Origin of the sequence: Enterococcus sp. E4-223 (assembly GCF_035727065.1) — a bacterium.
Taxonomy (GTDB): Bacteria; Bacillota; Bacilli; order Lactobacillales; family Enterococcaceae; genus Enterococcus_B; species Enterococcus_B faecium.
This window is the reverse complement of the sequence record NZ_JAPMLH010000009.1, coordinates 1-115,343: the sequence shown is the minus strand read 5'-3', so window position 1 is coordinate 115,343 and position 115,343 is coordinate 1. Positions and strand designations below refer to the sequence as shown.

The following is a 115,343-nucleotide window of genomic DNA, read 5'->3' as shown; positions in this document are numbered from 1 at the left end:
ATAGAAAAACTGCTGCCGATCTGGATCGGAATCAACGACAACACCATCGCTAACGCTGCAACAATCGTTCCTTCTACCCAAACTCTATTTTTTCCCATAAAAAAACTTCCTCCTTTGAATAAAAAAGTCACAAAGGAGGAAGCAGCTTTCGAAAATAGTCAAACAGCTGTTTATTCACAATTCCTACGCTCGCATAACCGATACAGGTACGAAGGGTTTAGAAATAGATTCAATCTCAGCCCAATTGGACTCCCCTTTGTGAGTTTATTTATTATTTATTTTTTGTTTCAAACAATGGACTAACTGGTTTGTTTTCATGGATACGTTTGATTGCATCTCCCATTAGTCCGCCAACACTTACCTCATCGATTTTGTCGATTTTACGATCTTCTGGAAGATAGATCGAGTCTGTAACAACTAGACGCTCGATAGCTGAATCTTCTATTCTTTGTAAAGCAGGGCCGGATAATACTGGATGTGTACATGAAGCATACACACTGGTTGCACCAGCTTCTTTCAAAGCATTGGCAGCCAATGTGATCGTACCTGCTGTATCGATCATATCATCGATCAGTACACAAGTTTTGCCTTTGACTTGTCCAATGATATTCATTACTTCTGCAACATTTGCTTTTGGACGGCGTTTGTCGATGATCGCAATCGGAGATTTCAAAAATTCCGCTAATTTACGTGCCCGTGTGACACCACCATGGTCTGGTGAAACAACGACAACATCATCGCCTTTGATTCCTTTTTCTAAGAAATAATTGGCAATAAGTGGCGCACCCATCAAATGATCGACTGGAATATCAAAGAAACCTTGGATTTGGACTGCATGAAGGTCCAAAGTCAGCATTCTTGTTGCACCAGCTTTTTGAATCATGTTTGCTACTAATTTCGCTGTGATTGGTTCCCGTGCACGTGCTTTACGGTCTTGACGCGCATAGCCATAATAAGGCATGACTACGTTGATTGTTTTTGCACTTGCTCGTTTCAGTGCGTCAATCATGATCAGCAACTCCATCAAGTTATCATTGACTGGGCTGCTCGTTGATTGAATAACATAGACATGCGATCCACGAATACTTTCTTCAATGTTTACTTGAATTTCTCCATCACTAAATTGAGTAACAGATGATTTTCCTAACTCGACGCCGACTGCTGCTGCAATTTTCTCTGCTAATGGGCGATTGGAATTTAACGCAAAAATTTTTAATCTTGGGTCAAAGTAATGTTTTGACATGGGGACCTCCACTTTCTTTTTCACAACTCTAGAATTCTACCTAATAAATAGTAGTCATATTTTTTAAATAAATCAAGTGATTTTGCAAAAGTCTTAGTTTAGATAAGGGAGTTTTTTTGCATATCCTTCTTTATTGACTTGTCTTGCTCTCGCAATTGCCAGCGCATATTCTGGAATATTGTCTGTAATTGTTGACCCGGCAGCAATCGAACTGTTTTTAGCTACCTCGACAGGTCCGATGATATTTGTGCTAGAACCAATAAAGCTGTGGTCGCCGACAGTCGTATGATGTTTGTTCTTTCCATCATAGTTGACGAAGACAACACCACATCCGACATTGATTTCTTCTCCCAGCGTAGCATCACCAACATAAGTCAAGTGACCGACTTTAGTTCCTTTGCCGATTTGAGCATTTTTCACTTCCACAAAGTTTCCGATATGGACGTTTTCGCCAATTTCAGCTTTTGGTCGTAAATGTGCATAAGGTCCCACATCTGCATGTTTCTTGACATGGCTGCTTTCAATGACTGAGTTTTCAATGACGACGTGATCCTCAATCCTACTGTCTACGATTTTTGAATGTGCCCCGATGACACAATCAGAACCGATGACTGTATTTCCTTGGATTTGTACACCTGCTTCGATCAATGTGTCTGGACCGATTTCTACGCCTGCATCGATGTATGTCGTTGCTGAATCGACAAAGCTTACGCCATTGACCATATGCATCTGGTTAATTCGCTTTCTCATGATCTCATTTGCTTTAGCTAACGCGATCCGATCATTGACTCCCATTGATTCTTCAAAATCATCCGTTTGATAAGCAGCAACTGTATTGCCTTCTTCTTTTAAGATTTCGATGATATCTGTTAGATAGTATTCACCTTGAGCATTGTTTGTTCCAACTTTGCTTAACGCATCGAACAAAGCTTCGTTGTCAAAACAGTAAGTTCCTGTATTGATTTCTTGTACAAGAGCTTCTTCTGGTGTTGCATCTTTTTGTTCCACGATTTTTTCTACGATCCCAATATGGTCACGGATGATTCGTCCATATCCTGTTGGGTTTTCTGCTTGTGCCGTCAAGATCGTTGCACTTGCATTTTTTCCTTGGTGATATTCAAAAAGATTGTTCAGCGTTTCAGTAGTCAATAATGGTGTATCGCCACTGATAACTAACGTTGTTCCTTTTTTTCCTTCCAAGAAAGAAGCAGCTTGCAAAACAGCATGTCCTGTTCCCAATTGTTCTGCTTGTAACGCATATTTACTGCGTTCTCCTAGTTGTGCTTTAACTTGTTCTGCTCCGTGTCCAACGATCGTAATCACTTCATCTGGTTTCGTTTCACTGACCCGATTAATGATATGTTCTACCATAGGTTTACCAGAAACGGGATGTAAAACTTTATATAATTTTGACTTCATGCGGGTACCTTTCCCTGCCGCCAAAATAATTGCATAACGTGCGTCCAACTGCGTCACTCCTAAATATAGTTTGCTGATTTCAGTTTATCCCAGTATACCCATTTTTTCAACAAAACAAGTGATTTTCTTTTATCCCAGCGTTTTCTGGATAAAAAAATAGATAGACCATAACGGCCTATCTATTTGGTAACCGGTGCTCTCCTGCCAACTCCTCGGTCACAAGTCACACTACTCATAAAACATGAAAAGCTGTTTTTTGAAATCGTTTCTTGTGACTTAGAGTTAAACGGTGTTCAAAAGCCAGTTTCTCGGTATTAAGCCAAATTTATGAAAAAATGTGGAAAGCCATTTTCACAAAATTTTTCTTACTACTCGAAACTAAGCGGCTTTTTCACAACCTCTTATTCTGAAAAATAATTTCCCGGCACAACCGTAATATTTTTCGTTTGAGTATCTACATCTTTGACATAAAGCAGTGAAGTATAATCATCGATGGCGCGATGACCGTTGAATTTTGATTCGGCAAATACAGTGATGCCAACAAGTTCTGATTCGAATTCTTCAATCAAGCTCTTCATTCCGTTGACTGTTCCGCCGCCTTTCATGAAATCATCCACTACAAGGACACGTGAACCACGTTTCAAACTTCTCTTAGACAGTTCCATCTTTTCAATTCTTTCAGAAGATCCAGACACATAGTTGACACTTACTGTTGATCCTTCTGTTATTTTTGAGTCCCGGCGTACAATAACGAATGGCGCATTCAGATAATAGGACACAGCTTGGGCAATAGGTACGCCTTTTGTGGCTACAGTCATTACAGCATCGATTTTTTCACCAAGGTATTTAGAAGCAATGATTCTTCCAACTTGACGCAGCAGTTCAGGTTCTCCTAACAAATCAGAGAGATAAACATATCCTCCTGGAAGCAGACGGTCTTGTTCTGATAGACGTTCTGCTAGAGATTCAATATATTTTTTCGCCTCTTCATATGAAATTTCAGGGATGAACAATACACCACCTGCAGCACCTGGGATTGTTTCCAAGGTTCCATACCCTCGTTCTTTAAATGTTTTCTTGATGATTCCCAAATCTTCACTGATAGAAGATTTAGCAGATTCATAACGTTCGGCAAAGCTTGTTAAGGAAATCAATTCATGCGGGTGATTCAATAAATACTGTGTCATGTCAACTAGACGTTCACTGCGACGTACTTTCACCTATTCCAACTCCTTTTAAGAAATTTTATCGTTTTACATTATATAAGTTTTTCTTCAAAAATTCGAGCATTTTATGAAAAAATAAGAAAATAGTTCGGTATTTATTAAAATAAAAAGAAGCCTATAAAAAATTTTTCGTTTTTATAAGGCTTCTTTTCTTTATAATTTAGTTATTTTTTCTTCTGAAGGCAACCAATATTCGTTTGATGATATTTACAATCAGGAACAAAGCAATAAAGACTAATGTGATTGTTGCTCCTGGAGGTGTATCTAGATAAAACGAGCTAGTTAGTCCTGACAGCATCCCTAGAAATCCTACACAAACACTGATAGCAATCACGACATTGAAGCTTTTGCCTAATCGCATACCGATTGCTGCGGGAAGAACCATGATTGCGGATATCAAAAGTGCACCGGCAATCGGGATCATCACAGCAATAGCCACACCAGTAATCACATTGAACATCATCGACATCAAATGAACGGGTAGCCCATCCACGTGGGCGGTATCTTCATCAAAAGTCAGAACATACATCGGCCGTTTGAATAAAAAGAACAATATACCGATGGCAACGAATAAGATTCCTAAAAAGATGACTTGCTCCCATGTAATGGTCACGATCGAACCAAACAGATAGGATTGGATACTTGTTGCTGAATTCCCTCCGCTCAAATTCATCAATACTAACGCTAGCGCCAAACCACCAGCCATTAAAATGGCAATGGAGATTTCTGAATAGGTTCGGTAGATCGTTCGCAGATACTCCAATATCACAGCTGCTAATACAACGACTAGCATGGTCGTAAGTGTAGGATTAAGGTTCAAAAAGAATCCTAACGCTACCCCTGCTAAAGAGACATGAGAAAGCGTATCAGCCATCAGCGATTGTCTTCTGATCACTAAAAACACACCTAGCATCGGGGCGATTCCGGCAATGAAGATAGCGGCAAGAAACGCTCTTCTCATGAATTCATATGAAAGCAACGCCATTGAGAATCCTCCTTTCTCACCAGTCGGATCTGTCTGTCCGCATACTGTTTGATATCTTCATGATCATGAGTGATCATTAGAACTGATTTCCCATGGACATGCGCACTATGTCGGAGAAGACGATAAAATTCATTTCTGGATTCTTCATCCATTCCTGTTGTTGGTTCATCAAGAACAAATAAGTCAGGGTCAGTAGCAAAAATACGCGCTAAACTGATTCGTTGCTTTTGTCCGCCAGACAATTCACCTATTCGCCGATTTCGCATATCCCACATCCCTACAGCTTCTAAAGCACGCTGTACATGTTGATGATCTTTTTCAGAGAGACGCTTGAACCAGCGGCCTCTTGGATATCTTCCTGAACGGACTAATTCGATCACCGTACTAGGAAAACCTGCATTGAAAGATGCAACTTGTTGAGGAATATAGCCGATACTTAATTTTTTTCCTTCTTGATTTTTCTCAGCAATCTTTATCATTCCTTTTGAAGGTTTCAGTAATCCTAACGATGCTTTCACCAAGGTTGACTTGGCTGCTCCATTTTCTCCAGTTAAAATGACAAATTCACCCGCATCTACATGATAAGAGACATCTTCTAGTACAGGCTCATCATCATAATAAAAGGTCAAATCAGATATTTCGATATAACGCACCTTACAACCTCCATTCTAAAACTTAATTGATACTTTCTTTTAAAGCTTCCAGATTTTTTTCCATGACAGAAATATAATTTTCGCCTGCTTTGATTTGTTCATTAGTCAAGCTTTCTAAAGGATTCAACACTTCTAGCTTCACTCCTGTTTCATTCGACAATGTCTCAGCTACCTTCGAAGAGGCATTTTCTTCAAAATAAATCACTTTGATGTTGTTTTTCTTCACAAATTCTTTTAGTTCAGCTAAGCGGCTTGGTGTGGGTTCCTGATCTGGTGAAACGCCCGAAATCGCTACTTGTTTTAAGTCGTATTGATTCGCTAAATAAGCAAAAGCAGCATGCTGAGTGACAAATGTGCGGTTTGTTGCATCTTTTAGCCCATCGGAGTATTTTTGATCCAGTGCTTCAAGCTTTTTGATATAAGCATCGGCATTCTTCGTAAAAGTTTCCTTTTTATCTGGATATTTTTCGCCTAATTCTTCAGCAATCGTTCTGACTTCTTTTATAGCTAATACCGGATCGAGCCAAACATGTGGATCGTATTCATGTGAATGACCATGCCCTTCTTCTGATTCTTCATGTTCGTCTGCTTCTTGCGATTCTAAACGGTCGATTCCTTTAGCTGCTTCGATCATCAAGGTCTGTTTACTATCCACTGAATCCTTTAATGAATCCACGAAAAATTCCATGTCTGAACTATTATACACGAAAACATCTGCATCGGAAATTTCTGCTCTTTCTTTTGCACTTGGTTCGAAATCATGCGGCTCCGTTCCAGCAGGGATCAAAAGTTTCACGTTTCCTTCATCCCCTACGATCTCTTTTGTAAAATCATACATCGGATAAAAAGTCGTAACGATCGTCAAATCCTCTTTTTTGTCTGCTTCCTTGTTCATATTTCCACATGCTGCAAACAGTAAAGCACCTATCATTACCGTAGCTGTCAAAAGATATTTTTTCATTTATATGCTCCTTTCAATGAACAAATCGGAATTTTACGATTTATTAACGAGAACTAATGTATCAAAATAAAAAAACACAGTCAATAGAAATCCATCAATTTCTGATTTAAACATGTATATTCTTGATTAAATCGTAAAATGGATGAGTTGCTGCTCATATCTAGTCATTTCACTACAATAAAAAACTGAAGAATACCACTTTAGGATTCCTCAGTTTTTCATCACCTATTTTACTTTTTATGTTTTATTGCAGGGTTCTTACTAAATAAACTTCCTCACAAAAACCTTTTAACCCATTATATACTCTCTGCGCTCTTGAATAATGTTGACACAAGGCAAAAACGGTTGGTCCACTTCCACTCATCAATGCAGCATCTGCTCCGTACTTGATCATACGCTCTTTGATTTGATGGATGACTGGATGCCGCTTTCCCGTTATATCTTCTAAACTGTTTCCCATTTTTTTGATCATCTGCTGATAATCTTGCTCTCGGATGGCTTCAACAAGTCCGTGGATGTCTTGATGTTGGATGGCTTGCGTATCTACTTCTCTAAACACTGTACGTGTAGAGACACTCATTCTTGGTTTGACCAACACAACCCAGCACTGTGGCATAGAAGGTAATACTTGGATTTCTTCCCCTTTGCCACCGACAAATGCCGTACTTCCGTAGACACAGTAAGGAACATCTGTACCGACTTCCAAACCGATTTCTGCCAGTTCTTCTAACGAACAGCCCAGATTCCATAATTGGTTGATCCCTCTTAGAGCAGCTGCACAGTCTGTACTTCCTCCGCCTAATCCAGCTGCTACTGGAATATTCTTCTTAACAAAGATCTTGACACCGGTTTTGATATTGTATTTATTTTTTAGCAATAAAGCAGCTTGATAAACATTGTTCCGTTCATCTACCGGTAAAAATGCTTTATTTGTTTCTACAATGATTTTGTCTTCTGTTATTTCTTCAAAAAATAGATGATCTGCCAAGTCTACGCTCGACATCACCATTTCCAACTCATGATACCCATCTTGCCGTCTATATAATACATCCAGTCCTAAATTTATCTTGGCTGGCGCTTTTTCAATCAATTCCATCCTCTCACCCATTCGAAAAGTCTAAGTCGCAAGTATTCTATCATAGGGAAAAATAAAAGTATAGCTTATGTCTGCCTAGTGGTTGATTTTGTCATCGTTTCAACAGCTTTCACAGAATTTTCTCTTCATAATCCAAACAAGTTCTAGTGATTCTTATAATTCTGTGAGCACTTCTTCTGCCAAACTCGGAACATTTCCTTTTTCTTTTCCTATCAGACTGAGTAGCTGCATGGTAGCAAATCCGAAATTACTTCCTTTCCTATAAGCAAAGTAACGTCCTTCCCAATGATCGACATATTTTAATTTCTTTTCATAAGCAGACTGGAAGGAATAGAAAAAATTACCATAATTATATACGATATGCATGACTTTTTCTTGAAAGAAAGAAAAATCTGTTTCTCCAACATTAGCTAATGGAGCTAAGCCTAGATTGGCTTCCGAGTAGCCCATTTTCTCGTATACAATAAACAGATTGGCTAACAGATAGTCAGCTAATTCCTCAGATTCTTTAGGTAAGACCCGCAACAAATCATATCCCGCCTGCTTCTTCGTCATCGGCTGAGCGGTGATGAAGCCAACGACTTTTTGATCTTTACGGACAATACCGACACCGCTAGATAATACATATGATTTATCAAATCGTCCCACAGAGAAGTATTTTTCTCGTGCACCTTGAAGCCATTTTTGTGAAACTTCATTTACAGCTTGATGTAATTCTTCTGGCAGTTGATCGTACCAAGTAAAATGGTATCCTTCTTTCATCAAACGTTGATATTCAAGTTGCTGACTCAGCCGAGACAAGTCTTCTGTTGCTAGATCAACAATCCCTGCTTCACCTACTTTCGTGAAGTGAAAACCCAATTCATGAAGCATCACTACGTAGCTTTCTGATATCTTATAAAACGCAAGCTGATAGCCTAAACAATCTGCTTGTTTCATAAACTGATTCGTTGCTGCCCGCATCATTTTAGGATTGCCAACTGGATCTCCTAAAACAAAGCATTTGTTTCCTTTGATCTGATAACCAAAAACGACTTGATCTTGGTCGTCTTCTTGGTAATAAAAATAACTGTAACCTGACAAGCGAAGCTGATGGCTTGTAGCTGTGCCTCCGTATGTTTCCAATAAACGGTCAAAACGGTCTTTTTCGTACTCACTGCCAAGCTTCGTAGTATCTTCAGCTAAATATTGATAAAGCGCCACTAAAGCTAGCAATGAGATGCCCAAACCAATAAGCCCTGAGAACCACACATCATCTGAAGGAAACAAAATAAAATGATTTCCTGTTATTCGACCGACTAAAAAGCGTCCGCTGTGATAGCCTGCAATTGCGTAAACGATAAACAAAAAGCCGAACAAGCTAGCATCAAAGATTATAGCTCCCCAAGAATAAACGAATTTTGTTCGATAAAATTCTTTTCTGGATAACCACACAGCTAACAGAATCAAGACATATACCAATATCAACTGCCAAGATAACGTACGTGTGATTGTATTTAAAATACCAAAAGATAGTAAAGCAATCGTAGGCAGAAATGCCTTTTTGACTTTTACTGAAAGTGCTCGAGCAAGGCCGAGTAATAAAAAGCCAACCAATAGATTCACTGTCTGATCTAAAAAATTGAATGAGAACGGCAATAATACTTGAAATAGCCGACTGATTGCAGACAGATTAGTGATTGTTGATAGAAGTACCATCATGATTCCCGCAAAATAGACAGCACTTACGAGCACTATATGCGCAACCTTTTGGAAAAACAGTCGCGGAATGTTATCTAAAAATCGATTGATTTTGACTCCTGTATGTGTGATGAACAATAGAAGTCCCGTCATAAAAGGTAGAACATAATAAAACAACCGATAATATAATAGCCAAACTACTGCTACATCTTGCCGAACAGACAATTGACTCATTCCTAAGATCATCAAAACGTCAAAAGTCCCCATTCCACCTGGGACCATCGTCAGCATTCCTATCAATGTAGCAATCATGAACATAGGATAGATCGAAAGCATCGAAATATCTATTCTCATCAACTTGCCGATGATCAAAAATACCGCAAGGGCTCCCGTCCATTGTCCAAAGGATGCCAGTAGCAGACCAAGCAAGCCTTTTGGATAAAACTCGAAGAACAATGACTTTCTCTTTAGATAAGCAAAAAAGAAAATGACTGGTGCTAAAAAACTACCGCCGAAAAGCCAGATCCAATAGCTTCGAAAAATACTTTCTGACTGAATAAAAAAGACATCAATAAATGTAAGAAACGACCATACAGACAAACCAGTCAGCATAAACAGTGCGACTTTTGATACAGTGGCTAAAACCATTTTTCTATTTGTCTGCTTTCCATAAAAACTAGCCCGCAGACTTGCTCCTACCACACCACCAAAACCGGCGAGATTGTTGATCGTGTTTGTTACCCACGCAGCAAGAAGAAACTCTTTTCTTTCCATTTTTGGTTTTCCTTGTTTTTCTAAGACTCTGATCGTCACCCAATCATACAACAACATCGGAGTGACACCCAGCAGTCCAGCCAGAATCATGAGCAGGATCGTCATGTGGCTTTGTTGTCCCATCCTTTGCCAAATATCTTGCCAACTCATGCCATTAGCAATATTTGCGACTTGATTTGCCACAAAGACTAACACGGAGCCGAAAAAAATCAGTTTTAAAATCAGACTATGTTCCTTTATCCATTGCAGCATCAAGTATCGTTTATTTTTCACATTTTCCCATTCCTAACTTGTATACTTTTGTGTCATACCCCAATGTTATCTTATTTATTTTAATTTTTCCACTTTAGACCTGTTCTTTGCTTGCGATGATAGAAAAAGAAAGATATCCTAATGCTAAAGGAGAGGATAACATGAAAGTAGGATTTATCGGCACAGGGAATATGGCACAAGCTATTATTGATGGTTTATTAAAAAAAGGAACAGTCTCGAAAGAAGAGGTGTTCGTTTCCAGTGGACATTTTGAAAATGCACAAAAATTTGCTGCTGAAACTGGCGTCCATGCATGCAAAAGTAATCAGGAAGTTGCATCACAATCAGATATCGTTCTTTTAGCCGTGAAACCAAAAATCATTGAAAAAGTATTGGAAGAACTAAGAGAATATAGCCAGAAAGTCTTATTCATTTCTATTGCTTCAGGAAAATCATTAACAGATTTAGAAACAGCGCTTGAAGATCCTCAGGCCTCCATCGTACGTGTGATGCCGAATGTCAATGTCAGCGTAGGAGCAGGCGTTTCTGCGATTTGCAAAAATGAAGCTGCCACGGAGGAACAGCTTCAGCAAGCTACGATGATTTTTGAAGCAATCGGCAGCGTCTATCCTTTAGCAGAATCAGATTTCAGTACATTCATTGGCCTTGCTGGCAGCTCACCCGCATTCGTTTACATGCTGATCGATGCGATGGGACGGACTGGTGTATTAAATGGTTTGTCCAAACAGACAGCAACTGAAATTGCTGCAAAAGCAATTATGGGTTCTTGTCAAAAATTCCTTTCAAGTGATAAAAATCCATGGGAACTTGTAGACCAAGTTTCTTCTCCTGGTGGTACGACCGTTGCCGGTGTAGTTGCGCTAGAAGAAGCAGGATTCATCCCAGCCATCATCAAAGGAATCAATACGACAATCGAGAAAGATCTTGAGATGTTGAATAAAAAATAATGATAGCAATGTTTTTTCGTGCCTTACAAAAAAAGAAGAGCTGTGGCTTTTGCCGCGGCTCTTCTTTTGTATTTTTTATTATTTAGCATAATCAGTTGCACGAGTTTCCCGAATAACGATTACTTTGATGTGTCCAGGATAATCCAGTTCTTCTTCGATTCGTTTACGAATATCACGTACTAAACGAACAGCGTCTAAATCCGAGATTTCTTCTGGCTTGACCATTACCCGAACTTCGCGTCCAGCTTGAACTGCGTAACTTGATTCTACACCGGCGAAGCTGTTCGAAATATTTTCCAGACTTCTTAAACGACGGATGTAGTTTTCTAATGATTCACTTCGCGCACCAGGTCTTGCTGCTGAGAGCGCATCTGCTGCAGCTACAAGGACAGAGATAACAGAAGTAGCTTCCACATCGCCATGATGAGAAGCGATCGCGTTGATTACTACTGGGTTTTCTTTGTACTTGGCAGCTAATTCCGCACCGATCTCAACGTGAGATCCTTCAATCTCATGGTCAAGTGCTTTCCCAATATCATGGAGCAACCCGGCACGTTTTGCTAATTGGATATCTTCGCCAAGCTCTGCTGCTAAGATACCAGCTAATTTTGCAACCTCGACCGAATGCTTCAAGACGTTTTGTCCATAACTAGTTCTGAATCGCAGACGTCCGATGATCTTGATTAGATCTGGATGAAGTGTATGAGCACCGACTTCAAACGCTGCCTCTTCCCCGTATTCGCGAATACGTTCATCCATTTCTTTACGAGATTTCTCGACCATTTCTTCGATACGCGCTGGATGGATTCGTCCATCTTGTATCAGTTTTTCCAAGGTCATCCGTGCGATTTCTCTTCGGATTGGATCGAATCCGGAAAGAACAACTGCTTCCGGTGTATCATCGATGATTAAATCGATACCAGTCAGCGTCTCAAGCGTTCGAATATTACGACCTTCTCGTCCAATGATACGACCTTTCATTTCATCATTCGGAAGGGTAACGACTGAAACAGTCGTTTCTGAAACTTGATCTGCTGCGCAGCGTTGAATCGCTAATGATAATAAGTTTTTCGCTTTGCGATCTGCTTCTTCTTTGGCACGCTGTTCAGATTCTTTTACCATTAGAGTTAACTCATGATTCAGCTCTTCTTCAGTCGATTTCATGATGACATCTCGTGCGTCCTCTTTTGATAAACCAGCAATTTTTTCTAGTTCTTTTTGTTGATCTTCAATCATTTTTTCAACGTCTTTTTCTCGCTCTTCAATTAATTGCTGTTTTGAACTAAGTGCTTCTTCTTTACTTTCAAGTGAGTTCTCGCGTTTTTCTAACGAGTCATCTTTACGATTCAGCGTTTGTTCGCGTTGAATCAAACGATTCTCTTGAGATTTTAATTCTAACTTACTTTCTCTCAGCTCACTTTCAACTTCAGAACGGTATTTCTGATTTTCTTCCTTAGCTTCTAACAATGCTTCTTTTTTTAGAGTTTCTGCTTCTTTTTTTGCACTATCGATGATTCCAGCAGCTGATGATTGTGCACCAGCTATTTCTTTCTCGTGACGTGACTTTGCGACCATAAACCCTAAACCAAGACCGACAATTAAACCGATGATAGCGAGGAGAATGTTGAATACCATAAAATCCACCTCCATACTATCTTTTTCATTTTTATCATCTATACAGCTTCTATGATAAATTATTCTAAACTTGTCAATATGCATCTTCGCATATATGTGTACAAAAAACATGCACAACTTTATTCTAATGTTTGTACCCCGTAGTGTCAACTTTAAATAAACAAAGAAACGGCTTTCTACTTATTCATTAAACGATGGTTTTTAAAATAAATGACACTAGTTTCATATAGGTAAACCTTTAAATTGAGAAACTTTTCTATTAAATTATTCTTTGTAGATGAACAGATATTTTTATTTTATGTACCCACTCGTATAATTAAATAACTCACGATTTCTTTATTCAATAAAAAAACGGCAGGTCAAGGAGAGTACCTACTCTTCAGACCAGCCGTTTTTGTTTATCATGATTTTTATTCTTCTACTAAAGGCAATTCTTCTTGTCCTTTTTCATCTTCTGGGACAGCGACTTCTTCACCAATACCATAAGCTGCTCTAACTAGAGCAGAAACTTCTGCCATCATTTCAGGATGATTAGCCATATAGATTTTAGCGTTTTCCCGTCCTTGACCAATCCGATCTTCTTTATAAGAATACCAAGCACCGCTTTTATCAACAATGTCTTTTTCTACTGCCATGTCTAGAAGTTCTCCTTCTTGTGAGATCCCTAAACCATACATGACATCTACTTCAGCGATTTTGAAAGGAGGTGCTACTTTGTTTTTTACGACTTTGATCTTTGTACGGTTACCAACAATATCTGTACCTTGTTTCAATTGTTCTGCACGACGTACTTCCAAACGGATCGTTGCGTAGAATTTCAATGCGCGTCCTCCAGGAGTGATTTCTGGATTCCCAAACATCACGCCTACTTTTTCACGGATTTGGTTGATGAAAATAGCGATTGTTTTTGTTTTGTTGATCGAACCAGAGAGTTTACGCAATGCTTGAGACATCAAACGTGCTTGTAACCCGACATGTGAGTCACCCATTTCGCCGTCGATTTCTGCTCGTGGAACTAAAGCGGCAACTGAATCGACTACTACGATGTCTACAGCTCCACTTGATACTAAAGCATCAGCGATCTCCAGACCTTGTTCTCCTGTATCAGGCTGTGAAAGAAGTAGTTCATCGATATTCACACCTAATTTTTGTGCATATTGCGGATCTAACGCATGCTCAGCATCGATGAAAGCGGCAGTTCCGCCATTTTTTTGTACTTCTGCAATAGCATGTAGCGCCACTGTTGTTTTACCTGAACTTTCAGGTCCGTATACTTCGATAATACGTCCACGGGGATAACCGCCGACACCTAAAGCGACATCTAACGCAAGAGAGCCACTTGGAATTGTAGAGATTTGCTGGTCGATTTTTTCGCCCAATTTCATAATAGAGCCTTTACCATAGCTCTTTTCAATTTTTTTCAGTGCAGCATCTAAGGCTGCTTTACGATCATCTGCCAATACGATAATCCTCCTTATATTTACAAATCAGAGCAACATTTCATTATCCTTATCATATCTTTTTTAGTGAAAAAAAGCAAGAAAAAACCGAACAAATATTCGCATTTATCATTTTCTTAAAAGCTGTTTTCTCAAAAGATCAAATCCTTGCATAACCGCATTATATCTGATAGCAGCACGATCTCTGGCAAAGTGATATTTTTCCGAAACCACGCCGTCTTTAGATGAAATAGCGATCCATACTGTTCCTGCAGATTGACCTTCTAACGTGTCCGGTCCAGCCACTCCGGTGAAAGCTACACTGTAATCTGTTCTTGCTATCTCACGTGCTTGAATGGCCATCTGCTCCACACATTCTTTGCTGACTGTTCCATATTCTGCTAATAGCTCCGGATCAATCTCCAGAAAACCAGCTTTTGTTTGGAGCGAGTAGGTAACGAATCCACCTGGAAATACTTCAGATACACCAGCAATATCGCCCAATGCGGCTTGGAAGGCACCGGCTGTCAAACTTTCCGCTGCTGTTACAGTCTGCTTGTTTTCTTTCAGTAGTTCCACTACGACTTTTGCTAGCGAATTATCATCGCCGTATCCATAAAAATATTCCCCTACTCGTTCTTGGATTTTTTCTTCTAATGCTAAAAGAGCTTGATTCCCTGCCTGAACATCATTTGTTTTCACTGTCAGTCGTAATGTCACTTCATTTGGTTTGGCATATGGTGCGATCGTTGGATTGATCTGTGTCTCAATCAGATCTTTTAGCTCAGTGACCAGTCGCGATTCACCAATCCCATAAAAGCGCAAAACTTTAGAAATTAGTTTTTCTTCAGAAGGAAAACGTTCCTCTAGTAAAGGACGTACTTGTTCCACAAACATTGGTTTCAACTCATTAGGCGGACCTGGAAGAAGGATATACGCATGTGTATCTGTTTGATAAAAAGTCCCTAAAGCAAGCCCTGTACGATTTGGTAGAGGAACCCCGCCTTCGATAATCTGGGACTGTTGCAGATTGTTTTTGGTCATTTTTCGATGGGTTGTTTCAAAATATGCCAATAATTTTTTGTATCCTTCCGTATTTTGTATGAGAGACTTACCGAGGTGAGCCGCAGTTGCTTCTTTTGTCAGGTCATCTTCTGTCGGTCCTAATCCGCCACATAAGAGTATGAGTTCACTTCTTGTTTCAGCTAGAGCAATCAACTCTTCTAAACGCTGCTGATTATCTCCTACAACTGTTTGATAATAAACTTCGATACCTAGATCAGCTAGCTGTTCTGACAAGAAAGTGGCATTCGTATTCACGACTTGTCCTAGTAAAAGTTCTGTTCCGACAGCTATTATTTCTGCTTTCATTACTTCCCGCTCCCTTATATAGTATACGCTGTATTTTTATATTTTTTTATTTAAAAAGAGGGCAAGGAGCTGTGACAAAAATCTTGTCACAGCTCCTTGTTCCAAATAAACAGTGTTCTCCTGCCAAAACCTCGGTCATAAGTCACAATATACATAAAACATGAAAAGCTGTTTTTTGAAATTATCCCTTGTGACTCAGAGTTAGACGGCAGGCTCACAACCTCTCCACTAAACGATACTTACATTGATCCTTTGAACACACCGCTGTTTTTGATGAAGTAATCCACACCTGAATAGATAGTAAAGATCAGACAAGCATAAAGCATGATTTGATCTACTGGAATACCGATCAGGCTGAATGGGATATTATTGATAAACAGCAAGATAATAGCAACCATTTGTGTAGCCGTCTTGACTTTTCCCGGCCAAGCTGCAGCCATGACTTCTCCATGTTCGACAAGTAGTAAACGCAAGCCTGTGACGGCTAATTCACGACAGACAATGATCGCTACTACCCAACCAGGGGCCTTTCCTTGGTCAACCAACATGATAAAAGCAGTCATAACTAGCATTTTATCTGCCAACGGGTCCGCAAACTTGCCAAAATTAGTGACAAGGCCTCGCGCACGGGCAATTTTTCCATCTAACCAGTCTGTGATACTAGCTAAAGCAAAAATAACTGCACCTACTAGCTGTGTGACAGCCAGTGTGGTGTCTCCTACGTTAAGTTGTCCCCAATCTAAAGGTAAACCTACAACCAAAATGAAAATCGGGATCATACAAATTCTAAGTACAGTTAATTTATTTGGTAAATTCACACTATCGACTCCTTTCTTCCCTATTCTACGTGACTATCAGCGAAGTTTCCACCGATATTATTTACTTTTCCAAATGAATTTATTCAAAGGAGTATTTTTATTGAAATTGATCTTTATGAATTAACGAAGAAGGATCGCGACACAGATTTGTCACGATCCTTCTTTTTTATACCTGCAAGTAAACAGATGCGTAAACTAATTTATACGATCACTCTGCGTATTGAAGAGTAAGGTTCACATTTTTTGGACTCTGATTGTTTTCCCCTGGATTAACTGGTACGGATTCTCCATTCGCTTTGATCGTCGCATTGCTTGCTGCACCGATCGTAATGGTCGCATTGGCCGCTGTTTCCGGTAACACGGTACTTTGTGTTTCATTTGCTGCCAGTGTTCCTTGATAAACATAAGCATTGTCTACTAGTACACCGATCCACACACGATTAACAGCGGTAAACTCAAGAGTGACAGGCTTGGTAGCATCTGTAATATTTACTGCGATGGCACTGCCGGAATCCTCTCCTGCAGCTATTGCCATTTTCTTTTCTTCACTTGATTCTGTTGTTGACTCTACTGTAGAAGACTCTTGGGTCTGCGTGCTTTGCTCTGAGGAAGAGGACTCCTCAACTGATCCTTCTACTTTGAGCGAAGAAGCTGTATCGCCGATTATTGGATCAGCTTGACGATCTTGCCAAGTCATATAGCCTACGACAACGACGATTGCCAAAGCGACCAATCCTAATAAAATGACAGGAAGACTTGTCCAAAAACGACTTGGATGCGATTCTTCTTGATGTATTGCTTTTCTGGAAGTACTTACTGTTTCAGGCTGCGGACGTTCAGGGACCGATCCTGTCAATTTGCTTTTTCCATCAAAAACATCGACTAAATGGTCTCCATCTTCTCCTACAGCTTCAGCGTATTGCCTAATAAACGCCCGTACGTAAAACTTACCAGGCAATTGATCAAAATCATCATTGTCGATTGCTTCCAAATAACGTTTTTGAATTTTTGTAATCTGCTGTAATTCATCTAAAGATATCTTTTTATTCAGGCGTGCTTGCCGTAATTTTTCTCCGATGGTTTCAAAAGCCACTCGTTCATCTTCTCCAGTCTGTTTGATTCTCCGAAGCATCTGCTGTTGCAACGAAAGACGTTATGTTTGGGGCTGTGACAAAAGTCGTGTCACAGCTCCTTTTTTCCGAATAAACATTGTTCTCCTGCCAACTCCTCGGTCACAAGTCACAATATCCAATAAATATAAGAAGCTGTTTTTTGAACTTGTTCCTTGTGACTCGGAGTTAAACGGCAGGCTCACGACCTCTTTCTTAAACGGTGTTCCAGAAGTAGCTTCTTCGGCAATAAGCCGAAATATCACAAAAATTTGAGAAGCAATTTTCGTAAATTCCTTCTTATTTCTTGAAGCTGACCACTTCTGTCACAACCTCTTTGATTACTTCGTTTGATTTTATTTTAATATAAGTTGATTAAAAGAGAGCATGATTTGTTTTATTTTCTCACTAATTTTTCCAACACAACTAAGAATACCATAAAAGCTGATTTTGGAGGAGGTTCCTACTACAAGTCTAAAACGAAATTTAAGACTTTTCCTCATAAAATACTGGTTTATTTTGGTCTCATGTAAAACTCGCTGAAGGCCTCTTCACTTATAAATGCTTCCCCAGCTGCCAGTACGTCTTTCATTTGGATCGAATCGATGATTTCAGGAAGATCAAATAAAGTTCGATCGCCAAATAAACTTTGCGTAAATTGATTGGCAATATATTCGATCGAATTTAATGATTGGAAATATTGTCCAAGCATTTTCTTCTTCAGCAAATCGAGATTTGTTTCTGACACTTCCGGATCATCAGCGAATCCAAGAATGATTTCTTTGACTTTTTCTGCTGCTTTCTCTGGTTCGTCCGTATCTCCGCTGAAGTCCGCAAAGTGAAATTCACGATCCAAGCTGAATTCAAAACCAAAGCTGTCATCGATAATTCCTTGATTGTACATCGCTAGATAGTTTCGAGAAGTATTGCCTAAAATCATTTGGAACAACAGATTGATTGCTGTTTTATAGCGTAACAGTTCTGTTCCTTCTTGCGGCAATGTGTCTAATCCTTTAATACCAAGTACAAATTTATCTCGTGTAATGGCTGCTTCCAATGCACTTTGTTTGATGATTTCTTTTGTGTTTTCAGGGAAATAACGTACAATTTCTTGCTTTGGAGGGAAATTTTTTGCTTCTTGGTTTTCCCGAATAAGTTTCATCAATTTCTCAGGCTCCATCTTACCAACTACAAATAAAACCATATTGCTTGGCTGATAAAACGTCCGATAGCACGTATACAAGTCTTGAGCTGTGATTTTGTCGATACTTTCAACCGTGCCCGCAATATCGATATGCAATGGGTGTGTAGGATACAAGTTATTTAGTATGCCAAAAAACATCCGCCAGTTAGGGTCGTCTTCATACATTTGGATTTCCTGACCGATGATTCCTTTTTCCTTGTTTACAGTTTCTTCTGTGAAGTAAGGTGCTTGTACAAAATCGATCAGAGTCGTCAGATTCTTTTCTACCTGATCCGTCGTAGAAAACAGATAGCTGGTTTTCGTAAAACTTGTGAAAGCATTGGAGGAAGCTCCTTGTTTCCCAAATAATTGAAAGACATCACCATCTTCTTTTTCAAACAACTTATGTTCTAAAAAATGGGCAATTCCATCTGGAACTTTCACCTTTTCTTTTTCACCATAGGGAATAAATTCGTTATCGATCGAACCATAATTCGTACTGAACAAACCATATGTCTTGTGATAGTCATTTTTAGGCAACAAATACACGGTCAAACCGTTTGGCAGTACTTCATGATAAAGTGTTTCATTGATTTGCTCATATTCTGTTTTATTCATTTGCATTTCCTCCTGCTAAAAAGAAGATCGCCTGCAATTCGATTTGCTCAGCCACTTGTTGTATCTCTTTGATTGTCACGCTTTCCATGCGTTTCAACCATTCTTCATCAGATAATTTTGTTTCTGGCAGCCAGCTGTCCAAAAAAGAAGCTTCGATTGCTGCTTGAGGAGAGTCTAGAGAAAGCAGATATTGGTTTCTCAGCATTGCTTTTGTCTGAGACAGTTCCAACTCTGTTATTTCACCATTTCGCAAACTTTCTAATTGCTCGTGAATCAGATGAAGTACTTGATTTCGGTTCTTTTCATCGATACCGGTTTGGACACTCATGAACCCTCGGAACGTATCCACGCTACTAGAGGCATAATAAGCTAGACTTTCTTTCTCTCTGACATTCATGAAAAGTTTAGAGTGAGGAAAACCGCCAAATAAACCGTTAAAGACCATTAGCGCAAAACGTTCTGGTTCATCGTAATACACATTTGTCTGATAAGCTAGGTTCAGCTTTGCTTGAACGATTGGCTCACGTACTTGTCGTTCCTTCACGATATTCACTTGAGGCTGGGTATAAAACAGATCGGGATAAACTGTTTCCCGCGACTCAAATGGTAATTGCCCAACTGCTTCAGCTGCTTTGTCCGGATCAACATCGCCGACAACAAAAATGTCGATTTGATCATTTGCCATCATTTCTTGATAGTAGGATGCTAGCGAACTAGCAGTGATCTTGTCCAGATCTTCGACTACGCCCAACCCTGGGATCTTTTGTTCCGGGCTGTTTTCAAAATAAAGTTCTTGCAAGGCATAGGAAGCAAAAGTTTGTTTATCTTCCTTCAAACTTTCCAAATATAGACGCAGATTGTTCTTTTCCAAGTCAAACGTCAACTGATCAAACTGATGATTTTTAATATTTGGATAAAATAAAACCTCTTTTAAAAAATCTACCGCTTGAGAAAAAAGGTTTGGATCATTGACATATTCACCATTCACAAAACTGATCCCTGCGTTTAGCCAATGTAAATTTCCTTTTTTTCTAACTGATAATCCAAAGCTTGCGCCATAAAGCTCTGCAAGTTGCGCACTTAACTTTGTCTGATCCGGATAATTCAAACTATTTGTTTCCAACATGCTGCTGAGAAGTGAACGTTTCGTGATGACTTCTTGTTGCAGACGCGCAGTAAAACGGATAAAAATCCGGATCGTTTTGTATTGTTTTGTTGGTAAGACATGAAGATTCACGCCTTCTGCCAATTGATACACCATATTTATATGCTCCTTTTCACAGCTGATTGCCCGCTTACTCTTTTAATGGGTCAACCTGCCTTTTTTACTTATTCCTCTGCTTGAAATTTATAAGTTCAGGCAATTCGCCGTTTTTTCTAAATGATGTTACACTTTATAGTATAGCATAGATGTTTTTTATCAAAAGAAACAGACGGCTAAAAGCGTATATTGTTTTTTTATTTTTTATTTTTCGATATACTAAAGACAAATAAAAGAAGGGAGGGTCATTCATGATCAAAGAATTCAAAGAGTTCATCATGCGTGGAGATGTCTTGGATCTTGCTGTCGGCGTTGTTATTGGTAGTGCGTTTACAAGCATCGTAAACCAAGTGGTGCAAGGCTTGATCACACCACTAATAGGTTGGTTTGTCGCAATGATCACAGGTACTTCTGATTTAGAAGGAGCACTTTCAATTCTTGACTGGTCGCCGACAAAAGGCGTCACATTTGCGTTTGGTAACGTTATTAGTGCTATCATTACATTTCTGATCACTGGTTTTGTCTTATTCTTAGTTGTCAAAGCGGCAAACCGTGCGAAGAATTTACGCTCCAAAGAAGAGCAAGTGGAAGTGGAAGAAACTCCTACTGCAGAAGATTATCTTAGTGACATACGCGATCTTCTTGCCAAACAAGTGGCAGAAGACAATACACATCCAGTAGAGCAAAAAAATCTTTCCGATACTTCTAAATAATAAAGAATCTAAAAAAAAAGAAAGCCGATTTTCAGTGTCGGCTTTCTTTTTTTAGATTCTTAACTTGCTACTTGTTCCTTTTTCATGTCGATATGTGGAATATCATCTTCCAAATACACATCTGAGATTGCCTTGAATCCAAACGACTCATAAAAAGCTTGTAGGTATTCTTGTGCGCCGATCACGATTGGTTTTTCTGGAAAATTTTTCTGGATCATGTTAATCGTTTCTTGAACAATCTTTCTTCCTAAACCATCTTTACGGTTGTCCTGATGAACAAGGACACGTCCAAAATGGATACTCTCCGCTTCTTCATATACTCGCGTGTAGGCAAGGATCTTCCCATCAGTATCTTGAAAAAACGTATGCCAAGCTTGTCCATCAATGTCATCAACTTCTTGATAAGGACACTGTTGTTCCACAACAAAAACTGCGATTCGTTCTTTGACGATCGCGTAAAACTCTGCTGTTGACAATTCTTCAAATTTCTTTACCTGATATTCCACTAAGCAAACGCCCCCTGCTTTTTTATTCTTAGCATACCGATTCGCACACAAAAAAGCAAACGAACCTTACGAATCTCAGGCTCGTTTGCTTTTTAAACTGCTTCAGTTAAAAATTCGATCTCAACTGTCCGAGTAAGTACATCTGAATAGCTGTAAGATACTCGTTCAAAAGAATTTTCTTCAGGATCCAAATCAACAACGAATACTGAAGGATAGGTTTCTGTTAAAACGCCGCGGCGTTCTGTTTGACGCTTTCTTCCTGTCTGAGCAACCAACATGATTGGGCTGCCGATACGACCTTCTAAATCTTTCTTGATTGAAGCTAAAGTTGTTGGCATACAGTTCACCTCTACTATCAACTATACCACATATTTTTAAAATTTTCAAGTTTACCATAAAAAAAAAAGAAATGCAATAAAAATAAATAAGAAGCTCATTAAGATTTTTCTAAATTATTCCTCATTATAAAATTTCAAGTGTTTTTTTATTTTGAGTTTTACTCTCCCGTAAGCGCTCATTACTTGCTTGTGATCCATTGCTAAACATTCAGCCATGTCTACAAAATCAACGCCTTGCATATAATAATGAAAAATTTTAGCTTCTATTTTTGAAAACTGGATTTCGCAATTTTCGATTGCTTCTTTTAATAAAAGATGCTGAATCGCTAAAGGTTCTTGCAATGTGATCTCTGCTAAAAAGTCTGGTCCTTCTGTCTCTATTTTTTGGTCGATTGAGACTTCATCTTTTTGATCACGACGCTTCAGCGCGTTCTGCTTCCTCAATAGAGAATAGATTTGATTGCTTATAATGCTTTTATAATAACTTCCAAAGCTAACACCTTTGCTTTTTTCGTAAGTTCTCAATGCCTGATATAAAGCGATCCTTGCTTCTTGTTCCCAATCCTCTGAAACATAATTTCTTAAATAATAGGTGTTTTTCAAACGTAGTAAAAGTGGAAAATATTTTTGATACAGGGCAGCAAATGCTTCTTCGTCACCATTACGTGCAGCGCGCAATAACTCCTCAGACATAAAATAATTCCTCCATAAATTCGTTTATGGAGGAATCTTATCATCAATGATTCATCGAACTGATTAGAACGATATGTTATTTATTTTTTCTCATTAAATCGTCCAATTTTTGGGACAATTTTTTTAACTGCTCTTCATTCCATGGAGAATTACGTCGGAAATCAATAAAATGCATATCTTTATTTTCTTGGGCTATTGTTTTTTCCGTTTTTTTTATCGTCTTATATAATTCATAAGCAGAAGTTCGTAATGCTCCTTGGGAAAAGATCATCCACTGTTCTGCTAAATCGCTTGTCGCCACTGTCACTTGTGTCAAACGGTCATTCAGCTGACCAGCGATTCTCTCGATATAACTGTCAGCCGTTTCGTCTTCTTTCGTAAAAACAACATCCAACTGGTATTTCTTATAATTTTGTTGGATGCCCGGAACTAATTGGGCATCGAAGACAACGATGACTTCTAGTCCTTCATATTTCGCATAATTTGATAAACGATGTAAAAGAGCTTCTCTTGCATCCGCCATTTTGTACTGCTTTTTAAGCTGGACAAGTTCCGGCCACGAACCAATCATGTTGTAGCCGTCTACAATCAACAGCTGTTTTTTCATGGTCTACTCCCCCTGACGTTGGGAAAAAGCCTGATACATAAGCAAACCAGCAGCAACACTGGCATTTAAGCTCTGGACGTGCCCGGTCATCGGGATCGTCAGCAATTCATCCATTTCTTTTTTCAATCCTGGACTCATTCCTTTGCCTTCATTACCAATGACTAAAGCAATTGATCCTTTGGCATTCCATTTTTGGAAGTTTGTGCCGGTCATATCTGTGCCAAATACCCAAAATCCTGTTTCTTTGAGCTGTTGCACAGCTTGTACCAAATTCGTCACGCGTGCAACAGGGACATGTTCGACTGCCCCAGTGGAAGTCTTTGTTACGATAGGTGTGATTCCAACTGCTCGGTGTTTTGGTATGATCACACCATCGACGCCACTTGCGTCTGCTGTCCGTAAAATCGACCCAAAATTGTGTGGATCTTCGATGCTATCCAAAATCAAAAAGAAGGGGTCTTCTTTTTTCTCTTTTGTTCGTTCAATCAGTTGGTCAAGGGATAAATATTCATAAGGTGTAATCGCAAGAACGACTCCTTGATGCACGCCTTGATCGCTCAAAGTTTCTAATTTTTGTTTAGGAACCCATTTGACTGGCACAGCTTGTTCACGTGCGATTTCTTTCAGTTCTTCTACTTTTTCTCCTCGTGAATCTTCTTGAAGAAAGAGTTTATTCCCTCGCCCTTGTTGTAGCGCTTCTACTGCGGCATGGTGTCCAAAGACGAAATTATCTTCTAATGCTTCTTCATTTTGATCAGAAACTGACTGATTTCGTCCAGTTTGCTTTTTATTTGGATATCTATTTTGTTTTTTGTCTTCAAATCCACGTTTCGATTGATGTTTGTTTGTTCTTTCTTTACCCATTTTTTTCACCAACTTTCTGAATACACCAGCGGATCAATTCTTCCATCCGCTCGGTTTGTTTTGTCAAATGCAGATAGCCCATGAGCGCTTCGAACCCTGTTGCGACCCGATACGTCGTAACATCAGCATTTTTTGCGCTCGTATGGCTTTTAGCATTTCTTCCTCTGCGATAATAAAGTTCTTCTTCCTCTGTCAAAAGATGTTCTTCCAGCATTTGCTGAATCAAAAAGGCTTGTGCATTCGCAGAAACATAATTCGTTGCCGCACGATGCAGCTTATTGGGTTTTGTTTCTCCTTGATCAATCAGGTGGTCACGAACATAGATTTCGTAAATCGCATCTCCAACATAAGCCAAGGCTAAACCGTTCAATTGTGTGTGATCTCTCATGCTTCTCTTCTCCATCGGGTTCCTTGCGGTGTATCTTCTAATAAGATCCCTTTTTCTTTCAACAAATCACGAATTTCGTCGCTTCGGGCAAAATCACGATTGCTTCTTGCTTGATTTCGTTCTTCGATCAATTGTTCAATCTCTTCATCTAATAACTCTTCTGCTGTAAATAAAATACCGAAGATCGAAAGCCATTGCGAGAATAAAGCTTCTCCTTGTGCCAAGACAGCGGCAGAAACTTTCGGCTGGTCTAGATAAGTGTTCAGCCACTTAGCAAGCTCATAGACCACTGTGATCCCATTTGCTGCATTAAAATCATCGTCCATTTCTTCGATGAATCGCTGTTCTAAATTTTCTAACAAAGCGATTTTATCCGCATCATCTGCCAAATTCTCTGAGGCAGTTTCTTGGCGGAACTTCAAATTGTCAAACGTATTCTTCAGTCGTTGTAAATTGGTGGCTGCTTCTTTCATCGTCGTTTCACTGTAGCGGATCGGACGACGGTATTGTGTGGTCGCCATGAAGAAACGCAAGACTTGTGGATCAACGTTTTTGATCATTTCATGTACAGTGATGAAATTCCCTAGAGATTTACTCATTTTTTCATCGTCTTCGCCAATCGTTACATAACCATTGTGCATCCAGTAATTAGCGAATTTTTTCCCTGTTTTCGCTTCACTTTGTGCGATTTCATTTTCATGATGAGGAAATTCTAAATCTTGCCCGCCACCATGGATATCGATTGTTTCTCCTAAATGTTTTGTTGCCATAACGGAACATTCAATGTGCCAACCGGGACGTCCTTTGCCCCATGGTGAATCCCAAGAAATCTCGCCAGGTTTTGCTTGTTTCCATAAAGCGAAATCTAATGGGTCTTCTTTTTGCTGCTGTTCTTCCCCTGTACGCTGACTTGCTCCGACTTCCAGTTCATCGATGGATTGGTCACTTAATTTCCCATAATTTTCAAATTTACGGGTACGGTAATACACATCACCTGAAGATTCATAAGCATAGCCTTTTTCAACCAACACTTGAATAAATGCTAAAATATCTGGCATATGATCCATGACTCTTGGATGCAGTGTAGCAGGCTCGACATTCAACGCTTTCGTATCTTCTTCAAATGCTCGGATGAAACGATCAGCAACTTCTGGTGCTGTAATACCTAATTCGTTTGCTGTACGGATGATTTTATCGTCTACATCCGTGAAATTCGATACGAAATCGACTTTATAGCCTCGATATTCAAAATAGCGTCGAATTGTATCGAAAGCAATGGTGCTACGAGCATTTCCGATATGGATATAATTATACACAGTCGGTCCGCAGACATACATACCGACATGTCCCTTTTGTATAGGGATGAATTCTTCTTTTTTTCTGGTCAATGTATTGTAGATTTTTATCATTCTGATCTCCTCACTTTTTCTCCTTTGATTCGAACGACTTTTGCTGGTACTCCTACCGCTGTAGCGTCGTCTGGAACATCTTTCAACACAACGGCACCTGCACCGATTTTGGCGTTTTTTCCGATCGTTACCGGTCCTAATATCTGCGCATTCGCAGAGAGCATGGCTCCTTGTTTAACAGTTGGATGTCTTTTACCCGTTTCTTTTCCTGTACCGCCTAATGTTACGCCATGGAATAAAATCACATCGTCCTCGATTTCTGCGGTTTCGCCAATGACGATTCCCATTCCATGGTCGATGAACACGCCAGTGCCAATCGTTGCTCCTGGATGGATCTCAACACCTGTCAGGAAACGCCAGAATTGAGCATTGATCTTCGCCAATAAAAAGAGCCGGTGCTGATATAAAAAATGAGAGAAACGATGCCAAAACAAGGCATGAAAACCAGGGTATGTCAAAACGATCTCAGCTGTCGAACGTGCAGCCGGATCGTTTCTCTTTGCTGCATCAATCGCTCGGGTAAACCAACTCATGACTTTCCACTCCTTTCGTAAGAATTTTATGTAGGAAATCATCTTCTTATAAAGAAAAGAAGCGCCTTTTAAATAAGTTTCCTTATCAAAAGACGCTTTCCGCGTGGTTCCACTTTTCTTCATAATCAATGATTATCTCTGACAGCTAACGCCTGTTATACGTTCTTGGCTACTTTGTTTCCTATAAAACAGTTTTTCCTGTTTTCTGTGTTTCGCCAAGACCACTCCCAGAGGCATTTCGGCAACCATTCATTGATACCTTGCACCACCCGGTATCTCTCTTGTAATGATCAGCTGCTTACTTTTTTCTGTTCATCGTGTTTAGTTCAGTACTTGATTTAAATGTGCTAATGATTTTTCACGACCAAGCAATTCGATCGTTTCAGGCAATTCTGGACCATGCATTTGTCCTGATACAGCTACACGGATTGGCATGAAAAGATTTTTTCCTTTTACGCCAGTTTCTTTTTGAACAGCTTTGATGGCAGCTTTGACAGTTGGAGCATCTACTACTTCCATTTGTTCTAGCTGTGCTTTGAATGCGTGGAGAACAGTAGGAACTGTTTCACCAGCAAGTACTTCTTTTGCTGCTTCATTCAATACAGGATGTTCATTGAAAAATAGCGTAGACAGATCAACGATTTCTGCAGCATAGCTCATTTGAGGTTGATACAGGCTAACGATCTTCTTCACCCATTCGATTGTCTTTTCATCTGGATTTTCTGCTACACGTCCATCAGCGATTAGATAAGGCAGACACATGTCAGTAAATGCATCTAGATCCATTGCTTTGATGTAATGGTTGTTTACCCATTGCAGTTTTTTCGCATCGAAAGCTGCGGGTGATTTACTTAGGCGTTTTGGATCGAACATTTTGATCAATTCTTGGTGTTCGAAGATTTCGTCTTCGCCCACAGGTGACCAGCCCAATAATGCAATAAAGTTGAACATTGCATCTGGTAGATAGCCTAATTCGCGATATTGTTCGATAAATTGCAAAATTGATTCGTCACGTTTGCTTAGTTTTTTACCTGTTTCACTGTTGATGATCAATGTCATATGTCCGAAGGTTGGTGGTGTCCAGCCAAATGCTTCATAGATCATCAGTTGTTTTGGTGTATTGGCAATATGGTCATCTCCACGTAAAACGTGAGTGATTTTCATCAAATGATCATCGACCGCAACAGCAAAATTATAAGTTGGCATACCATCGCGTTTTTGGATGACAAAGTCGCCACCGATATTATCGGATTCGAACGAAATAGCGCCTTTCACCATATCTGTAAATGCGTATTCTGTATTGCGAGGCACACGGAAACGTACAACAGATTCTAGACCTTGTGCTTCTTTTTCTGCTTGTTCTTCAGGTGTCAAGTTCGCACATGTTCCTGCGTAATGAGGCATTTCTCCTCTTGCGCGTTGTGCTTCCCGTTCTGCTTCTAATTCTTCTTCTGTGCAATAGCATTTGTATGCTCGATTGCTAGCAAGCAACTGATCAATCAGCGGTTGATAGATTTCTTTACGTTCAGATTGACGGTAAGGGCCGTATTCTCCAGGATTTTCAGGAGATTCATCCCAATTCATTCCCAACCAAGCAAGGTTTTCCAACTGGCTTTTTTCGCCATCTTCGATATTACGTTTTTGGTCAGTATCCTCAATACGAATAATAAAGTCTCCATCATTGTGGCGGGCAAACAAATAATTGAATAATGCAGTTCTTGCATTTCCAATATGCAGGTGCCCAGTTGGACTTGGTGCATAGCGTACGCGTACTTTCGTCATTTTCTTCCTCTTCTTTCAAACTAGACTTTGACTAACAGCAAAAATTCCGTCAGTTACGGCTTCTCAAATATCATTTATTTAAAGCCACTCAGCACAAATTTTACCTTTTCTAAGGTAAATAGTAAAGCCAACTGGTTGAATTTCCTTACCAGTTGGCTGAATTTCTTTTTTATTTTGATTGTTTAGTCTTTTTCTCTGTCTCTTTTTTATTGTCGATTCCTCGTCCTGCATGTGCAGGTTTAGCAAAGATCATGCGTCCAGCAGCTGTTTGAAGGGCACTTGTTACAACGACTTCGATACGTTCATTCATGTAATGCTGTCCATCTTCTACGACAACCATCGTGCCGTCATCTAGGTAGGCTACTCCTTGTTGGCGTTCTGTCCCGGCTTTTACTACTAGAACATTCATCGTTTCACCAGGGATGACGACTGGTTTTACGGCATTTGCCAACGCATTGATATTAAGAACAGGTACATTTTGGAATTCAGAAACTTTATTCAAGTTATAGTCATTGGTTACAATGACACCATCTAAAAGCTTAGCCAATTTGATTAATTTGCTGTCTACTTCACTGATATCTTCAAAGTCTCCATCGTACATTTCGACAGATATACCCTCTTCTTTTTGCAAGGCATTTAGGATATCTAATCCGCGACGACCACGCACACGTTTCAAACTATCCCCTGAGTCCGCGATGTATTGTAGTTCGTAAAGAACAAAATTAGGGATCATCAAGGTTCCTTCTAAGAATCCAGTCTTTGTAATATCATAAATCCGACCGTCAATGATCACGCTTGTATCCAAGATTTTATATTTATGGAAATTTTCTCCTGATTTTCGTTCTAACAGTTGACTCTCAACTTGACTAGCTGTTTCTTGCTCGATTTTTTTGCTTCGTGAACCAAAAACTTTCTTCCATTCTTCGATTCGTGTCGTTCCCATTCTCAATCCCAGATAGCCTAAGATGATCATCAGTAAAATCGGCAATACACTATTGACGAATGGAATTTCCATATTGTAAAGAGGGGTCGAGATCACAACACCTAAAGTCAATCCGATGATCGCACCGATCGCACCGAAGAGAAGATAAGTCAAGCTGACCTCACTTAGTTTTTGTTCTACTTGTTTGATAATAGCTGAGATATGTTTGGCCAACAGCAAAGATAATAAAAAGAAAATAAGTGCGCCTAACAGGCTGTTGGTAAATGTATTATTCAGCCATCCGTTTGACTGTTGACCGATTGCCTGCCAAGCTGAGGGTAAAAATGAAATACCCAAGCTTGCGCCGACAATGATCATCAGCAAAGTAATGACACGTTTTTGCATCGTTTTTCCTCCGTTTCGACAATCATTTATTAGTTAGCGGAACACACGCTTCAACGTTTCAGCCAAAGTTGCTACTCCAACTATCTCGATTCCTTTTGGCGCTTCCCAGTTACCTAAGTTGTTTTTAGGTAGGTATACTTTTGTGAAGCCGAGTTTTTGGACTTCTTTGACTCGTTGTTCAATATGACTGACACGTCTGATTTCTCCAGTCAGTCCAATTTCACCGATGAAACATTCCGTTGGCTGTGTTCCTTTTTCTTTATAGCTTGAAGCAATACTGACAGCGATAGCTAAATCAATCGCTGGTTCATTTAATTTTACCCCACCTGCAGCTTTTAAGTAAGCATCTTGATTCTGAAGAAGCAACCCAGCTCTTTTTTCCAGCACTGCCATGATCAGAGATACCCGATTGAAATCAAGACCTGTTGTTGTTCGTTTGGCATTTCCGAACATAGTAGGTGTGACTAATGCTTGGATCTCTACCAAAATTGGACGTGTCCCTTCCATTGCCACAACGATAGCAGAGCCAGTTGCACCGTCTAGGCGTTCTTCTAAGAAAATCTGTGAAGGATTAGCGACTTCTTCCAATCCATGCTCATGCATTTCAAAAATCCCAATCTCATTCGTTGAGCCAAATCGGTTTTTTACTGCTCGCAAAATCCGAAAACTATGATGTTGTTCACCTTCAAAATATAACACCGTATCCACCATATGTTCTAACATTCTTGGGCCGGCGATCGAGCCTTCTTTGGTAACATGACCGACGATAAAAATGGCTATCCCATTTGTTTTAGCGATTTTGAGTAGTTCTGCAGTGGTTTCTCTTACTTGGCTGACACTTCCTGCCACACTTGTGATGTCTGGCTGCGTCATCGTTTGGATGGAATCAATGATAACATAATCAGGGGAGATATGTTCGATGGCACGACTGATTTCGTTCATATCTGTTTCAGCGTATAGATAAAATTCTGTGTTGATACTTCCGAGGCGTTCCGCGCGTAATTTTATCTGCTCTGCGCTTTCTTCGCCGGATACATATAAAACTTTTCCGCCTATGGCTGCTAATTGCTGAGAAACTTGTAACAGCAAAGTGGATTTCCCGATACCTGGATCGCCACCAATCAAGACCATAGACCCTGGCACCACACCTCCGCCTAACACACGGTTCAGTTCTTCTAATTTTGTTTTGATCCGAGGTTCTTTTTTAGGGACGACGTCTGCGATTTTTGTTGGTTTTGCTTTTTCTCCTGTCAAACTTGTCCGAGTTCTGCGGTCCGTTGTATCTTGTTCGATTTCTTCGACCATCGTATTCCATTTTCCGCAATTTGGGCAGCGTCCCAAGAACTTAGGCGACACATACCCGCAATTTTGGCAAACAAATTGTACTTTTGATTTTTTTGCCATTGTACCGCCTCCTTTTATCCTAATCATGAGACATTAAATCAAGCTTAAGTATCTTTAACGTTTTATTTACTGGAAGAACCAAATCCGCCTTGACGTTGAGCAGTCGTTTGATCTTGATCTGCTTTTAAAAACGGCAAAAAGATCCCTTGACCGATACGCTCGCCTTTTTTGATCACTACATCCTTGAAACCAAAGTTGGTGAATTGGAACATGATATGGCCTTCATTTGCCTCATTATTGTAATAATCACTGTCAATCACACCTACTCCGTTTGTCAACACTAAAAACCGCTTCAACGGATTGCTTGAACGGTTAGCAAGCTGCAAAAATTCATCTTCTCCCATGTAAGCTTTGATTCCAGTAGGCACGAGGGTTGGTTTCAATTGTTTTTCATTTTCTGATACATCTTTTTTCAATCCATCTGCGACTGTTTCCAACCCCTTTTTCCAGCCTGCTTTCCAGATACTTGGAATCACGACCTCTTCTGCTGCTTCAAAATCATAGCCAGCAGCATGATGTGTAGCGCGCTGCGGTAGATTGATATTTTGATCTTTATATTTAGAAATAACTTCAAATCCTCTTTTTCTCACCGGTTTTCCTCCCTAAATAAACTACTCCTATTCTAACATATCCGAGGCTGTAAAAGACTTTCTTTACAAATTCTTCAAGAAATTCTGCTATCTTAAAGTAAACCATTAATTCGTTCTTTTTCCAAACGACTGCAAGTTGTACAAAAAAACTATTTTTTACATGACTTTACTCGTCAAAACAAGTAGAATAGAACGAAATTAATGAGTGGATATTTGATTGAGGTGTCACATGCGTAAAGAAATTAAAAATGCAAAACGAATTATTGTCAAAGTAGGAACAAGTACATTGATTTATCCCAATGGAAATATCAATCTTGCGGCAATCGATCAGTTAGCTTTTGTCCTTTCTGATCTTAGAAATCGGGGAAAGGAAGTGATCTTAGTCTCATCAGGAGCTGTAGGCGTTGGTATGCATAAATTACATTTGTCAGAACGTCCGACTTTGATCCCTGAACAGCAAGCTGCGGCGGCTGTTGGTCAAGCCGAACTGATGAATATCTATAATCAAAGATTCAGTGTATATAATCAACAGACGGCACAGATCCTCGTGACAAGAGACGTGGTAGATTATCCTGAAAGTCGTAAAAATGTGAGGAATACATTGGAACAGCTTTTGATTATGGACACGATCCCTATCGTGAACGAAAACGATACTGTAGCAGTGGATGAATTAGATCATCTGACAAAATTTGGCGATAATGATCAGCTGTCAGCCATCATGGCAAAACTTGTCGCGGCAGACCTTTTGATCGTCCTTTCTGATATCGACGGGTTTTATTCAGATAATCCGACTACAAATCCCGAGGCTCAGATGTATCGCTATATCGATAAAATCGATGAAAAGATTCTGGCACAAGCAGGTGGTGCTGGTAGCACATTTGGAACAGGCGGTATGCAGAGTAAATTAAAAGCCGCTTCTAGGATATTTGAAGCAAACAGCGCAATGATTTTAGCAAATGGAAAAAATCCGGCAATTATTTTTGATATTCTTGCAGGAAAAGAAGTAGGTACTTTATTTAAGGAGGACTTGAAATGACTGACTTGATGCAATTAGGACAACAGGCAAAAGATAGCGCGCAACAACTAGCACTTATGCCTACAAACCGCAAAAATGAGCTACTTGTTCAAATGGCACAAACCATCAAAAAGAATCAACAAGCGATCATTGAAGCAAATCATAAAGACTTAGAAAAAGCAGTCGAAAACAATATCAGTGAAACGATGCAAGACCGCTTGCAGCTGACACCTGAGCGAATCAATGCCATGGCTACAGAGATCGAAAAAATTGCTTCGTTAGACGATCCTATTGGAAAAGTAGATGAGATGTGGACGAACACCGACGGATTGAGAATCGGCAAAAAGCGCGTGCCACTAGGCGTAATCGGCATCATTTACGAATCTCGTCCAAATGTCACGACAGATGCAGCTAGTCTAGCATTCAAATCAGGGAATGCCGTTATCCTTCGCGGTGGCAAAGAAGCATTCTTCTCGAATCAATTATTAGTCCAATTATTGCAGCAAGTACTGGTCAGTGCTGGCGAATCTCCTTATGCCATCCAGTTTGTCGATGATACTTCTCATGAAACTGCAGGACAGTTGATGCGATTGACAGAATACTTAGATGTGCTGATTCCTCGAGGCGGAGCAAAATTAATCCAACGAGTCAAAGAACAGGCAACGGTACCTATCATTGAAACAGGTACAGGAAATAATCACGTATATATCGATAAAGAAGCACAGTTATCTATGGCAGTGAACATCATCGTCAATGCAAAAGCTTCCCGTCCATCTGTCTGTAACGCGGCAGAAACATTGCTGATCCATTCTGAGATCGCACCTTTTTTCTTGCCAGCTATTGAAAAAGAACTGGTAGAACACGGGGTCTCTTTACGTGCGGATGCTCGTGCGTTAGAATATCTAGAGACGGCTGCTTTAGCAGAAGACACAGATTGGGATACTGAATATCTAGATTATATCCTTGCTGTCAAAGTGGTCGATTCTTTGGATGAAGCAATTGCACATATCAATCGGCATAATACTAAACATTCAGAAACGATCGTGACAGATAGTTATGAGGCTAGTCAACGTTTCTTAAATGAAGTGGACGCGGCGGCTGTCTATGTCAATGCCTCCACTCGTTTTACAGACGGATCGGTATTTGGTTTTGGTGCAGAGATTGGTATCTCTACTCAAAAGTTGCATGCCCGTGGTCCAATGGGGTTAAATGAATTAACTTCCACAAAATATATCATTTATGGCGATGGACAAATCCGCGAATAATGTTTCGTGTGAAACATTATTCCCGCCTTTTGCCTTTTTTCTGTAAAGGTTCTATCCAACTAGAAAGGTGTCAATATGTTTGAAATTTTAATGATTTTTTTTATTTACCTTATTTCTCTGAATATCGCTGCTTTTCTGGGAGTCGGTATTTTATCCCTTTTCTTTCAATTCAAAAAACGAAGCATAGGGAGTCAACGGGAAAAATGGTCGCAGTATTTTGACAAAATCGGGCCAAAAGGGCTGGTTACACGCTTGCACATTAGTTACATGGTTGCATTATGCTTATTAGCGACAATCAATTACTATTCTTTTTTCGATCATTCAATCGCTTATACGATTACGCTACTGATTGCTGGGATTTTTCACTTATCTTATAAATATCAGCTGAATAAAAGCCACTTGAATCGGACTTTCCGCTAAAAAATATCCGTACGATAAGTAGAGTGCCTTGAAGATCGGCAAAAAACTGCCGGACTTTTTAGAGCGTGGGACAAAAGTAAAGAAAAACTTTTGTCCCACGCTCTAAACATGTATAAACGGCGGGAGCAGAAGCAACTCCTTCGGAAATAAGCTGAAATTCACAAAAATTTGAAAAGCAATTTTCGTGAATTTCTTCTTATTTCTTGGAGTTAAACGCTTCTGTCCCAGCCTCTTCCCATATAAACGGTGTTCGCCTACCAGCTGCCTGGTAAATCTGTTTCCTCTTCGTTAAGAAGCGAAAATCCGTCAAATGTTTCGCCATCATAATAACGAAGCAGCTCATCCATGGACAAGTTCATCGTTTTTTCTTTTTCTTCTTCCGCTGATTCAGCCAGTAGCTGTTCCCGATACACCTGATACATACCAGCTATTTTTTGCTGCATCGCTTTTCTAGTTTCACCTTCCGCATTGATTATTGGCAATTCTTTGATATAGCCACGATAAATCAACCGATCATCTGAAAATTCAATGGGTAATTCAACGAGTGTCAACCCGACTTCCTGAAAATATTCTTCCAGCATCTATTATCCCCCCATTCTTTTTCTTAAATGAATTTTAGCTTACCTACTGAAAATTTTCCAGTTTCATTATTTTGAGAAAAAAAGGGAATGTGACAAAAATCGTGTCACATCCCCTTTTTCCGAATAAATGGTGTTCTTCTGCCAACTCCTCAATCATAAGTCACAATATTCAACAAACATGAGAAACTGTTTTTTGAAATTTTTCCTTGTGATTCAGAGTTAAACGACAGTCTCACAACCTCTTGGTAAACGGCGTTCAATCAGCTGACCCTCGGTATTAGCTCAAAAAACGGTAAAATATGAGAAGCTATTTTTCCGTTTTGTTTCTCTAATACTTAGGATAAAACGCTGATTTTACAACCTCTGTTAAACGGTGTTCAATCAGCTGTCCTTCGGTATTAGCTCAAAAAACGGCAAAATATGAGGAACTATTTTTCCGTTTGTTTCTCTAATACTCAGGACAAAACGCTGATTTTACAACCTCCTGATAAACGGTGTTCAAAAGCTTGCATCTGCGGTAATAAGCCCAACCAAACGAAAAATATGAGAAGCTATTTTTGTTTGGCTGTTCTTATGACTTGATGCAGGACAGCTTTTTCACAACCTCTGATTTCTTATTCTTCTTCATTTGTAGCAAAATAATTACGGTGATAAATGATACAACATACACTGATAAGAACAATGGCACCTGCAAAATAAAACGCATAGCTTTCACCAATATGTTCACCAATCACACCTGCAATAAATGGTGCTAAAGCTCCACCGAAAAAGCGGACAAAACTATAGCTGGACGAAGCAACGTTTCGTTGCAGACCTGGTATTTCCATAGCAATCGTCGTCAACAGTGTATTGATAATTCCTTGGAAAAATCCTGCTAACACAATGCTGATCGGTACAAGGACTGGCATAGAAGTTCCAGCTCCTAATAACAGCAAACAAATAATGAATAAGACAAATGCTGCTAAAATTGTCCGATAAGTCGTAAACTTCCGCTCAAGAGCCGGTGCAACGAAAATCGAAGCAATAGCCAGAAGCACACCCCAGCCAAAAAATACAAAACCGACTTCTAATTCAGAATAGCCAATCAATAAAAATGGCGCATACGCAAGTAAAGTAAAGAATCCGAAATTATATAACAATGCGATTAGTCCAACTGAACGAAGTTTATGATTGCTTAACGCTTTGACACCTTCCCAAAGGCCTACTTTTCTCTTTGGTTTCTCAGTTTCAGGTAAAAGTACCGCTAGGGCTATAAAACCGCAAAACATCAAAAATGCTACCCCAAAAAATGGATAACGCCATGAACCACTGCCCAAGACCCCACCGACTAGAGGGCCAACAGCCATTCCGCAGCCAAGTGCTGCTTCATACATCATGATTGCTTTTTCTGTGTTACCAACTAAAATACTGACGATCGTTGCTAAAGCAGTAGAGACAAATAAAGCATTCCCGACACCCCAGCCGGCACGTAACCCAATCAGCATTCCGATATTCCCAGATAATCCGCCAAGACCAGCGAATACAACGATGATAAACAATCCTGTCATCAATGTTTTTTTCAAACCGATCCGACTAGATAAGAAACCTGTAAATAGCATCACCACACCAGTGACTAACATGTAACTAGTAAATAACAGGGTCGTTTCAGCTGGCGTAGCGTTTAACTGTGCAGCAATCGTTTTTAAGATTGGGTCTACTAGACCCACTCCCATAAAAGCGATCATACAGGTAGCTGCTACAACTAGCGCTGAACTTTTCCCCTTTGTTTCTTCATTTGTTTGTTCTTGTATATCTATTTGATTCTCCAATATTTCCATCCCTTTCTCTCTATTAGCATCATACATGATTTATTTTACATGTCAATATGCACATGTAAAACGTGGAAACTTTACTGTGATATAATAAAGAAAATAAGACGAGAGGTAGGATTTTTATGAATACTTTAGCCTATATATTATTATGCGTGCTTTTATCCAAACCACGTTCTGGGTATGAATTGAAGCAGCTGATCACAATTTTTTGGGAAGCCCATCACAGTCAGATCTATACAACGCTTGCCAAGTTAGACCAGCAGGGTTATGTGACCGTTTTGGACAAAGACGAGCACTCTCAAAAAAAGATCTACCACTTGACTGATGAAGGACGTGCTCTTGTAGAGGAATGGATCAAAGAGGAAACTCCCGCTCCTACGCAAAAAGATGAATTTCTAGCAAAAATCTATGCTTTTTCGACGCTCGATAAAACAACAGCTACTGGACTGCTATTCACTAGAGAACAACAGCTGAACAAAATCATGCAAAAAAATCAAAAAAAATTGAATGACCTCTCGCTAGACAAGAAACAAGAATTTGGACGTTATGTTGTGATCCAGCGCAGAATTATGCTTTGTCAGCAGGAACTCCAATGGTGTCAGCAAGTAAGAGAACAAATGCAGCAGTTTTTTGAGTAAGGGATAAACAGAACCTTTCTAGAAATATCTATTGAAGAGCAAATTATCTTCAATAAAAGAGCAATACAGTTGGAAAAGAAAAAGCGATCCGAACGACAGGCCAAAACCTATCGTTCGGATCACTATTTTTCTAGAACTGCATTCAAGAGACTATGACAAAAAGCATGCCAAGGCCTTTTTTCAAATAACAGTGTTCCATCATTCATTACTTTGAATTGCTTTTAGCACACTTCTTGAAAGCGGGCCAACGATGATCAACTGCAACGGTAAAGCGGCAATCACATTCATTTTCCAAGCATTCATATAAGCAGAGAATAATTGATCAGGTATTCCTTGTTCCATGATCACACCGAATAAAGACATACATGTCACCATTCCTAAAACCATCAAGCATGAAATAGTTAAGATCATTTGGACCTTGCTTTCTGGATTTACTGGTAGTTTAAAGGCAATTTTTTTCGCCAGCACACCGATGATGAAGACATCCAAAATGAAAGCCACCACGAATCCAGGCACTAGACCAATCAACAAACTTGATAAATGAAGATCTTGATGCAGCCATAAATTATACGCGCTCATCCCCAAGACCATCAAAAAACACATCATTGTTGTAAAAATTATTCCTTCTTTTTTATTTGTAGGCAATCTGTACCACTCCTTTAAATTTGTCACGAAAATCATCGTAGCACATTTAAAAATTTCTCGTAAGTACTTTTTTTATTTTCTGCCCTTTTATTTCATAAACTTCATCAGCCGTACGCTCGACAAAGTAAGAATCATGAGAAGTAAACAAAATCGTTCCCGGATATATTTGCATTAGCTTCTCTAAAGCTTCGATCGTTGCCATATCAATAAAATTAGTCGGTTCATCTAACAGCAACACATTACTTGGCTTAGTAAAAAGCAAAGCAATCGTCAGACGGGTCGCTTCTCCCCCACTTAATGTACATAACGGTTTCGTCAAAGTTTCCTGAGCAAACCCTAAGTGATTCAGCAAACTACGGACAAGCGATTCTGAAAACTCTGTTTGTCTCATGACAAAACGAATGATGGATTCTTCAGATGTCATTTGATAACCCTTTTGCTGATATACTTGAAAGCTTACTTTCGGAGAGAGAAGGATTCCTTCTCCTTGTTTGCGGATATGTTCTAATAAGGTTGTCTTACCTGAACCATTTTCACCGACAATCGCGATTTTTTTACCTAAAGAAAACTGAAAATCACCATTTACCAGTAATGTTCTCCCACTTCTTTCCAATTGGACATTTTGTCCCATGATGGGATAGCGGCTGTGGAGTTCAAGAGATTTTGGTACTGGAAAACGGATTTGTTTCATCTGCTGCGGCTTGGTTGTTTCTCCTATTTTTTGGAGTCTTCTCTCTAATGTTTTCGCATTCTTTTGGATGGCTTTTTGTACACTGTCTTTTTGTTTAGAGGAAGACAACCGATCCGGTCTGATTTGTTGCTTTTTCTTTTTACTGGACACTTTTTCCAACTTTTCCGCTTGTTTTTTCTTTTCTTGGATCGATTTTTCCAATCGTTTTTTCTCTTTCATGATCGACTCTGCTTCTCGTAGCTGAGTCTTTTTCTCCAATTCCTTTTGAGTGAGATAGGCACTATAATTCCCCGAAAACTCTCGGATTTCTCCGTCTTTTACTTCCCAGATTTTCGATGCTAGCTCATCTAGAAAATAGCGATCATGACTAACAAAAACCAGCGTACCATAATAATAACGAAGCTCTTCAATCAGTCGATCAATACTTTTTCTATCTAGATGGGTTGTTGGCTCGTCTAGAAGCATCCCTTGTTCATAAGAAGAAAGAAGACGTATCAACTCGATCTTTCGTTCTTCCCCTCCGCTCCATTTCCGCTCTGAAGTTTCTTCCAGTCTTAACTGGAAATGACTGGCTAATTCCAAATTTAGGTCCTTTGCTTCAGCGAGATAGGTTAATTGAGGCAGGTAGTTGAAGGTGATCTCTGTTTGGATTTTCCCATGATCGGGAAAAAGTTCACCGGCTATTAGTTTGAGCAAAGTCGATTTACCGACACCATTTTCTCCTATGATCCCTATACGATCTTGCTGATAGACACGAAGAGAATCAATAGATAGTTCTAGCTGGTTGCCAAAGCTGACTTGTAGATTTGTTATATTTACTGCTAAATTTTCCATATGTTTTACACTCCTATTTCATGTAAAACAACAATTATCGATACTAAAAAAGAGCAGAAAAATCTGTTTGCAAAAAAACTGCATCACATCTTTTCCTACTCTGAACGAAATAACTATGACTAAATCACCAAATCTGTCATAGCTTTCACCTATTCTACTGTCGTTCGAAAAAATGGACATACTCCATCCATGAAATTGTTGTTTATACATGTCTTTTGAATTTATTTAGTTGTTATTCAAAAGTTCGAAACGTAATTTCATCGATGCAGTCATTTTTCCGACCTCCTTTTTATTAGGTTACCACACACGATTCAAAAAAAGCAATAGCTACTGAATAGTAACTGAAAACCTTTTATTCGAACGTAGTGATCTTTTCTGGTGCTAAACGAACAGACTCGTAACCTTCTTCTACCGCTTTTCCTATTGATAAAATAATAACTGGAACATAACGGTCTTTATCCAAACCAAATGCCTCTGCCAACTGATCTGCTTCGAATCCACCAATTGGATTTGTTTCATAGCCATGATCACGCGCAACTAACATGAATTGCATAGCCGCTAAGCTAGAATCGACTTTGACTACATCGTTCATTTCTTCTCTTGAAAAACTCTTGTAATAAGGAATGATCGCAGCTAATTGTTGATCTCTGACTTCTTTTGGCATCTTCCCTGATTCGTAAGCTTGGTTATAGATTTCTTCGCCATATTCGTAACATTGCATATCGCCAAAAATCATGACCATTGCAGAAGAAGTATCATTTTGTCTCGTATTGAAACGGATCAAAGGACGCAAGATTTCTTTTGCTTCCTCGCTTTCAGCGACCACAAAGCGCCATGGTTGCATATTGACAGAAGAAGGTGCAGTCGTCGCTTCTTTGATCATTTCCAGCATTTCTTCGTGTGGGATTTTGTATGTTTCATCATATACGCGAACGGATCTTCTACCAGTCATAATTGTTGAAAAATCATTTTTTTGTTCCATTATTATTAACCTCTTTCGTTTCTGTTGTTATATTGCAAAGTTGGGTATTCAATTTATCTAAAAGTGTTAGAAATTGTTTCATTTCTACATCGCTGAAAGCCGGGGATAGCACGGAACCTGTATCTTTATGGTCCATTTCACAATGCTCGATTTTCTTCTGGGCTTTTTCTGTTAGCGCTACATACACTTCCCGGTTGTTCTGAGGATTTCTCTGACGCGAAACATAGCCATTTGCTTCCAATACCTTCAGATGACGAGTAACTGCTCCTTGATCAATCTGCAACTTTTCTTGCAAACTGCTTTGTAGCAATGGATTTTCTTCTTTCAGTCTCATCATGATCTCGTATCTAGTAAGACTTATACCGATATTTTCTTCAAAGATCTGGACGATTTTTTGATCGGCTAATTTGATTTGATATAAAAGGTGACTAATCTCTTCTAAAGACATAATTTCCTCCTCTCTAATAATTGACTCGTCAACGATTGACTTGTCAATAATAGAATAAAAAAAGAAAAAAGTCAAAGAATCAGCTGTGTAATAAAAAAAAACGCTCTCAATATAAAAGTATAGAGAAAAGAAATTTTTTGTAGAATGAACGGAAAAAATGATAAAGAAAGCACAACGCTAAAACCAAGATTATTGATTCCTATCAAACTATAGAAGATAGCTCTTCTGCAGTAGAAAATTTTACACCGCCAAAAATTTCCGAAATCGCCTTTTGCAAGAATCCCGTCGAATATTAGAAATTGGATCAGTATGCTTAAACGGTAATAAAAAAGTTATGACAAGATGTTGTCACAACCTTTTTTGAGTAAACGGTGTTCAAAAACTTGCATCTGCGGTAATAAGTTCAACCAAACAAAAAACATGAAAAGCTGTTTTTGTTTGGCTGTTCTTATTACTTGATGCAGGGCAGCTTTTTCACAACCTCTTTTTAATAACCATAAAATCCTATTCCTTCATATCTCCAGCCCATCGGTGTTAGCCAATCTCTTTCCTTAGCACTCAAGGTATAGTGATGGGTACCAGTTTTTTCATTTGGATTAAATAGTCGATAAATTGGCTTGGAACCACCAGAATAAAAACTTAGACCTTCATAACGCCAACCGATTTTTGTTAAAGAGTTGATCTCAGATTGTGCCATTGTGTAATGATGGTCTCCACTGTAAGGATTGTATAAACGGTAGACAGGTTGTCCGCTGTTTGGTGCTTGCCAAGCAATCCCTTCATATTCCCAGCCTACAGTTGGCAGATAATTTTTTTCTCCGGCATTCAATGTATATAAATGTTCTCCTGTATGACGGTTATACAGACGATACATCGGAGAAGTTGAAGTTGGTGCTGTATCATACTGTGTCAGATTATAGGTTTCGATTACATTGTTCAATGTAGAACCATAATTAGGCGCAGTGGCATAACGACCTGTTAGCCAAGCCGTAGCATCTTTGTAAGAGTTCGTATTGCTTTTCCATGCACCGGAATAGTAGTAAACGCCTGGCTGAAAAGAAGTCGTCTTCAATACCGTTACGTTATCTTGCAATGATTCTTTGTACGAAGGATATTTTCTAAAAGCGGCATTCACCGTAATCCATTGCCCATTCACATATTCCGAAGTAGGCATCGTAACAGATTGGCCATTATAGCTTCCTTTAATCCCAAATAGATTGTAATTAGGGGCAGAAGCCAAAGTACTGTTCCCCCAGCCACTTTCAACGATGGCTTGAGCAATCATGACTGATGCATATAAGTCATTGGCACTTGCCAAACTTTGTGCAGTTGAGGCAATACTATCAATGAACGCTTGTTGAGAATTAGCAGATGAGCGAGCATAAAAAGCATAGCCAGTATAGTTTTCGAATTCCGACAAATCTGCTTGATGGGTATGTGTCAATGTTTGCCCATCTGTCAATTGATTCGTGATTTCTTCTGCATTCTCTGGATTGTTCTGAGCTTCTGCTGATGTACTGTCTTCGGTTTGTGTTTGTTCTGTTGTTTCAGTTGTTGGTTCTTCGGTTGAAATTGTATTTTCTGAGACAGTAGCTGACTGCAAAGTACTCTCTGTATCGTTTTCAATTCCTGTTTCTGAAGAACTCGATGTCTGAGTTGCGACAGTTTCTGTCGATTCTTCAGCTAGCACTGTTGTGTTGGCAACTGCTAGATTTCCTAAAAGAATAACGCTAAATAATAAATTCTTTGCTTTCATCTTTTTTCTCCTTTGAATTATGAAACTTTTCCTAAATAACAGTGTAACTAAAAAAGTAAAAGCAAGTCAATGTCCATATTTAAATAACATTTTTTTCTTTTTGATAAATTTGCTTTTTCTGCATAAAAAGACGTAAATGAAGAATATTCTTCTCCATTCACGCCTTAAATTGATGGTCGTTTGAATAACTATTTAACAAGTAATTCTCTTTGGATATTATCCGTTATGGATTATACTTCCTGTGTCGTCGGACGGATAATCATGTTACTGACAGACATCCGGTCTGGCGTTTCTATCGCAAATGCTACAGCAGAAGCTATATCTTCGGAGGTCAATCCCCATTCTTTTTGCGCTTCATGAAGTTCAAGAGCAGCCTTTTTGTCGCTGATGGTTTGATATAATTCAGTTTGAACAGCTCCTGGAGAGATGATCGTAGATTTGATGTTATTTTGCCGTTGCTCTTGACGTAATCCTTCCATGATTGCACGGACAGCAAATTTTGTTCCGCAATAAACGGCGGAATCAGGATAAACAACATGTCCCGCCACAGAATCAGTTGAAATGATATGCCCAGATTTTTGTTTTTCCATGATTGGAAGTACGGCGGAAATTCCATTTAACACACCCATGATGTTGATATCAAGCATATTTTGCCATTCATCACGGTGACCTTCAACTAATGGAGCGGTTGGCATGATTCCTGCATTATTGTACAATACATCGATTCGACCGAACTTTTCCATCGCTAAATTGATAACTGCTTGGACTTGTGCAAAATCTCTTACATCTGCTGTTTGAATATATAGCTCAGCTTCTGGTAAAGATTCTTTTATTGCTTTTAGGCGATCTTCTCGGCGTGCAGCTATAACTAGTTTAGCCCCTTTTTCTGCTAACAGCTTCGTTGTTGCTTCACCGATTCCGCTTGAAGCGCCCATGATGACAATCACTTTTTCTGATAAATCATTCATTCTATTCTCCTCCTGTTTTGAAAAATCTCTTGCTTATACTCACTATCTCTTATTTCATCTTACTGTTCAAATAATCCGTTCGACAGGTTTGACGATTTTGGCAGGGATTCCTGCAACGATGGTATTGTCTGGGACATCTTTCGTAACAGTTGCATTCGCTGCAACAATGGCATTCTCGCCAATCGTTACGCCTGGCAGAATAGTTGCTCCTGCTCCGATCCAAGCATTTTTCTTGATGTGGATTGGCTTTACTGACAAGCCTCTTCGTTCTTTTGGATCGGTTAGATGGTTCACCGTGATGAGGTTGACACGAGGACCAATCAATACTGAATCTTCTAAACAGATGCCACCTAAGTCAACGAACATCACTTGACGATTGATAAAGACATTTTTCCCTATACTAATATGTTTGCCGAAATCTGTATAAAAAGGCAGCAGAACAGTCACCGTATCATCTACTTTGTCACTAATGATATTTTCTAGTCGTTTGCGGATATCTGCTGGTTCATGGTACCCAGTATTCAGCGCTGCTAAAGGCTCTTCGTTTTCAGCTTGGATCTGATGGATCACTTCAAAGAGCGGATCCGTTACTCGAATCTCTTTATTGACGATTTGTTTTTCGATGAGGCTTGTCATTTTGCTCCCTCCTTTTATCCTTACTTTATAACGGACGGCTTATCATGTCTAATACTTATAAAACATACTTAACTATTCCTTTTAACTATACTTAGTGGTATGCTTTTTTAAAAACAGGAGGGAAAAAATGGATATTCGTATACTGACGTATTTTTTAGCAGTAGCTAGAGAAAAAAATATCAGCCGAGCAGCAAAATCTCTGCATATCACGCAACCTACTCTCTCAAAACAACTGAAAGATTTAGAAGAAGAACTTGGTGTGACACTTTTCACTCGGGGCTCCCGAGAGATACAGTTGACGGATTCTGGTCGATATCTTTATTCAAAAGGAAAAGAAATCTTGTCGTTGGTAGAAAAAACGGCGAACAATTTAACAAATGACGCAATCATCTCTGGAGAAATCTACATTGGCGGAGGCGAAACTAAAGCAATCTCTTTCATTTCTGATAGCCTTCATTCGTTGATCAAGGTGCATCCTGATATCCAGTTTCATTTATATAGCGGGAATGCAGATGATATCATAGACAAACTGGATAGCGGATTACTTGATTTTGGACTCGTAATCGAACCGACAAACAAACAAAAATACCAGTCATTTCGACTGCCAGCCCAAGATCGTTGGGGACTTTTGATACATCGAAATCATCCTTTAGCAAAGCAAACCGTCATCCATCCGCAGGAACTGAAAACTGTTCCTTTGATCATTTCCCGGCAAACGTCAGTGGACAGTCAACTAGCTGAATGGCTAGGTTTCAGCATAGATCAGTTATCGATCGTCGGAACATATAACTTATTGTACAATGCTTCTTTGATGGTCGATAACGGGACTTTTGGTGCATTAGCTCTAGATGGGATCATCAATACTTATGGGACGGAAAAAATATTCATCCCACTCGATCCGCCATTACAAGCTTCACTGAATCTCATTTGGAAAAAAGACCAGCCTCTTTCTCCTGCTGCTCGTAAATTTTTAGATGTCCTAACGGAGAAATACAGTTAAGTAGAGTTTTTTTCCTTCGCTTTCAGCTTTTTAACAACGAATAAGATAAGCAAAAGATCCAACGATTAAATAACATAAGTTTCTTAATTTATTTCTTCCTTTTATTTCTGATAATTCCAGTAAATTACTATAATTATAAAAAAAGAATTGACAAAACATAACCGTCTATATAAAATTGATTACGTTAACAATAATTCGTTTCATGTGACTAGATCATACTAGGCATGAAAAATCTCTGAGGAACATGGTTTCCCTAGGAGGTTTTTCGTGTCTATTTTTGTTTGGCCGCAATCAACTGGTCTAGCAAACGTGAAAACCAAATCTTCAAAAAGGGTGCGCGCATGAAAATCAAAAAGATCTTTAATCAAAATGCAGTATTGGTAGATGACGGTGGACAGGAAAAAGTAGCTATTGGAAAAGGGATTGGATTTGACAGAAAAAGAAATGATTTGATTTTTGATCGTGATGTCGAACGGATATTTGTCATGGAACCAGAAGGTCAAATCAAGTTGCAAAATTTACTTAATCAGATCGATGAACGCTTTTTATTTGCAGCAGAAACGATCATTGATCATGCGGAAACTGTTTTGATGGAAAAGTTGAATGAACATGTATTGATCGCTTTGACCGACCACATTGCTTTTTCTGCGGAGAACATCAATAACGGTATCGTCATCCGCAACAAACTTTTAAGAGAAATCGAAGTGCTTTACAGTGATGAATTCAGTATTGCTCAATGGGCAGTAGAGTATCTGACAAAAGAGCTTGGGATTCCATATACTTATGACGAAGCAGGATATATCGCAATCCATATTCACAGCGGACGAAGCGGTCGGAACAATAACCATCGCAGTATCCGTGAAGTGACGATTGTATCTGACATCATCCATTTAGTGGAATCAGAATTGGAAACAGATATCCATTCAGAACCATTTTCACTGAATTATTCAAGACTGGTGAATCATTTACGACTGCTTCTACAACGAACCCATGCGCAACAATATGCTGTTTTAGACACGGAAATCGTAGAAATGGTCAAACGAAAATACCCAGAAAGCTATAAGATTTCTAAAAAAATCCGTGTGTTGCTGACCAAAGAATACCAGCTCGCGATCACGAAAGAAGAACTGGGTTACTTGGCCATCCATATCGAGCGTTTAAGAAGCGCAATCGTACAAACAAATGTTAACAATCATGAGGAGGAAAAAAATTGAAAGCATATCTACAACGAATGGGACGTTCCCTTCAACTTCCAGTTGCGGTCTTACCTGCTGCTGCTCTACTAGTAGGGATCGGAAACTGGTGGGCATCTTATAGTAACGACATTGTCGCTCATTTTTTACAAGCTGGCGGTAACGCAGTTTTAGGTCAATTACCTTTGCTGTTTGCCGTTGGGTTAGCACTAGGGATGTCAGTGGACAAATCAGGTGCTGCTGCCTTGGCAGGTTTGGTCGCATTTGAAGTTCCAGTAAATGTTTTAAAAACTGATTCAGTAGCTACTTTATTGAATATCAAACCAGAATCAGTTGATCCATCTTTTGCTCAGATCAGTAACGTATTTATTGGTATTATTGCCGGATTGATTGCGGCAGCTCTTTATAATCGTTTCCACGAAGCAAAATTACCGATGGCTTTATCTTTCTTTAGCGGCAAGCGTCTAGTGCCAATCTTGGCTGCCTTTGTCATGCTGCTGATCAGTGCAGTGCTACTGCTCGTATGGCCTCCGGTTTACTCTGCTTTAGTTTCTTTTGCTAAATTCATTTTGAGTTTAGGCTGGGTTGGTGCGGGTCTTTATGGCTTCTTCAACCGTTTACTGATCCCTACAGGATTGCATCAAGCAATGAACTCCGTGTTCTGGTTTGACGTAGCAGGAATCAATGATATTGGTAAATTCTTGGCTTCTGAAGGAACAAAAGGCGTAACAGGAATGTATCAAGCTGGATTTTTCCCAATCATGATGTTTGGTCTTCCAGCAGGTGCATATGCTATTTACAGAAATGCACGTCCAGAAAACAAAGCAAAAACAGCTTCATTGATGCTAGCAGCAGCTTTTGCTTCATTCTTTACTGGTGTAACAGAGCCACTTGAATTTTCATTTATGTTCGTTGCTTGGCCATTATATGTCTTGCATGCAATTTTCACTGGGATTTCTTTAGCAGTGAGTGCATTCTTCCATTGGACAGCAGGATTTGCCTTTAGTGCCGGATTTGTCGATTACTTCCTATCTTTGAAAAATCCGATTGCGAATCAGCCATTGATGTTGATCGTCCAAGGATTAGTAACAGCAGTGATTTACTACTTTGGCTTTAACTTTGCTATCAAAAAATTCCATCTGATGACTCCTGGCCGCGAGGAAGCAGATCTTTCAGATGACGATACTGCAACGACTAATTCAGACAATAAATATGCGGCACAAGCAAGCAAAATCTACGCTGCATTAGGCGGAGCCGACAATGTAACTTCGATCGATAACTGTACTACACGCCTTCGTTTGCAAGTCAAAGATACAGGCCTGATCGATCAAAATAAAATCAAAGCCACTGGCGTACCTGGTATGAAGATCATCGACGGAAAAAATGCGCAAGTCATCGTAGGTACAGAAGTACAATTCGTTGCAGATGAGATGGCAAAACTACATGGTGGTGCTGCAGCACGACCTGCACAAACAAACACCGTGGTTAAAACAGAAACATTTGCCGGTGGAACGATCGAACAAGATATTTACGCTATCGCAAATGGGAAACTGATTCCAATCACTGAAGTTTCAGATGATGTATTCGCGGAAAAAATGATGGGTGACGGCTATGCTGTATTACCAGAAAATGGAGAAATCTTCTCTCCAATCGCTGGTACGATCACAAACATTTTCCCAACGAAACATGCTGTCGGAATCCAAACAGATGCTGGTATCGAAGTCTTGCTTCATATGGGCATCAACACTGTTGACTTAAAAGGCGAACCATTCACTTTATATGTAGAAGAAGGTCAAAAAGTCGCAAGAGGTCAATTGATTGCTTTAGTTGATCTTGCCGCTATTCAATCTGCAGGCAAAAACACGGATATGGTCGTTGTATTCACAAATGGCGACAAAGTCCAAAGCTTAGAAATCGAACCCGCACGTGATGTAAAAGCAAATGATAAAATCGGCTCTGTTTCCAACAAAGCCTGAGCCATCGTCTTCCCCAGACTTTTTTATCGATAAACAAACAGGAGCTGAGACAAAAATCTTGTCTCAGCTCCTTTTTCCGAATAAAAACGGCGTTCTCCTGCCAACTCCGCGGTAATAAGTCCAGCCAAACGTAACATATGAAGAGCTATTTTTTATTTGACTCTTCTTATTACTTGATGCAGAACAGCTTTTTCACAAAATTTTTCTTCATACTCAAAACTAATCGGCTTTTTCACAACCTCTTTATACATTATTCCTGATCCAATATTTCTTTTAATGCTGCTTCAAGAGAAGTTAATGGTTTTCCCAATACTTTTTCTAAATCATCAGAGGAAATAGCTAACTGATCCTTTTTAATATCATGTTGGATCGCTAAAAACATGTCAGCTGCTTCTTGAGGGAAACCGGCTTCTTTTAGATTTTCGACAAACGCTGCATCACTTGCTTCAATAATTTCTAACTCTTTACCTGTCGCACGCTCTAATGCCTTGGCTAATTCTTCATAGTCAGTTAGATTGCCGGATAATTCTAAGATTTCTGGAGAGTCACTTTCTACTAGTACTTTTGCTGCAGCTTCTGCATATTCACGTTTCAATGCCCAACCTGTTTTTCCATTTCCTGCAGCATAAACGAATTGACCAGTTTTTAAAGCCTGCCCAATGATAGGTAATTCATTCTCTACATACCAATTATTCCGTAAAAATGTATGGGAAATACCTGAATCCTTAATCATTTTTTCAGTGAATTGGTGATCTGGCGCTAATACACTGATCGAGTGATCGGCATCTGCAAAACTTGTATAAGCGATATAAGATACCCCAGCTGCTTGTGCTGCCTTCACTACATTCTTATGTTCGGCTTGACGATTTCCTGGAACGCCAGAGACAAAAAGCAATCGATCTATTCCTTTCAACGCTTCTTTCATTGAGTCTAAATCATCATAATCACCAATACGTATATTAAATCCAGCTTCTTTTAGCGCTTCTCCTTTTTCTTCACTACGTACTAGTACATAGATTTCATTTTGTGGAACCATCTTTTTTAAGAATTCCAGCGCATAACCACCAAAACCTCCAGTTGCTCCTGTTACTAAATAATGCATATTTGCCACTCCCTATTCTTTTTATTTGTTAAGATTTGCAGCTGTACATTTATAAATTACACCTTTATCATAAAGAGTGTGGTAAGATAAGTCAAGCAAAAAAAATGAAAGGATGACAACTGATGAAGTATTCTCTGCAATTTAGTGATGCAATCCATGTACTTGCCTATATTGAAATGTTTCAAGATACCCGATCACTTTCTAGTGAGATGATTGCCAGTAGTATCGAAACAAATGCAGCAAATGTACGTAAAATCATGAGTCAGCTCAAAAAATCCGGTTTGATCTTTACAAAAACCGGAAAACCGCAGCCTTCCCTTGCCAAAAGTCCAGATCAGATTTCTTTACTAGATGTCTATCGCAGCATCGAAGGTAATACACAGCTTATCCAAGTCGATCCAAAAACAAATCCAAATTGCGTCGTTGGTGCGAATATCCAAGAAGCTTTAGAAGAAAGCTACGCTCGGCTGCAGAAAAAGGCAGAAGAAGAAATGGCTAAGATCACACTTGATAGTCTGATACATAAAATAGCCGTTTTGGAAAAAGAAAAAAGACCAGAAAACACAGGCCTCGTAGAGAGATTTTTATAATTCTCTCTACTGTGCCTGCATTTTTCTGATCGGAATCGTCTACATAAATTCTTTTATTCTCCGGGGGACAAAAGCCTTGTCATGCCCCTTCTTCCTCTCTAATGCTCAGGTCAAAGCGCTGAAGTCATGACGTCTTGATAAACGGTGTTCAAGTAGCTGACCCTCGGCATTAGTTCTGAAAAATGCAAAATATGGAAAGCTATTTCCCCTTTTTCCTCTCTAATGCTCAGGTCAAAGCGCTACTTTCACGACCTCTATATTATCATGGTTTATTGACTACCGGTATCCAGATTTCTCCCATATATTTCCCGTTGGTAACTCCCATTTCGACTACAGCATTTGGCCCCCCAACATAGGCGTAATCTTCTACTTCTCTTAAAACATGCCCAAAGGCCGTATTCGTCAAATCATTTCTTAATTCTTCAGGCGATTCTGCTAAAGCGCTTACAACAAGATACGTTCCTTTTGGGAATGGGATGATTCGCGTAGTATTTGGAACATCCTGACTCGTTTGAACACCGACATAGTACATCATTTTCCCGTTATAGGGTTCGTTGACTGTAAAGAAATAATGATTTTCAGCAGCTTGTTTCAATGCATCTATTGTTCCATTACCGATAACTTTTTGCTCAAATGTTTGTTTCTCTGCAGCCAAACCGACAAAATCCGTATTGCTACTCTTCAATTCCACACCAATACCCGTCACCGTAAAATCTGGTTTTTCTTCGATCCTATACTTTGCCATTTCTCCCACCCTTTTTATTATATTAAGTTCATCTTACATAAAATTAAAGGGAAATGACACGATTACGCTCTTTTTTCTAGGGATATTTTTATTTTTTAACTATTTTTTTGCTTTCACTGCAATCCAAATCTCACTGTAAACATTACTGAAATCCTCTCCCCATTTTGTAAAAGAGATCTCGGGAGCTTCGACTAACTCATAATCTGAAGAAGGAAGCCATTCTGCATAGATTTTCCCCCAAGTATCTTGTAAAGTTTGGGGAAATGGCCCTTTATTAGGAAAAATGGCCCAAGTGTGTTCTTCTATAGCAAGCATTTCTAAATCAGCGTACGGATTTTCTTTTGTCGTAGCAAAGCCAATCATGTGCATCAAACTGCCCTTTTCTTCCAAGCGGTCTCCATCAAATCCATAAGAAACGTTGATTACTTGATTTGGATATAAATCTCCTAACTTATGCATCTCTTCCCTTTGAGTCTCCGTGATCGTCTGCGCTAACTTTTGTATTTCTTGATTGACTCCTTCAAATTTGACAGGAACTTTTTTCGCCACACCTGCCACATAAAACTGTTCTTTCTTTTCGATACGAAATTCCATCGATTTTCCTCCTCTGACATCAATAAAAAATGTCAAGCGTGGAAAAGATTTTTGTATGCCGTATCTGCTGATTTCTGAAGGCAGATATCCTGACCAATCACGAAAAGCTCTTGAAAAACCTTCGACTGTTTCATATCCATATCTAAACGCCGTTTCTGTCACTCTTGATCCATCTAGAAGATCGCGATTAGCCAAAGCCAATCTACGGTTTTTGATATAGTCCCTCAGAGACATCCCTGCAATAAACGTAAAGATGCGCTTTAACTGATATTCAGAGATTCCTGTATTTTCGGCTATTTTTTTATAGGTAAGACTTTCTGTCAAATGTTCTTCGATGTAATCGATCAATTGGTTCAGATCTTTAAGCATATTTATCTTCCTCCTTGCTTGCCTTTTTATCATATTATCAAAGAAAGTCAATTACTTGATGAATCAGGAACCAATTTAGTCAGATGTAGAAAATGTTGTATGGATCTAAAGAAAATTCTCAAGCAGCGTTTCGTAACGGATAATTGGTATTATCTGCCTATCTATGTTTTACCTTTAGAAAAATAAATTTTGGGGAAGACAGATTCTAAGTAAACAAAGCGGTAAAAATATCTTTTATTCCCTTAGTTAATCCGCTTACTACCTACTGTACAAAGCAAATTGTTGTTCAAACTGCTGATCAGAACGCTGCTTGGATTTTTCTTTGCGATACATCATACCTCTTTTATCAATTGGAACAATTATTTATTTCTAACAAAATCACTTCATTTTTGTCAGATAAATAAAAAACAAAAAAAGTTCCATCTTTAAAACACGCTATTCTTTTACTTTTTCTCACATTCTCTAAGAAAAGAAAAGGAGAATGAATTTTTGACAATTCGAGCAAAAGTGATTATCAAATATGTAAAATCAGCTACTTTTTTCTTAAACGTTTCTTTATACTAAATATAAATAAGTGTTTCATGAAAGGAGAACTAGATGAATAATTGGCTTGAGTATTTTCCTGAAAACGTTTTGGAACGCGGTTACAGCTATCATCTGCACGGTTTTGTCCGTCATTTGAACTATACAAGCAAGTACTTGTCCGCAACAGTTTCTGGCACGGAAGATTATAAGGTAGTGATCACTTGGGATGAAAAGACCAACATGACTTGTGATTGTCTATATGCCATAGAAGGAAAAAAATGCAAACACATGGCTGCTGTCTTATTCGCTTACGAAGAACGTCCAATAAAAAAATCCAACTACTCACTTTCCGAACTCTCGTCCCTTGTTTCCTCCGCTAGTTCCTCTCTTGTACGGGAACTTTTAACAGAGATTCTTATAGAACATCCGCACTTTATCGAACGCTTCAAAGTTAAGATGCCATTTCATGCAATAAATTATTCAGATAAATTAACAACTATCATCCATAAATACGATCATATTATCAAGAAAAACAAAAACAGGAAAACAGCGAAGTTCATCATGGAGATGCGAAAGTTCATCCAAGAAGCAGTTGAATCGCTTATTCAGCAAAATGCCTATCTTCCCGCATTCGAATTGATCAATGAAGTGATTGCTACTCTCGAAACATTCTATTGAGAGCCTGAGGATGAACGAACCCTTCTTCTGATAGAGGACTGTTATTATTTATGGAAAGAATTATTAGCAGAAGCACCTCATGCAGAAAAAAGGCAAATGTTCTCTTGGTTCGTCTGCCAAGTCGATCATACTGACGCCTCTTATTCAAAACGCTACTCCATAAAAATCCTGAAAGAAGACTTTCGGGAAAAAGAATTTTCTAACCAAAAGAAAAAAATAGATAAAAAACTAAAGAAACGGTAAAGAAAGACGATTTCAATGAAAAATAGCAAGTAAACGATAACAACCATCCTAAATCCACAAGAAATACAGCAGACCTTGCTTTAAAAACACGAATCATGCAAAGGATGAAGTAAAGAAGACTTAACGCGTACCCAATATTAGTCATTTGACTATTAGGTACGCGTTTTGTTCTATAAGTCATGACAAATTTCCTTCGTTGCTGGATAGATTTTCCGGCATTGTTGATAGATTTTATGATACTTTTCTACATTTTGTAAGAGAGGTTCCACTGCATCTGTATATTGGATAAAATTCTGACAACAACTTTCAGGTGTGTCGAACCACCCTAACCCTAGTGCAGCAATCATTGTTGCGCCTAATGCAGGTCCTTCCTCCACACTTAAACAATAGACCGTTGCATCGAAAATATCAGCTTGGATTTGTAGCCATGCAAGATTTTTCGCGCCTCCTCCCACCGAAACAATACGTGTAAATCTGCGACCCGCTAGTTCTTTACGTTTCAATCCCACCATTGACAAATGCTCATTAAAAATTTAGAATATTCACAAGTTTGACGACAATTATGAAAATTTATGTCGTGCTAAAGGAGTTTTGTTATTGGATGAAAAGTTAGATATAAAAACTGCGATCAAAGACACGTTACCTACCGTTTTTGGTTATATCGGTATTGGACTTGCATTTGGTATCGTTGGGAAAGCTGCCGGGTTTCATCCGCTGGTCGTCACGTTGATGTCCCTGCTGATCTATGCTGGTTCCGCCCAATTTATCACAGTCAGCATGCTTGCTAGCCATAGTCCACTGCTTTCCATCGTTCTCTCGACCTTTCTAGTCAATTCCCGAATGATTTTGATGAGTATGACGATTGCCCCTTATTTCAAGAAAAATCGGCTGCTTCAAAATCTGCTGATTGGCACATTGCTGACAGATGAAAGTTTCGCTCTGGGAATGAATAAATTGAACTATACGGGACAAAAGTTAAACTTTCGTTGGATGAATACAGCTAATTGGATTTCTTATTTGACGTGGGTGGGTTCTTCTCTTGTTGGCGCACTTTTAGGTAATTTTATTACTGATCCGAAAAAGTTTGGTTTGGATTTCGCCATCGTCGCTATGTTTATCGGTTTACTTTATCTTCAAGTCATTTCTGATAGAAACACCTCTAAACGATTACAGTTAATTCTGATTGGTCTCACTTTGATTCTGGTATATATCGGACTGATTTTTATCCCAAGCAACTTAGTGATCGTAGTTGTAACACTGATCGGATGCGGATTGGGGGTGTGGATCAAACATGCCTTCTTTTGAGTTTACATTGCTGACTATTTTAGGTTGTACTCTAGCGACTTGGCTTTCTAGGGTCCTACCGTTTGTCTTACTGAAAAAATTCGATTTACCGCAACCGTTGCTTGAGTATTTAAGTTTTGTCCCAATCGTCATTATGTCTGCTTTATGGTTCAGCAGTCTATTTACCCAAAACATCGGACAACTGCCGCAAATCAATCTCGAAAATGCTTTGGCTTCAGTTCCTACTCTTTTAGCTGCTATTCTTTCAAAAAGCTTATTGGTGATCGTCTTGGTAGGTATTCTTTCCCTTTCATTGATTCGCTTATTATAAATAAAAAAACAAGAGCTTATGGCAAATTACTGTCCTGCGCTCTTGTTTTTTATTTATAAGTAAGAAGAAAATCGGCGTATTCCTGCTTATCCGTTGAACGGACCACTAACAACGACTTTTCCTAACATATGTCCTGTTTCTACGTCTTTGGTTGCTTGTTTCAAGTTCTTCGCATTGATCCCATCTGAATAGACCTTGCTCAATGTACTGCGGATAATCCCTTCGTTTGCTAAAGCAGCAATGTGCGCTAAAGCTTCTCCTTGCGTTTCGATTTCATAGTTATAGTCTGTTTTAGCGAACATATACTCCCAGTCGAAGCTGATAGATTGGTTTTTCCAAACACCTATATCTAACGGCTCTTTGATCCCTACGATCGTTCCCACATGTCCAAAGGGTCGGACAAGGTGCTTGATTTGATCAAAGTAGCGGGTAATATCGAATAATACAGCGACATACTCTACTTGATCGATTCCTAATTCACGAAAACTTTTACTTAAGTCGTGATGATAATCGATTGGATAGTCTACACCTGTTTTTTTCAGCCATTCAAAATTCTTCGGACTTGCAGTCGCGTAGACTTCTAGGCCAGCCCAATGCGCTAGTTGATTCAAAATCGAACCGACGCCCCCAGCTCCGTTGATCACTAAGATTTTTTTCCCGCGGTTGGCATTTTCTTCTGGAGTCAGACCAAATTTTTCAAATAACAATTCATAAGCGGTCAATGAGGTCAACGGCAAGGCTGCGGCTTCTTCATCTGAAAGATTTTTTGGTGCAAGAGCGACAATACGTTCGTCAACCAGTTGGTATTCTTGATTGCTTCCTGCTCTTGTCGTTGTACCTGCGTAAAAAACGCGATCGCCGACAGAAAATTTTTGCACTTCATCACCTACAGCAACAACTTTCCCGACTCCATCAAACCCTAAGATACGTAAAGCATTTCTTATCCCGTTATCTTGGCGAAGTTTCGTATCGACAGGATTAACAGATACTGCGTTGACTTTTACCAGAAGATCCCGTGAACTGGGTACAGGTATCTGTTCTTTTTCATCAATAAAGCTTTTTGGATCATCGATCGGCAACCCTTCATAAAAACCGACTACCTTCATTAATTCCTTTTCTGACATACGAATTCCTCCTTAGCTTCATCAAGTTGGAGCATCCATACAGTTTTCATTTCAATATATATAGTATGCTATTTGTTCCACCTTTTTTATTCATCATAATTATTCTCTTACTTAAAGTAAAATATTTGCACTTTTTTGGTTAAAAAAGAGGTTGCGACAAGACTTTTGTCACAACCTCTTATAAACGGTGTTCTCCTACCAACTCTTCGGTCACAAGTTACAATATTCATAAAATATGAGGAGCTATTTTTGGGAATTACTCCTTGTGACTCAGAGTTAAACGGCAGGCTCACAATCTCTGATATAAACGGTGTTCAATCAACTGACCCTCGGTATTAGCTCAAAAAACGACAAAATATGAGGAGCTATTTTCCCGTTTGTTTCTCTAATACTCAGGTCAAAACGCTGATTTCACAACCTCTTCCTTAAACGGTGTTCAAAAGCTTGCATCTGCGGTAATAAGCCCAACCAATTCAAAAACATTAGGAGCTATTTTTATTTGGCTGTTCTTATTACTTGATGCAGGACAGATTTTTCACGACCTCTGATTCACGGTGTTCAAGCAAGAAATCATTGTTCACTGAAAAGCGTTGGATGTTCTGTTTCAAAGGTGTCCAAGGTCTCTCGTACTTCATCAGTAGATTTCGTATTCATCAACTGAACTCGCAAGTCATTTGCTCCTGGAAATCCTTTGATATAGATTTTAAAGAAACGATGCAGTCCTGTGATGGAACGCGGGATGATTTCTGAATAATGATCTTGCAGATCTAGTTGCAGACGAAGTAGTCCGATCAGTTCTTTTTCTGTATGTTCCCTCGGATCTTTTTCAAATGCATAAGGATTCTTGAAAATCCCTCGGCCAATCATGATGCCATCAACGCCATATTTCTCGGCCAATTCTTCTCCTGTCTGGCGATCGGGGATATCTCCATTGATCGTGATTAGTGTTTGTGGAGCGATTTGGTCACGTAAAGCAATGATTTTAGGAATGACTTCCCAATGTGCATCTACTTTACTCATCTCTTTACGCGTACGCAAATGGACAGAAAGATTGGCTATATCTTGATGAAGTAGGTGACTGATCCATTCTTCCATCTCAGACATTTCCGTATAGCCGATACGCGTCTTGACGCTGACAGGCAAACCGCCAGCTTTAGCTGCTTCAATCAATTGTGCCGCTACTTCTGGACGAAGGATCAAGCCACTGCCTTTTCCACGTTCTGCTACATTAGGGACTGGGCAGCCCATGTTGATATCGATTCCTTGGAAGCCCATTTCTGCCATAGCAATGCTCATTTCTCTAAAAAATTCTGGCTTGTCTCCCCAAATATGGGCAACCATCGGCTGTTCATCTTCTGTAAATGTTAATCTTCCTCGTACACTGTCTTTTCCATCTGGATGACAGAAACTGTCTGAGTTTGTAAACTCAGTAAAGAAGACATCCGGTGCTGCTGCATGCTTTACGACATGACGAAATACAACATCTGTTACATCTTCCATTGGTGCTAAAACAAAAAAAGGCTTTGGCAGCTCTTTCCAAAAATTAGTAGTCATTTATTTGTTACTCTCCATTCTATCAAGCAGTGAAGTCGCAATCTTTCTCAAAAACATTGTCATTATACTAGGAAACAAAAAAAGAAGCAAAGTGAACAGCTTAAAAGATGTTTCTGATTGAACAAAAAGAGGACTGTGACAAAAATCTTCACAGTCCCTTTTCCGGAATAAATGGTGTTCTCCTGCCAACTCCTCGGTCACAAGTCAAAATATTCATCAAACATGAGAAGCTATTTTTGTTTGGCTGTTCTTATTACTTGATGCAGAACAGCTTTTTCACAACCTCTCCACTAAACATTGTTCAATCAGCTGACCCTCGGTATTCGCTCAAAAAACAACAAAATATGAGGAACTATTTTTCCGTTTGTTTCTCTAATACTCAGGTCAAAACGCTGATTTCACAACCTCTTTTCTAACTTCTCAATCCTCTTCCTTTATTGATCAAATACCAAGTAACGGCGTACAAAACAACGATGAATAACACAAGTACGATCATCGATGTTGCTACTGGCACATCGATCGTTCCAAGGAATCCGTAACGGAAACCGGAGATCATATAAACGATCGGATTGACTTTCGAAACAGCTTGCCAAAAGGGCGGTAACATAGAGATGGCATAGAAAACGCCACCTAGATAAGTTAACGGCTGCAAGACAAATGTAGGCACGATCGATACATCATCATAAGACTGAGCAAAAATCCCGTTGAGCAGTCCTGCTAACGAAAACAAGATTGCCGTCATCAATAATGTAATGATGACCATGAACCATGAATACACATGAAGTGGTACAAAGAACAAGGAAATGATCGTTACGAGAGAGCCGACGAGAATACTGCGACCCACACCACCAATCACAAAGCCCCAAATAATCACATGCGTAGGAACAGGTGCTACCAAGATTTCTTCGATATTTTTCTGAAATTTTTGAGAGAAGAAGGACGAAGAAACATTGGCATACGAACTAGTGATAGCAGACATCATAATCAAACCAGGAACGATGAATTCCATATATGAAAAACCACCCATGTCACCGATCCGCCCACCGATCATTTTTCCGAAAATAACAAAATACAAGGATGTCGTGATCACTGGCGGAACCAGTGTTTGGACCCATATACGCAAATAGCGGTTCGTTTCCTTGATAGCTAAACTTTTTAATGCAGTAAAATAAAGATTAAACATTTTTCTCCTCCGTATGATTATTTTCTTCTGTGATTTTCAAGAACAGTTCTTCTAAACGATTCGACTTATTCCTCATAGAAAGAACTTTGATTCCTTGTCTTGTAAGCTGATCGAAGATTCCGTTCACCCCTTGATTTCGTTCAACTTCGACAGCGATTGTCTGCTCATCTTCAAATGTACAAGCATATCCTTCAATCACAGGTTTGGTATCATATGGCGCTAAATCAAAGATAAATGTTTCAAATTGCAGTTTTGACAGAAGCTCTTTCATACTTGTATTCTCGATCAGTTCACCCGATTGGATGATTCCGATGTTGCGACAAAGCATTTCAGCTTCTTCTAGATAATGCGTCGTCAAAATGATCGTTGTACCATTTTCGTTCAATTCTCGTAGAAACTCCCACATCTCGCGTCTCAACTCGATGTCAACTCCTGCTGTTGGTTCATCTAAAATCAGCAAACGTGGTTCATGCATCAGTGCTCTAGCAATCATCAGTCTTCGCTTCATTCCCCCGGAAAGCATACGTGCACGGACATTTCTCTTTTCCCAAAGATTGGACTGCTTCAAATATTTTTCACTGCGTTTCATCGCTTCTTTGCGAGAGACACCGTAGTAACCGGCTTGATTCACGACGATTTGCTGGACCGTTTCAAAAGGGTTAAAATTGAACTCTTGTGGAACCAATCCAATCTGTTGCTTTGCTCGAACTAGATCCTTGTCCAGATCATAACCGAAGACATTCACTTTTCCAGATGTTTTATTGACTAAAGAAGTAATAATCCCGATCGTTGTAGACTTCCCAGCTCCATTTGGCCCTAATAGCGCATAGAAATCTCCTTCTTTCACCGAAAGATCGATTCCCCGCAATGCTTCGACCCCACTTCCATAGATCTTTTTCAAATTATTTATTTCAAGCGCATTTGCCATTTATTTCCTATCTCCTTATAGACATGATTCTTTATTGTATCATGGAATACAGCAGATGAAAAAACAACTTGGTTCCAGCGAAAAATCAGGTTGCTGGGCTCAGGAAAATCTCCTAATGAAAGACATCAATCGGACGAAGTCAGACAACCTTTTCAGAAAAAACAAATCGAAGATAAAGGATTACTATTCATATGTGCAACAAAAGGAGCGTGAGACAAAAGTAAAGAACACTTTTGTCTCACGCTCTAAACACGTATAAACGGCGGAAGCATGAGCCAAGATTTTTGATCCAATAAATACTTTCGATCACTTCGCCTATCCCAATACATGCCACTGCCGCTTTTCATCAAATGACGCGGCTTCCGTTTTTGCGGTTTCTACTAAAGTCTCTGGGTAATCCAAAACTTTCAGCAAGGCAATCGCATTTCGGGTCCTTGAAGGTCCTTCTTTTAATTTGAAATCAAAACTGATTCCTTTTCCTTCTGTTACTTGTTCTTCAAAGTGGACATTCTCACAATAATTCTTTAAAATCTCTGTCAATTCGATATCATGTGTGGCGACAAATGCTAAAGATGGATACTTCGCAAGCCACCGAACGACTGAAGCGGAAGAAGCAATCCGTTCGATCGTATTTGTTCCTTTTAAAATCTCATCTACGAAGCAGTAGCAGCGTTCTTTGGAAGCCACTTGGTCCAGCAAACGTTTGATCGATTTGATTTCTGAAACAAAATAACTGTCGCCTTCAAATAAATCATCTTCGATTGCCATGGAAGTCAACACATGCCCAGATTGCAGGGTAAACTGTTCTGCAATTGCTGTTTGGATCGTCTGTGCTAGAATACAGCTGATGGCTATACTTTTGACATACGTAGATTTTCCTGATGCATTGGAACCCGTGACTAATGTATTCTTCTGCCAGTTGACTGGATTCACTACCGCTTCTTTTAACAATGGATGATAGATATCTTTCGCTGTCACACCGCCCTCAGTAAACTCTGGTCGGCAAGTGATCGGCATATAGGTGCGATAATTCAAAACGGCTGCTGCAACTTCCAATTCTCCCAGCAATTCCCACAGCTTGATGGCTTCAGTTGAATGCTTTTCTAATTTAGTGAGAACGAAATGATAGGAGATAAATGGCAGCATGAACATGATGTTGACATATTCAAAAATCAATTCTGCTTCACTATCACTCTTCATGCGAAATGAAAAACCTAATTTAGGGATGTCTCTTAATGGTTTGGTTTGCTGCTTCAGCTCTTTTTGAAGTGGTGTCGTCATTTTTGCTAACTGATTGGCGGCTGAAATCGTTGAAACCAAATAACTCATGCTATTCAGCTCTGTTTCTAGTGTTTGTTTCTTCACTAGATAATAGACCGTATTGAATACTAAGCCACCGATTGCTAGATAGATTCCTAGTACTTGCCCTAAAAGAAGCAAACCTACACCCACCAGCGGAAGCAAGCCAAGAAAAATAAATAAACCTACGCGTCCAATCTTTTTACTTTTTCCATCCGCTAGATATTGTTTTGCAAAATTATGATCTTTTTTTCCTAAAAGAGCGAATTGATATTGGATTCTTTCTCTCAGTTGAGGATTTTCCTGATAAAAAGCAATTAGTTTTTCTAACTGATAATCTTCTCCAAAATCAAAGCTGCGTAAACGCTGATACAACGCTTCTGAACCTACACTAGAATAGGTACTGTTGATCCCTTCAAATACTTCGAACATATCCAAGTCATACCAAGTAAGATCGTCGATTTCACTATCCCATGAACGGAATTTTTTCTCCGTGAGCCACGCATCCTTCAAACTTTCTTCTTTATCAAATCTCGGTTGATAAGGAATTTTTCCCCAATTACTACGAACTGTTTCCTTTACTTTCAAACGTGAAAAAATGTCTAAAACAACTAATAAAATAACAACTGCAATAATAATTAAAACGATAAATTCTCTTTGGCCCATATCCCTCTCCGTTCCTTGATTTGTTAGTTTTAGTATAGCACTGTTGCGCTATTTGAAAAGGGGGGTACAAAAATAACTGTCTTCGTTACCTAATTCGTATCAATCACACCAAAATAAAAACACCTTCCAAAAAAGAAGATGTCTTTAAAACGAGATACAATTTTTTTGTCATTCACTTCAGGTAAATTAGAGCCAATTAAACCCTCCGCAACTTGACGGAGATGGAGAAGATGCCCCCGTCTAATTTAGCGGTCATCTCTCCCCCCATTCCTTCCATCAATTTTTTTGACAGGTAAAGCCCGATTCCGCTAGATTCCGTATTTGTGCGGCTGGTATTTTCGGTATAAAAACGCTGGAAGACTTTTTCAACAGAGGTTTGCACTCCTGGTTTAATAGGATTGGCCACTGTTAATCGAATGAATGGATCCTCTTTTGAAAATGTCACCTTTGCTTGTCCATCTGCATAACGCAATAAATTCTGTATGATATTTTGCAGCACTCGCAGCAACATGAGCGGATCTGCTAATACAGTTGTATTTATCGAGTGTTCAGCGAACGCTACCTCGATATTTTTCTCAGAAAATTGTTCATAAAAAGAGAAAAATACTTCTTCCACCTCTTTAGAAAAAGAAAGCGTATGGAGATCCATTTCTTTTTGCTTCGTCTCTATTCGAGCAAGATCATAAAACTGATCCGTCATACTGAGTAATCTTGCAACAGATTGTTTGATGATCGTTAAATACTTCTCCCGTTTCTCCGTATCCTCTACCTGTTCCAGTAATTGTACATAACCGTTAATAGCAGTCAAAGGAGTTCTGAGATCATGAGAAAGGCCGACGATCGATAGTCTGATGTTTTCTTCCATTTCTTGAAATGCTTGTCCTTTTTGTTCATTTTCATCCACCCATGTATTCAGTGCATCTACTAGGTCCATTAGATTCTTTTCTCGAAATTCGACTGAAAGACGACCACCATATTCTTGTCGTTCAGAAAGAGTGGCGATTTTCTTAGTTAATCGCTTGATTTCCCTTTGCAGGAAGAAAATAAAACTTCCCATAAAGATAACAACGAGAAGCAACAGCCACTTAATCAAATCTAAACCCCACTCCCCACACCGTATGAATATACACAGCATGTGCCTTTGCTAGCTTCCCTCGAAGATTGGAAATATGCATATTCACTGTTTTCTCACTATCAAAATATGGTTCTTGCCAAACTGTTTCATAAAGATTTGCTCGCGAAAATACTTTTTTCGGATGTTCTAAAAAAAGCTTCAGCAGAACGAATATTCGTCGGTTCATCCAAAATCAAAAATTCTGGATTCGTGATCAGTGCATTTGCAATAGCTAAACGCTGGCGCATACCTAAAGAGAAATTCTTTGCTTTCTTTTTCCCTGTATTTTCCAATCGCATCATTTTCAGCAGGTCTTCGATTTCTCTATCCGACACACCGCCGTTCGCTGCTTGGATACGTAGGTTATCTCTTGCAGTTAATTCTGGATAAAGAGCAGGGGTTTCAATCGATTGACCCATACGTCGTCTTGCTGCCTGCAAATCCGTCGTTCCAAATAATTCGATCGAACCTTCATCAATCGAGATCAAACCCATAATAGTTCTCATAAAGGTAGACTTACCCGCTCCATTTTCCCCAATCAATCCATAGATCATTCCACGTTTGATTTCGATCGATACTTTATCTAATGCTTTGGCAGCACCGTATTTTTTGGTTATACCAGTTGCTTTCAAGACCGTTTCATTTCCAAAATCCATACTTATCCTTCTTTCTTATTGATAAGTGAAGTATAGTTGACGGGTATAAAGAAAGCAGCCAGAAATGTATAAAGAAAGTGTAAATTTTCCAATTGAATGTCAAAAAAAACAATCGGACAATACGTGTCTTTCCTATTATCAGGCAGTTTGTTATACGCTTGTATCAGTTTCCTGATTCTTTCTTTTCGACCAAAGTCGTTTCTCTGTATTCCTCTTCACTGAAAATTTTTGCTTCTTTCAGATCAAGCTTGAGTAATTTTACCAGACCGGTTATAAGGATAACTATAGCAAGACTCCCTCCCAGAAAAATCAGACTGTCTCGCAGACGTGGTTGCGTTGTCTTCCAATCAAAGAGCGCACCAAACAGTGCTAATCCAAGTGGACTGGCCACCATGGTAATCGTTGTTATCGTTGACATCAGACGTCCTTGTATATGCGTTGGAACTTCTCGCTGAAGCTAGACCATATAAAAAGCAAAAGAAAACATTAATCCTTAAAAACGGACTTATGAAAAATAATACATGCCGTTTGGGATTTACAATTAGCTACCAAATAAGAGGTTATGACAAAAGACTTTTCACAATCCCTTCTTCCGAATAAACGGTGTTCTCCTGCCAACTCCTCGGTCACAAGTCACAATATTTATCAAACATGAGAAGCAATTTTTGTAAATTCCTTCTTATTTCTTGAAGCTGACCACTTCTGTCACAACCTCAGAGGCGGATAAATAATATTGTTTGAAGATACTTGATCTTTTTCCCGTTTGTTTATAGATCGAATGATATTATAGACCAAGAATCCTACCTATTAACATAGCTAAAAGCACAAAAAAGGCACTTTCCAAATTGTGGAAAGTGCCAGAAAAGTTAGGATTAAGGTAACTGCGCTCAGCATTGCTTCGCCCAGTACGATTCTCGTAACTCGTGAACTCGAACGATAATCGCAATTAACGTTTTGAGAACTGTGAAGCTTTACGAGCTTTTTTAAGACCTGGTTTTTTACGTTCGACCATACGTGCGTCACGAGTAAGTAAGCCAGCACGTTTAAGAGCTAAACGGAAGTCAGGATCAACTTCTAGCAATGCACGAGCGATACCATGACGGATAGCTCCTGATTGTCCAGCGTATCCTCCGCCGTTTACGTTAACAAATACGTCATATGCGCCTTTTGTTTCAGTAACAGCGAAAGGTTGATTGATTACTTCACGCAAGTCAGCATGTGGAATGTATTCTTCAACATCTTTTTTATTTACAGTAATTTTGCCAGTTCCTGGTACTAGACGTACGCGAGCAACTGCGTTTTTACGACGGCCTGTGCCGATATATTGAACTTGTGCCAATGAAATTCCCTCCTATTAGATTAAGTTTGTGATGTCTAAAACTTCTGGTTGTTGTGCTGCATGTGGATGTTCTGCTCCACCGTATACGTTCAATTTTGTAAATTGTTTGCGGCCTAAAGTGTTTTTAGGAAGCATACCTTTTACAGAAGTTTCGATCAAACGACGAGAATTTTTAGCACGCAATTCGCCAGCAGTGATTGATTTCAATCCTCCTGGGTAGTTGCTGTGACGGTAATAAATTTTGTCAGTCGCTTTTTTACCTGTTAATTTCACTTTGTCTGCATTGATGACGATGACGAAATCGCCAGTATCCAAATGAGGTGTGAAAGTTGGTTTATTTTTACCACGTAGTACAGATGCAACAACTGTTGAAAGACGTCCCAATGGAACATCAGTTGCGTCTACTACATACCATTTACGTTCTACTTCGCCTGGTTTGGCCATATATGTTGTACGCACGTTATTTTCCTCCAATTTAAGTTCTGATGTTTGACATACACTTCGAGTTTCCGGGGCTCTTTGTGGGGCAAACAATACCATTTAACATATTACCCGCTAATCTAGTCAATGTCAACGTTTTTCTGCTTGATTGAAAAATTTATATGAAACTTTACTTCTTTTTCTTTCTTTTATATAAAAGGGGCGTTTCCTGCCAAAATGAAAAACAAAAAGAGGCTGTGACAAAAGTCTTGTCACAACCCCTTATTTTGAATAAACGGTGTTCTCCTGCCAACTCCTCGGTCACAAGTCACAATATCCATAAAACATAAGAAGCTGTTTTTTGAAATTGTTTCTTGTGACTCGGAGCTGAACGGCAGGCTTACGACCTCTTGGTAAACGGTGTTCAATCAGCTGACCCTCGGTATTAGCTCAAAAAACGGCAAAATATGAGGAACTATTTTGACGTTTGTTTCTCTAATACTCAGGTCAAAACGCTGATTTCACAACCTCTTTTTCGGTCAAGTTCAACAACAGTTTTTACGCGTCGATCTCTGGCGCTTTGCCCAAATGAGCTTGGATCATCCAGATACGTTTTTCTGTGGCTGTTTTGAATTCAATAAAAATATCTTGTGTTGGATCGTCGCCTTCTTCTCCAGAAACTTCGATTCCTTTTTGGTAAAGATCTGCTAGATAACGGTAGCCTGCAACAAGTGTTTCCAAACGTTCAGGAATCGTGCGGTCCCAACGTCCTACTTCATCAGGGATTTTCGTGTTATCTGCAAATTCACGTAATGTAGAATAAGGTGAACCGTCTAATGTGATCAAGCGTTCGGATACTTCATCTAACTGAGCGTTCAAATCGTCCATGAACTCATCCATCATTGGGTGCAATGTAAGGAAACCTGATCCTCTCATGTACCAATGTGTTTGGTGAACAACAACAGACATTTGGCTTAGATCTGCAACTAATTGATTTAATACTTCTTTGGTTTGTTGGAATTTCATCTTTTTTGCCTCCTAACATTTTCTTACACTTAAAATAATAGTAGACTTTCAATGAAAAGTACAACAAAATCCTTTACCTGAGAACGATTTTCATTTCGCTTTTTTATCCGTAAAGCCAATCATTTTTCAGAATCAGCTAATTCTTCTCGCAGTTGAGCAAATTGCTGATAAGTCTGTGCTAAATGCTTTTGTGTCGAAACAAATAATGGATAGATTTTCTGATATTTTTTATGATCAGTTTCTTGTACTCCAACTTGCTCTTTCAATTCTATCAATTCCTGTGCTTCACTAATACTTTGGATCTTTCCGATGCTTCTCCAGCCTAAAATCACAGCTCCTAATGCGGATGCTTCTGTGACAGTAGGGAAAACAAGCGGGTAACCCAGTACATCAGCCATCATCTGACGAAAAATCGGAGATTGAGCAAACCCGCCTGTAGCACGGATCTCTGTGAGCTGATTTTCCTGGCAAACTCCTTTTAAAATCCGATAAAGATTGAGACAGATCCCTTCTAGAATCGCCTTCATCATTTCTTTTTCTGTATGTTGCCGCTGTAAGCCGATAAAACTGCCAAACGCATCTGCGTCCCAAAGCGGTGCTCGCTCACCAAGCAAATAGGGATGAAAAATCAGACCATTGGCACCCGCTGGCACAAAAGCGATAGCCGAAAGCAGTGCATCATATGGATTTTCTCCTTTTTCTTTAGCAGATTGAACGACTTCCTGTAAAAATGTATGCCCTGCCCAATCAAAGATGCCAGCACCATTGCTAGTCGCTCCTCCCACTACCCAATGTTTCTGATCCAGAACATAACAAAACGTCTCCATTTCTGGATGGAACTGAGGCTGAGTAGTAATAAAACGAAGTGCTCCGCTCGTTCCTACGGTCAAAGCGGCGATCGTATCACCAAAAGCACCTAACCCTAGATTAGAAAGCGGCCCGTCTGCCCCTCCCAAAATAAATGATATATCATTTGGTAAACCTAGTTCTGCTGCTGTTTCTGACGGTAGACCTGTTACTTGATAGGTGGAAGGAAATACTTGCGGCAATTGTTCTATCCGAATGTCCAAGTAGTCAAGCACTTCTTCTGCCCATTGGAATTCATGGATATCAAAATATCCAGTTCCTGAAGCTGTTCCGTAGTCGCTGATCAGTTCGCCAAACAATCTATAAAAGATATAGTCTTTGATACCGACAAAATAAGCAGTTTTTTTGAATAATTCAGGTTGGCTGTTTTGCAGCCACTTGATTTTGTTCAATGGTGTCATTGGATGAATCGGCGTCCCAGTCTGCCGATAAAATTCTTTGCCAAGCACGGTATATTTCAGTTTTTCTGCTTCGTCCGCTGCTCGGTTATCTGCCCAAGTGATCATTCGAGATAACGGTGTTTTCTCTTCATCCAACAATATCAGGCCATGCATCGCAGAGGAGAAGGAGACAAATTGAATGATTGTGTCTGAAGGCAACTGTTTAATTACTTCTTTTATAACGGTGCAGACACCTTGAAAGATCAATTCCTGATCTTGTTCTGCCATCCCTTGTGTTTCTTGGATCAAAGGGTAGCGAAAATAAGCGGATGCTACTTCTTGGGCTTCATCTGTGAAAGCAACTGCTTTGGTTTGTGTGGTTCCGATATCTAATCCGATTGAAACGTTCATTTTTTCACCTCAAATTTTATGTATGTACAAAAATTTAGTTTAAGCTTGCGTATCTTGGTTTTGAAAAGGGGGAGATGGCGTGTTACTTTATTTTATCATTGGTTGCTGTATCGGATCATTTTTATGTTTAACCGCCCAGCGGATTCCGTTAGGTCACTCTATTATTTATCCTAGATCTCATTGTGTCAAATGCTGTCGTTCGCTTTCTTGGTATGAATTGATTCCGATTCTCTCGATCATCGTCCAACGATTTCGCTGCCGCTATTGCCGGTGTCGGTTGCCCTTCTACTATTTGTTGGCAGAAGCCTTATGTGGTGGTCTTTTTGTCTGGTTCTTTACTTTTTCTTCTGCAAGAAATTATTCGACATTCATATGGATGCTTTCGGCTTTGCTATTTTCGTTGATGGATTTATTTTACTTCATGGTCCATTCTCACACGCTATTCTGTTCTTGGGCAATTTTATGGATTTTTTGGTTGCAGGCCGGCGTCTTCCAATGGCAAAGTGTGCTGTTAACGTTTATCGTAGGCGGTGTGTGCCTTCGCTATGGTCAATCCTATCTCGGAGCTGGTGATACTCTGTTGATGCTTTCTTGGAGTGGTGGCTTGTCTCTGGAAGAGTTGCTTCAGATCTTGTTTCTTGCTAGTCTGTTTGGAATATCCGTTTTTTCTGTTTACTTTATCTGTCATAAAAAAAAGATGGAAAAACTGCCTTTCATTCCTTTTTTGAGCAGTGCGTTGCTGATTGTCCTTCATCTTAGGTATTGAAAAGAGGTTGTGACAAACGACTTGTCACAACCTCTGATATACGGTGTTCCAAAAGTAGCTTTTTCGGCTTCTTATTTCTTGCCGCCCCAATGTCGACGAAGGAAACCGGCACGTCCAGAACCTTCTCGATAAAGATTGTAATGGAGCTTGTTTTTCTTGTAATAATCCTGATGGTAATCTTCTGCAGGATAAAATTCGCTTCTTGGTTCGATTTTTGTCACGATTGGCTTATCGAATCGCCCGCTGTCTTGCAATGCTTGTTTTGAACGCTCTGCAATATTTCGTTCTTCTTCATCATTATAGTAGATCACTGGACGATAAGAATCACCGCGATCAGCGAACTGTCCTAATGCGTCAGTCGGATCGGTTTGCTGCCAATAGATTTCCACCAACTGATCATAAGAAATAACTTCTGGATCATATTCGATCTCTACTGCTTCTGTATGCCCTGTTGTGCCTGTTGTTACTTGTTCATAAGTTGGATTTGGTACATGCCCGCCAGTATAACCGGATGTCACAGAAATGATCCCTGGCTGCTCTTCAAATGGTTTGACCATACACCAAAAGCATCCGCCTGCGAAAACTGCTTTTTTTGTCATATAAAATCCCCCTTTTTTCTCATCATACCTTGATTTCCAAAAGGAGGATAACGTTTTGCTTGTGACAGAAAAAACGGAAACTATTATATACGTGATACGGCTTCTGATAAATGCCAAAACGAACGTACTTGATCAAAAACGGTTAAATTAGGAATCACATATTCAGCAGAAGGAAGATTTATGTTTTCACCTATTCCCAATACATGCATGTTACCAGCCAAAGCTGCTTGACAGCCAGCTTCTGAATCTTCAATGACCAAGCATGCATTTGGCGGTACATTCAATTGCTGTGCTCCTTTGAGAAAAACTTCCGGATCAGGTTTTGCTTTTGATACTTGCGTGCCGTCAATAAGGACATCAAAATAACTTGTCAAATTCGTTTTTTCTAAAATGAGGCGTGCATTTTTGCTTGCTGATCCCAATCCGATCTTGATGTTTGTTTTTTTCAAGTACTCAAGAACAGCTATTGCACCAGGCAAAACGGATGTTTCATCCATTTTTTGAATCGCTTGAAGATATAGATTGTTTTTTTGCTCAGCAAAGGCTGATTTCTCTTTTTCTGAGAATTTCTGTTCCATTTTTCCAAATGACAGCAATCGCTCTAGTGACTCGGTTCTGGATATTCCTTTCAGTTGCTCGTTTTCTTTCTCAGTGAATGGAATGGACAGCTGGTTAGCTAAAACCAGCCACGCTTCGTAATGATAACGAGCTGTGTCTACAAGAACGCCATCTAAATCGAATAGTGCTGCTTTGATTTTCATCGATTACCTCCTTGAAAATGAACGACTTGAAGTAAAGATGCGATGTTTTTAGCTGTGCGATGAAGATTATCAGTGGCTTGCTGTAAAGCTTCTTGTAAAGGCACAGCTGCAGGAAGGATCGGAAAAACGGCCGAAATGCCAACATCTGCTGCTTTTTCGCTTCCTTTACCAACACTTCCGCAAATAGCTATCACAGGAACGCCCTCTGGTACTCTTCTAGCAATCCCAACTGGCGCTTTTCCTTTTAGACTTTGTCCATCTAGACGTCCTTCGCCTACGATTACGAGGTCTGCTTGCTGTACCCGTTTATCGAACTCCAGTAAATCCAATACGTAGTCGATGCCAGAGACTATTTCCCCTGAAGCAAATGCTAACAGTCCTGCACCCATTCCACCACCAGCACCACTGCCCGATGCCTCGATTACTTGAGGGGCAAATCTCATATAAAAATCATGCATGGCTTGGTCAGCCACTGCTAATTCATTTTCTTTCAAGCCTTTTTGTGGTCCGAAAACAAAAGAAGCGCCTTCTTTTCCGCATAAAAGATTAGTAACATCAGTAATGACAGTGATTTTGGCTTTAATCAGCTCAATAGGCACGTTCGTTTTATCAACTGTAGCAATTTTACCTAGATTTTCTCCCAGTGCTTCTACTTTTTGATTATCTTGATCGTAAAAAGCATAACCTAGACCTTCTGCCATGCCGATGCCGCCATCGTTGGTACTACTTCCGCCAACGCCGATGATGATGTGTCGAACACCTTGTTGCAACAATTGTCGTATCAGTTCTCCTACTCCTCGCGTGGATAACCTAAGTGGCTGTCGTTGGTTTAGTGGGACATCTTTCAATCCGACGATTTCTGCCATTTCAAAAATCGCAGTTTGACCGTCTGAAGCGTACTGGATTTCTTTGTTTTTGCCAAATGAATTAGTAACGACTGCTGTTTGCCGCTTCAACCTTAAACTCTCTGCTAATGATGAAACCGTTCCTTCTCCTCCATCGCCTATAGGTAGCAGATCATATTCAGCCTGAACAAAAACTTCTTGAAAACCTGATTGAATGGCTTGTGCTGCCTCTACGGCTGTCAGACTTTCTTTGAAAGAATCTGGCGCAATCAGAATACGCATTATTTTTCCCTCCGTTCCAAGATCAGTTCTTTTTCCAGCTGGTATTGGTCTCCATTGACAAAAATAGGTAATGTTTCTTTTGTCTCTTTTTTTATTACTATTCGTTTTTTTGTCAAAACAAATAGCAACCTGTGATTTTTCCAAATAAAAGGAAAAGAAATTTTTTCCCATGCTGAAGGAAGTCTTGGAGAAATAGAAAGAGTTCCATTCGTTACTGTAATACCTGAAAAACCAAATATAACTGCTAGCCATAGTGCTCCTAATGAAGCAGCATGAATTCCGTCATCTGATGAATGCGGATCTGGTCCTAAATCAATCAGGCACGCTTCTTGGAATAAATGATACGCCCATTCCATTTCTTGGATACGGCAAGCCTCTATGGCGTGAATCGCTTTACTCAACGATGAGTCGTGGATTGTTTTGTTTTCATAGTAATGCAAATTCTTAGAAACGATTGGTTGAGAAAAATACTCAGGTAATAAGTATAACAGCATGACAAGATCTGCTTGCTTGCTGACTTGGAGTTCATTTACTTCGCTACGGGCATAATCAAGTAAAATAGACTGGCTGCCAGGACGTTCTTTGTAAGTGGTCAAATCAATAACTGGCTTACTGAGATACGTGTCATCTTGCGGAATCAGCTGTTCTTTGTTAGGCACTGGCAAATATAACTTATCTAAAAAATTTTGACATTCTTTCAAAAAAAGCGGATCGCCAGCTTGATATTTAACAGCTAAGGCCACATTATAATGCGCCAGATAGTTCGTATATGCATTATTGTCGATATATTCTGTGTATTCATCTGGACCAATGACTCTGTGTATCTCTAAATGATCATCGACTTTTACAGCTCTGCTCAGCCAAAAAGCTGCTGTTTCATGAATGAGCGTTTTTCCCTTTGTTTCTAAAAACGATTGATCCTCTGTTGCTTGGACATACTCTTGAACGGCATAAGCAAGGTCTGCACTGATATGGTGTTCTGCGACAGCTGAAGCAACTTCTTGTCTTGTTCCGGTTTTGATATTCAATGCAGCAAATTTGGGTGTCTCTTCCTGACCAGTGTGTGCGCTCTCCCATGGGAAAAGTGCACCTTGATAGTGATAATCTCTTGCTTTTTGCCGTGCGCCTTCTAATCGATCATAACGGTACAGCAGCAAATTCTTTGCTACTTCAGGAAACTGATATAAAAAGAAAGGCAGGATAAAAATTTCCGTATCCCAGAAAACATGCCCTTTATAACCTTCGCCAGTTAGTCCCTTCGCCCCTACACTAACACTTGGATCATTGCGGGGAGTCATAATCTGTAAATGGTAAGCAGCGAAGTCCATCGCTAACTGATCGAAAGAAGAATCACCTTGGATCGTTATCCGATGCTGATGCCAAAAATCTGTCCAATAAGACATCGACTGCTCTAAAATTTCTGTATAACTAACGCTTTTCTGGGCTTGGGCAATACTTTTCTTAAACGGGTCTGTTTGCTGAAGAGAGGTAGAGAGTACGATGATCTTCTCTAGCGTAAAGGACGTATTTTTTCTGATCTTTTCTGAAAAGGAAGCGGTGATCCGGCGATTTTTTGCTTGGAATACACCTGCTTTATTGAATTTAGCTGCAATCCCAATATCAATTTTACTTTCTGTTGTCTGGTAGGATGCACTGATCAAATCGTCACCAAATACTCGCAATTCTTTTTCAACCAACTGCTGTGTACCAAAATTGGTTTGCTGTCCATCGATACCTGTTTTCACGTCTACTTGGCAGACTTCGGTCAACGGCTTGATGACCACTTTCAGGGCTGCCTGATGGAGATTATTTTGATCAGCCACACGACAAGTAATGACTTCCACTTTTTTTCCTTGAGCAGTTTCAATGAGCGCATAGCGTTTAAGCTCTCCCATTTCTAAATCTAGTGCCCGCTCGTATGCAAGAACTTTCATCGTCTCAAGAGAAAAATGTTCACCGTCGATTTTTATTTCCCATCTGATGACATCTGGAAGATTCACTAACTCGGCTGATTCTGCTCCTAAAGGTCGGTTATATACACCAGCTGCAAACATTCCCCTTACTTGATTCCGATAGTCTTCCTCCTGGCTTCCTCTAATACCAAAAAATCCATTCCCAATGGTCATCTGACTCGCATACTTATTGATATACTCTAAATCAAATTGTTTTTCTTCTACTTTCATAAGGTAATAACTTCTCCTGTTTCTGCCGAACGATATAAATTTTCCACCAGATTCTGGATGACATATCCTTGCCAGCCATCTGCAATCATCTGAGCCTGGTCACCGAGCGCCCTATTCACAAAATGAGCCATACTTTGTTCATGTGGGTCATTAACTGGCGTGGTCTTTTGTAAGGAAACCAGCTTTCCATCTACATCTTCGAATAGTTCGCCTGGATACAGATTAGCACCTGCCTGATCGCCACAAAAAGCCACATTCAGTTTGTCTTCTCTGATATTCAAAGCAAACGAAGTATTCAGTTGGATGATCTTGCCGTTTTCTAATTCCAGTGTGCCAAAAATTGCATCTTCTACTGTGAATTTGCTTGGATCCCATTTCCCGAATTTCCCTGAATTTTTTTTCGTACCAATTTTTTGGAAGCTGTACGCCCGAACGCTTTTTACTTTAGGAAATCCAGTAATATACATCGCTGTATCAAGCATGTGAATGCCATAATCGATCAAAGGCCCGCCTCCTTGAAGTTCTTTGTCGATAAACGTTCCCCAGCCTGGAACACCAGACCGACGAAGCGCATTCGCTTCTACGTAATAAATATCCCCGAGAACATCAAGATGATTCTTGATCATTGTTGCTTCGTCAGAAAAACGATGCTGGAATCCATAAGCCAAAATCTGCCCGTTTTTATCGGCTGTCTCTGCCATCTTTCTTGCTTGATCAGCTGTCATAGCTGGTGGTTTCTCGCACATCACTGAAGCATTAGCTTCGAGGGCAGCCAATACATGTTCGAAGTGAAAGCGATTGGGTGTACAGACACTCACGATATCGGGAGAAATCTCATTCAGCATTTGTGTAACTGATGTATACGCATGAGAAAATCCTGTACGTCGGCAAAAATCTTCTGCTCGCTGGCTGACTGGATCAACCACAGCGGCCAATTCTAAGACATCTGATCTTTTTTGATAATAAGCAGCATGTACTTTTTCTGCTACTTGTCCAGCGCCTATGATTGCTACTTTCTTCATTTATTTCTCCCTCCTTTGCTTATTTACTTATTGTTTTTCTTTCTCTATTCTTTCTCTAAATCATTTAAATGACGCGCTGTTTCCAGACAGTTTTTCAAGTATTGCAATGATTCCTGATAAATTTTCACTTCATTTTCTCCTCGCAAACGACATTCATATACCATATAACCTTCATACTCATTTTGAAGTAGCGTTTGAAAATGGCGAGTAAAATCAATTGCGCCAGATCCTGGTTGGTAGCGATGATTATCTGCTAAATGGATATGACCCACATACTCTTTTTGCGTAGTCAATGCTTTTGAAATATCATCTTCTTCAATATTCATATGATAAAAATCAGCGATGATCTGCACATGTTTCAATTGATTAGAGTCAATGTAATGACGCGCATCCGCTAACAAATTGATCATATGGTCTTGGTATCGGTTCAAAGGCTCCAAATAAATAACCGTACCTGTTTCTTCGGCTACTTTATCTAAATAACGAAGTGATTCGCTGACTGCTTTATAGTCTCCTTCTTTGCTTCGGGGTGAAACCATCGGCGGTAATCGATAAGTGAACATTCCCCAAGCTGCTGGGATAACGATTCCTTTGCCGCCAACCTCGCTTAGTGCACGCAAAATCTCAGCAATTTGACGTACACCATTAAGACGCCGTTCTTCGATGAAGTCACCGATCCACCCATCGTATCCGTTACAAGCTGTCACTACTGGGATCCCTGTTTCTTTGATTGCCTGTTTGACTGTGTCGATATTTTCTATTAACAACTTACCATCGATTTCGTATTCTTCAAATCCACAGTCTTTGATAAATCTAAATTTTTCTAAAATGTCTCTTGGGAAAAATGCTTGATCTTGCGTACCAAATTTCATTGTTCTCCTCCTTGTACTTGAACACCCATTTTGATACTTTCTTCTGGGTGCTGATCTACATAACGCATGTAAGCTTCTGCGCTTTCTGCAAATGGCACAACTGGATCAATGATTTCTTCACAATCCAAGTAACCGTTCATCAATAATTCCCAACATGTGTCCTCGATTCGTTTACGGTTCCATCTTGGGTAATCTGGGTTTGGTTCACTAGATGCTCGAGCAAAGACGATTTTTGCATTATTGAAATGTGCTTCGCGACCAAGATTAAACCCAGCTGGAAAAGGTTTAGCAAAGGCAACATAAGAAATGATCCCGCCATAGCCGATCCCTCTTAAAGAAGCTTGTAATGCGGCAGCACTGCCACTCGTTTCAATAACTGAATCTACTCCACGTTTATCTGTCAATTCCTTTAGACGAAAACCGACATCTGCTTTCATAGGATCTAGCGTGTAATCGGCACCGTATTTTTCTGCTAATTCTCTACGCTGCGCTATGGGATCGATCCCAACGATGGTAGTAGCACCTGCTTTTTTAGCTAATTGAATCGCAATTTGCCCGATAGCGCCTAAACCGAAGATTGCTACAGCATCACCTGCTCGAACATGTGCTTCCCGGATACCGCCTAAAGCGAATTGAGCAGGATCGTAACATACTGCATTTTTCCATTGATCCAACCGATCAAGTTTACGTAGTTTATAATTATCAACACCGTTTGTAATCAGCGTTTCACGAATGGGTCCATAAGTGCAGACTAACTCTCCTTTTTGATACTCTGTCACCAAACTGCCCGTTTCTTCGATCGTACCGACAATCATATTTCCTAATTGAAATTCGCCAAATACCACACCGCGTTGGCTTCCTTCTTCTCTTGGCAAGAATAGGCGCCATTCTTCCGAAAATTCTTCATCGATAAATGGACTTAATCCTCTAAAGTCGACAATTTCTGTTCCTGGTTTTGGAGTAGCGAAAATTACTCGGATACGTACTTCGTTCTTTTCGATCTCACGGTCTTCGTAATCTTTGAATCCGGCTATTCTTGGTTCTAATGCAACTAATTTTTTCATCTTTTCTTTCCTCTTTCTTTTCTTTTTATCCTTTTACGCCGCCTTCGACTAAATCACCTTTAATAAATCGTTCAGATAACGCATACATAATGATGACTGGTAAAGCGGTCACCAATGAAGCGGCCATCATTCGTCCCCAAATGTAGTCTGGTGTACTGAATAATGTGTTCAAACCGATTGGTAAAGTAAATTTTTCGGAGGTCGACAGGAAAATCGAAGCAAATAAATAATCATTCCACGAAACCATAAAGCAATAAACGAAGACAGAAATGATTCCAGAAATAGCCAATGGTATAATGATCCGAATAATGATCTGGATCCGGCTAAGACCATCGATCATTGCTGCTTCTTCAATATCAGTCGGAATCGTGTCAAAATAACTTTTTAGCATGAATATCGCAGTAGGAAGTGTTTGAACGACCATCGTGATAATCAGTGCTGTATTGGTATCATACAAACCTAGACCGGAAATGATTTTAAATAATGGAACAACGATCAAAATACCGGAAAACATATAAACGGTGTAAAAGCTAGCATTGATTTTCGAGCGAGCTTTGAAGCGTAGTTTTGACAAAGCGTATGCCCCGCTGATCCCAATCACTACTGCAGTTACGGAGGCTATCAAGGAGATCACTAAACTATTTTTGAAATACATGATGAATGGAAAAATCTCAGCATTGAAAATATCCTGATAATGTTCAAAAGTCCATTCTTTCGGAAAAATAGTTTGTGTCGTTGCAATTGCTTCTTGTGAATCCTTGAATGATGTCATCAGCATGATCAAAAATGGAAACAAATTGACAGCTAATAGCAACAAAATCGTCGCGTAAAATAAGATTTTCCTGCTCTTTTTATTTTTCATTTCAAGTCCACCTTCTTTCGTGAGAGCAAGACGACCGCTGCAATAATGATGAACAATAGAATCGATATAGCTGCTGCTTTTCCAAGATCATTGAACGCAAAGGCTGTCTGATACAAATAAACGCCTAAGATATTGACTTTATTCGTCAGTAGATAGACATCTGTAAACATATAGAACATCCAGATAGATCGTAAAACAATCACAGTTGCTAGTACTGGTTTGATTGCCGGCAGTGTCACGATCTTGAACTTCTGCCAAGCATTTGCACTGTCCATTTCAGCTGCTTCATAAAGCGTTTTGTCGACTGTTTGCAAAATAGCCAAAAATGAAATAAACGCATACGGATAGTATCTCCAGATCGCAAACAAAACGACCATAAAGAAGCTAGCAACTGGCTGGTCGAACCACAGCGGTGCTTCGTTGAAAAGCTGCAACCTATCTACTAACAGATCATTGACGATTCCATAACTATTATTGAACATATATTTCCAAGCAAAAATCAAAGAAATAGATGGCGTAACATAACTTAATAAAATCAGTGAACGCACCGTTTTCCTAAATCTGAACTTGCGGTTAAGCAAAATAGCTACGGCTAATCCTAAAGCTGTACTGCCTGCTACAACTAAGAATGTGTAAGCAACTGTTAAACCTAAAGAACGATAAAATTCACTATCACTTAAAATTTCAAGATAATTGCTTAATCCGATAAAAACGGCGTCTAAGTTAGGATTCAGCGGCATATCGAAAAAACTGATCTGAATATTGGAAAGCATTGGAATCAGCACTAAAACAGCTAATAAAAGCATGCTTGGTGCTAAAAGTCCCATGGCTAATTTTAAGTCAGAATGTTTCCTTGGACGATTCATTGAAACCTCCCCCTGATAATCTGCCAATAGCTATCTACTTTTTTCGAACACCATTGGCAGAACTTCTTGTTATTTCGTATTTTTTTGTGCGTCAGCTAAAGATTGATCGACATCTTCGTTTCCGACAGTTACTTGGTTCACTGCTTTTCCGATCACACCTGAGCTTGTGATATCTCCCATTTTCGTGAAATTCTTTTCCCCGACTAGTCCAAAGACTTGTACTTCATCAAAAGCACTAGCAATCTCAGATGGCAGCTCGCCAAAAGACTTGATGACTTCATTTTCTTTGTAACCATCCAGTTCGACTACTTGTTTATTCACTGGTTGAGCACCCCCAGGAGACATCAAGACCCACTTTTCCATGTTTTTCGGTTGAGATAAGAAAGCTGTGAATGCTTCAGCAGCCTCTTTTTGTTTCTCGTCTAGACCAGAAGAAATCGTCAATCCAGATACTGTTCCATAGACAGCTTGATCTTTTTGTGTTGGGATAGCAAAACCGATATTTTCTGAGTTCCCCGCTTCATAAACAGAAGGCAAAATGTAAGTTGAATAGATTGCCATTGGTGCTGTTCCATTCATGAAAGCATCTTTGATTTCTGTCACATCATTAGAGCCTGGCATCGTGTATTGGGATAAGTTTTGATAAAACGACAATGCTTCTCTCATCTTTTCCGTATCGATCGTTACCTCGCCTTCATCATCCAAGACATTTGCTCCATTTGACAAAGCAAATTGAGAGAACGCTTGCTCACTCATTGTTCCTTCAGCAGTAGGCATAGCAATTCCATATTGTTTATTCTCTTTATCTGTGAAATGTTGAGCAATTTTTAAAATATCATCCCAATTTTCTGGTTCTGAAAAACCAGCTTCTGATAATTTTTCTTTGTCATACCAAATACCTTGAACCCAGCCGCTAATTGGTGCAGCAATATAGCTTTTTCCATCTTCTGAACGAACAAGGTTTTTGGCTCCGTCATAATAATTATCTTCTCCAGATTCCTCGATAACGTTTTGGACTGCCATCTGATCAATCAGTTCATCTTTATCCATCACTTTAGCAAAATCCTGACTGACTTCCATTACTTCTGGTAATTTACCGGAACGAGCTAACGTAACGATTTTCGTATTGAACGCTGATTCTTCTACCGGCACTTGCTTGATTTTGATGTCTGGATTTTCTTTTTCAAAATCAGCAACCAGTTCATTGATCACACTTAATCGTTCCTGTTCGACAGAAGAGTGCATGAATTGAATCGTTGTCTGTTGTGATTCGTTAGAGCTTTGACTTTCACCACAAGCAGTAAGAAGAAATCCAGTAGCTAGCAGACAGGTAGTAACAATAATTTTTTTCATTTTTTTCCACCTCTTATTTTATTATTTTCAGCCACATATATTCATACGGCTGGAATATCAACTTTCGTTCTTGACTGCAATGGATAATTTGTCCAGAAAACAGGTCTAGGTAATCTCCTTTTGGTAAAAGATAACCTGCTGATTGATTGGAAAAATTATGGATAACTAAGACTTTCTCTTCCTTCGCTTCGCGAATAAAACTGATAAAAGAATCTGCTGAGTCCAGTAAGTAAATCAAACTATTCGGATGGAAGGCTTTTTCTTTTTTTCGAATAGATAGCATCTGGGTCAATTCACCATATACTGCTGTTCTTAATGGATCTGTCTGCAACTCTTTCTCAATATCTGCTAACAAAAATTTTTGCCGATTGATTTTTCGATTCTCTCCTGTTTTTTCTACGCCTTTGTAATCATTTCGACTTCCCAGCACACTTTGAATATAAATTGCCGGCACGCCTGGTAACGTTACCAAAAATGAATGAGCTGCTAAAAAGCGTTTGCTTCTCCATTCCGTCGTATCTGTTGGAGAACTTAACGCATCTAGATACGTAGCGTTTATCTCATATGGACTGGTCGTTCCATCTGGTTTTTTCTTGTAGTTTACTCGGGCACCCTCTTTCTTCAGCTGTTCCACTAATTCAAGGATCGTTTTTTCCGGCAAAATACCTCTTATCGGGTTTAATCCGATTCCGTCATGGGAAGCTAAAAAATTAAAAAAGGTCGTTTTTTTCGATGTAAAATTGATTGTTTCTAACCATTCTTTCAACTTACTTGTATTTCCCGAGCGTATCGCGTGAAGAGTCAAAGGTGGCAGTGAAAACTGATAGACCATCTGTGCTTCATTCCTGCCATCGCCAAAATAACTAATATTATCTTTATGTGGCATATTTGTCTCGGTGATCAATACCGTTCCTGGAGCTGCTTCATCAACGATTGCACGGAATAACTGAATAATCTTATGCGTTTCTGGCAAGTGTATACAAGAAGTTCCTAGTTCTTTCCATAAAAACCCCACAGCATCCAAACGAATAAATGAAGCGCCTTTTTCTAGGTAAAACAAAAGAATATCGATCATTTTCAATAAAACTTCTGGGTTTTTAAAATTCAAATCTACTTGATCTTCGCTAAAAGTCGTCCATACATGTTTTTCTTTCCCGTTTTTGTCGATGAAAGTTGTAAGTAGTGGACTAGTCCTTGGTCTAGTCACGCTGCTTGTATCTGTATCCAGTGGCAAATCAATAAAAAAATCTTTGTACGTATCATTCAAGTTTAAATATTCCTGAAACCAAGTACTTTCGGCAGACATATGATTGCAGACAAAGTCGAACATTAACCGTGTTTCGCTTCTCATTTCTTCTACATCGTCCCATGTGCCCAAATGGTCGTTGATTGCCTGATAATCTAAAACGGAGAAACCATCATCAGATGTATATGGAAAAAATGGCAAGAAATGAACAACACTAAATGTATCTGCCAAATACTTCCGATAAAATTTTTTTAATGTACGCAAAGTTGGTTGCTGCTCTTCAAAAAATTGATCCCCATAAGTAATCAAGAAAATATCTTCTTCGTCCCAATGCAGTTTGCCTGCCTGGCCTTTCTTCTGCTGATAATCACTGACTTTTTGTTCAATCATAGAGGCGGTTTTCTCAGCCAAATCTGAGTCGCGATAAATCGCTTGTAAAAGTTTTGTATACATCGGATTCCCCTTTCTTTTTTGGGAGCGTTCCCAACGATTTGATCATATTATGGAAAACGCTTACTGTCAATAGCATTTTTTTAAATAATTTTGATATACAAAAAAATACAAATAAGAAAGCTTATGTATCAATAGTTAATAGCTTCTTAAAAAAATATGATCTCTCATGATCATGCAAGCTATTCCTAAATTTTCAAAATCATAGACAAAAAAGAATGTCTATTGTACTATGGAATTATTCTAAAACGCTCCCAAAAAGGAGGTGCATATAAAATTGAAACCTACTATTTATGACATTGCGAACAAAGCCAATGTCTCCAAATCAACTGTCTCCAGAGTATTAAATAACCAGCCAAATATCTCTGATAAAGCAAAAGCAAGTGTACTTCAAGCAATCAAAGAATTGAATTATGAACCGAGCAAAATTGCAAGAGGACTGTCAGGAAATGGTTTTGACGCGATTCTAGCATTATCTCATCGTACTTCTCATACGACCTATGGCAATCCTTTTTTTTCAGATGTTATTCAATCCATTTCTGCCGTTTCTGAACAAAATAACTTCGACTTGATTCTACAAACGGCAAAAACACCAGAAGAAGAGCTAGAAAAATGCGCGAAAAAGATCCAAGAAAAAATGATTCGAGGAATTATTATTTTAAGCTCTACGATGGATGAAACACTTCTTTTTGAATTGGATCAATACAATATTCCTATTGTGGTAATCGGAAAAGTCGGAAACGACTACACGAACATCTACTCAGTGGACACGGATAATTTCCAGGATAGTTACGATTTGGTGGAAACACTGATCAAGAATGGACACCGTCATATCGGCTGTCTCCATGCTCCGACAGAAGTTTATGTATCCAATGATCGTCTCAATGGTTACCGTCAATGCTTATTTGATCATCACCTAGATATCCGTAATGAATGGATCATAGACGTCGGCTTTCGCTTAGAAGACAGCATGGCAGCAATGAATGATTTAATGAAGCTGCGAGAAAGACCAACTGCGATTTTTTCTACCGATGCATTAAAATCATTGAGTATTTACAAAGTGGCAGAACAAACTGGAAAGCAGATACCTGATGATCTTTCGATCGCAGGATTCAGTGATCCCTTATTGTCCTCCCTATTTTCGCCACAGCTGACTCGGATAGACATTCCAACAAATCAGTTAGGAATCAAAGCCACAGAACTTTTATTCCAATTGATCCATCACCAATACCCAGAAGAAAAAAGAATCATTCTTTCAACCGAGATTACTCTCACAGATTCGATCCAACAACAAGAAATGTAGGGCAGATTTATAAAAGAACAGAAACACTGAGGATAAGTCAGTTACTCTGTTCTTTTTTCAATCACTCATCCTCCATTACCCCCTCCCGGTATTTTAGCGGATTTTTCTTTATTTTCCATCTATTTTAGATAGCTGTGGATAACTATAATGTTTGTGTTAAACTATTTTTTCCACAGGGAAGAAAAAACTATTTTTAACCACGTTGTGTATAAGTTTTTATAGTTCATTTTTTTAAACTCATTTACCCTTATTTCAATCCATGTTATTTGGGGATACTTATCTCTAAAACATAAATAGAATAACTAGACATGTCTACTGGTTTTGTTGTATTCGAGGAACTATTCACTAATAGCTAGCAAAATATTAAAAATAACCGCTCTATCTTCCCATGAATTTATTTTGCATTCAAAAAATGATCTATCTTTATTTTTATTGATTGACTTCTCTGGGAAGATGATCGTTCCGATACCTTAATGGGATACGAACCGATGTTGTAAGATCCTTTCCCACTTTTCTTCTAGTTAGACAAATTATTTTAGACAAATCAAAAAAGAGGTTGTGACAATAATTTGTCACAACCTCTTTTGTAAAATATCTATTTTGTTTGATTGTTCATTGCGTCTTCTGCAGCCATTTGTGCTTCAATATCTGAAATACTGTAGACATTTTCGCTTGCTACACCGACTTCTTTTGGTTCCATGTCACGGTAACGTTGCATACCAGTACCAGCTGGGATGATCTTACCGATAATAACATTTTCTTTCAAACCAAGAAGAGGATCTTTCTTACCGCGGATCGCAGCATCCGTCAAGACACGAGTTGTTTCTTGGAATGATGCAGCAGATAAGAAACTATTTGTTTCTAATGATGCTTTTGTAATACCTAGCAAGACAGGTCGAGAAGTTGCAGGAACGCCTCCTGAGACTAGCGTATTGTAGTTTTGATCTTTAAAGTCTGCGATGTCTAATAATGTACCTGGTAAGATATCTGTATCACCTGGATCCATTACACGAACTTTACGCAGCATTTGACGAACCATTACTTCGATATGCTTGTCGCCGATTTCTACCCCTTGCATACGGTAAACACGTTGTACTTCACGAAGCAAGTAGTTTTCAACAGATAATACATCGCGAACTTGCAACAATTGTTTTGGATCGATTGATCCTTCTGTCAATGGTGCACCACGGTGGATCATATCGCCTTCTGCTACTTTCATACGTGCTGTATAAGGAACAGTATACGTACGTGTATCTGTTTTTCCTTTGATTGTTACTTCTTTGGTACGTGTTGCAGGATCTTCTGAGATATCGATGACATCCCCTGTTACTTCTGTGATCACTGCTTGCCCTTTCGGATTACGTGCTTCAAAGATTTCTTGGACACGAGGAAGACCTTGAGTGATATCGTCTCCGGCAACCCCACCCGTATGGAATGTACGCATCGTCAACTGAGTACCAGGTTCACCGATTGATTGAGCGGCGATCGTACCAACTGCTTCTCCGACTTCAACGTCAGAGCCAGTTGCAAGGTTGCGTCCGTAACAATGTTTGCAGACACCATGTTTTGTATTACATGTGAAGACAGAACGGATTGTCACTGTTTCGACACCTGCATCAACGATTTGTTTTGCGATGTCTTCGGAAATCAATTGGTTTCCTGCAATGATCAATTCATTTGTTTCAGGATGACGTACTTCTTTACGAGTGTAACGTCCCACTAAACGATCTTCTAATGATTCGATGATTTCATTTCCTTCACGGATTGCTTGGATTTCAAGACCTCGGTCAGTACCGCAATCTTCTTCACGGATGATTACATCTTGGGCCACGTCAACCAGACGACGAGTCAAGTAACCTGAATCGGCAGTCTTCAAGGCTGTATCGGTCATCCCTTTACGAGCCCCGTGAGTTGAGATAAACATTTCCAAGACAGATAGTCCTTCACGGAAGTTCGAAATGATTGGCAATTCCATGATTCGACCATTAGGAGCGGCCATCAACCCACGCATTCCGGCAAGCTGTGTAAAGTTGGAAATGTTCCCACGAGCTCCAGAATCAGACATCATGAAGATTGGGTTTTTCGCTTCCAAACCTTCCATCAGTTTTTGTTGGATGCTGTCTTTTGCAGCGTTCCAAACAGCAATGACACGTTCATAACGTTCGTCATCTGTAATCAGACCACGACGGAATTGTTTTGTAATAGTTTCAACTTGTTTATGGGCATTTTCAATGATTTCTTGTTTTTCATTCAGTACACTGATGTCAGCGATCCCTACTGTGATACCGGCATGTGTTGAATGTTTATACCCTAAGTCTTTCATACGGTCAAGCATCTTAGAAGTTTCTGTTACTTTGAATCGTTTGAAGACTTCTGCGATGATGTTTCCTAAGTTTTTCTTCTTGAACGGTAATACTAATTCTTGCTCTTTGATATGTGCAGGAATATCAGTACCAGCTTCAACAAAGTATTTGTCCGGTGTTTGGACGGTCAAGTTGAAGTCTGTTGGTTCATTCAGATAAGGGAATTCAGGAGGCATGATCTCGTTGAAGATGATCTTACCAACTGTTGTGATCATCGTACGTTCTTTTTGCCATTCAGTAAATGGTTTTTCACCTAATGAGTTAGGGTTCACACCGATACGTGAATGTAAATGAACATATCCGTTGCGCCATGCGATAACGGCTTCGTTTTGATCTCTGAAGACCATTCCTTCGCCTTCGCGTCCTTCTTCTTCCATTGTCAAGTAGTAGTTACCTAGAACCATATCTTGAGAAGGAGTAACAACTGGTTTACCATCTTTAGGGTTCAAGATGTTTTGAGCAGCTAACATCAACATACGTGCTTCTGCTTGTGCTTCTTCATTCAATGGAACGTGGACAGCCATTTGGTCTCCATCGAAATCGGCATTATAAGCTTCACATACAAGTGGATGCAAACGGATTGCGCGTCCTTGTACTAAAACTGGTTCGAATGCTTGGATACCAAGTCGGTGAAGCGTAGGTGCCCGGTTCAGCAATACTGGGTGTTCCTTGATTACGTCTTCTAAAACATCCCATACTTCGTCTTCTTGACGTTCGATTTTACGTTTCGCATTTTTGATGTTTGAAGCTAGTTCGCGTTGAACAAGCTCACGCATCACGAATGGTTTGAATAATTCGATAGCCATTTCTTTTGGAAGTCCACATTGGTACATCTTCAAGAAAGGTCCAACAACGATAACAGAACGACCGGAGTAGTCGACACGTTTACCTAGCAAGTTTTGACGGAAACGACCTTGTTTCCCTTTCAACATATGAGAAAGAGATTTCAATGGGCGGTTACCTGGTCCAGTAACTGGACGTCCGCGACGACCGTTATCGATCAATGCATCTACTGCTTCTTGCAGCATACGTTTTTCATTTTGAACGATGATTCCAGGTGCATTCAAGTCTAACAAACGTTTCAAACGGTTATTACGGTTGATTACACGACGGTAAAGATCATTCAAGTCACTTGTTGCAAAACGTCCACCTTCTAATTGAACCATTGGGCGTAAATCTGGTGGAATAACAGGGATAACGTCCATAACCATCCAGCTTGGTTGATTTCCTGAAGCGCGGAATGCTTCTAAAATATCCAAACGGCGGATTGCACGTGTACGTTTTTGTCCTTGTGCAGATTTCAATTCTTCTTTCAATTCGGCTGCTTCTGCATCTAGATCAACATTATCAAGTAATTGTTTGATCGCTTCTGCACCCATAGCAGCTTGGAATTCTTGTCCATATTGTTCACGTTTTTCGCGATATTCGCGTTCTGTCAACAATTGTTTTTTCTCTAAATTCGTATTTCCTGGTTCGATGACTACATATGAAGCAAAATAAATGATTTCTTCCAAAGCGCGTGGGCTCATGTCTAATACAAGACCCATACGTGAAGGAATCCCTTTAAAGTACCAGATATGTGAAACAGGAGCTGCTAATTCAATATGTCCCATGCGTTCACGGCGAACTTTCGAACGAGTAACTTCCACTCCGCATCGATCACAAACGATTCCTTTATAACGGATACGTTTGTATTTTCCGCAGGCACATTCCCAGTCTTTTGTAGGACCAAAAATCCGCTCACAGAACAACCCTTCGCGTTCAGGTTTTAAGGTACGATAGTTAATCGTCTCAGGTTTTTTTACTTCACCGTAAGACCAGCTTCTGATTTTTTCGGGAGAAGCCAAACCTATTTGCATACTTTCGAATTTATTTACATCGATCAAAAGGGGTTCCCTCCATTTCATTTAATGGCAAACCGCAAGACGGCTGATCTTCGACCGCCTTGCAGCTCATAGACCGGATTAGTCTAAATTATCTTCTGCGGTTTCAAAGTTTTGGATGACATCGTCTTTTTCATCTTCCACTTGTTCAGCAGCTTTCTTTTCTAATTCTTTGGCAGTTTGCTGTTCGGCAAATTTTGTCAAAGCATCAACAGTGATCAAATCGTCGTCTTCATCGTCCATGTCGCGAAGTTCGATCTCTGTTTCTTCGATATCCAAGACACGCATGTCCAGACCTAGTGATTGCAATTCTTTCACCAATACGCGGAATGATTCCGGTACACCTGGTTTTGGAATTGGTTCACCCTTGACGATTGCTTCGTATGTTTTCACACGTCCGACTACGTCATCTGATTTGTATGTCAAGATTTCTTGTAAAGTATAAGCCGCACCGTAAGCTTCCAGTGCCCATACTTCCATTTCACCAAAACGTTGTCCACCAAATTGAGCTTTACCTCCCAATGGTTGTTGTGTAACCAATGAGTAAGGTCCGATTGAACGTGCATGCAATTTGTCATCGACCATGTGAGCAAGTTTGATCATGTACATCACACCGACAGACACACGTCCATCAAATGGTTCACCTGTACGTCCGTCGTACAGAACAGTTTTCGCATCGCTGGCCATACCGGCTTCACGAACTGTTTCCCATACGTCTTCATCACTTGCACCATCAAATACTGGCGTTGCTACGTGGATACCTAACTGACGTGCAGCCATACCCAAGTGTAATTCCAATACTTGTCCGATGTTCATACGTGATGGCACCCCTAAAGGATTCAGCATGATATCGATTGGTGTTCCATCAGGTAAGAATGGCATATCTTCTTCCGGCATAATACGGGATACAACCCCTTTATTTCCGTGACGACCGGCCATTTTATCCCCTTCATGGATTTTACGTTTTTGAACGATATAAACACGAACTAACATGTTTACGCCTGGTGACAATTCATCTCCAGCTTCACGAGTAAAGATTTTCACATCGTGAACGATCCCGCCGCCGCCATGCGGTACACGTAATGATGTATCGCGGACTTCACGAGCTTTTTCGCCAAAGATCGCATGCAATAGACGTTCTTCTGCAGATAATTCTGTTACCCCTTTTGGCGTGACTTTCCCTACAAGCAAATCGCCATCTTGGACTTCTGCACCAATACGGATGATGCCCATTTCGTCTAAATCTTTCAATGCGTCTTCCCCGACATTAGGGATTTCGCGTGTGATTTCTTCAGGTCCTAATTTTGTATCGCGGGCTTCTGATTCATATTCTTCAATATGGATAGAAGTGTATACGTCATCTTTTACCAAACGACGGCTCATGATGATCGCATCTTCATAGTTGTACCCTTCCCAAGTCATGAAACCAACTAAAACGTTTTGGCCTAGAGCCATTTCGCCTTGTTCCATAGATGGTCCGTCTGCCAGAGTATCCCCTTTTTCGACTTTTTCACCTAAATGAACGATTGGACGTTGGTTGTAGCTTGTTCCGGAGTTTGAACGACGGAATTTCGTTACATCGTATTTATCTAATGCACCGTTGTCGCGGCGTACGCGGATTTCAGAAGCATCAACGTATTCAACGACACCATCATGTTTACATAACAAAGCAGCTCCTGAGTCATGCGCTGATTTGTATTCCATACCAGTACCAACCCATGGTGCTTGAGGATTGATCAACGGCACTGCTTGACGCTGCATGTTGGCACCCATCAAGGCACGGTTGGAGTCATCGTTTTCCAAGAAAGGAATACATGCTGTCGCAACGGCAACTACTTGTTTAGGTGATACGTCCATGTAGTCTACTTTATCAATAGATACTTCTAAGTTTTCACTTTGAGCACGAGCCATAACAACGTCTTGAGCAAATGTTCCATCTTCATTCAATGGGCTGTTTGCTTGGGCTACGATGTAATGGTCTTCGATGTCTGCTGTCAAGTAGTCGATTTGGTCAGTAACACGACCTGTTTCGCGGTCTACACGACGATAAGGTGTTTCGATAAATCCGAATTTATTTACTTTCGCATAACTGGACAAACTATTGATCAACCCGATGTTTGGGCCTTCAGGAGTTTCGATCGGACACATACGGCCATAGTGGGAGTAGTGAACGTCACGAACTTCATAACCGGCACGGTCACGAGTCAATCCGCCAGGTCCTAAGGCTGAAAGACGACGTTTGTGTGTCAATTCGCCAAGAGGGTTTGTTTGATCCATGAACTGTGACAACTGAGAAGAACCAAAGAATTCTTTGATACTTGCCACAACTGGACGGATATTGATCAATTGTTGAGGTGTCAATGTTTCAGGATCTTGGATCGACATTCTTTCACGAACCACACGTTCCATACGTGCTAGCCCGATACGGAATTGGTTTTGTAAAAGTTCACCAACTGAACGGATACGACGATTTCCTAAGTGGTCGATATCATCGACATTGCCGATACCTTCCATCAAGTTCAAGAAATAGCTCATTGAAGCAATGATGTCGGCTGGACGAACCGTTTTTACAGCTGCTTCTGGATAGCCGTTTCCGATCACGTTCACTTCACGTTCAGGATCTCTTGGTGAAAATACTTTGATGACTTGGACAGTCATTGGATCTGTGACCACACCATCTTCTGATGGATAGTAAGTCACTGAATTTAGACCGTTATCAATGAAAGGAGCTAATGTTTCCATGACTTGGTGAGTCAAGACTGTTCCTTTTTCAACGATGATCTCGCCTGTTTCAGGATCAACTAATGTTTCAGCTAATGTCAGATTCAATAGACGTGTTTTCAAATCTAATTTTTTGTTTACTTTGTAACGACCAACGTTTGCTAAGTCGTAACGTTTTGGATCGAAGAAACGAGCATTCAGCAAGTTACGTGAGCTGTCTGCTGTTTTTGGTTCGCCTGGACGCAAACGTTCGTAAACGTCTTTCAAACCTTCTTCTGTTCTTGAGTCGCTTGCGTTTTTATGCAAGTCTTTTTCGACTGTATTGCGTAATGTTTCGCTGTCGCCGAAGATTTCAAAGATCGTATCATCGGAACCAAATCCTAACGCACGAACTAATACGGTTAAAGGAATCTTACGTGTACGGTCGATACGTACATAAGAGATGTCTTTTGCATCAGTTTCCATTTCTAGCCAAGCTCCACGGTTAGGGATAACAGTAGAACCGAATCCTTCTTTTCCGTTTTTGTCGACTTTTCCATGGAAATAGACACCTGGTGAACGGACTAACTGAGAAACGATTACTCGCTCTGCCCCGTTGATGATGAATGTTCCTTGTTCTGTCATTAATGGGAAATCACCGAAGAATACTTCTTGTGCTTTGATTTCGCCAGTCTCGCGGTTTGTCAAACGCAATGTTACATGTAATGGTGCAGAGTAGTTTGCATCATGCGCACGAGCTTCTGCTACTGTATACTTTGGTTCTTTCAATTCATAATCTACAAATTCCAAAGATAGATTGCCATTGAAGTCATCGATTGGCAAAATGTCTTCAAACATTTCTCTAAGTCCCTCATCTAAGAACCATTGGTAAGAGTCTGTTTGAATTTCGATCAAATTTGGTAATTCCAACACTTCACTGATTCTTGCGAAACTTCTACGTTCGCGATGTTTTCCGTATTTTACTACGTGTCCAGCCAAGCTCTTCACCCCTCTAAAATGTCATTCAAAAAGACTACCCGATCAATTGTTACAATAATATTTCAAATATTATTTTTAGGTAACAATAGACATTTTTTGCGGCTTTTAGGCAAAAAAAAACCAAAAATAGAACATTCTCTTGAAACCTTACTTCGTGAGCTTCTACTTTTGTTTCCTTATATTAAAGCCGAAACGGACAATATTTCGTTTCTGCCTTTTCTTCATCAGATAGTTTTTGCAACTTCATATACTACACTTATTTTCTATAAAAGTCAACACTTCCTGGCGTTTCTTCTGCTTTTTCGCAATATTTTCTTAATGTTTTCAATTTTATGTTTTCAATTATCTGACAATTCTTAATTGACAGACCTTTTTATCTCGGTTATACTTTAGAAAATTCATTTTGTGGAGGAACTTCTATGCGAACCAACATCAACCAAATCGCACCAACACAACTGAATAACTTTTACTTTAGCTACTTTAGCTACTTTAGATAGGTTTGTATTCATCATGATGGATACAAACGTTAAACGACAGTTTGTATCTATGATGGCTAAAGAACTTTGTATTGCAGCAAAAAGCCACGTAGACAAAATGCTAAGTGGCTGAGCAGTGAAAATACAAAGTAAAAGTATCAAGCATTCTACTTTTTCAATTTATTTTCCGACTTTTCAATCCATTTGGACATTTTGTCTGAATGGATTTTTTGTTTCCCAAAATTAAGGAGGAAAAAGAAATGAAAAAAAATATAATCATCGGATTAGGCGCTGCCCTGCTACTAGCTTTAGGAGGTTGCGCACAAAAAGACAATTCCGCAGAGGCATCAGATGGACAAAAAACAATTGGCGTATTGCAACTTGTACAACATAACTCGTTAGATGCTGCCTATAAAGGATTCAAAGAAGGATTAGCAGAAGAAGGGTATAAAGAAGGCGATAATCTAACAATCGATTATCAAAATGCCCAAAACAATCAAGACAACCTGAAAAGTATGAGTGAGAAACTCGTCAAAGAAGATCCTGATTTGCTACTTGGAATCGCCACTCCAGCAGCACAATCTTTATTAAATGAAACAACCACTATCCCGATGACTGTCACAGCGGTCACAGACTTGGAACAAGCCCATTTAGTCACATCCAATGAAAAACCTGGCGGCAATGTGACTGGCACGACAGATATGGTGCCAATCGAAAAACAAATCGGCTTACTGTTAAATATCGTGCCAGACGCCAAAACAATCGGCATCATGTATAACAACGGTGAAGCAAACTCTAAGATCCAAGCTGATTTGGCAGAAAAAGAATTGAAAAAAGCGGGCGTCAAAGTCAAAGTACTGACAGCAAATTCCACAAATGATGTCCAACAAGTGACGAAAAGTCTAGCTAAAGATGTAGATGGAATCTATATTCCTACTGATAACACGTTCGCAAGTGCGGCAAGTGTTGTCGGTGAAGTCGCAAAAGAAACAAAAACACCTGTCGTTGCTGGCGCAGTTGATCAAGTCAAAGACGGCGGTCTAGCAACAGTAGGAATCGACTACGAAAGCTTGGGCAAACAAACAGGGATCATGGCAGCAAAAATCTTAGACGGCAAGAAGCCAAGTGAACTTCCTGTCGAAACAGCGAATGATTTGGAACTGTATGTCAATAAAGACATGGCCAAAGCATTAGGCATCAATCCAGACAGCATCAAAGAAGCTGAATAAAACACAGGAGGATTCTCATGACAAATTTGCTCTCTCTTTTCTTATCATCTGCATCGCAAGGGGTCTTATGGGCCCTACTTGCGATTGGTGTATACGTCACTTTCCGTATCTTGGACATTGCCGACTTGACTGCTGAAGGAAGCTTTCCTTTAGGTGCAGGGATCGCGGCAGTAAGTATTACAAATGGCTATCATCCATTGACAGCTTGTCTTCTAGGCTTTTTAGGGGGTGCGGCAGCAGGGCTTGTTTCCGGACTGCTTCACACAAAATTGAAAATTCCCGCCCTTCTTGCAGGGATCATCACCATGACTGGTTTATATTCTGTCACATCCCGTGTGATGGGTGCGCCGAACATCTCTTTATTGGGTCAGCCAACGATCTTTCATTGGGTCGAGTCATTCGGCATAACAAAAGACAACGCTGTACTGATCGTCGGTCTGCTTTTTGCTTTGATCGTTGTATGTTTACTTGTTTTGTTCTTACGTACAGAAACAGGACTTGCTATTCGTGCAACTGGCGATAATCTGGCAATGAGCGAAGCAAACGGGATCAACACAGATAATATGAAGATCATCGGTTATATGATTTCTAATGGATGCATTGCTCTTTCTGGCTCCTTGCTTGCGCAAAACAACGGCTTTGCTGATTTGAATTCTGGTATTGGAACGATCGTAATTGGACTTGCTTCTATTATCATCGCAGAAGTTTTGTTACGTAACCAACCACTATTTCTCCGTCTCTTGACTGTCGTTTTAGGTGCGGTCATTTACCGTTTTATTTTAGCGTTAGTCTTCGAACTGAATGTTGAACCAAGTGATTCGAAACTTGCTTCTGCTTTCGTGCTAGTGATCTGTCTTTCTTTCCCGCAGATCCAGCAAAAATTCCATTTACCTCAAAAAAAGAAAGGCGGTAGTGTCAAATGAATGACGTCTTAACATTGGAAAATCTCCATCATACCTTTGAAAAAGGAACGATCAACGAAAATCATGTCCTGAAAGGCATTAATCTTTCCTTAGATCCCGGCGACTTCGTGACGATCATCGGTGGAAATGGGGCTGGTAAATCTACTTTGCTGAACAGCATCGCCGGTACATTTTCTGTCGATCAGGGACAAATTTTATTGAATGGAAAAAATATCACGAAAAAATCTGTTGTCGAACGTTCGAAATCCATCAGTCGCGTATTCCAAGATCCTAAACTAGGGACAGCCGTTCGTTTAACGGTAGAAGAAAACCTCGCTCTTGCTATGAAACGAGGAAAAAAACGCGGCTTCTTCCGTGGTGTCAAACCACAAGACCGAACATTTTTCAAAGACCAGCTGGCTCGGCTAAATTTGGGTTTGGAAAATCGTTTATCCTCAGAAATCGGTTTGCTGTCTGGAGGACAACGTCAAGCTATTACGCTGTTGATGACCACATTACAGCGTCCAGAACTGATTTTATTAGATGAACACACTGCAGCGCTTGACCCTGCTACTTCCAAAACGGTGATGGAATTGACAGAAAAGCTGATCACTGAGCAGAATCTCACTGCTTTTATGGTCACTCATGACATGGAAGACGCGATCCGCTATGGGAATCGACTGATCATGCTACATCAAGGAAGGATCGTCGTAGATATCCAGCAAGAGGAAAAACAGCAGCTCACAGTGCCCCAATTATTAGCGTTGTTCAAACAAAACAGCGGCACGGCATTAAAAGACGATCAAGTACTTTTATCTTCATAATCAGAAAGAGGCTGGGACAAAAAATGAACGCCCACCCTCTTCTTTTTTCTCTTTCCTTCTTTCGTTTTTGCTTTATGTATCAACCGTTGTTTCTTCGAAAACTATTTTGTTCTCTCCTTCTTCCTGATAGAATGGATGGGAAAGGAGCTTGATGCCATGACAACGAAAGACAAGGTACTTCAATTATTGAAAAAGACACCAGATTTTCTTTCCGGAGAAAAGTTGGCACAGCAACTGGAAGTTTCCCGGACAAGTATTTGGAAAGCCATCAAAGAATTGGAAAAGGCAGGCTATCGTTTTGAGCACGGGCCTACAGGATATCGTTACCTGCCCTCTGACGTACTAGATGCAAAAGAAATCCAGCAAGAGCTACGGTCGTTTATTCCTGATTTGAAAGTACAAACGATATTGACTTCTGAATCTACGATGAAAGATGCCAAACTGGCAGCAGCTCAAGGAGATTCTGTTTCGAAGTTATTTGTTGCTGATACACAAGAACAAGCTCGTGGACGTTTTGGACGGCCTTTTTTCGCTGAACCTGGACGAGGAATCTACATGAGTCTCTTGCTCCATCCAGACAAACGGTTTGATGAATTGCCTCAATATACGATCATCGCAGCCAGTGCCTGTGTGAAAGCCATTGAATCTGTAACCGGTCGTTCTGCTTCGATCAAATGGGTCAATGATATCTACATGGATGGAAAAAAAGTCTGTGGGATTTTATCTGAAGCAGTCAGTGATATGGAAAGCGGCAGGATCAGTCATATCATCATTGGGATCGGGCTTAATTTTTCTGTTCCTCAAAATCATTTTCCAGCTGATCTCCAAGAAAAAGCCACCTCTGTCTTTCCCGACGGACAAGCTAGTGTCACAAGGAATCAGCTAATCAGCAAAATCTGGCAAGAATTGTTCACTTATCTTTCTCACCCAGAAAAAGCGTTGGACTTCTATAAAGAAAAATCATTCGTATTGGGAAAAACCGTGTCGTTCAATCAAAAAGGAACGACTTATGTCGGTCTTGCAAAAGAAATCGGTCATCATGGCGAACTGATCGTCCAAACAAATGAACAGGAGATGAGTTTGTCTTCTGGCGAAATCAGTCTCACATCTATCCGTACGCAATAATATCAGATTTCACAAAAGGATACCTGATCTCATACAGTGTCCTTTTTTCTGAATTCTCTTCAAAAGACTCTCCTTATTCTATCAGCTGACAGTTTCTCTATCCTCTAGAAAAAGGTGTTCTAAAAATATCTATAAAGCATGGTACACTTTCTTTAAATGAATCAATGCAAAAAACAAGAGAGTCATTAGTTTACACGATCAAAAGAGATAGCAGGCCGCTTCCTTTTTCGATCTTATAGATAGACCATGGGTAACGATAAAAACAAAAAAGAACTTGCGACTTATTTTGCCGTAAGTTCTTTTTTAGCTAGTGCCTTAATCTCTTAATCCCAACAAACGTCTCGCATAGATCATCTGACCAGAGTGCATAGCAGCATCATCAATAATAGAAACGAGACGCATTCCTCGGGTGACTGGTGGTGTCCAGTTCTCGTCAATTACTTCATCTAACTCGGAAGGTGCCAGCCTTCTTAAGTAAGAAATAGCAAAATCAGCAGCTCCTCGCAAGTATCCTAGCAGATCTTCTATTTGATTAGCTTGGATCTGCTTTGCTTGTTCCAGACTGTGCTTCCAATCTTGTTCGTTATCTGCTATCGTCATCGGAAACCGGCTTTCCCAGTCTTGACTATGCCAAATTGGAGAGGTTCCTGCTAAATCAGCAATCTGGAAATCTAATTCCCGAGCGGTATGCCAAGCCAGCCAAGTCATTGATTTGATCTGCGGTGCTCTATCTTCCACTGGAAAACGATTGGCCTCCTCAATAGAGACGCCTTCAAACAAACGTTCAAACCGATCGTATGCCCGATCCACACTCTCGCATAGCATATCTAAATAATCCATTTATTTTCCTCCTTTTTATTTATCCTACTTACTTTTTCCTAATTCTAGGATACCTACTTATATGTTACTACACACCCTTATTTTTTACACTTTAACAGTCACCATCATCAATAGTTTGGAGATTGAAAGAAAAAGATAGTGTCGAACTATCAATTGAACAAGAAGCAACAATATGAACGTTTCATTAATATTCTATAAATAAACAATGATTTTTCAAACGAACAGTTTAAGACTAGGAGAAAAAGAGTATAATAGGAAAATGTTTGAAAGGAAAGGAAGGGGGAAAAATGAAAAAAAGGGCAAGTTTACTAGTCCTAGTTGCTTTGTTGTTCAATATCTTTTCGTATGGTGTGGCCGTTTCAGCGGAAACATACATTCCTAAAGACCCTGGGAATATTTATAATGATCTAACCGGTAACTATGGCTTGTTAGGAATTGCTAGTCAATTCCACGTATTTGCTAAAAATAAGACAACTGTGAATGCACATACAGACGGAAATATAGCAACACATGAACTTGATGCAAAAAATAATTTTGGTACAGAGCTTCATGAAGGTTTATTGAACCAAGAAATAAATTATATACAAAAAACTGATTCTTTCGCTAATTCTTCAGGCATACCTACAGGTAGCACAAGAATGAATAAATTTGTCGTTGGCAGTAACGTGGATGTAGCACTTCAAGATGGTCATCCTACAGTCAATGGATCCAGGCTTGATCACTTAACTCCAGATGATTTTTATAAAGATCGTGCTGGGCATGAATATATTGATTTCGAGCAGGAATTTGCTAAATTGAATGTAGCAGCAAATGATCTTGCAACCATCACTCCAGCTAAAACATATACTGCTGCAGATTTTCCAGACATGAACAATCGGACAATCGATTTAACTGGTTTATCAGATACCGGGTTTTTATTGGTAAATATCGATGCAGAAGTGTTAACGATGAATACGCCACTTCAAGTCATCAATCCAAATGATCAAGTAGTTGTATTTAATGTCATCAACAGTTCTTCTGCATTGAACGTACAGTCACCAATCAAATACAATGATCGTTCAAATCATGAAACAGAAGATTTTTCGGATGCGAATATCTCTTGGAATTTTGGAAATGAGATGACTGATTTGACAATCAGTGCTCCTTTTCAAGGAACAATCCTTGCGCCTAATGCTACTATCCGCATTACTCAAAACCAAGACGGAACGATTATAGGGACAAATGTGATTTTAGATGCAGCTACCAATCGTTGGGATCCTAACGAAATATTTATCAGCGACAATGGTACAGATACGACAGACACAAGCGACAGTACAGATACATCTACCACAAGTGATAGCACGGACACGTCAGCTTCAAGCGATAGTACAGATACTACCTCTACCACAAGTGATAGCACGGACACGTCAGCTTCAAGCGACAGTACAGATACTACCTCTACCACAAGTGATAGCACGGACACGTCAGCTTCAAGTGACAGTACAGATACTACCTCTACCACAAGTGACAGCACGGACACGTCAGCTTCAAGCGACAGCTCAGATTCAACTACCACTACAAGTGATAGCACGGACACGTCAGCTTCAAGCGACAGCTCAGATTCAACTACTACTACAAGTGATAGCACGGACACGTCAGCTTCAAGCGACAGTACAGATACTACCTCTACCACAAGTGATAGCTCAGATTCATCAACTTCAAGCGATAGTACAGATACTACCTCTACCACAAGTGATAGCACGGACACGTCAGCTTCAAGCGACAGTACAGATACTACCTCTACCACAAGTGATAGCTCAGATTCATCAACTTCAAGCGATAGTACAGATACTACCTCTACCACAAGTGATAGCTCAGATTCATCAACTTCAAGCGATAGTACAGATACTACCTCTACCACAAGTGATAGCTCAGATTCATCAACTTCAAGCGACAGTACAGGTACTAAAACCACAAGCGACAGCTCAGATTCAACTACCACTACAAGTGATAGCACGGACACGTCAGCTTCAAGCGATAGTACAGATACAATCTCTACCACAAGTGATAGCTCAGATTCATCAACTTCAAGCGATAGTACAGACACGTCATCTACCACAAGCGATACACGTCATGCAAGTGTCTCCTTCTCAAAAACAAGTTCGGATAACAGGACGAACTTTAACTTAACTAATAAAACAAGCAATGACAATGGAAACAAATCAAAAAGAGCACTTCCTAAAACTGGAAGTCAATCGAATAATTGGATAACACTCGCAGGCGTTATATTACTTGTAATCGGTTTAAGAATCACTTTTATGAGTTATAAGAAATCGAAAAGGTAAAAAAATATTCAAGATAAAAAAGAGCAACGTCGCTAACGGACGTTGCTCTTTATTTTTGCTTTTTATCATAAATACAAGAACTACAATTCAATTTGTCAAAAAACACGTAGATTTCCTTCTGAGAAATTTATTTACGTATCGAACCTTTCCCTATTCAGTCTTTGCGATCCAAAATCAGTTGGGTAAGGGAAAAGAGATTCTCTTTTGTTCGAAGAGAGGTGGCAGGTAATTTCTTTATTTCCTTCAAAGCCTTTTCTGTGTAAGAGGCCGCTAACTTCCTAGCTTCTTCCACGCCTCCTGTATGTTCAACGATTTTGCGTACGGCGTCGACATCTTCTTCTGTCATTGCCGCTTTCTTCTCTAAATAAGGTAGTAGCTTTGGTTTGTTTTTTTGCAAAGAGTAGATCAACGGTAAAGAATAGACCCCTTGACGCATGTCTTCTAGTACAGGTTTGCCGATTTCCTGGCTCTCTTTTGTATAATCTAAAATATCATCGATAATCTGAAAGGCCATCCCGATAGAAAGTCCGATATCTCCTGCTTTTTTTGCGAAGCGCTCGCTTGTTCCACTTTCAAAAGCGCCAACAGAACAACTTAATTGGAACAGTTCAGCTGTCTTACCTGAAATATTTTCCAAATATTCTTTTACAGAAAGTTCATAATTATAGCGATCATCCATCTGCCCTAATTCGCCATTCAATACTTTTTCCATACTGCGAGAATTCAATTGGAGACTTTTCAAGGAAGTGGAGTAATCAGACAATAGTTTAAAACAGCAGACAAATAAATAGTCTCCTGCATAGACAGAAACGACATTACCAAACTGACTACGGATATTAGGCTGACCACGTCGCAGATCCGCTTCATCAACGATATCATCATGGATCAGTGTGGCCGTATGGAGCATTTCGATAGAAGCTGCCAAAGCGATGGCTTTTTCTCGATCTTGCTCTGGTCCAAATTGTGAGAACAATAGCTGATAGGCAGGACGCAACAGCTTTCCGCCGGCATGGATCGTTTCTTTGATTGCTTGTTCGACAGGTTTGTTTTTCAGGCGGACAGTTTCTTCCATCCGTTTTAGTGTTTCTGTCAATTCTTTACTTAAAGCAGGATAGTTTTCCCACATTGGATGTAGCTTCATAAAAAAACTCCTTGTGTGACGATTATTTTTTGGTAAACATTGGGCTCCATTTTTGTTTGGTTCCCTGCTCATAATCTTTTTGGAATCGTTGAAGTGTCTGCACATGTCGTAAAAGATAATTCGCTGCGATCCCGATTGCAATCCCTGATAAAATCCCTAAAACTGAAAGGACTGGCAAGTACAACATGACTATCCATGATTGTGCAATGAAAGAAGCCATCAAAAGCTGTCCGACATTATGCATGAAACCGCCGGCCGCACTAATTCCGATGATACTGACACGTTTTGGTCCTAATTGCTTGACCAATAACATTCCAAAATAACTAAGCAAAGCACCACTCATACTATAAAGGAATGTGGAAATCGTTCCGCCTAGCAAAGTAGTCAGGAATAGTCGTAGCCAAAGTAGTAAGAAGCTGTCTCGTTTTTTCATGGTAAAAATGGCAACGATCGTGATTAGATTGGCTAAGCCTAGTTTTGCACCAGGCGCAAAAGAAAAAGGATAAGGGATCATATTTTCCAATAAACCAATGATCACTCCTTGTGCAACAAGTAGCGAAATATAAATCATTTTTTGTAATTTACTCATGGTGTGTGAAGGTCTAATAAATCAGACTGTCTTCGTCACCCCCATCCGTTGATCGGACCTCGATCACTAATTTATGTGGTAAACAAACAATGGTTTCGCCATTTTTCGTTGCCCATCCTCGACGTACGCAGATCTGGTCATCGCAATCTGCTTCTTTTATCCGTACTCGATCGCCATCTATCTCGATCAAGTTATAATCTCCTTGTTCATCTTTGTAAGTATATGTGTAGCTCTCTTCTCCAGCCATCAAAGGGAATGTTTTGATTTCTGTGCCATCCACACGCAGTACCGCTTCTTTTTCTGCTGTTGCGGTGTTTTGCTGAAGACCAAAAATCATGACTGGTAAAAAAGAAAGAACAGTCAAAAGCAAAATAATAAAAACATCCCAAGGTTTGAGCAGACTTTTTTCAGCAAATTCTTTAAGGCTCATTTTTGTTCTCCTTTTTCCAGATTAACTCACCCAATTTTAGCATAAAAACAAGAGGTTGTGACACCTGTGTCTTGCTTTGAGTAATAAGAACGAAGAATAGAAAACAGCTTTCCATGTTTTTTAATTCTTTGGGCTTATTACCGAGAAGCAGCAGGTGGAACACCGTTTATAACAAGAGGTTGTGACAGAAGTAGGCAACTTCAAGAAATAAGAAGGAATTTACGAAAATTACTTTTCAAGTTTTTGTGAAATTTCGGCTTATTTTTCGAAGAAGCTACTTCTGGAACACCGTTTATAACAAGAGGTTGTAACAGAGGTTGTGACACCTGTGTCTTGCTCATGGAGGCTTATCTCGGGCATCTTATTCCTTTAATTTTACATAAAAAGGAGGCTGTGACGGTTTGTCTCAGCCCCTTTCTATTGAAATCTTGCATTCAAATAACGCTCTTTATCTATTTATTTCTTGCCGTACTGGGAACTTGGTCTACCGTACCACCAATTACCTAGTGTACGTTGTAGCCATGGAATTACCCAGCGATCCAACCCAATCGCACGTCCGGAACCGTTCATCAATGCGAAAGCAACAAAAATGAACCAAATGTTTACCCAGTAAAACATGCCTGATAAGCAGAACGTGATCACCAATACAATCGTTGTCGCACTGCATAACCATGTGAATAATCCAGCAATCAATGCTAATGCCAAGGCAATTTCAAAGAATACCATGAATTTTTGGAAGAACATTGCTACATCATTGTTTGGCATGATCACTTGCATGATCTTTGTGAACCAGTCTGGTGACTTCTCAATCACAGCCATTGGTTCTTCACCGTATGCATAACTCAAACCAAAATGTGCAGCTTGAGTCGCTGCTTCTCCGGCACTTGCCCCTGCTCCGCTGGCAGCTGTGGTTGCATCACCAGCAGCAGAAGCACCACTGGCAACATCTGTTACATTGTATTCCCATGTCCAAGGGAACACACTGTTTCCAGTGAACCATGATCCTTCACCAAACCAAGTACTTGGTTTTAACACTTCACCATTACCAATGATTTTTTTGGAGGCTTCAACGAACCAAACTAAACCATAGAAAATACGAAGTGGCACACTCCATAAGACGTTGCCGTAACGAGAAGAATGTCCTCGAGTCACGTTGCGATCATCTTTGATATGGAAAAACTCATGCATTAAATATTGGAACATATAATAACCAGAACGAATATCAAAGAAGTATTTCAAATTCACGATATGTTTCATTACGATAGCTAAAAATCCGCTTAAATGGATCTTATCAAATAGGTTAGCTACCCCCCATTTGGCACCAATAGAAACCATAAATCCTTGATAGTTTCCTTTAAATTTATGCTTTTCTCCGCCTTTGATCGAAGCCACGATATTCGCTGCGGCTGTGTGTCCTGTTTGTTCAGCAGCTTGAACGATCTGCGGTGTCGGTGTTCCTGGGAACTCTTCATAAAAGACTAAATCACCAATGATATAGATGTTTTTATCTTCGTAGCCTTTTGCCTGCATATATTCATTGGCGATCAACCGCTGTCCGCGTGCTGATTCTAATCCAAAGTCAGCAGCGTCAGAAGTTCCTTTGACACCAGCTGTCCAAATCAGTGTGTGAGTCGGAATGTTGCGTCCGTCTTTCAATTTGATATGATCAGCAGCCACTTCTACGATTGGTGCATTCAATAATAATTCCACGTTGTGCTTACGCAAATAGCGTTCAGCTTTTGCAGCATCATTTCGATCCAACATATTCAAGATCGTCGGCATTGCCTCTACGACCATCAGTGTGATTTCGTTTGGATCTAATTTATAATCTTTGGCTAGGCGATTTTTCCAGTCGATCAGTTCCCCAATCATTTCAATACCGGTAAATCCAGAACCACAGACAACGAAAGTCAGCATGGCTTTACGCAGTTCATCATCTGGTTCCAATGCAGCTTTTGCTACTGTTTTCTCAATATGTTCACGAATCCTTACAGAGTCTTCAAATGACCAAAGGGTGAATCCATATGCTTTGACACCAGGTGTACCAAAGTCATTCGGTTCTCCGCCCATTCCAAGGATCAGCTGATCAAAAGGATAGGAACCTAATTTGGTCTTGACGATTTTCTGTTCTTTATCGATACCGATTACAGTGTCTGTGACAAGTTGTACATTCTTTTGACGAGCAAACAAATGCTGCAGATCGTATTGGATTGCTGCTGGTTCTACACGTCCGCCAGCTACTTCATGCAACTCGGTCATCATAGTATGGTACGAATGACGATCGATCAGAGTAATTGCTACATCTTCTTTTTTCAGTTTCTTTGCCAAGTATTTTGTAGCTGAAACACCGGCATATCCTGCTCCTACAACGACAATATTTTGCTTTGCCATTGATCATCCGCTCCTTATAGACTATCTATATAATGAATATATGATAATTCTTTTAGTTTGATACTTATTACACAATCTCCATATATTATATAGATGTTCTGTTCTTTTGTCTAACTCCTTTTGGATTTTTTTCAAATTTTAAAATAAAGCGTTTTTTCACGAAATTTGCTGAAAGAAAACGTTTAAATATTACATGGGTTATTTATCAAAAATAGTTGACTTATAGGCTAAAAAGATTAGAATGTATAATGAATCACAAAGAAAAATTGTGGACTAAAAATGGAATGGTGGGGTATTAAAATGAAGAAAAAACGTTTTGTAACTGGATTTGCCGTATTAGCATTTTCAGCTCTAGTGTTAGGCGCTTGCGGCGCAGATGACAACGGAAGCTCAAACTCTTCTTCTGAATCATCTACAGCACAATCTTCGACTGCAAAAAGCACAACAAAATCATCTGCAAAAGTTGTAGCTGGCGGAGATTTGCAAGACGGCACATATAAATTAGAAGAAAAAAATTATTCAAATGGTTACCGTGCAGTCTTTGAAATGGTTGTAAAAGACGGCAAAATCACTGAATCAAAATATGATAACGTCAATGAAAACGGCGAATCAAAAACAAAAGATGCAGAATACAACAAAAACATGGAAGCAAAATCTGGCACAAACCCAGAAAAATACATTCCTGAGTTGAACGACCAATTCTTAAAAGCACAAAGCGCAAGCGGTGTGGAAGTCGTAACTGGAGCTACTCACTCATCTGAAAGCTTCCAAAACTACGCACAACAATTGATCCAAGCTGCTCAAGCTGGTAACACAGATACAATCGAAATCGACAATGGTGCTGATTTGAAAGACGGCACTTACAAGCTTGAAGAAAAGAACTACTCTAACGGCTACCGTGTGCAATTCGAAATGACAGTTGCTGGCGGCAAAGTAACTGAATCAAACTTTGATTATATCGACAAAGACGGTAAATCAAAACAAGATGATACAGAATATAATGAAAATATGAAAGCAAAAAGCGGTACAGAACCAAAAACTTACATCCCTACTCTGAACGACGAATTCGTCAAAGCAATGGGCGAAGAAGATGGCTCACCTGCTGATGTAGAAGTTGTTACAGGTGCTACACACAGCTCACATTCATTCATCATGTACGCACAACAATTAGTGAATGCAGCTGAAAAAGGCGACACTCAAACAATCGAAGTAGATAATATCGTAACAGAAAAATAATCACATAATCATACTAATAAAAGTTGGAGGGTGGGACGATAGCCAGATTAGGCAGTCGTCTCACCTTTCAAAATGAAGAGAGGAAAAAAATGCGGAAAAAACTACTATTTTCCTTAATCACACTGGGCATCTCTTTTATGGTGCTAACTGGATGCAGCAATTCAGCAAATAAAACAACCACTGAAAGTTCAGCGTCTACCAAAATATTAAAAGATCCGTATTCTGATGAACAGTTCTTGTTAGGGACTTACGTTCGTATCCGTGTGTATGATGAAGGCAAAGAATCAGCATTGAAACCTGCCTTCGATCGAGTAAAAGAACTTGGTGATAAAATCACGATCAATCAAAAAGGTTCTGAGATCGATGAAGTGAATGAGCAAGCTGGGATCAAACCAGTAAAAGTTTCTGATGACGTCTACACGTTAGTCAAGCGGGCCTACGAATATAGTCAAGATTCTCAAGGCGGATTCGATATGGCGATTGGTGCAATCACACAATTATGGCGAATCGGTTTTGATGACGCCAGAAAACCTTCCCAAGAAGAAATCGATCAGGCATTGAAATTAGTGGATTATCATAAGATCGAACTAAATGACAAAGAAAAAACTGTTTATCTAAAAGAAAAAGGAATGATCATCGATTTAGGTGCAATCGCCAAAGGTTACATTACGGACGAAGTAGTGAAAGTCTTGAAAAAACAAGGAGTGACCACTGCCATCGTTGACTTGGGCGGTAATGTCTATGTCTTAGGCCACAGCCCAAGAGGAGAAAACCAAGACTGGACAGTCGGCATCCAAGATCCGAACATGGCTCGCGGATCTGTTTTAGGTTCTATTAAAGAACGGAACAAAACATTAGTTACCTCTGGAATTTACGAGCGTTATTTAGAAGTAGATGGCAAAAAATACCATCATTTGTTTGATCCAAAAACGGGTTATCCGTTCGACAATGATATCGCAAGTGTCACGATCATAACAGATAAATCAATTGATGGTGACGGGTTGTCTACAGCAGTCTTTTCAATGGGTGTGAAAAAAGGACTGGAATACGTCGAAAGCGAATTGAATAACGGGACGGAAGCGATCTTCGTGACAAAAGACGATAAAGTATATGTGACCGATCCAATCAAAGACACCTTCAAATTATCGGAGGACTCCCATTACACGATGGGTGACCGTTCTGAACTAAAATAAGGAGTACGAACCATGACACTAAAAATCTTTTTAGAAGTAGTTGAAATACGAACAAAGGTGGCTAGTGTATTTCCTTTTGCGGTAGGGGTATTATTCTCTATCGCTTTTTTTCATGAGATACATTGGCTAAACACTTTTTTATTTTTTATTGGAATGCTAGTTTTTGATTTGGCGACTACCGCTATCAATAATTACATGGATTATGAAAAGGCTCATTCTGAAGTATATAAGTATGAAGAAAATGTCATTGGCCGCAGAAATCTATCTCCTGTATTGATTCGAAACATGATTTTAGCTATGATTGCATTTGTTTTTGTTATCGGCGTTATTTTAACGATCAATACGGGTTGGCTTTTACTTTTGATGGGATTTATCTGTTGTTTTATTGGAGTATTCTATACATTCGGACCGATTCCTTTATCTCGAATGCCTTTAGGGGAAATTTTCAGTGGGGTGACTATGGGCCTTGGAATTTTTGCCATGGTCGTTTATGTCAATACATTCGGTTCAGACGTCTATGATCTGACAGTCAACTTTTCATCTGGACAATTTGCTTTGGTAGGAAATCTTTGGGCTATAGCAGCAATCGTATTAGCTTCCTTACCCTTGGTGTTTACGATTGCCAATATCATGTTGGCTAATAATTTGCGGGATCTTGACCGTGATATTGAAAATCATCGCTATACACTAGTTTTTTATATCGGACGTCCTGCGGGAACAGTCTTATTCCAGCTATTGATGTATGCTTGCTATTTCGTGATTTTAATGGGGTTGTTGAGCGGTATCTATGAATGGCCGATCTTGGTCACCTTCTTGACCTTGCCAATTGTGAAGAAGCATTTGGATCAATTCAAGCAAACGTTACCCCAGCCTATCAGTTTCAGCTATTCCATCAAAAATATGGTCTTATTCAATGCCAGTTATGTATTGGGGCTATTACTAACAATCATTATGCAAGCCATTTAACAGCATGAAGAGGTTGTGAAAAAACTGCCCTGCATCAAGTAATAAGAACAGCCAAATAAAAATAGCTCCTTATATTTTTCGTTTGGTTGGGCTTATTACCCCAGATGCAAGCTTTTGAACACCGTTTATCAGAGGTTGTGAAAAAGTCGCTTAGTTTCGAGTATTAAGAAAAATTTTGTGAAAATAGCTTTCCACATTTTTGCATAAATTTGGCTTAATACCGAGAAACTGGCTTTTGAACACCGTTTATCAGAGGTTGTAAAATCAGCGTTTTGTCCTGAGTATTAGAGAAACAAACGGAAAAATAGTTCCTCATATTTTGCCGTTTTTTGAGCTAATACCGAAGGACAGCTGATTGAACACCGTTTATTAAGAGGTTGTAAAATCAGCGTTTTGTCCTGAGTATTAGAGAAACAAATGGAAAAATAGTCCCTCATATTTTGCCGTTTTTTGAGCTAATACCGAAGGACAGCTGATTGAACACCGTTTATCAGGAGGTTGTAAAATCAGCGTTTTGTCCTGAGTATTAGAGAAACAAATGGAAAAATAGTTCCTCATATTTTGCCGTTTTTTGAGCTAATACCGAAGGACAGCTGATTGAACACCATTTAAGAAAGAGGTCGTGAGTCTGCCGTTTAGCTCCGAGTCGCAAGGAACAAGTTCAAAAAACAGCTTCTCATGTTTTATGAATATTGTGTCTTGTGATTGGGAGTTGGCAGGAGAACACCATTTGTTCGGAAAAAGTGACTAACTATGACACAATTTTTTTCACAATCCCTTTTTTCACTTGATTTGATTCGTACCAGCGAACTTGACGAGAACTTTCTTGGTTTGGTAACTATATGGTATTCTTTTAACATCCTCGTTTGCTTCTTCTAATTTATTTATACAAAGTCACACTTTTTTAAACATCTGTTCTTCGATACATTTCTATTTCTTTTAAACATCGATACCAATATTTTGAACTTAAGAGTGCATACCAAATGGATTCATTTACTCTTCGTCAGTTACGAAGATAATCAAAAGCTCCAACTTCCCTACTTATTTCGTTTTGAGAATTATCGAAGCAATCTTACATCATAAATAACTAAAAAACAAAAAACCAGAAAATCAGTATACTGATTTTCTGGTTTTACATGGTTTGTTCAATAAAAAGCTGTTGGAACTGTTAATATTAAATTATCGCATCGTTACGAATTCTTCCGCTCCTGTTGGATGGATGGCTACTGTATTGTCAAAGTCTTCTTTAGTTGCACCCATCTTGATAGCCACGGCAAAACCTTGCAGCATCTCATCGACACCAACACCAATAGCATGTAAGCCGACGATTTTTTCTTCTTTTCCGACACAGATCAATTTCATTTCGCATTTTTGGCGATAATCATTTAATGCAAAGTACATTGGGGTAAAGCGTGAACGATAAACTTTCAATTCATTTTCGCCATATTTTTCCAATGCTTCTTCTTCTGTCAAACCAATTGTTGCAATTGGTGGATGCGTAAAGACGACTGTCGGAACAAGTTTATAGTCAAGATAAGAATCTTTCTTTCCATTAAATAAACGTTCTGATAAACGTCTACCAGCTGCGATTGCAACAGGAGTCAGATCTAATTTACCGATCACATCACCAACAGCAAAAATATGTTCATCCGTTGTATTTTGGTATTTATCTACTTTGATAAACCCTTTTTTGTCCAATTCCACATTTGTATTTTCCAGACCTAATTTTTCGGTATTCGGTACACGTCCACCGGCAAAAAGTACACAATCACCAGTTAAGGTTTCACCATTTTCAAATAGCACCGTATATTCGTCATTGTTTTTAGTAATTTCTTTAGCAATATGATGTGCGTAAGTTTTTATTCCAGCTTCTTGGTACATTTGGATCAAATTGTCCGAAAGCATTTTATCAAACGTTCTAAGTGGTCGTTCTTTTCGATATGCCCACATGACTTCACTACCTAAACCACGAAATACACCTGAAAGTTCAGCCGCAATGTATCCAGCACCTAAAACGATTGCTCTCTTAGGTAACTCTGTTAATTCAAAAAATCCATTTGAATCAATTGCGTATTCTCCACCAGGAATGGTCATTTTACTTGCACGGCCTCCAGTAGCGATCAAGATTTTAGGAGCACGATAGGTTTCACCGTTTACTTCGATCGTTTGACTATCGATAAAAGTAGCGTAACCTTTTATAGCCTCGACATGATTGTTATCTAATCCTCTTTGATAAGCACCGTGTAGAAAATCAATATATTTTTCTCGTCTTTCTACTAGACCGGCGAAATCAACATTTTTTAAATCTGCTTGGATACCGTAACTTGAGGCATCTCGTTCAATTGTTTCCAAAATCGTACTTGCTTGCCACATAACTTTTTTAGGTACACAACCGACGTTGACACATGTTCCGCCCAATTCATTCGCTTCAATCAGCAAAACTTTTGCGCCATGCATCCCTGCTCTGTTTGCTGAAGCAATACCGCCAGAGCCGCCACCAATTACGATGTAATCATATATTTGCATTTTGTTCCTCCTTATTGAAGAGATCAATCAAAACCTTTATTTAACGATCCTTTTTCTACAGAAAACAAGTGTAACACTTTTCTTGGATTTTGTATGCGAAGATGCTTAAAACAGGGATATATCAGCTTTTTCCTTATTTACGTTTTCGGATCATATCTCCAGGTTTCACCGGCTGTGCGACTGGCATAGTTAAAATCATCATTGGATTTGGTGCTCGGTCAATGGATTCGCCTTCTTCATTATGCATAACTTCAACGGTTTGACTGAAATGACTGAATCCTGGACCATAAAATTCGATTTCATCTCCTACAGAAAACAAGTTTCTCTGACGTATCGTAGCAATCTGTGTTGCCTCATCATAAGATAATACTTCACCGACAAATTTATATACTGGGATTTTACGACGTTCACCGAATAATTGTTCGTTTTCAGTTGGTGTATTGTAGTAAAAACCTGTAGCTAATTCTCGTTGTGCTACTTTCCATAACTCGTCGATCCATTCTTGCTTGCAGACATAGTTTTCAGGATCTTCCATATAACTGTCTACAGCCACTTTATAGACATTTGACACCGTAGATACATAATGGATCGATTTCATTCTTCCTTCGATCTTGAAGCTGTCTACGCCGTTTTCAATCAATTCTGGAATATGTTCGATCATTGACATATCCACTGCACTCATCGAGAATTCTTCTTCCACTTCGCCTGTATCAGTTAAACTGTTTCGTTCTTGACCAAAAGGCATATCGAACAATCCATACTTCCAGCGACAAGATTGAGAACATCCGCCACGGTTTGCATCCCGCATCGACATATGGTTGGACAATGTGCATCGACCAGAATAAGAGATACACATGGCACCATGGATAAATGCTTCGATTTCGATATCCGTATTTTTACGAATCTCTGCCACTTCCTCCATTGAAACTTCACGAGCTAAAACGACACGTTCCAACCCTTCTTCTTTCCAGAATTCCAATGTCTCAAAATTAGTTGCTGAAGCTTGAGTGGATAAATGGATCGGCAGACCTGGGGCTTCTGTCGCACAAATTTCGATCAAAGCTGGATCAGAAACAATTACTGCAGAAATACCGACATCACGCAAACTGCGGAAAAATTCCCCTGCTCCATCTTCATTTCCTTCATGGGTGACCATATTAGCAGCAACGTATACCTTCGCATCATGTTCTTTTGCAAAAGCAACTCCTTCAGCCATTTCTTCATAAGTAAAATTACCTGCACGGCTTCTTAAACCATATGCATTCCCGCCAATATATACTGCATCTGCTCCATAATGGATCGCGGTTTTTAACTTTTCCAGTGTTCCTGCTGGCGCTAGGATTTCTGGTCGTTTCAATTTTCTTTTTACTGTCATTTCTTTCATCATACTCCTTATTTGATAGCAGAAGGATCAATATAAAAGAATCCTGTATCTAATTCACGGTTTTCAGGATGCAATTTACTGATTTCGCTAGTCATTTTTTCCGCTTTTTCTTGATCCCAGCTACCTTCTAAAATTTGTTTTTTTGCTTCGGCGAATAGTCGAGTGATGTTTACGAATTTTTCGCCTGGAGTAAATAATCCGTCCAATTTCCATGTACAGTAATGATGCTGATAAAGTTCATTCAATTCATTCGAGAGATTCAGATCATTGCTGGCAAAAATATGTGTGCCATGACTATCTTCATAAATAGAATAATGTGTCTCTTCTTTTTTAGGTTCCGAGATAAAAAGACCTCTTTCACGATCTTTTTGTTCGTCTTGTTTCGTATAGTTATAGTAATTCTGTAGCAGTGGACGTTTGGATTGATGGATGCATGTAGCACCATACACAAGGGTTTCTACAGGAATATCGAGTTTTTCTTCCATCGCCTTCATCTCTTCAAAAGGAACTTCACGAGCAAGTACTGCTCCAACTGCGCCTTTTTTCGCCCAGAAATTGATTTGACGTGCGCTCGTTACTAATGTTTCAGCATCATAAATATACGGTATACGCAATTCAGGATTTTTTTTCATCGTATAAATAATACCTGTATCACCAACTGTGATCACATCTACGTTTATTTCTTTTAAAAAAGCCAAATATTCAGGTACATTTTTCATTTTTTCAGGATGAATGATCCCATTTACAGCAATATTCGCTTTTTTACCATACTTGTGTGCTAATTCTACCAATTGTCGCTGTTCTTCTCGTGTAAATGAAGCAGGCAGACGCAATCCAAATTGCTCTTCACCGAAATATAGTGTATCTGAACCTGCAGCAAGCAACTGTTCTGCTTGTTCAATAGTTTCTACTGTGGTTATGAGTTCGATCATAATTTTCTCCTCCTACAACTTCATAATAGTAGCATAGCTCTAAAAACTTTCCAATACTTCTTCTATTTAAAGTCGGATTTTTGAAAATTATTTCACAAAAAATCAAAATAAAGTTCGATATATTCTGTCCAAATATAAAAAGAGATTGTGACAAAAATCTTGTCACAACCTCTTAATCAAGTCTTACTATTATAAAAATTCAGCTACACAGGCCAAGTAACTATAGGGAACCTACTGTTTCCTTTTTAGGTCCGCGAACATTCAATGTGATCTTACCTTTTGAAGCACCTACTGTTACGTGGTCACCTAAACGAATTTCTCCGCCAAGCAAAGCCTCGCTCAATCGATCTTCAATTTCTTTTTGAAGTGCGCGACGGATTGGACGTGCACCATATTCAGGATCAAATCCAGCTTTCCCGATCACATCGATTGCAGATGGTGTGATTTTCACTTGAATATCTTGTTCTTTCAATCGTTTGATAATCGCTTTGCTCATGATTTGGACGATTGTATGGATTTCATCTTTACTCAATGAATGGAAGACGACAGTCTCATCGATTCGATTCAAGAATTCAGGTCGGAAAGCTTTCTTTAACTCTTCTAAGATACGTTTTTGCATGGCTTTGTGATCTTTAGTAACATCTTGGACATTGAATCCGACATTTTTTTCTTCTCGAATTTGTGTCGCTCCGATATTTGAAGTCATAATCATGATTGTATTTCTAAAGTCCACTTTTCTACCTTTAGAATCTGTTAAATGACCATCATCCAATACTTGCAAAAGTAAATTGAAAACGTCTGGATGTGCTTTCTCCACTTCATCTAAGAGAATCACTGAATATGGTTTTTGACGAATTTTTTCTGTCAACTGTCCACCTTCATCATACCCTACGTATCCTGGAGGAGACCCGATTAATCGGCTTGTACTGTATTTTTCCATAAATTCTGACATATCAACACGGATCAGGGCATCTTCGCTCCCAAACATGACTTCTGAAAGTGCTTTGGCCAATTCTGTTTTTCCGACACCAGTTGGTCCAAGGAACATGAATGAACCAATTGGACGATCAGGATCTTTCAATCCGCTTCGTGCACGGCGGATCGCACGTGAAACTGCTTTGACAGCCTCATCTTGACCAACGACACGTTCATGCAGAAGTCCTTCCAGTTCTAACAAGCGTTCGCTTTCTTTTTTCTCCAACTGCTGTAGAGGGACACCAGTCCACTCCGATACAACTGTAGCAACATCTTCTTCTGTTACACGATCAGAATAACCTTGCTCCTGTTTTGCTTCAATTGCAGAAACTTTTTGCAGCTTTTTACGTAGTGCTTTTTCTTGTCTGCGTAATTGAGCAGCATTTTCAAAGTCTTGTTTTTGGATCGCTGCTTCCTTTTCTTGTACTAGTTCATCGATTTCTAGTTTGATCACAGTTGATTTTGTTAAGTGATCGGTTTGATCCAAACGGACTTTCGCTGCTGATTCATCGATCAAATCAATTGCTTTATCGGGTAGTTGACGAGAAGTGATATAACGAACAGAAAGATTGACTGCTGCTCGTACAGCTTCATCTGTGATCTCCACTCCATGGTGCTCTTCATATCTTGTACGTAATCCTTGAAGAATCACTTCTGCTTCTTCAGGAGTTGGCTCATCTACTTGAATGCGAGCAAAACGTCGCTCTAATGCAGAATCTTTTTCGATATATTTTTGATATTCATCTAGGGTCGTTGCTCCGATCGTTTGTAATTCTCCTCGAGCTAACGCCGGTTTCAAAATATTCGAAGCATCAATTGCTCCTTCTGCTCCACCTGCACCAATTAAGGTATGCAATTCATCAATGAATAAGATTACTTGACCATCATTATAGATTTCGTCGATGACCTTTTTCATTCGATCTTCAAATTCACCGCGATATTTCGTACCAGCAACCAAAGATCCCATATCAAGCATCATCAAGCGCTTTTCTTGCATGTCTTCTGGCACTTCACCTAAAATGATTTTTTGAGCTAACCCTTCAGCAATGGCTGTTTTGCCTACACCAGGTTCACCCACCAGTACAGGGTTATTCTTTGTCCGTCGGCTAAGAATCTGGATAAGCCGTTTCACTTCTCTCGAACGACCAACAACTGGGTCCAGCTTGTTTTCTTTTGCTAATTTCGTCAAATCACGTGCTAATGAATCTAGCGTAGGTGTTCCTTGCGGTGTTTGCCGTTTATCTTGTACATTTACATTTCTACGACGATTCATTCCTTTTCCAGCAGAATCACCAGCTAGCCCCATTTTTTGTTTCAGAACTTGACGGGCTTTTGAAAGGCTGATACCTAAGTTGATCATGATTCGAGTAGCCATGATACTTTCATCTTTTAATAAGCTCATCAAAATATGTTCTGTTCCAACTTTTTGAGAACCAGTTTTCTTCACTTCGCTGCTAGCTAAAGCAAAAACTTGTTTCATTCTTGGTGAATATGGAAGAAAGACTCCTTTAGGGTAAGAACGGATACCACCATAACCAATCAGATGTTCAATTTCTTCATAAATTTCCGTTTCATTCAAATCCATTTCACGTAATACTTTTCCAGCAATTCCATTTTGCTCGACCACTAAGGCTAGTAAAACATGTTCTGAACTAACTGATTGATGTTTCAATCGTTTTGCTTCTTCTTGTGCAATTTCTAATACTGCTTGGGCTCTTTCAGTAAAAAGTTCTTCCATCTAATCTCACTTCCCATCTTCATAACTTAAACGTTCCAGAAATGCTCGGAGAATCCGAGCACGTGTATGATCTTCATATTCATTGAAATTCAATGTGTTTTTTGCAATTGCACTCAACATCAAGTTTCCTTCTTTTTTTGTAATTATTTGGTCTTCATAAAGTTTTTGAATAATAGCAAAAGCATTTTTCTCACTGATTGTATCATCAAATAACTGATTTATCTGCTCAAGTAATTGTTTTTTATCTGAAATCCTTACTTTTGCAATTCGTATATAACCACCACCACCACGTTTGCTTTCTACTAGATAACCACGTTGGATGGTAAAACGGGTATTAATCACATAGTTGATTTGTGAAGGAACACAGTTAAAGAGGTCTGCCATTTCAATCCTTCGAATCTCGATCATTTCACTATTTTCCAGAATTTTCTTTATATATGATTCAATTAAATCCGAGGTATTCTGATGTGCCATCTTATTCATTCCCTTTGACTAATATTGACCTTAATTATAACGAATTTGGTAATAGAAAGAAAGAAGAACGCTTTTTGTTAAATAAATCCTTTAGAATCAACAAAAAAAAATACGGAATATACTATTCCGTATCGACGCGCCCAAGAGGAGTCGAACCCCTAACCTTTTGATCCGTAGTCAAACACTCTATCCAGTTGAGCTATGGGCGCATATTCAATTTAAAAAAATTATAAATCATTTGAAAACAAAAAGCAAGATAAAAAAAATCGGGAAGACAGGATTCGAACCTGCGACCCCTTGGTCCCAAACCAAGTGCTCTACCAAGCTGAGCTACTTCCCGTTAAAAAAATAAAAAAGACTACGCGCCCAAGAGGAGTCGAACCCCTAACCTTTTGATCCGTAGTCAAACACTCTATCCAGTTGAGCTATGGGCGCATATTTGAAATGCCGAGGACCGGAATCGAACCGGTACGGTGATCACTCACCGCAGGATTTTAAGTCCTGTGCGTCTGCCAGTTCCGCCACCCCGGCGCGATTGCTTTGGCAAAGCGGAAAACGGGGTTCGAACCCGCGACCCCCACCTTGGCAAGGTGGTGCTCTACCACTGAGCTATTTCCGCGTGTTTAAAGATGCCGGCTAAAGGACTTGAACCCTCGACCCTCTGATTACAAATCAGATGCTCTACCAACTGAGCTAAGCCGGCATGTAAAACTTAAATTATGCGGGTGAAGGGACTTGAACCCCCACGCCGTAAGGCGCTAGATCCTAAATCTAGTGCGTCTGCCAATTCCGCCACACCCGCAAAAATATGAGCCGTACAGGGCTCGAACCTGTGACCCTCTGATTAAAAGTCAGATGCTCTACCAACTGAGCTAACGGCTCATATGGAGGTTAACGGGATCGAACCGCTGACCCTCTGCTTGTAAGGCAGATGCTCTCCCAGCTGAGCTAAACCTCCATGGATAACTTAAGCGTGGCGACGTCCTACTCTCACAAGGGGCAACCCCTCACTACAATCGGCGCTAAGAAGCTTAACTTCTGTGTTCGGCATGGTTACAGGTGTATCCTTCTCGCTATCGCCACCACACTGTGGTGTT

97 protein-coding genes, 9 tRNA genes, 1 rRNA gene, 3 pseudogenes, 1 riboswitch and 1 other annotated feature (1 of these 112 running past the window's edge) are annotated in these 115,343 nt (G+C 39.6%); of the genes and pseudogenes, 23 read left to right on the top strand and 87 right to left on the bottom strand.

Annotated elements, in window-relative coordinates:
- The 9 genes from thiT to mprF form a co-directional block, all read right to left on the bottom strand.
- Window positions 1-98: the beginning of an energy-coupled thiamine transporter ThiT gene (gene thiT / locus OS139_RS12300; protein ID WP_002301201.1), read on the bottom strand. It extends 472 nt beyond the left edge of the window; only the first 98 of its 570 coding nucleotides appear in the window; its start codon is at window positions 96-98; its stop codon lies off the left edge, out of view.
- A 65-nt stretch (window positions 99-163) separates the two neighbouring features.
- Window positions 164-266, bottom strand: a riboswitch (TPP riboswitch).
- A 5-nt stretch (window positions 267-271) separates the two neighbouring features.
- Window positions 272-1,243: a ribose-phosphate diphosphokinase gene (locus OS139_RS12295; protein WP_002287347.1), complete on the bottom strand. Its 972-nt coding sequence runs from the start codon at window positions 1,241-1,243 to the stop codon at window positions 272-274.
- Window positions 1,244-1,336: 93 nt separating this feature from the next.
- Window positions 1,337-2,710 (bottom strand): bifunctional UDP-N-acetylglucosamine diphosphorylase/glucosamine-1-phosphate N-acetyltransferase GlmU, encoded by a 1,374-nt coding sequence (gene glmU, locus OS139_RS12290; protein WP_002298200.1) that lies wholly within the window; start codon window positions 2,708-2,710, stop codon window positions 1,337-1,339.
- Between the two features lie 353 nt (window positions 2,711-3,063).
- The gene (purR, locus tag OS139_RS12285) at window positions 3,064-3,882 is read right to left on the bottom strand and encodes a pur operon repressor (protein WP_002287345.1); all 819 of its coding nucleotides are present in this window, start codon (window positions 3,880-3,882) and stop codon (window positions 3,064-3,066) included.
- 166 nt (window positions 3,883-4,048) lie between these two features.
- Complete coding sequence (locus tag OS139_RS12280) at window positions 4,049-4,873, bottom strand: metal ABC transporter permease (protein ID WP_002287344.1); 825 nt, start codon at window positions 4,871-4,873, stop codon at window positions 4,049-4,051.
- Window positions 4,846-5,526, bottom strand: coding sequence for a metal ABC transporter ATP-binding protein (locus tag OS139_RS12275; protein ID WP_002287343.1), 681 nt, complete (start codon window positions 5,524-5,526; stop codon window positions 4,846-4,848). The genes OS139_RS12280 and OS139_RS12275 overlap by 28 nt, the downstream gene beginning before the upstream one ends.
- Before the next feature lie 22 nt (window positions 5,527-5,548).
- On the bottom strand, window positions 5,549-6,487 hold the full coding sequence (locus OS139_RS12270) for a metal ABC transporter substrate-binding protein (protein ID WP_002307714.1): 939 nt from the start codon (window positions 6,485-6,487) through the stop codon (window positions 5,549-5,551).
- A 244-nt stretch (window positions 6,488-6,731) separates the two neighbouring features.
- The gene (ispE, locus tag OS139_RS12265) at window positions 6,732-7,583 is read right to left on the bottom strand and encodes a 4-(cytidine 5'-diphospho)-2-C-methyl-D-erythritol kinase (protein ID WP_002307715.1); all 852 of its coding nucleotides are present in this window, start codon (window positions 7,581-7,583) and stop codon (window positions 6,732-6,734) included.
- Window positions 7,584-7,736: 153 nt separating this feature from the next.
- The gene (mprF, locus tag OS139_RS12260) at window positions 7,737-10,310 is read right to left on the bottom strand and encodes a bifunctional lysylphosphatidylglycerol flippase/synthetase MprF (RefSeq protein ID WP_002307716.1); all 2,574 of its coding nucleotides are present in this window, start codon (window positions 10,308-10,310) and stop codon (window positions 7,737-7,739) included.
- A gap of 140 nt (window positions 10,311-10,450) precedes the next feature.
- Here mprF and proC point away from each other — a divergent pair, with 140 nt between their 5' ends.
- Window positions 10,451-11,257 (top strand): pyrroline-5-carboxylate reductase, encoded by an 807-nt coding sequence (gene proC, locus OS139_RS12255; RefSeq protein ID WP_002296027.1) that lies wholly within the window; start codon window positions 10,451-10,453, stop codon window positions 11,255-11,257.
- Between the two features lie 78 nt (window positions 11,258-11,335).
- Here the strand turns inward: proC and rny are convergent, their stop codons facing one another.
- The 7 genes from rny to yfmF form a co-directional block, all read right to left on the bottom strand.
- Window positions 11,336-12,892: a ribonuclease Y gene (rny, locus tag OS139_RS12250; protein WP_002287336.1), complete on the bottom strand. Its 1,557-nt coding sequence runs from the start codon at window positions 12,890-12,892 to the stop codon at window positions 11,336-11,338.
- 410 nt (window positions 12,893-13,302) lie between these two features.
- Complete coding sequence (recA, locus tag OS139_RS12245; RefSeq protein ID WP_002287328.1) at window positions 13,303-14,352, bottom strand: recombinase RecA; 1,050 nt, start codon at window positions 14,350-14,352, stop codon at window positions 13,303-13,305.
- 108 nt (window positions 14,353-14,460) lie between these two features.
- Window positions 14,461-15,702, bottom strand: a complete 1,242-nt coding sequence (locus tag OS139_RS12240) for a competence/damage-inducible protein A (protein WP_002296026.1) — start codon at window positions 15,700-15,702, stop codon at window positions 14,461-14,463.
- Window positions 15,703-15,941: 239 nt separating this feature from the next.
- Complete coding sequence (gene pgsA, locus OS139_RS12235) at window positions 15,942-16,520, bottom strand: CDP-diacylglycerol--glycerol-3-phosphate 3-phosphatidyltransferase (RefSeq protein WP_002298210.1); 579 nt, start codon at window positions 16,518-16,520, stop codon at window positions 15,942-15,944.
- A 208-nt stretch (window positions 16,521-16,728) separates the two neighbouring features.
- Entirely contained in the window at window positions 16,729-17,652 is a 924-nt protein-coding gene (locus tag OS139_RS12230) for a RodZ domain-containing protein (RefSeq protein WP_002310444.1), read from the bottom strand.
- A 491-nt stretch (window positions 17,653-18,143) separates the two neighbouring features.
- Entirely contained in the window at window positions 18,144-19,430 is a 1,287-nt protein-coding gene (gene yfmH / locus OS139_RS12225) for an EF-P 5-aminopentanol modification-associated protein YfmH (RefSeq protein WP_325066959.1), read from the bottom strand.
- Window positions 19,423-20,691, bottom strand: coding sequence for an EF-P 5-aminopentanol modification-associated protein YfmF (yfmF, locus tag OS139_RS12220; RefSeq protein ID WP_002287428.1), 1,269 nt, complete (start codon window positions 20,689-20,691; stop codon window positions 19,423-19,425). The genes yfmH and yfmF overlap by 8 nt, the downstream gene beginning before the upstream one ends.
- Window positions 20,692-20,942: 251 nt before the next feature.
- Between yfmF and mscL the strand changes: the two genes are divergently transcribed.
- Window positions 20,943-21,404 (top strand): large conductance mechanosensitive channel protein MscL, encoded by a 462-nt coding sequence (gene mscL, locus OS139_RS12215; protein WP_002332255.1) that lies wholly within the window; start codon window positions 20,943-20,945, stop codon window positions 21,402-21,404.
- Window positions 21,405-21,463: 59 nt separating this feature from the next.
- Here the strand turns inward: mscL and OS139_RS12210 are convergent, their stop codons facing one another.
- From OS139_RS12210 to OS139_RS12155, 12 genes are all read right to left on the bottom strand, one after another.
- Window positions 21,464-21,910, bottom strand: a complete 447-nt coding sequence (locus OS139_RS12210; protein WP_002297374.1) for a GNAT family N-acetyltransferase — start codon at window positions 21,908-21,910, stop codon at window positions 21,464-21,466.
- A 92-nt stretch (window positions 21,911-22,002) separates the two neighbouring features.
- Window positions 22,003-22,248, bottom strand: coding sequence for a Veg family protein (locus OS139_RS12205; protein ID WP_002287434.1), 246 nt, complete (start codon window positions 22,246-22,248; stop codon window positions 22,003-22,005).
- A 114-nt stretch (window positions 22,249-22,362) separates the two neighbouring features.
- Window positions 22,363-22,941, bottom strand: a complete 579-nt coding sequence (locus OS139_RS12200; protein WP_002287436.1) for a sigma-70 family RNA polymerase sigma factor — start codon at window positions 22,939-22,941, stop codon at window positions 22,363-22,365.
- 76 nt (window positions 22,942-23,017) lie between these two features.
- Window positions 23,018-23,548: an NYN domain-containing protein gene (locus tag OS139_RS12195; RefSeq protein WP_002332254.1), complete on the bottom strand. Its 531-nt coding sequence runs from the start codon at window positions 23,546-23,548 to the stop codon at window positions 23,018-23,020.
- 3 nt (window positions 23,549-23,551) lie between these two features.
- On the bottom strand, window positions 23,552-24,412 hold the full coding sequence (gene rlmB / locus OS139_RS12190) for a 23S rRNA (guanosine(2251)-2'-O)-methyltransferase RlmB (protein WP_016628020.1): 861 nt from the start codon (window positions 24,410-24,412) through the stop codon (window positions 23,552-23,554).
- The gene (locus tag OS139_RS12185; protein WP_002332252.1) at window positions 24,405-24,800 is read right to left on the bottom strand and encodes a Mini-ribonuclease 3; all 396 of its coding nucleotides are present in this window, start codon (window positions 24,798-24,800) and stop codon (window positions 24,405-24,407) included. The genes rlmB and OS139_RS12185 overlap by 8 nt, the downstream gene beginning before the upstream one ends.
- Window positions 24,797-26,209, bottom strand: coding sequence for a cysteine--tRNA ligase (gene cysS / locus OS139_RS12180; protein ID WP_002322772.1), 1,413 nt, complete (start codon window positions 26,207-26,209; stop codon window positions 24,797-24,799). Before cysS ends, OS139_RS12185 begins: the two co-directional genes overlap by 4 nt.
- Complete coding sequence (gene epsC / locus OS139_RS12175) at window positions 26,206-26,742, bottom strand: serine O-acetyltransferase EpsC (protein WP_002287446.1); 537 nt, start codon at window positions 26,740-26,742, stop codon at window positions 26,206-26,208. The genes cysS and epsC overlap by 4 nt, the downstream gene beginning before the upstream one ends.
- An 85-nt stretch (window positions 26,743-26,827) precedes the next feature.
- Window positions 26,828-27,067: a binding site (T-box leader), on the bottom strand.
- Window positions 27,064-28,524 (bottom strand): glutamate--tRNA ligase, encoded by a 1,461-nt coding sequence (gene gltX, locus OS139_RS12170; RefSeq protein ID WP_002287447.1) that lies wholly within the window; start codon window positions 28,522-28,524, stop codon window positions 27,064-27,066. It overlaps the preceding feature by 4 nt.
- Window positions 28,525-28,693: 169 nt before the next feature.
- Entirely contained in the window at window positions 28,694-29,851 is a 1,158-nt protein-coding gene (locus OS139_RS12165; protein ID WP_002287448.1) for a PIN/TRAM domain-containing protein, read from the bottom strand.
- Between the two features lie 33 nt (window positions 29,852-29,884).
- A complete protein-coding gene (gene radA, locus OS139_RS12160) occupies window positions 29,885-31,255 on the bottom strand; it encodes a DNA repair protein RadA (protein WP_002287449.1) in 1,371 nt (456 codons plus the stop codon).
- A gap of 62 nt (window positions 31,256-31,317) precedes the next feature.
- Entirely contained in the window at window positions 31,318-31,845 is a 528-nt protein-coding gene (locus OS139_RS12155) for a dUTP diphosphatase (protein ID WP_002287450.1), read from the bottom strand.
- 229 nt (window positions 31,846-32,074) lie between these two features.
- On the opposite strand from OS139_RS12155, the gene proB reads away from it, so the two are divergent.
- The 3 genes from proB to OS139_RS12140 all read left to right on the top strand — a co-directional run bounded on the left by proB (window position 32,075) and on the right by OS139_RS12140 (window position 34,545).
- A complete protein-coding gene (gene proB / locus OS139_RS12150) occupies window positions 32,075-32,881 on the top strand; it encodes a glutamate 5-kinase (protein WP_002287451.1) in 807 nt (268 codons plus the stop codon).
- Entirely contained in the window at window positions 32,878-34,125 is a 1,248-nt protein-coding gene (locus OS139_RS12145) for a glutamate-5-semialdehyde dehydrogenase (RefSeq protein ID WP_325066958.1), read from the top strand. The genes proB and OS139_RS12145 overlap by 4 nt, the downstream gene beginning before the upstream one ends.
- A gap of 75 nt (window positions 34,126-34,200) precedes the next feature.
- A complete protein-coding gene (locus OS139_RS12140) occupies window positions 34,201-34,545 on the top strand; it encodes a hypothetical protein (RefSeq protein WP_002332250.1) in 345 nt (114 codons plus the stop codon).
- 254 nt (window positions 34,546-34,799) lie between these two features.
- Here the strand turns inward: OS139_RS12140 and OS139_RS12135 are convergent, their stop codons facing one another.
- Window positions 34,800-35,126 (bottom strand): hypothetical protein, encoded by a 327-nt coding sequence (locus tag OS139_RS12135; RefSeq protein WP_002287453.1) that lies wholly within the window; start codon window positions 35,124-35,126, stop codon window positions 34,800-34,802.
- Window positions 35,127-35,740: 614 nt separating this feature from the next.
- A complete protein-coding gene (locus OS139_RS12130) occupies window positions 35,741-36,943 on the bottom strand; it encodes an MFS transporter (RefSeq protein WP_002296013.1) in 1,203 nt (400 codons plus the stop codon).
- 116 nt (window positions 36,944-37,059) lie between these two features.
- Between OS139_RS12130 and OS139_RS12125 the strand changes: the two genes are divergently transcribed.
- Window positions 37,060-37,575 carry a PadR family transcriptional regulator gene (locus OS139_RS12125; RefSeq protein WP_002287456.1) on the top strand — a complete coding sequence of 172 codons (516 nt, stop codon included), beginning with the start codon at window positions 37,060-37,062 and terminating at the stop codon, window positions 37,573-37,575.
- Window positions 37,576-37,773: 198 nt separating this feature from the next.
- Here OS139_RS12125 and OS139_RS12120 read toward each other — a convergent pair whose 3' ends face one another.
- The 7 genes from OS139_RS12120 to OS139_RS12090 all read right to left on the bottom strand — a co-directional run bounded on the left by OS139_RS12120 (window position 37,774) and on the right by OS139_RS12090 (window position 44,535).
- The gene (locus tag OS139_RS12120; RefSeq protein ID WP_002287457.1) at window positions 37,774-38,220 is read right to left on the bottom strand and encodes a DUF2798 domain-containing protein; all 447 of its coding nucleotides are present in this window, start codon (window positions 38,218-38,220) and stop codon (window positions 37,774-37,776) included.
- 46 nt (window positions 38,221-38,266) lie between these two features.
- Window positions 38,267-39,745: an ABC-F type ribosomal protection protein Msr(C) gene (gene msr(C), locus OS139_RS12115; protein WP_002287458.1), complete on the bottom strand. Its 1,479-nt coding sequence runs from the start codon at window positions 39,743-39,745 to the stop codon at window positions 38,267-38,269.
- A gap of 352 nt (window positions 39,746-40,097) precedes the next feature.
- Window positions 40,098-40,727, bottom strand: coding sequence for a nitroreductase family protein (locus OS139_RS12110; protein WP_002287459.1), 630 nt, complete (start codon window positions 40,725-40,727; stop codon window positions 40,098-40,100).
- Complete coding sequence (locus OS139_RS12105; RefSeq protein ID WP_002287461.1) at window positions 40,711-41,175, bottom strand: MarR family winged helix-turn-helix transcriptional regulator; 465 nt, start codon at window positions 41,173-41,175, stop codon at window positions 40,711-40,713. Before OS139_RS12105 ends, OS139_RS12110 begins: the two co-directional genes overlap by 17 nt.
- 487 nt (window positions 41,176-41,662) lie before the next feature.
- The gene (locus OS139_RS12100) at window positions 41,663-42,931 is read right to left on the bottom strand and encodes a glycoside hydrolase family 73 protein (RefSeq protein ID WP_002287463.1); all 1,269 of its coding nucleotides are present in this window, start codon (window positions 42,929-42,931) and stop codon (window positions 41,663-41,665) included.
- 230 nt (window positions 42,932-43,161) lie between these two features.
- Window positions 43,162-43,899: an SDR family oxidoreductase gene (locus OS139_RS12095; RefSeq protein WP_002307739.1), complete on the bottom strand. Its 738-nt coding sequence runs from the start codon at window positions 43,897-43,899 to the stop codon at window positions 43,162-43,164.
- A 66-nt stretch (window positions 43,900-43,965) separates the two neighbouring features.
- Window positions 43,966-44,535, bottom strand: a complete 570-nt coding sequence (locus OS139_RS12090) for a DapH/DapD/GlmU-related protein (protein ID WP_002287468.1) — start codon at window positions 44,533-44,535, stop codon at window positions 43,966-43,968.
- 127 nt (window positions 44,536-44,662) lie between these two features.
- On the opposite strand from OS139_RS12090, the gene OS139_RS12085 reads away from it, so the two are divergent.
- From OS139_RS12085 to nagE, 3 genes are all read left to right on the top strand, one after another.
- Window positions 44,663-45,535, top strand: coding sequence for a LysR family transcriptional regulator (locus tag OS139_RS12085; protein ID WP_002307740.1), 873 nt, complete (start codon window positions 44,663-44,665; stop codon window positions 45,533-45,535).
- 341 nt (window positions 45,536-45,876) lie between these two features.
- The gene (locus OS139_RS12080) at window positions 45,877-46,749 is read left to right on the top strand and encodes a PRD domain-containing protein (protein ID WP_002287471.1); all 873 of its coding nucleotides are present in this window, start codon (window positions 45,877-45,879) and stop codon (window positions 46,747-46,749) included.
- Complete coding sequence (gene nagE, locus OS139_RS12075; protein ID WP_002332249.1) at window positions 46,746-48,704, top strand: N-acetylglucosamine-specific PTS transporter subunit IIBC; 1,959 nt, start codon at window positions 46,746-46,748, stop codon at window positions 48,702-48,704. Before OS139_RS12080 ends, nagE begins: the two co-directional genes overlap by 4 nt.
- A 250-nt stretch (window positions 48,705-48,954) precedes the next feature.
- On the opposite strand, the gene OS139_RS12070 is transcribed toward nagE, so the two are convergent.
- A complete protein-coding gene (locus tag OS139_RS12070; RefSeq protein WP_002287475.1) occupies window positions 48,955-49,806 on the bottom strand; it encodes an SDR family oxidoreductase in 852 nt (283 codons plus the stop codon).
- A gap of 122 nt (window positions 49,807-49,928) precedes the next feature.
- Here OS139_RS12070 and OS139_RS12065 point away from each other — a divergent pair, with 122 nt between their 5' ends.
- A complete protein-coding gene (locus OS139_RS12065) occupies window positions 49,929-50,396 on the top strand; it encodes an Rrf2 family transcriptional regulator (RefSeq protein ID WP_002287477.1) in 468 nt (155 codons plus the stop codon).
- A gap of 262 nt (window positions 50,397-50,658) precedes the next feature.
- Here OS139_RS12065 and OS139_RS12060 read toward each other — a convergent pair whose 3' ends face one another.
- A complete protein-coding gene (locus tag OS139_RS12060) occupies window positions 50,659-51,141 on the bottom strand; it encodes a GyrI-like domain-containing protein (RefSeq protein WP_325066957.1) in 483 nt (160 codons plus the stop codon).
- Window positions 51,142-51,240: 99 nt separating this feature from the next.
- The gene (locus OS139_RS12055) at window positions 51,241-52,104 is read right to left on the bottom strand and encodes an AraC family transcriptional regulator (RefSeq protein ID WP_002332247.1); all 864 of its coding nucleotides are present in this window, start codon (window positions 52,102-52,104) and stop codon (window positions 51,241-51,243) included.
- 597 nt (window positions 52,105-52,701) lie between these two features.
- On the opposite strand from OS139_RS12055, the pseudogene OS139_RS12050 reads away from it, so the two are divergent.
- A pseudogene (locus OS139_RS12050) lies at window positions 52,702-53,550 on the top strand (SWIM zinc finger family protein).
- Between the two features lie 170 nt (window positions 53,551-53,720).
- Here OS139_RS12050 and OS139_RS12045 read toward each other — a convergent pair.
- Complete coding sequence (locus OS139_RS12045; protein WP_002301008.1) at window positions 53,721-54,062, bottom strand: FGGY-family carbohydrate kinase; 342 nt, start codon at window positions 54,060-54,062, stop codon at window positions 53,721-53,723.
- A gap of 85 nt (window positions 54,063-54,147) precedes the next feature.
- On the opposite strand from OS139_RS12045, the gene OS139_RS12040 reads away from it, so the two are divergent.
- Window positions 54,148-54,855 carry an AzlC family ABC transporter permease gene (locus OS139_RS12040; RefSeq protein WP_002332246.1) on the top strand — a complete coding sequence of 236 codons (708 nt, stop codon included), beginning with the start codon at window positions 54,148-54,150 and terminating at the stop codon, window positions 54,853-54,855.
- Window positions 54,842-55,165, top strand: coding sequence for an AzlD domain-containing protein (locus OS139_RS12035; RefSeq protein ID WP_325066956.1), 324 nt, complete (start codon window positions 54,842-54,844; stop codon window positions 55,163-55,165). The genes OS139_RS12040 and OS139_RS12035 overlap by 14 nt, the downstream gene beginning before the upstream one ends.
- Window positions 55,166-55,251: 86 nt before the next feature.
- Here the strand turns inward: OS139_RS12035 and OS139_RS12030 are convergent, their stop codons facing one another.
- From OS139_RS12030 to OS139_RS11970, 13 genes and pseudogenes are all read right to left on the bottom strand, one after another.
- On the bottom strand, window positions 55,252-56,289 hold the full coding sequence (locus OS139_RS12030) for a zinc-binding alcohol dehydrogenase family protein (protein ID WP_002332244.1): 1,038 nt from the start codon (window positions 56,287-56,289) through the stop codon (window positions 55,252-55,254).
- 570 nt (window positions 56,290-56,859) lie between these two features.
- Entirely contained in the window at window positions 56,860-57,843 is a 984-nt protein-coding gene (locus OS139_RS12025; RefSeq protein ID WP_002332243.1) for a tRNA dihydrouridine synthase, read from the bottom strand.
- Window positions 57,844-58,255: 412 nt separating this feature from the next.
- Window positions 58,256-59,026, bottom strand: a complete 771-nt coding sequence (locus tag OS139_RS12020) for an ABC transporter permease (RefSeq protein WP_002287492.1) — start codon at window positions 59,024-59,026, stop codon at window positions 58,256-58,258.
- Window positions 59,019-59,954, bottom strand: coding sequence for an ABC transporter ATP-binding protein (locus tag OS139_RS12015; protein WP_002287494.1), 936 nt, complete (start codon window positions 59,952-59,954; stop codon window positions 59,019-59,021). The genes OS139_RS12020 and OS139_RS12015 overlap by 8 nt, the downstream gene beginning before the upstream one ends.
- Before the next feature lie 315 nt (window positions 59,955-60,269).
- Entirely contained in the window at window positions 60,270-61,919 is a 1,650-nt protein-coding gene (locus tag OS139_RS12010) for a MutS-related protein (RefSeq protein ID WP_325066954.1), read from the bottom strand.
- Window positions 61,920-62,115: 196 nt separating this feature from the next.
- Complete coding sequence (locus OS139_RS12005; protein ID WP_002307761.1) at window positions 62,116-63,012, bottom strand: sensor histidine kinase; 897 nt, start codon at window positions 63,010-63,012, stop codon at window positions 62,116-62,118.
- Window positions 63,005-63,211, bottom strand: a pseudogene (locus OS139_RS12000) (winged helix-turn-helix domain-containing protein); the annotation flags it as partial. The gene OS139_RS12005 and the pseudogene OS139_RS12000, both read right to left, overlap by 8 nt.
- Window positions 63,207-63,689: pseudogene (locus tag OS139_RS11995) on the bottom strand (ATP-binding cassette domain-containing protein); the annotation flags it as partial. The pseudogenes OS139_RS12000 and OS139_RS11995, both read right to left, overlap by 5 nt.
- 163 nt (window positions 63,690-63,852) lie before the next feature.
- Complete coding sequence (locus OS139_RS11990) at window positions 63,853-64,107, bottom strand: hypothetical protein (RefSeq protein WP_002303696.1); 255 nt, start codon at window positions 64,105-64,107, stop codon at window positions 63,853-63,855.
- 528 nt (window positions 64,108-64,635) lie between these two features.
- Window positions 64,636-65,028 (bottom strand): 30S ribosomal protein S9, encoded by a 393-nt coding sequence (rpsI, locus tag OS139_RS11985; RefSeq protein ID WP_002287505.1) that lies wholly within the window; start codon window positions 65,026-65,028, stop codon window positions 64,636-64,638.
- A gap of 15 nt (window positions 65,029-65,043) precedes the next feature.
- Window positions 65,044-65,472: a 50S ribosomal protein L13 gene (gene rplM / locus OS139_RS11980; protein ID WP_002323724.1), complete on the bottom strand. Its 429-nt coding sequence runs from the start codon at window positions 65,470-65,472 to the stop codon at window positions 65,044-65,046.
- A gap of 534 nt (window positions 65,473-66,006) precedes the next feature.
- Window positions 66,007-66,474 carry a Dps family protein gene (locus OS139_RS11975; RefSeq protein WP_002332241.1) on the bottom strand — a complete coding sequence of 156 codons (468 nt, stop codon included), beginning with the start codon at window positions 66,472-66,474 and terminating at the stop codon, window positions 66,007-66,009.
- Window positions 66,475-66,593: 119 nt separating this feature from the next.
- On the bottom strand, window positions 66,594-68,132 hold the full coding sequence (locus OS139_RS11970) for a gluconokinase (protein ID WP_016628475.1): 1,539 nt from the start codon (window positions 68,130-68,132) through the stop codon (window positions 66,594-66,596).
- A gap of 79 nt (window positions 68,133-68,211) precedes the next feature.
- On the opposite strand from OS139_RS11970, the gene OS139_RS11965 reads away from it, so the two are divergent.
- A complete protein-coding gene (locus OS139_RS11965; protein WP_002332239.1) occupies window positions 68,212-68,898 on the top strand; it encodes a prepilin peptidase in 687 nt (228 codons plus the stop codon).
- Window positions 68,899-68,969: 71 nt separating this feature from the next.
- Here the strand turns inward: OS139_RS11965 and msrA are convergent, their stop codons facing one another.
- The 11 genes from msrA to OS139_RS11910 form a co-directional block, all read right to left on the bottom strand.
- Window positions 68,970-69,497, bottom strand: a complete 528-nt coding sequence (gene msrA, locus OS139_RS11960; RefSeq protein ID WP_002332238.1) for a peptide-methionine (S)-S-oxide reductase MsrA — start codon at window positions 69,495-69,497, stop codon at window positions 68,970-68,972.
- A gap of 83 nt (window positions 69,498-69,580) precedes the next feature.
- The gene (gene pgmB / locus OS139_RS11955) at window positions 69,581-70,258 is read right to left on the bottom strand and encodes a beta-phosphoglucomutase (protein ID WP_325066952.1); all 678 of its coding nucleotides are present in this window, start codon (window positions 70,256-70,258) and stop codon (window positions 69,581-69,583) included.
- The gene (locus OS139_RS11950) at window positions 70,255-71,385 is read right to left on the bottom strand and encodes a glycerate kinase (RefSeq protein ID WP_002332237.1); all 1,131 of its coding nucleotides are present in this window, start codon (window positions 71,383-71,385) and stop codon (window positions 70,255-70,257) included. Before OS139_RS11950 ends, pgmB begins: the two co-directional genes overlap by 4 nt.
- Window positions 71,385-73,568: a glycoside hydrolase family 65 protein gene (locus tag OS139_RS11945; RefSeq protein ID WP_086294236.1), complete on the bottom strand. Its 2,184-nt coding sequence runs from the start codon at window positions 73,566-73,568 to the stop codon at window positions 71,385-71,387. Before OS139_RS11945 ends, OS139_RS11950 begins: the two co-directional genes overlap by 1 nt.
- The gene (locus tag OS139_RS11940) at window positions 73,565-74,590 is read right to left on the bottom strand and encodes a Gfo/Idh/MocA family protein (RefSeq protein WP_002332235.1); all 1,026 of its coding nucleotides are present in this window, start codon (window positions 74,588-74,590) and stop codon (window positions 73,565-73,567) included. Before OS139_RS11940 ends, OS139_RS11945 begins: the two co-directional genes overlap by 4 nt.
- A gap of 44 nt (window positions 74,591-74,634) precedes the next feature.
- Window positions 74,635-75,462 carry a sugar phosphate isomerase/epimerase family protein gene (locus OS139_RS11935; protein ID WP_002288129.1) on the bottom strand — a complete coding sequence of 276 codons (828 nt, stop codon included), beginning with the start codon at window positions 75,460-75,462 and terminating at the stop codon, window positions 74,635-74,637.
- Window positions 75,459-76,526, bottom strand: a complete 1,068-nt coding sequence (locus tag OS139_RS11930) for a zinc-dependent alcohol dehydrogenase (RefSeq protein ID WP_002307801.1) — start codon at window positions 76,524-76,526, stop codon at window positions 75,459-75,461. The genes OS139_RS11935 and OS139_RS11930 overlap by 4 nt, the downstream gene beginning before the upstream one ends.
- A gap of 25 nt (window positions 76,527-76,551) precedes the next feature.
- Window positions 76,552-77,388, bottom strand: coding sequence for a carbohydrate ABC transporter permease (locus OS139_RS11925; RefSeq protein ID WP_002288133.1), 837 nt, complete (start codon window positions 77,386-77,388; stop codon window positions 76,552-76,554).
- A complete protein-coding gene (locus OS139_RS11920; protein WP_325066948.1) occupies window positions 77,385-78,254 on the bottom strand; it encodes a carbohydrate ABC transporter permease in 870 nt (289 codons plus the stop codon). Before OS139_RS11920 ends, OS139_RS11925 begins: the two co-directional genes overlap by 4 nt.
- 69 nt (window positions 78,255-78,323) lie before the next feature.
- Window positions 78,324-79,607, bottom strand: a complete 1,284-nt coding sequence (locus OS139_RS11915) for an ABC transporter substrate-binding protein (RefSeq protein WP_325066947.1) — start codon at window positions 79,605-79,607, stop codon at window positions 78,324-78,326.
- A 13-nt stretch (window positions 79,608-79,620) separates the two neighbouring features.
- A complete protein-coding gene (locus OS139_RS11910; protein WP_325066946.1) occupies window positions 79,621-81,306 on the bottom strand; it encodes an alpha-amylase family glycosyl hydrolase in 1,686 nt (561 codons plus the stop codon).
- Between the two features lie 274 nt (window positions 81,307-81,580).
- Here OS139_RS11910 and OS139_RS11905 point away from each other — a divergent pair, with 274 nt between their 5' ends.
- The gene (locus OS139_RS11905) at window positions 81,581-82,606 is read left to right on the top strand and encodes a LacI family DNA-binding transcriptional regulator (protein WP_325066945.1); all 1,026 of its coding nucleotides are present in this window, start codon (window positions 81,581-81,583) and stop codon (window positions 82,604-82,606) included.
- Between the two features lie 595 nt (window positions 82,607-83,201).
- Here the strand turns inward: OS139_RS11905 and rpoC are convergent.
- Window positions 83,202-86,855, bottom strand: a complete 3,654-nt coding sequence (gene rpoC / locus OS139_RS11900) for a DNA-directed RNA polymerase subunit beta' (protein WP_002295965.1) — start codon at window positions 86,853-86,855, stop codon at window positions 83,202-83,204.
- A gap of 78 nt (window positions 86,856-86,933) precedes the next feature.
- Window positions 86,934-90,551: a DNA-directed RNA polymerase subunit beta gene (gene rpoB, locus OS139_RS11895; protein WP_325066944.1), complete on the bottom strand. Its 3,618-nt coding sequence runs from the start codon at window positions 90,549-90,551 to the stop codon at window positions 86,934-86,936.
- Between the two features lie 736 nt (window positions 90,552-91,287).
- On the opposite strand from rpoB, the gene OS139_RS11890 reads away from it, so the two are divergent.
- The 4 genes from OS139_RS11890 to OS139_RS11875 all read left to right on the top strand — a co-directional run bounded on the left by OS139_RS11890 (window position 91,288) and on the right by OS139_RS11875 (window position 95,107).
- A complete protein-coding gene (locus OS139_RS11890) occupies window positions 91,288-92,256 on the top strand; it encodes an ABC transporter substrate-binding protein (RefSeq protein WP_002322823.1) in 969 nt (322 codons plus the stop codon).
- Window positions 92,257-92,273: 17 nt separating this feature from the next.
- A complete protein-coding gene (locus tag OS139_RS11885; RefSeq protein ID WP_002289390.1) occupies window positions 92,274-93,179 on the top strand; it encodes an ABC transporter permease in 906 nt (301 codons plus the stop codon).
- Window positions 93,176-93,982 (top strand): ABC transporter ATP-binding protein, encoded by an 807-nt coding sequence (locus tag OS139_RS11880; RefSeq protein WP_002332232.1) that lies wholly within the window; start codon window positions 93,176-93,178, stop codon window positions 93,980-93,982. Before OS139_RS11885 ends, OS139_RS11880 begins: the two co-directional genes overlap by 4 nt.
- Window positions 93,983-94,138: 156 nt before the next feature.
- Complete coding sequence (locus OS139_RS11875) at window positions 94,139-95,107, top strand: biotin--[acetyl-CoA-carboxylase] ligase (RefSeq protein ID WP_002332231.1); 969 nt, start codon at window positions 94,139-94,141, stop codon at window positions 95,105-95,107.
- Between the two features lie 315 nt (window positions 95,108-95,422).
- On the opposite strand, the gene OS139_RS11870 is transcribed toward OS139_RS11875, so the two are convergent.
- Window positions 95,423-95,947 (bottom strand): DinB family protein, encoded by a 525-nt coding sequence (locus tag OS139_RS11870; protein ID WP_002332230.1) that lies wholly within the window; start codon window positions 95,945-95,947, stop codon window positions 95,423-95,425.
- Between the two features lie 287 nt (window positions 95,948-96,234).
- Between OS139_RS11870 and scm the strand changes: the two genes are divergently transcribed.
- Complete coding sequence (gene scm, locus OS139_RS11865; RefSeq protein ID WP_325066943.1) at window positions 96,235-98,271, top strand: collagen-binding MSCRAMM adhesin Scm; 2,037 nt, start codon at window positions 96,235-96,237, stop codon at window positions 98,269-98,271.
- A 154-nt stretch (window positions 98,272-98,425) separates the two neighbouring features.
- On the opposite strand, the gene OS139_RS11860 is transcribed toward scm, so the two are convergent.
- The 4 genes from OS139_RS11860 to OS139_RS11845 form a co-directional block, all read right to left on the bottom strand.
- The gene (locus OS139_RS11860) at window positions 98,426-99,412 is read right to left on the bottom strand and encodes a polyprenyl synthetase family protein (RefSeq protein ID WP_002332227.1); all 987 of its coding nucleotides are present in this window, start codon (window positions 99,410-99,412) and stop codon (window positions 98,426-98,428) included.
- 22 nt (window positions 99,413-99,434) lie between these two features.
- Entirely contained in the window at window positions 99,435-100,001 is a 567-nt protein-coding gene (locus tag OS139_RS11855) for a Gx transporter family protein (protein ID WP_002332226.1), read from the bottom strand.
- 13 nt (window positions 100,002-100,014) lie between these two features.
- Entirely contained in the window at window positions 100,015-100,431 is a 417-nt protein-coding gene (locus tag OS139_RS11850; protein ID WP_002332225.1) for a NusG domain II-containing protein, read from the bottom strand.
- 456 nt (window positions 100,432-100,887) lie between these two features.
- On the bottom strand, window positions 100,888-102,822 hold the full coding sequence (locus OS139_RS11845) for an NAD(P)/FAD-dependent oxidoreductase (protein ID WP_002332224.1): 1,935 nt from the start codon (window positions 102,820-102,822) through the stop codon (window positions 100,888-100,890).
- 300 nt (window positions 102,823-103,122) lie between these two features.
- Between OS139_RS11845 and pplA the strand changes: the two genes are divergently transcribed.
- The 3 genes from pplA (at window position 103,123) to menA (ending at window position 106,217) form a co-directional block, all read left to right on the top strand.
- Window positions 103,123-104,058 carry an extracellular electron transfer flavoprotein PplA gene (gene pplA / locus OS139_RS11840; RefSeq protein WP_325066942.1) on the top strand — a complete coding sequence of 312 codons (936 nt, stop codon included), beginning with the start codon at window positions 103,123-103,125 and terminating at the stop codon, window positions 104,056-104,058.
- Window positions 104,059-104,147: 89 nt separating this feature from the next.
- Window positions 104,148-105,251, top strand: coding sequence for an FAD:protein FMN transferase (locus OS139_RS11835; RefSeq protein WP_002307822.1), 1,104 nt, complete (start codon window positions 104,148-104,150; stop codon window positions 105,249-105,251).
- 12 nt (window positions 105,252-105,263) lie between these two features.
- Window positions 105,264-106,217, top strand: a complete 954-nt coding sequence (gene menA / locus OS139_RS11830) for a 1,4-dihydroxy-2-naphthoate polyprenyltransferase (RefSeq protein WP_002289029.1) — start codon at window positions 105,264-105,266, stop codon at window positions 106,215-106,217.
- A 1,179-nt stretch (window positions 106,218-107,396) separates the two neighbouring features.
- On the opposite strand, the gene gor is transcribed toward menA, so the two are convergent.
- The 15 genes from gor to rrf form a co-directional block, all read right to left on the bottom strand.
- On the bottom strand, window positions 107,397-108,743 hold the full coding sequence (gene gor / locus OS139_RS11825; RefSeq protein WP_002332222.1) for a glutathione-disulfide reductase: 1,347 nt from the start codon (window positions 108,741-108,743) through the stop codon (window positions 107,397-107,399).
- A 133-nt stretch (window positions 108,744-108,876) separates the two neighbouring features.
- Complete coding sequence (locus OS139_RS11820) at window positions 108,877-110,130, bottom strand: peptidase U32 family protein (RefSeq protein WP_016627872.1); 1,254 nt, start codon at window positions 110,128-110,130, stop codon at window positions 108,877-108,879.
- A gap of 5 nt (window positions 110,131-110,135) precedes the next feature.
- A complete protein-coding gene (locus tag OS139_RS11815) occupies window positions 110,136-111,059 on the bottom strand; it encodes a peptidase U32 family protein (RefSeq protein ID WP_002332219.1) in 924 nt (307 codons plus the stop codon).
- 220 nt (window positions 111,060-111,279) lie between these two features.
- The gene (locus tag OS139_RS11810) at window positions 111,280-113,772 is read right to left on the bottom strand and encodes an ATP-dependent Clp protease ATP-binding subunit (protein ID WP_002289035.1); all 2,493 of its coding nucleotides are present in this window, start codon (window positions 113,770-113,772) and stop codon (window positions 111,280-111,282) included.
- 6 nt (window positions 113,773-113,778) lie between these two features.
- On the bottom strand, window positions 113,779-114,246 hold the full coding sequence (locus tag OS139_RS11805; protein WP_002289036.1) for a CtsR family transcriptional regulator: 468 nt from the start codon (window positions 114,244-114,246) through the stop codon (window positions 113,779-113,781).
- A 135-nt stretch (window positions 114,247-114,381) separates the two neighbouring features.
- A tRNA-Arg gene (locus tag OS139_RS11800) sits at window positions 114,382-114,455 on the bottom strand.
- A 57-nt stretch (window positions 114,456-114,512) separates the two neighbouring features.
- Window positions 114,513-114,586: transfer RNA gene (locus tag OS139_RS11795), tRNA-Pro, on the bottom strand.
- A 21-nt stretch (window positions 114,587-114,607) separates the two neighbouring features.
- Window positions 114,608-114,681: transfer RNA gene (locus OS139_RS11790), tRNA-Arg, on the bottom strand.
- Window positions 114,682-114,691: 10 nt separating this feature from the next.
- Window positions 114,692-114,777, bottom strand: a tRNA-Leu gene (locus OS139_RS11785).
- Between the two features lie 16 nt (window positions 114,778-114,793).
- Window positions 114,794-114,865 (bottom strand) — tRNA-Gly (locus OS139_RS11780).
- A gap of 11 nt (window positions 114,866-114,876) precedes the next feature.
- Window positions 114,877-114,949: transfer RNA gene (locus tag OS139_RS11775), tRNA-Thr, on the bottom strand.
- 17 nt (window positions 114,950-114,966) lie between these two features.
- Window positions 114,967-115,048 (bottom strand) — tRNA-Leu (locus tag OS139_RS11770).
- A gap of 7 nt (window positions 115,049-115,055) precedes the next feature.
- Window positions 115,056-115,128, bottom strand: a tRNA-Lys gene (locus tag OS139_RS11765).
- Between the two features lie 3 nt (window positions 115,129-115,131).
- A tRNA-Val gene (locus tag OS139_RS11760) sits at window positions 115,132-115,204 on the bottom strand.
- Window positions 115,205-115,217: 13 nt separating this feature from the next.
- Window positions 115,218-115,333: ribosomal RNA gene (gene rrf / locus OS139_RS11755) — 5S ribosomal RNA — on the bottom strand.
- Window positions 115,334-115,343: the final 10 nt, after the last annotated feature.

Coding starts and splice junctions, on each gene's coding strand:
- OS139_RS12295 (WP_002287347.1), bottom strand. CDS start 1,243: ATGTCAAAACATTACTTTGACCCAAGATTAAAAATTTTTGCGTTAAAT.
- OS139_RS12280 (WP_002287344.1), bottom strand. CDS start 4,873: ATGGCGTTGCTTTCATATGAATTCATGAGAAGAGCGTTTCTTGCCGCT.
- OS139_RS12270 (WP_002307714.1), bottom strand. CDS start 6,487: ATGAAAAAATATCTTTTGACAGCTACGGTAATGATAGGTGCTTTACTG.
- ispE (WP_002307715.1), bottom strand. CDS start 7,583: ATGGAATTGATTGAAAAAGCGCCAGCCAAGATAAATTTAGGACTGGAT.
- proC (WP_002296027.1), top strand. CDS start 10,451: ATGAAAGTAGGATTTATCGGCACAGGGAATATGGCACAAGCTATTATT.
- rny (WP_002287336.1), bottom strand. CDS start 12,892: ATGGTATTCAACATTCTCCTCGCTATCATCGGTTTAATTGTCGGTCTT.
- OS139_RS12240 (WP_002296026.1), bottom strand. CDS start 15,702: ATGAAAGCAGAAATAATAGCTGTCGGAACAGAACTTTTACTAGGACAA.
- OS139_RS12230 (WP_002310444.1), bottom strand. CDS start 17,652: ATGCTTCGGAGAATCAAACAGACTGGAGAAGATGAACGAGTGGCTTTT.
- yfmH (WP_325066959.1), bottom strand. CDS start 19,430: ATGAATAAAACAGAATATGAGCAAATCAATGAAACACTTTATCATGAA.
- yfmF (WP_002287428.1), bottom strand. CDS start 20,691: ATGGTGTATCAATTGGCAGAAGGCGTGAATCTTCATGTCTTACCAACA.
- mscL (WP_002332255.1), top strand. CDS start 20,943: ATGATCAAAGAATTCAAAGAGTTCATCATGCGTGGAGATGTCTTGGAT.
- OS139_RS12205 (WP_002287434.1), bottom strand. CDS start 22,248: ATGCCAACAACTTTAGCTTCAATCAAGAAAGATTTAGAAGGTCGTATC.
- OS139_RS12200 (WP_002287436.1), bottom strand. CDS start 22,941: ATGTCTGAGGAGTTATTGCGCGCTGCACGTAATGGTGACGAAGAAGCA.
- OS139_RS12195 (WP_002332254.1), bottom strand. CDS start 23,548: ATGAAAAAACAGCTGTTGATTGTAGACGGCTACAACATGATTGGTTCG.
- rlmB (WP_016628020.1), bottom strand. CDS start 24,412: ATGGGTAAAGAAAGAACAAACAAACATCAATCGAAACGTGGATTTGAA.
- OS139_RS12185 (WP_002332252.1), bottom strand. CDS start 24,800: ATGAGAGATCACACACAATTGAACGGTTTAGCCTTGGCTTATGTTGGA.
- cysS (WP_002322772.1), bottom strand. CDS start 26,209: ATGATAAAAATCTACAATACATTGACCAGAAAAAAAGAAGAATTCATC.
- epsC (WP_002287446.1), bottom strand. CDS start 26,742: ATGAGTTGGTTTACCCGAGCGATTGATGCAGCAAAGAGAAACGATCCG.
- gltX (WP_002287447.1), bottom strand. CDS start 28,524: ATGACGAAAGTACGCGTACGCTATGCACCAAGTCCAACTGGGCACCTG.
- OS139_RS12165 (WP_002287448.1), bottom strand. CDS start 29,851: ATGCAAAAACGTGTCATTACTTTGCTGATGATCATTGTCGGCGCAAGC.
- radA (WP_002287449.1), bottom strand. CDS start 31,255: ATGGCAAAAAAATCAAAAGTACAATTTGTTTGCCAAAATTGCGGGTAT.
- proB (WP_002287451.1), top strand. CDS start 32,075: ATGCGTAAAGAAATTAAAAATGCAAAACGAATTATTGTCAAAGTAGGA.
- OS139_RS12145 (WP_325066958.1), top strand. CDS start 32,878: ATGACTGACTTGATGCAATTAGGACAACAGGCAAAAGATAGCGCGCAA.
- OS139_RS12140 (WP_002332250.1), top strand. CDS start 34,201: ATGTTTGAAATTTTAATGATTTTTTTTATTTACCTTATTTCTCTGAAT.
- OS139_RS12135 (WP_002287453.1), bottom strand. CDS start 35,126: ATGCTGGAAGAATATTTTCAGGAAGTCGGGTTGACACTCGTTGAATTA.
- OS139_RS12130 (WP_002296013.1), bottom strand. CDS start 36,943: ATGGAAATATTGGAGAATCAAATAGATATACAAGAACAAACAAATGAA.
- OS139_RS12125 (WP_002287456.1), top strand. CDS start 37,060: ATGAATACTTTAGCCTATATATTATTATGCGTGCTTTTATCCAAACCA.
- OS139_RS12110 (WP_002287459.1), bottom strand. CDS start 40,727: ATGGAACAAAAAAATGATTTTTCAACAATTATGACTGGTAGAAGATCC.
- OS139_RS12105 (WP_002287461.1), bottom strand. CDS start 41,175: ATGTCTTTAGAAGAGATTAGTCACCTTTTATATCAAATCAAATTAGCC.
- OS139_RS12100 (WP_002287463.1), bottom strand. CDS start 42,931: ATGAAAGCAAAGAATTTATTATTTAGCGTTATTCTTTTAGGAAATCTA.
- OS139_RS12095 (WP_002307739.1), bottom strand. CDS start 43,899: ATGAATGATTTATCAGAAAAAGTGATTGTCATCATGGGCGCTTCAAGC.
- OS139_RS12090 (WP_002287468.1), bottom strand. CDS start 44,535: ATGACAAGCCTCATCGAAAAACAAATCGTCAATAAAGAGATTCGAGTA.
- OS139_RS12085 (WP_002307740.1), top strand. CDS start 44,663: ATGGATATTCGTATACTGACGTATTTTTTAGCAGTAGCTAGAGAAAAA.
- OS139_RS12080 (WP_002287471.1), top strand. CDS start 45,877: ATGAAAATCAAAAAGATCTTTAATCAAAATGCAGTATTGGTAGATGAC.
- OS139_RS12070 (WP_002287475.1), bottom strand. CDS start 49,806: ATGCATTATTTAGTAACAGGAGCAACTGGAGGTTTTGGTGGTTATGCG.
- OS139_RS12065 (WP_002287477.1), top strand. CDS start 49,929: ATGAAGTATTCTCTGCAATTTAGTGATGCAATCCATGTACTTGCCTAT.
- OS139_RS12060 (WP_325066957.1), bottom strand. CDS start 51,141: ATGGCAAAGTATAGGATCGAAGAAAAACCAGATTTTACGGTGACGGGT.
- OS139_RS12055 (WP_002332247.1), bottom strand. CDS start 52,104: ATGCTTAAAGATCTGAACCAATTGATCGATTACATCGAAGAACATTTG.
- OS139_RS12045 (WP_002301008.1), bottom strand. CDS start 54,062: ATGGTGGGATTGAAACGTAAAGAACTAGCGGGTCGCAGATTTACACGT.
- OS139_RS12035 (WP_325066956.1), top strand. CDS start 54,842: ATGCCTTCTTTTGAGTTTACATTGCTGACTATTTTAGGTTGTACTCTA.
- OS139_RS12030 (WP_002332244.1), bottom strand. CDS start 56,289: ATGTCAGAAAAGGAATTAATGAAGGTAGTCGGTTTTTATGAAGGGTTG.
- OS139_RS12025 (WP_002332243.1), bottom strand. CDS start 57,843: ATGACTACTAATTTTTGGAAAGAGCTGCCAAAGCCTTTTTTTGTTTTA.
- OS139_RS12020 (WP_002287492.1), bottom strand. CDS start 59,026: ATGTTTAATCTTTATTTTACTGCATTAAAAAGTTTAGCTATCAAGGAA.
- OS139_RS12015 (WP_002287494.1), bottom strand. CDS start 59,954: ATGGCAAATGCGCTTGAAATAAATAATTTGAAAAAGATCTATGGAAGT.
- OS139_RS12010 (WP_325066954.1), bottom strand. CDS start 61,919: ATGGGCCAAAGAGAATTTATCGTTTTAATTATTATTGCAGTTGTTATT.
- OS139_RS11990 (WP_002303696.1), bottom strand. CDS start 64,107: ATGTCAACGATAACAACGATTACCATGGTGGCCAGTCCACTTGGATTA.
- rplM (WP_002323724.1), bottom strand. CDS start 65,472: ATGGCCAAACCAGGCGAAGTAGAACGTAAATGGTATGTAGTAGACGCA.
- OS139_RS11975 (WP_002332241.1), bottom strand. CDS start 66,474: ATGAAATTCCAACAAACCAAAGAAGTATTAAATCAATTAGTTGCAGAT.
- OS139_RS11970 (WP_016628475.1), bottom strand. CDS start 68,132: ATGAACGTTTCAATCGGATTAGATATCGGAACCACACAAACCAAAGCA.
- msrA (WP_002332238.1), bottom strand. CDS start 69,497: ATGACAAAAAAAGCAGTTTTCGCAGGCGGATGCTTTTGGTGTATGGTC.
- pgmB (WP_325066952.1), bottom strand. CDS start 70,258: ATGAAAATCAAAGCAGCACTATTCGATTTAGATGGCGTTCTTGTAGAC.
- OS139_RS11950 (WP_002332237.1), bottom strand. CDS start 71,385: ATGCGTATTCTGATTGCGCCAGATTCTTTCAAAGAAAGTCTGACAGCC.
- OS139_RS11945 (WP_086294236.1), bottom strand. CDS start 73,568: ATGAAAGTAGAAGAAAAACAATTTGATTTAGAGTATATCAATAAGTAT.
- OS139_RS11940 (WP_002332235.1), bottom strand. CDS start 74,590: ATGAAGAAAGTAGCAATCATAGGCGCTGGACAAGTAGCAGAAAAAGTA.
- OS139_RS11935 (WP_002288129.1), bottom strand. CDS start 75,462: ATGAAATTTGGTACGCAAGATCAAGCATTTTTCCCAAGAGACATTTTA.
- OS139_RS11930 (WP_002307801.1), bottom strand. CDS start 76,526: ATGAAAAAATTAGTTGCATTAGAACCAAGAATAGCCGGATTCAAAGAT.
- OS139_RS11925 (WP_002288133.1), bottom strand. CDS start 77,388: ATGAAAAATAAAAAGAGCAGGAAAATCTTATTTTACGCGACGATTTTG.
- OS139_RS11920 (WP_325066948.1), bottom strand. CDS start 78,254: ATGAATCGTCCAAGGAAACATTCTGACTTAAAATTAGCCATGGGACTT.
- OS139_RS11915 (WP_325066947.1), bottom strand. CDS start 79,607: ATGAAAAAAATTATTGTTACTACCTGTCTGCTAGCTACTGGATTTCTT.
- OS139_RS11910 (WP_325066946.1), bottom strand. CDS start 81,306: ATGTATACAAAACTTTTACAAGCGATTTATCGCGACTCAGATTTGGCT.
- OS139_RS11890 (WP_002322823.1), top strand. CDS start 91,288: ATGAAAAAAAATATAATCATCGGATTAGGCGCTGCCCTGCTACTAGCT.
- OS139_RS11885 (WP_002289390.1), top strand. CDS start 92,274: ATGACAAATTTGCTCTCTCTTTTCTTATCATCTGCATCGCAAGGGGTC.
- OS139_RS11880 (WP_002332232.1), top strand. CDS start 93,176: ATGAATGACGTCTTAACATTGGAAAATCTCCATCATACCTTTGAAAAA.
- OS139_RS11875 (WP_002332231.1), top strand. CDS start 94,139: ATGACAACGAAAGACAAGGTACTTCAATTATTGAAAAAGACACCAGAT.
- OS139_RS11870 (WP_002332230.1), bottom strand. CDS start 95,947: ATGGATTATTTAGATATGCTATGCGAGAGTGTGGATCGGGCATACGAT.
- scm (WP_325066943.1), top strand. CDS start 96,235: ATGAAAAAAAGGGCAAGTTTACTAGTCCTAGTTGCTTTGTTGTTCAAT.
- OS139_RS11860 (WP_002332227.1), bottom strand. CDS start 99,412: ATGAAGCTACATCCAATGTGGGAAAACTATCCTGCTTTAAGTAAAGAA.
- OS139_RS11855 (WP_002332226.1), bottom strand. CDS start 100,001: ATGAGTAAATTACAAAAAATGATTTATATTTCGCTACTTGTTGCACAA.
- OS139_RS11850 (WP_002332225.1), bottom strand. CDS start 100,431: ATGAGCCTTAAAGAATTTGCTGAAAAAAGTCTGCTCAAACCTTGGGAT.
- OS139_RS11845 (WP_002332224.1), bottom strand. CDS start 102,822: ATGGCAAAGCAAAATATTGTCGTTGTAGGAGCAGGATATGCCGGTGTT.
- pplA (WP_325066942.1), top strand. CDS start 103,123: ATGAAGAAAAAACGTTTTGTAACTGGATTTGCCGTATTAGCATTTTCA.
- OS139_RS11835 (WP_002307822.1), top strand. CDS start 104,148: ATGCGGAAAAAACTACTATTTTCCTTAATCACACTGGGCATCTCTTTT.
- menA (WP_002289029.1), top strand. CDS start 105,264: ATGACACTAAAAATCTTTTTAGAAGTAGTTGAAATACGAACAAAGGTG.
- gor (WP_002332222.1), bottom strand. CDS start 108,743: ATGCAAATATATGATTACATCGTAATTGGTGGCGGCTCTGGCGGTATT.
- OS139_RS11820 (WP_016627872.1), bottom strand. CDS start 110,130: ATGATGAAAGAAATGACAGTAAAAAGAAAATTGAAACGACCAGAAATC.
- OS139_RS11815 (WP_002332219.1), bottom strand. CDS start 111,059: ATGATCGAACTCATAACCACAGTAGAAACTATTGAACAAGCAGAACAG.
- OS139_RS11810 (WP_002289035.1), bottom strand. CDS start 113,772: ATGGAAGAACTTTTTACTGAAAGAGCCCAAGCAGTATTAGAAATTGCA.
- OS139_RS11805 (WP_002289036.1), bottom strand. CDS start 114,246: ATGGCACATCAGAATACCTCGGATTTAATTGAATCATATATAAAGAAA.